Genomic DNA, 115343 nt, shown 5'->3' on the forward strand with positions numbered 1-115343 from the left:
TTGAGTTCTGCTAAACCTTCGGGATTAATTGAATTGCATCTGGCTGTGCTGCTATTTGGCGGCACAGCTTTGTTTTCTAAATTAATCCCGCTCAGTGCCCTCGACATCACCTTTCTACGCTGTATCGTCGCAGCCACAGTGTTAGGTTTGCTAGTCAAATTCAGCCGCAATCGTTTAACGCTGGCAAGCAAACAAGATTATCTAGTCGCAATCGGGCTTGGGGTTATCGTCAGCCTACATTGGGTGACCTATTTTGCGGCCATGCAATTATCATCGGTTGCCATTGGCATGATTGCGTTTTTCACCTATCCGGTGATGACAGTCATTGCTGAGCCGTTACTGACAGGTAATAAGATAAAATTACACGATATGCTCAGTGGCGTGTTAGTGCTGATTGGGGTGATATTGCTAATCCCTGAGGCCAATTTAGGTAACGACACTACGCTAGGGATTGCCATCGGCATAGTATCTGCCATCTTGTTCACCACCCGTAACTTATTGCACAAACGCTACTTTTCCCAGTACAGCGGCCCCCATGCCATGTTCTATCAAACCTTGGTCGCTGTGGTGTTCCTGATGCCGTGGCACCAAACGGAACTGGGCAGTATCTCATTAGAAGTGTGGGGATTAATTATTTTACTCGGCGTCGTCTTTACCGCAGCGCCACATGCGCTATTTACTTCTGCGCTGAGGCAACTCAGCGCCAAAACGGTTGGGCTAGTCTCTTGCTTACAGCCCTTTTATGGCGCCATGTTAGCGCTGATCATTTTAGGTGAAGAGCTCAATCTCAACACCTTAATTGGTGGCACTATCATAGTCGCTACCGCCATCTTCGAAACCCATCAATCGCACCAGTCACAGCGGCGAAAAAAGAACGCCTGAAACATACCAATCTCAACGCAATTTGGCTAATATGGAGCGTCTTTCGCCCCTAAATGTCTTTAGCCTATATGCCACGTATTTTATTGTTCATTATTGCTTTTTTCACATTTTCCGCACTTGCCAATTCGCCTTTGCAGTTGGACAAACGTCTTGGCATGAACAAGCAAGATCAGCAACAAAATCTCAGCATTGACGAACAAATTAACGAACTAAAAATTAACATAGAAAAACTCGCCGCCAACGCAGCCAGTTTCCAACAAGCGCAGATTGATTTTGAGCAACATAAGAAGCGCACTAACCAAGCACTGAAAGATGCCTATAAGCCTTTATCTCTGGAAAAAGGTACTGACCTCAGCCAGCAGGCTTCCATGGCCTATATTCGCTTGTCTGAACTTAAAGAAAGCGAATCCACCCTTGGCCGACAAGTTAACGATTTATTGCTACGTCACAATGACTTACCTACCGTTATCGCCAGCGCGAGGCAAACTGTCGCCCAAAACAAAAAAGCAGAACTCGCCCCGCTAGATACCCCTACGGGAGAGTTACAGCAAACTCAACGACTCTTCTTTGAACAAAGCCTTGCCACCGATGAAGCAGAACTTGCCAGCAGCCAAAAACGCATTGAACTGACGCAATTACAATTACAGCTAGTCCGCCAACAACTGGTGCAGCAAGAAGCCTTGATCGAAACCATCAACAAGGCAATCAATAAACAACGTCAGCAACAAACGGATGCCACCCTAGCCAAAAACTTAGTTAATACCGAAAAAGTCATCGATCCTATCACCCGTAATATTGCCGACACTAACCAGATTTACGGCCAAAAGCTGCAAACGTTAACTTTGCAGATCAATAATGTGGTCGAACAGCAGGAACAGGCAGAAACCCAATATCAATCCCAAGCTAAACAACTGGCAAACATCCAAGAGCAGATCACTTGGGTCAAAATGAACTCCGCCTTTGGTGAGCGCTTTTTGCAGATGTTGCAATCACTGCCTAAACCACCGAATCACGAAAAACTGCAAACGCTGATCGCCGATGCGCGCTTAGACAGATACCATTTAGAGCAGCAACAAGCCCTCAATGAGCAAGAATTAGAACAACCCGGCTTATACAATGAGCAGCAGATTAAGCTCTTACACTCGCAACAGAGTTTGATCTCGCAGTTGATGCAAAGCTATGACCAATACTTGAGTGAATTAGGCAAGCTGAAGGTCAATTACCAACAACTGAGTCAACAGAATCTCACCCTCAAAAATACCCTTAACGAACATTTATTCTGGGTGCCTAACGCTGCAAGTATCAGTAAGTTATGGCTTACGGATCTTGAGCGCAGCACGGTTTGGCTTGTGCAACAAGCACAGTGGGATGAACTGGGAAAAGCCTGGGATGAACAAAACGATTATTGGTCTTGGTGGATCATATTGCTGGTACTGTGTTTAGTCGTACAAGACTTGATCACTCCTAAATTCAATCGCTTGCTAAATCATTACACTACTTATGTGGGCAATGTGACCCAAGATAAATTCATTTACACTCTCAAAGCGCTCGCCTGCAGTATCAGCTATGCGTTGATAAAACCTTTCCCAGTGATCATGGCGGGATTGATTTTCTACCATTCCGATCGCAATTTTGTGCAAGCAGTGGGTATGGGCATACTGGCGATTGGTTTAGTGTATCTCTTATATCGCTTTATCTTTATTCTGACACTCGACAAAGGCGTACTCGTGGGCCATTTCAAACGCCCCTCAAAACTCATCCAAGCGGGACAATCACGGCTCAGACACTTTGTGCTGATTGCTAGCCCATTATTGGGTCTGATGGGCTTTACCGAAGTGCTCGACACATCACTGGTACGTAATAGCATAGGCCGCGGCGCATTCATTATTTTCTGTATCGTTTTATTCTTGTTATACAAAGATATTTTAATCCTGAGCCGTAAAAACTCAGATGCCAAGAAAGACGGTAAAAACAAAAAACTCATTCAGAAAATGCTCTGGACCTTACTGATTTCTGTGCCGCTTTTAAGCGCAGTGTTAGCCTTTAGGGGTTACTACTTCACCGCTTTCCAAATGCTGTTACAACTGCAATTATCGATCGTGCTGGGTCTGGGTTTCTTGCTCTTATACCAATTGATCAAACGGTGGATGTTAATCGAACGCCGCCGTATCGCCTTCGATCGCGCTAAGGCAAAACGTGCAGAGCGCTTAGCACAAAGGGAAAAAGGCGAAACACATCACCCTTCCGTCGATGGACTCGATACCTACGAAGAACCCGTGGTCGATCTGGAAACCATTTCGAGCCAATCCCTTGGCCTAGTGCGTTCACTCTTGTTATTGGCCTTTTTAGCCAGCTTGATTGGTCTGTGGACTCAAACCCATACGGCGCTGTTTTCTTTCCTCGATGGCATTACGCTGTGGACAACCAATACCAGTGTGAATGGCTTAGAGCAACAATTGCCCATTACCATGAAATCACTGATGTTTGGGCTGATAGTGGTGGGTTTCTCGTTAATGATTGCCACCAATTTGCCCGGCCTACTTGAGCTAATGATCCTGCAAAGGCTTGATCTCTCGCCTGGAACGGGTTTTGCGATCACAACCGTCAGTCGTTATCTGGTGGTTTTCCTCGGACTATTAATCGGCTTCTCTAATCTCGGGATGGAGTGGTCTAAGTTACAATGGCTGATTGCCGCACTGTCGCTCGGTTTAGGTTTTGGTTTGCAAGAAATTTTCGCCAACTTTATCTCAGGTTTGATCATTTTGTTTGAGAAACCCGTGCGGATTGGCGACACAGTGACAATTCGTGATTTAACAGGGACAGTCAGTAAAATCCAAATTCGGGCGACCACCATTATTGACTGGGATAGAAAGGAAATTATCATCCCGAACAAGGCCTTTATCACAGAGCAGCTGATCAACTGGTCCTTGTCAGATCCTATTACTCGGGTCATTGTTTATGTGTCGGTGGCGCGGGATTCAGACCCTGCCAAAGTTGAAGCGACCCTGTATCAAGCGGTGCAAGAGTGTGAAGATGCACTTGCCAGCCCAGAACCTGAGGTCTGGTTTGCCGGCTTTGGTAAACATACCCAAGATTATGAAGTGCGCGCCTATGCAAAAGATATGTCGGCACGCTGGCCACTGCGCCATGATTTACATAAACGAGTGACTAAAAAACTCAAAGAAAACAATCTCGAACTCGCCTACCCGCAGATGGAAATCCATATTAAGAATGGTCAAAATCGCGAGCAACAAGGCATAATTAGAAGCTAATAGGATCGCAGACCATGCTTATTTTTGCTCACCGCGGCGCCAGCGGTTATCAGGCCGAAAATACCTTAGCCGCCATGGCTAAAGCGTTAGAATTGGATGCACAAGCCGTCGAACTCGATGTACATAATGTCGAAGGTGAGTTAGTCGTGTTTCACGACAGACGACTCGATAATAAAAGCTCGGGCACGGGCGTCATTCACTTAGTGAGCAAGGACTACCTAGCAAGCATCAATGTGAAAGGTGAATCCATTCCGACGCTATGGCAAGTACTTGAGCTGATTGCGGGGCGCTGCATAGTCAATATAGAGTTAAAAGGCATTAATACCGTCACGCCATTAATCGACTTATACCCAAAGGCTATGAGTCAGCTTGGGTTTACCAAGGAGCAGTTACTGATTTCCTCCTTTAACCACCCCTATCTGCATGAACTTAAACAGGCGTTGCCGGATGTGTTAGTCGCACCATTGCTTGCCAGTATTCCACTCGATGGGGCTGGCGTGGTAAGCGAACTGAATGCCTATTCATTGCATTTAGATGTGAGTTTTATCAGCCAAGCGCTAGTAGATGACGCCCATAACCGAGGTGCCAAGGTTTATGTTTATACTGTCGATCATATTGATGATATTCATGCGCTTAAGCAGATAGGCGTCGATGGCGTGTTCAGCAATTACCCCGATCGCGCCATGCAAGCCTTAACTCAAAAGGCAATGGCCGATTACTCTGGCTACTTTGAGTAACGGCAAAAATAATAACGCTATTAAGCTTGGCTATTTCGCTGAGCCCAATAACCGATAAAAATAAACATGGCCACAATTAACAGAAACATCCAATGGGATGGCATAGCCACTATATGTCTTGCCACCCAAGGCGTGGCTTTCACGATCAATAGTCCATAGCCAAAGGCATTCACAATAATAAAAACAAATGTTCGCAGCACAAAAGAATGCCCCAACAAATGACGCCTTAAGATACGATTTACATCCGCTGAAAAAACCAAAATAAGACACACCACCATAGCGGTAGCAATATCGAAGGCCCAAGGGCGAAGCATATTGCCTAACTGGGCAATAATGGCGACTAATTGATCAAACATAGACTTAACCTAAAAAGATGCAGCGCAATCCATCTGAGTGGCCGCGACAGCGTATTGAAAAATAACAATAACCAAGCATAAAGGGAGACGCCATGGGGCACAAGTTACTCTTGCTAACAAAGGCAAATCAACAGTACCGCGACTTGATTGAGGCGCAGAGTCTCCCAGATTTAACGTTACTCGATGATAATCCAGCGAGCATAATTGATGCAGATATTTGGTTAGCCGAACCTAAACTCGCCGCGCCCCTATTACCCCATGCTAAAAATCTGCAATGGTTACAATCAAGCTTTGCTGGTATAGATGCTCTGATGAGTCCAAGGGGCAGAAAAGACTATCAACTCACCAATATTAAAGGCATTTTCGGCCCGCTGATGAGCGAGTATCTATTCGGCTATTTACTCGCGCATATCCGCGGCCATCGTTTTTATCGCCAGCAACAAGGACAAAAACAGTGGCTGATTCAACCCCTGCAGCGCCATTCAAGCCTACAGGGAATGCGATTACTCTTACTCGGTACTGGCTCAATTGCCCAGCATCTCGCGAAGACGGCAAAGCACTTTGGCATGCATGTCACAGGGATCAATCGAAGTGGTAATACCGTAGAAGGTTTTGATGCCATAGAAGCTATGTCCAATTTAGGCCAAGTGTTGACACAGGCCGATGTGGTTGCAAATCTACTGCCAAGCACTCCTGCAACGCATAATCTTCTCAATGCTGACATGTTAGCTATGTTAAAAGCTGATGCAGTGCTGTTTAATGTTGGCCGCGGTGATGTACTCGATCTCGATGTGCTAAATACCCAGCTGATCGCTAATCCTAGTCAGCAAGCGATCCTCGATGTATTTGCTCAGGAACCTTTGCCCAATAGCCATCCTATTTGGGAACGGGAAAATGCCGTGATCACGCCGCATATTTCGGCGCCAAGCCATCCTGCACACATCGTCGATATCTTTAGCCAAAACTATCGCCGCTACATCATGGGTGAGCCACTGCAGAATCGAGTCGACTTTAGTAAAGGTTATTAGATCAGAGATAAGAAATTGAGTTAGAAATCAGTAAAAGAAAAGGCAATAGTCAGACTATTGCCTTTTTATCTTAAATTTTAGGCAGTTAAACCCTAAAGCTGCGCTTTAAGAATTGATCGACCAATACCGAGTGAGAATCCATCTCGCGGGTCACTTCGTCATTCAAGCCGACCATTTCACTGCCGAGTTGATGACTAGAATGGGTAAATTGCGACACATTCACCACGCTGCGATTCATCTCATTTGCCACACTCGATTGCTCTTCAACCGCGCTGGCAATATGGTGCGTCATATCGGTAATGGTCGAAATGGCCTCACGAATCGTACGTAATGCCGTACCCGCTAAATCCGCCGTTGAAATACATTCGGAAGCGGCAACCACTCCTTGCTGCATACTGATAACAGCTTTATTCGTCCCCTGCTGCAACAGATTAATCATACTGTGGATTTCTTTTGTGGCATCGTGAGTACGTTGTGCCAGCGCCCGTACTTCGTCAGCAACGACAGCGAAGCCACGACCTTGCTCACCCGCCCGAGCCGCTTCAATTGCTGCATTCAATGCCAGCAAATTCGTCTGCCCCGCAATACTCTGAATCACATCGAGCACTGTGCCAATATCTTTACTGTGGGCTTCTAACTCAGTAATCACTTTTGACGTTTGTTGCAGTTGCTCCGCCATAGCTTGAATCGAGCGAATAGTACTCGACACCGTTTTATCACCATTGATAGTTTCAGCGGATGCCATTTGCGTGGCACTCGCCGCATCGGCACAATTGGAGGACATATCGCCTAATGTGGCGGTCATTTCCTGCATCGCTGTAGCAACTTGCTCTATTTCAGACAGTTGAGCCTGACTGGTACTCTGGATTTGTTTTCCCTTAGCGGCAGATATTTTGGCCTGTTCTGACACGTTATAACAGGAATCCGATGCACGCCCAAGAATCGACTTAAGCTCTGAATTCTGCATTTGCAGTGCTAAATCAATCGCGCCAAGATCGTCACAGTTACCACTATAGATATGGGCCATCAGCGGATTATCGTAGATATGCTTCGCCTTAGTCACTAAAGCATAGTAACGACTCAGCACCAGATTACCGCCCACCAGCAATACTAGGACACTTATCGCTAGGGCAATAAAGCCCATTAAGCCAATTTGCAGAGCAAGGTAAAACATAGGTAGCATGGCAACCAATGCGAGTAACAGCAATTTAACTGGCATATCCAAGGTACGTTTTAACGCACTGACGCTGCCCTTTTTGTTCAACTCTGCATAGGCTATTTCTGCACGCTTAACCTGATCGCGTGTGGGTTTAGTGCGTACAGATTGAAACTCGACGACTTTGCCATTAACTGAAATCGGTGAGACATAGGCATCGACCCAATAGTGATCGCCATTGGCGCAGCGGTTTTTCACTATCCCTTTCCAAGGCTCGCCTTTTTTGATACATCGCCACAGATCTTCAAACGCTTGCGGAGGCATATCTGGATGACGCACCATGTTGTGGGGCTTGCCTAGCATGGCATCGAGGTCGTAACCGGCAACGGTACAGAAAGATTGATTGGCGTAAGTGATATGACTTTGAGTATCCGTGGTCGACAATAAAATCCAATCCGCTGGATAATCATATTCTCGCTGTGTAACTGGTAAATTAGTTCTCATGAAACCTTATGGATCTTTGATTAATTCTTCGTTATTCATCCATGAGTTATCCATCCGTGAGGCATCATCACCCTGACTCTGTATTCCTAAACCCTTCTAAAACTGCCTAGCTTTTTAATGCTAAAACACACCTAGCATAGACGATAAAACGTGCGCCATGTAACAAAAACGTTAAAGTATGAAAATCACCCAAAAAACATGATTGCATTTGATAAGCGTTTTCATTTAGAATTAGCGCAATTCGATTGGAGACTAATATATGTACGTTTGTCTTTGCCATGCGATCACTGATACGCAAATTAAAAACGCAGTAAGCCAGGGCGATAGCTCGCTTGCTGACGTAAAAAAGCGCTTAGGTGTTGCCGATCAATGTGGTAAATGCGCCAGAATGGCAGTGCAGATCATTCAGAATCAACTAGAGCTTGAGCCTAATTATTACGAAGTCGCATAGAGTTCATCGCGAATAGCATGGTAAAGGGTAATTCACTCACGAACAAACTTCCGACAAGCTAAAACCACGCTGACTCAAGCAAACTTAATCCCAAAAATCCAGCGGCAACAAAGTCTTCTATCTGTCATTTCGTCTTAAATAATCTTGCCAGCCTAATCTTTAGATATGATGTTTTAATGACAAGCCCCACTGAACGCCAAGCTCGAAAGCCGCGAATAATTCAATGGGGTTACAGATCCAACTTCCGAGTCAAGCCTACTTACGTTTCAACAAATAGGCCGCTTCATTAAGCCAAGGCACGGCTTTCTTAATAAAACGTGGATTGTCGGCCAACACATCTTGCGACGCTAATACTTCAATATCAAAATCCTCACTCAGATGCTGCTCTACCCAAGTAGGGGATACAGCAAAAGGTGGGCCGATAAGGGATTCTTGCGGATAATCTAAAGTCACTAATAAACCGACACTGCCGCTAGGTAATAAGCTCGCTAACTGCTTGGCATATTGTGCACGCATACTTTCTGGCCATGCGATCAAAGCCGCGCGATCATAAAATGCTGTCACTTCTTGAGTGATAGCCTTAGGTAGGGTGAAAATATCACCCTGATACAAGCTGATCTGTTCGGTTTGATAATGCTGGTGTTCACCCACGGCCGTTTGCGTCATCTCGAGTTGGTTATCGCTAAAAAATTGCTGTACAGCCGATTCATTCAACTCACACCCTATGACCTGATGCCCCTGTTCTGCGAGGAAACACATGTCTAGCGACTTACCACATAAGGGCACAAAAACCTTGGTATCTGCGGGTAATGCAAGCTGCTGCCAATACTTAACGAGGAAAGGATTGATGTCTTGCTGATGAAAACCTATCTGTTGCTGCTGCCACTTTTCATGCCAAAAACCGGGTTCCATGGGTTTATCTCTATTCGCTAATGTTGTCCTTACTCTAATGACATTTTAAAGTGGATGCAAAGCCTCCTGCCATTCGGCAAACTCAGCAATGTAAAGACTCACTTACTGATCTAACGTGGCTTGCACTTTACGCAGCCAAACACAGTTATCGCATTGGCATTGACGGCGTGATAAATGATGTGGGCTTAAAGATGAGTCGATAAAGTCCACGGCGATCAACAACTGCTGTTTTAACTCGGCTATCGATTTTTCGTTCACGGCCACCAGCTCGTCATTCTGGTTCATCCAGATACATTCCATGCCCTGATGACAAGTTAAACATTGCTCGTCTCTATCATTAAAAAATACCGCATGCGGGCAATGGGTCACTTCCATTGACTGTAAAATACGCTTACGCGGATATTCCAAAAGTTCGATCAACAAGGCTTTATATTGGGTGGGCATACGCCCTCCTTAGCTGCACTTTGTCTGTGGGTTAATTAACAAAAATTGATTCCATCTAATGCTCCAAAGATTACCTATAGTCGCGAGGATTTAATTTGATGTAAGTCAAAGTCAGTGACGAAATGATCGTATAGGTAAGCCGCGCCTGACGCTGATCATCAATGCCATTCAAAATACTAAAATAAAGCCACCCGCTATTTGATTATCTCCCCCGCTTACTGGTTAAATGAACAAAACAAGGAGCACAATTTGCAAACACCGCAGCTGCAGCATTTTTATATTTCTGAAGAGCAATCCATTTACTTGCTCAAAGCCAATGATGCCCGTAAACACAAGGCGTGGATCCGCCTCTGTAAACAACAGCTGAGCAAATTAGGTTATACCGATATCGAATTGGTCGGCAAAGGCGCCTACGGTTTCGTGTTTGCGGGTATCAATCAAGCTGGCGATGCCCATGTGTTTAAGTTTTCACGGATTAATCTGCCACAACACATTCAAGATCGGCTCGAAGAAGAAGCCTTTATGCTCTCCTTACTCAAGCATCCCAATGTGCCGGGGGCGATCAAATTTGAGCGAGTAGGTAAGCAGGGAATACTCGTGATGGAACGGGCAAAAGGGGAAGATCTCGACCAACTTTGCCGCCGCATGGGCGCCTTACCTACCGCTATGGTCATGAGCATCGCCCGCCAACTCGCCGATATCTTGTATTACCTGCGCACGGGCAAGCCTTTAGTGCACGGCGATATCAAACCTTCTAATCTGGTTTACGATATTGAACAACAACACTTATCGTTAATCGATTGGGGCTCAGCGGTATTTGCGCAGCGGGATGAATATAACAAGCCTGTCGAAGACAATGTGATGGCGTTAATGTCGAGCGATCAACAACATACCAACGCCCGCATGGGTGATGTGTACTTTATCGGCGAAGAGCAACTCAATGGAGCACTCTCCAGCCCGCGCTTTGACGAGCAAGGAGTTGCCGCGACTCTGTATGCCCTCGCCTCTGGGCAAGCAAGCCGCTTCGGTGCACAGGTGATCTCGCCCACCAGCATTGGCTTACCGATAGAATTAGCCCGTACCTTAGAAGGCATGCTAAGCACTGATCCGCAGCAGCGCAACATTGCCGGCGATTACTTTTTAAAAAGTATGCGCCACAGCCACAGATTACATTTACCTGAACTGCCCAAAGCTGATTTACAGGGTGAAATTCCTGTTTGGGTACAATCCCGCGACAAAGATGTTGAAACCGTCAGCTACAGTTCGCGCAAATCCTTTTTAAAAGAACACAACGCCCAAGATCCCATCGCTAAGATGGATGATATTCAGCTCGAAAAATATTACCGCAACTTCCTCGCGGGCATGGGCGATACCGAAAAAGGCTTTATCGCCGCAGTGGGTCGTTTAGCGCAATATCCGATCGTGGGTGGTCTGGCTATTCATTGGCAGGAAACCGGCGTGTTTATCGACTCCAATCTTGCGATTTACGATGCAAAGCAAAAAAGTGCGTTAATCATTGCAGTCAACAATATGGTGGATCTTGCACGGGGAATTAAACGTATAGGGGTGTTTAAGGCCTGCTTCTTTAACGCCAAAGACACACTGCATATCGAACGAGCTGACACCAGCGAGCCTTTTGTCGCCAGTGCCGCACTGCAGTTGCCATTCGAAGTCGGTGACGTACCCACCTTAGAAGATAAGTCGCGCTTACATTCTTATTTTGAAGACGGTAAAGATCCCGATGAGAACCTCGAATTACCCCATGAAATCATGGAAGAATTAGCCCGCATCAACCAAATTCACCACACAGGCTGCATCATTTTTGAGGCGCTGCCGAATCACTTAAAAATTCACAGTTACTTGAAGCTGCTCAATCCGCGTAAGCAAGCGGCGTTTCGCGCGAGCCTCGATCGCATCTTGCACCATGTCGGAAAAATACAAGGTCACGGCGTATCGGGCTTTATGAAACTGCCCTACAAAAACACCCGCCGCTTTACTCATCTAGAGCGTAAAGCCGATCACTTTTATCCGAAAAATCCAAAAGAAATAGGCGCCTAATGGCGCCTATGTTCATCGGATTAAATCGGTGATCCCGGCGGTAGGGTTAACGGCTTAGGAATAAGCTTAACCTTAGCATCGGTCAAACCCGCAGCCAGACCCTGTTGCAACCAAATATAGTGCGCCGCAAGACTCACATTCGCTCGATTCGACTTCGCTTTCAATTGCTTAATCACAAACTGAGCGCGATCGTTGATCGCAGCCCTCACCTCTGGTGAGGTTTGAGGATCGTGCAGCGTTGCCAGCACTTCATCAATCACCACAGCGTTCACTCGCATCCATACGCCTTCGACCAGCGCGAGCTTATCCTCTTGATACAAGGTCGCCGCAAATAACTTATCCAATAATGTCGTCACCGATAACTGCTCGCTATCGGCCATGGATGCTTGGCTGACACGATTCAAGCGTTTAGGCATCAATAGCAAGCTCACGGTATGACGGCTAAACACTTCAGCCATACCAAGAGGATCGTTAATAGCACCTAGACCTGAATCGAAGGATTCCCGCGTGACATGATAATTCCCCGCCTTTGGCACTAAACTGTCGAGCAAGGTTTGCGGCACAGTTAAACTCGCCGCATCGAGTGTGTTAAGTAGCGCGTCTAAGCCCGTTAACTGCAACTGCGGCGCAATATAGCTCCAGCGGCTGCCTTCACCAATAGATTGATAGTTATAGTCAGTGCCGCCAATAAACTTAGCGACCGCATCGATTTGATAACGCGTCAGCAAATAAATTGGTGCAAAGGCATCGGCTAGCTCGCCCAGTGGCTCATTGGGTAACAAGGCCGCACTGGAGAAATCCGCAATCGCCTTAGTGCGAATTTTATTTAACTTACCCAGCTGATCGATCGGATCGTCACCACTATCCCACAAACTGGCATAGGCCTGACTCGCATCCTTTTGGCGGGAATCGGCCTCACCGATATAACGTAAGCCACGTTTGGCTACATCGGCCAGCAAGTCGACTTGCAGTGCTTGTTGGGTACGGGCATCACCTTGATCGCTATAACCATAGGCAATAGTAAAATCATCCCAAGGACCAACACCTGTAGTGTAAGGTGCGGAAATATCAATATCATTGCCCTTTAGCTGGATTTTCGGATGGGGATAATCCATCACAGAGGCATCCTGATTGGTCGAAGCGGCAAAGTTATGATCTAGCCCTAAGGTATGGCCGACTTCATGGGCAGCCAGTTGGCGAATACGCGCCAGCGACAAGGCTGTCGCCGCTTTCTCGGCCGCCACTCTATCCTGCCAGCCTGCGGTTAAGCCTTTGGCAATCAAGTAATCCTGACGCACACGCAAACTGCCGAGCGTGACTTGACCCTTAATGATTTCACCGGTGCGTGGATCGGTCAGCGCGGCGCCATAGGACCAACCCCGCGTCGCCCTGTGCACCCATTGGATCATGTTGTAGCGAATATCCTGCGGATCGGCATCTGCCGGTAATAACTCAACTTTAAAGCCGTTGATAAATCCGGCGCGAGTAAAAGCCGTCTCCCACCAGCGCGCGCCATCGAGCAACGCCGACCGTATAGGTTCTGGCACGCCAGAATCGAGATAATAAGTAATAGGTTTAACGACTTCGCTTGGCGCAGGGCCTGGATGCACTTTCTGTAAACGGTGACGTAGGATAAAACGCTGCACTAAAGGTTGGTTAAAGGGCGTGGCATAATCGCGATACTCATCGGACAAATAACCACTCATAGGATGATAAGCCCGCGGCTGATAGTCGGTATCAGGCAGCTCAACAAAGGAATAACGCATCCGCACCGACATTAAGGTGCCATCGGGTGTTACCTGTGCGACCTGCGCGCCAGCAACATCGCCTTTGAACGTCAGTTGCACATCCACATCGGCGTTTTTCTCAAAGGATTTAATCCCTTTGGGTAAGATGACAGAACGGCTCAAATCGAGCTGATAATTGCCCTGCTCTGTTTGTTGCAATACGGAAGACACGCCGTGTAAATCATTGAGCACCAGATCGTTGATCGCTACCAAATCTGGCTTGCCCTCAATCACTTTGCCTTGCCATAACACAGAATCGGCAAAGGCTTCTTCAACCGCTCTTTGCTCGGCGGCATCAGAGGTATTCGCACGATATTGAGTATTGAGTTGCTTGAGTAAAACATAGGGACCTTGGCGCTCAAGCTGCACCATACGGGTCTGACCCAGTTGGCCGCGATCGAGACCAATGTCGTTTGAGCCTACGCCCTGTGGCAGGCTAGTAACTAAGATAAAAGGTTGATTTAAACGATTGACCTCAAGATATAACTCTCCCTCAGACTCCTCGTAATAGAGATTAAGAAACCCTTTCGCCTCTTGGCCCTGCTTAATGATCTTGGCGCTAGGCGCCGCTGCCGCGACCGTAACGGTGGAAAATCCTAACAGCGTTATAAATAAGGCTAAGGCTACACTTTGGGGTTTCATCTTTCCTCCTGATTCGGCTGGCTGCGTTATTTACCTTATAAGTCATTGGCATCTTTGATAACTGCTTATCTCAAGCGATTGATTTAAAGTAAATAATGCGAGGCCATCACTGGCCCCGAGCAAATAAATTAACGATTCTGATGCTGGTTCTTGTGTTTGATCCAGTGATTTAATGTTTCAAATAATTCGTTGAGCACTATGGGTTTAGTGATGTGGGCATTCATCCCTGCTGCTAAACTCTTTTCCCTGTCGCCCGACATGGCATGGGCTGTCATGGCAATGATAGGCAGTTCATCGGCACTAAAACGCTCACGCAATGCCCTTGCGGCCGTTAACCCGTCCATCACTGGCATTTGAATATCCATCAACACGGCATCAAACGGCCGCGAGTCGATGGTATCCAGCGCCACTTGACCATTGTCGGCCAGCACCACTTCGTAGCCAGCGCTCTTAAGGAGTTCAGTGGCCACTTGCTGGTTGATAAAGTTATCCTCCACCAGCAGCACTAAACCTGTGTGCTCCCCTTCCTCAACTTGAACTTCAACCATAGGCTGAACCACATTCAATCTCGGTTCATCGGCAAAGGCGGCAATGATCTCATCGAACAGACTCGATGCCTTGAAGGGTTTTTGCAGTACGGCAAACACATTGGCACTATCGACTTCATGCTGCAAGGGCTCTGCCGCATAGGCCGTCATCATGATAATCACAGGCCGTTTCGCTAAGCGGCCTTCGGCGACCATAGTATCTATGGCACTGACCACATCGCTACCGTCCATTTCTGGCATCATCCAGTCGAGCAATAACAGATCGATTGCTGCCCGCGACAGTTTGTAAAGCGCTTCGGCACCACTGGCGGCGGTATCAACGTCGAAGTGGAAATCTCGCATCAAGGTCGAATAAATTTGCAGTGCCGTCGGGTTATCGTCAACGACTAAGGTGCGTAGACTATTAAGTTTTTCCGGCACGACCAAAGGCTCAATCTTAGCGGCTTCTGCAATTTCAAAACTGATGGTGAAGCTAAAGGTACTACCGACCCCAAGCTCACTCTGCACTTGCATCTTGCCGCCCATCATAGACACCAGATGCTTACTGATCGACAAACCTAAGCCAGTGCCACCGTATTTACGAGTGGTCGAACCGTCGGCTTGGGCGAAGGCATCAAACAGCTTATCCTGTTGATCTTTACCTATGCCGATCCCCGTATCGCGCACCCAGAACTTCAAGGTAATCCGATGATCCCGCTCGCCGACATCTTCACAGCCGAGCTCAATCTCGCCAGATTGGGTAAATTTCACCGCATTCGATAACAGGTTAATCAGCACTTGGCCTAAACGTAGCGGATCGCCCTTAAGAATGAGTCCCGCCGTCACAGGGGCATATAAGAGTAACTCGACGCCTTGTTCCTGTGCCTTAAGCGCATTGAGATCCAGAGCGTGATCGAGCACTTTATCCAGCGGGAATGGCACCCGCTCAAGCTCCAACTTACCCGCCTCAATTTTAGAGAAGTCGAGAATATCGTTGATGATCCTCAGCAGCGATTGTGCCGAGAAACCAGCTTTTTCGAGGTAATCTTTCTGCTGCGCCGTTAACGAGGTGCGCTGTGCCAACTGCAACATACCGATAATGGCGTTCATCGGCGTGCGGATCTCATGGCTCATGTTGGCCAAGAATTCACTCTTGTAGAGGTTAGCGAGTTCGGCGTCTTGCTTGGCTTCCAAAAGCGCCACTTCGTTACTCTTATGGCGGGTAATATCCTTATGGGTACCAAGCATACGTTTGGGCTGACCTTCGGCGGTGAACTCCACCACACGACCACGGGATAACACCCAGTGATAGCCGCCATTTTTACCTAACATACGGAATTCAATTTCGAAAGCACCGACGGGATCAGCAAGATACTGAGCACGGTATTCCTCGACGCGAATACGATCGTCGGGGTGGGATAATTCATCAATCGTTGATACTAAAGCTGGGAATTCATTGGTTTTATAACCCAACATAGAATAATAGGCTGGGTTACAAATAATCTGTTCAGAGTCTAAATACCAGTCCCACAGGCCATCTTCCACCGCATCCATAGCTAAGTGATAACGCTCTTCGGACAGGCGTAATTGTTCGGCGGATTCGTATTCCCGCGTCACATCACGCCACACGGCAATCAATCCCTGCAGTTCGCCGCGGCGATTGTAGAAAGGCAGTTTGAGGGTATCGAGCAACACAGGTTTGCCCGCAAGCTCGACCTTTTCTTGGTAGCGCAGCGGCGTGCGATCTTTTAAGACTTGTTCGTCTTCGGCGCGGATACGTATGCCCATTTCAGGCGAGGTCAGATCCTCAGATGATAAACCTATCATCTCGCTCTCTGTGTAACCCAGCATGCGTTCAGCCGCCTTGTTACAACCTAAATAGTTGCCTTCTTTATCTTTAAAGACAATCGCTTCAGGAATCGAGTCAAGCAGGGATCGCAGTAGCGCATATTCGCGCTCACGCCGCTCTGTGGTGTCTTTTAAGCGCTCGGTACGCCGTGCCACTAGCTTATCGAGCCGCTTATTCTGCTCAGCCAGATGGTGGGTATATTGTTTATTTTCCTCAAAGATCCGACTCACTAGCAAGAACCAAGGTTCCCAGCCGCGGGTGATTTTCTCTGGTGGTTTACGCGGCTCTTGGGAGCAGCCCTCAAGGTGCGACAGTAGTCGCGAGGCTGGACTCACAAAAGATCGACGCGTCTGCCAATGCACTATGGTCACCAACACCGACAGGGCGATAACCACTAAAATAAAGGTCAGCTGCAGTTTTTCCCACGAGTCTTGGAATAGGTCGTCTTCATCCTGCAAATACAGTAAACGCCAAGGCGCGTTATGCAGGGCAACCGAGTGAATGTAATAGCCGTTACGAATGATGCCATCGTGGGCATCGAACAATTCCGACTCAGGTAAAGAATGCAGCTCAGAGGGAATACGTTGGCTGATGTGATAGACACGATTGATATCTGAGCTATCAAAATCGCTGTGGGATAAAATATTGTTCTGTTGGTCGAGCAAAATCACTGTGCCCGGCATCTTAAAGTAAACCCGAATTTGCCGCGCTAACGAGGCAAGCGTCATGTCTAAGTTGATTGAGCCAATGAACTCATCATCCAAATAAATGGGCACACCTAAAGTGGTCAATAAGCCTTTGCCCGTGGAGTCAACATAGGCTTCACTCCAAAATACACTGCGCTGCGGGTTCATTGCTGGGGTGGCGTATTGGAACTGTTTCTTGTTGAGTAATTCGTCCCTAAAACGTTGATCGTCATTCGACCAAGGGAAATAGGACATGATCCTACGTTTCGACAGGTAATAAATCGCCGAGGCTTTCGGGGCGGCTTCTTTGGCGACGGGGAATGACAGTGACAGCTCAAACAACATCTCAAGCTCTTGATAGAACTTGTCATCGCGGCCGTCGAGAGAACCCGCACCAGTAATCCTACCCATGTTGGTAAAAGGCTCACCGCTCTGGGCGTAGCTAGGTTCTAAGGTAAAATACTGGCCGCTTTCGTTGAATTTACCGTATTGGGGTAAGCGTTCTTTACGCACGAGTTCGCCCAAACGTAAATGATCCACAGCAACGTTGCGTAAGCTTTTTACCGCTCTAATGCTCGACTCAAGTAGCAAATCGATTTGCAATACATGGCGCTGAACCTGCTCTTCACGCTGTTCCATCTGCTGTGCTTTTTGGCGGTCGAAAAACATCCATGCGGTCAACAAAGACATGACGATAACGCCGATGTACGTATAAAAAACGGCACGGTTGTAGTTCTTCTGGATCGGCGATTTTAGTTGGAGATCCGGCTCACTCGATTTCATCCACTACCCTTGATTGCAGCGCTTAATTTCAGCCTACGGCGGCAAAAACTATGAGCTCCATATAGTAGCAGGAAGGAACTGCCAATCACATAAAATAATTGTCAGATAAAGCCTACTCATACCACTGATAAGTCGATTAAAAATCTACTACTCCATAAAATTAAGGCCTCCATATCTGAGGCCTTAGTCATTACCCTAAATTAAACTGACCTGCTTTACAGATGCTCTTCAGCGTATTCCGCTAAGCGTGAACGCACCACGCCATTCAGATACACGTTGGCACTGCCTTCAAAGTCTTTAAAACGTTCGACAATATAGGTTAAACCTGAGGTAACAGCAGTTAAGTAGTTAGAGTCGATTTGCGCTAAGTTACCGCAACAAATCAGTTTTGTGCCTTCGCCCATACGGGTGATCATGGTTTTGATCTGCGAAGCAGTGAGGTTTTGGCATTCATCTAATAACACTATGGAGTTTTGGATCGAACGCCCGCGCATAAAGTTTATCGACTTAAACTGAATGTTAGCCTTCTCCATGATGTAATTCATGCTGCCCGTAGGATTCACATCATTCTTATGCAGCACTTCGAGCGTGTCGGTAATCGCGGCCAGCCACGGCATCATCTTCTCCTCTTCCGTGCCGGGCAAGAAGCCGATAGATTCGGCGATTTCTGGGGTGTTACGGGTGACAATCACTTTGTCGTAGCGATTACGCTCGACCACCAGTTCCAACGCCGCAGCCATGGCGAGCAAGGTTTTACCGCAACCCGCTGGACCGGTTAAGATCACCAGATCGATATCGGGATCGAGCAGCGCCTGCAATGCCATGCCTTGATAGACGTTTTTAGGTTTAACACCCCATGCCTCGAGGTTTTTCACCCGCTCACGGCCTAAATCTAAAATATGTAAATGGGTGTCTGTGCGCTCGATAACACGACCGCAAAAATCAGACTCTGTGTCGATAAGATATTGGTTAATATAAAAATTATCATTTTCGAGGTCTTTGAGCGGTACTTCATGCACTGTATGTCTACCGTGGCGCTCGGTGGAGACCTTGTTCAAGTGCTCCCAAAAATTACCTTCGAACTGGTAAAAGCCTTTACTGAGGAAGCGGATATCATCGATCAACTGGTCAGTTCGATAATCCTCAACCAATTGAATACCTGCACCTTTGGCTTTAAGGCGCATATTGATATCTTTGGTGACTAAGACAACGGTACGGGGATGATGTAGGTTTTGTAGATGTAGCGCGGTATTGATAATGCGATTGTCGTTTCCATCTCCTGGCAGTGCGCCTAAGGTAAAATCGACAAGGTGATCAGGGAAAATTGAGAGCGAACCGACGGCATCGGCATGACCCTCTCGGCTGGGTAAAGGGACGCCATTGATAATCTGCTCAGGGGTAGTTTCACCGCCTAGGGTATCTTCCAATGCCCTAATAGCAACCCTAGCATCACGACTCACATCACTCTTTCGATCTTTAATCTGGTCCAACTCTTCTAGCACTGTCATCGGAATGACCACATCGTGCTCTTTAAACGAATAGATCGCCAAAGGTTCATGTAGTAACACATTGGTATCCAGTACAAACAACTTTCTGTCGTCTTGTTCCATGGCGCCTCCAGAGTGCTTCATTAAAGTTTAAACACACTTTTGAGTCTCAATAAAAGTTACACGGCTCCTATTACTGGCTAAGCATATGACAAAGAATGATCATAAGGTTCAAGTTGATAGCACTTTACTCGCACTTAAACCTTAAGTTGATATTGGCACCAAACTCACAAGATAACAATACAGCAACCATTGTTTACCTTACAGACTCGAAGCAGTGTATAACCGCGGATGTGACATTAGCGTGACAGTTTCATGTACTGCCACGACAATTTTGTCGCTTGTACAATTTGTAATCTAGCACTCTGGGAATTAGGCTCTAACGGGTGAGAGGGCGATTTAAATATCACGAGTATTGGTATAACATACGCGCCCTTTGTTAGAGTCCGCCTAGAAATGAGAATTTAAGATGCCGTTCGCCTTAGGTCAACGTTGGATAAGTGATACCGAGTCAGAGCTTGGTTTAGGAACTGTGGTTCAAGTAGAAGGCCGTATGGTCACTGTTTTATTCCCTGCCACGGGTGAGAATCGCATGTTCTCCCGAGCAGAAGCCCCTCTGACACGCGTTATATACAATCCCGGCGATTCGGTTGAAAGCCATGAAGGCTGGAGCCTTGCGGTCAGTGAATTGACCGAGAAAGACGGGATAGTGATATATCACGGCATTCACAGTGAGACAGGCGAGCAAGCTACACTGCGTGAAACCCTGCTGAACCACAATATTCGTTTCAACAAACCCCAAGACCGTTTATTTGCTGGCCAAATCGATCGCCTCGACCGTTTTGGTGTGCGCTATCAATGCCAAATGTTGCGCCACAAACTGGCCTCATCGGATTTGCTGGGTCTGCAAGGTCCACGTGTTGGACTTATTCCGCATCAAATGTGGATTGCCCATGAAGTCGGCCGTCGCTATGCACCGCGTGTACTGTTAGCCGATGAAGTGGGTTTAGGTAAAACCATTGAAGCGGGTCTGATTATTCACCAACAACTGCTGACCGGCCGCGCCGAACGCATTCTGATTATCGTGCCCGATACTCTGCGCCATCAGTGGTTAGTGGAAATGCTGCGCCGCTTTAATCTGCGCTTTTCGGTATTCGATGAAGACCGTTGTGTGGAAGCCTATGCCGATCATGACAATCCTTTCTATACAGAACAGTTAGTGATTTGTTCACTCGAATTACTGCGTAAGAAAAAACGTCTTGATCAAGCCCTAGATGCCGATTGGGATCTGTTAGTCGTTGACGAAGCGCACCACTTAGAATGGACTGAAGAAGCGCCAAGCCGCGCCTATCAAGTGGTTGAAGCATTAAGCGAAGTCATCCCAGGCGTTTTGCTGTTAACCGCAACGCCCGATCAACTCGGCCATGAGAGTCACTTCGCCCGTTTGCGTCTGCTCGATCCGGATCGTTTCTACGATTACGATGCTTTCTTATCTGAAGAAGACAGTTATAAAGACGTCGCCATTGCCGCCGAAGCCTTAGCTGGCAACGCTAAATTACCCGATGCCGCCATCAACAGCTTGACCGAATTACTGGGCGAGAAAGACATCAGCCCAAGTATTCGTTTAATCCAAGCCGAAGGTATTGATGCCGAAGTACAACAGGCCGCCCGCAGCGAATTACTGCAAGAATTACTTGACCGTCACGGTACTGGCCGCGTGTTATACCGAAACAGCCGCGCCTCAGTAAAAGGCTTTCCAAAGCGTTTCTTTAACGCTTATCCCCATGCCATGCCAGATCAATATCAAACTGCCGCACGCGTCAGCGGCATGATGGGCGGACACAAGTCATTAGAGGCGAAAGCGGCGCAAGCCCTAAGCCCTGAAAAACTGTATCAAGAATTTGAAGATAACAGCGCCAGTTGGTGGAAGTTCGATCCCCGTGTGGATTGGTTAATCGAGTTCTTAAAATCCCACCGTAGCAAAAAAGTGCTGATCATCGCTAGCCAAGCGGAAACGGCCCTGAGCTTAGAAGAAGCCCTGCGCACCCGCGAAGGGATTCAAGCAACGGTATTCCACGAAGGCATGTCGATTATCGAGCGCGATAAAGCCGGCGCTTACTTTGCCCAAGAGGAAGGCGGCGCACAGGCGCTGATCTGTTCTGAAATTGGCTCTGAAGGCCGTAACTTCCAGTTTGCCAGCCACTTAGTGCTGTTCGATCTGCCGCTAAACCCCGATCTATTGGAACAGCGAATCGGTCGTTTAGACCGTATCGGCCAGAAAAATGATATCCAAATTCACTTGCCATACCTTGAAGATACCGCCCAAGAACGTTTGATGCAGTGGTATCACCAAGGGCTAAATGCCTTTGAACTCACTTGCCCGAGTGGCCATGTGCTTTACAGTGAATTTGCCGAAGATCTGCTAAACGTGCTTGTGGGTGACGACAGCGACGAGCTGACAAACCTGCTCAATCACACCCAGAGCCGTTATAAAGAACTCAAGCACGCCATGGAGCAAGGCCGCGACAAGCTGCTGGAAATCAACTCACACGGCGGCGATAAGGCACAGGCAATCGTCAACCGCCTTGCCCAAAGTGACGGTGATACTCATTTAATCGGCTCAGTGATCCGTCTGTGGGATATTATCGGTGTTGATCAAGAAGATAAGGGTGAAAACTCGATTATTCTGCGCCCGAGTGAGCACATGATGTTCCCAACTTATCCTGGCTTGCCAGAAGATGGCGTAACAGTGACCTTTGATCGTGACACAGCGTTATCACGCGATGATATTGCGCTGATCACCCAAGAACATCCGCTGGTGCAAACAGGACTCGATCTAATCACTGGTTCTGAAACTGGCACCACCAGCGTCGCAATTCTAAAGAATAAAGCCCTGCCAGCAGGCACCTTATTCTTAGAACTCATCTACATGGCCGATGCTTCAGCACCTAAGTCGAGCCAGCTGTACCGTTATTTACCGCCTACCCCCATTCGCGTGCTGCTGGATAAAAACGGTAACGACCTGTCGGCTAAAGTTGATTACGCCAGTTTCGATAAGCAATTAAGCGCGGTGAATCGTCACATTGGCGGCAAGTTAGTCACGGCATCTCAGCCTATTTTGCATCCGCTATTTGCTAAGGGTGAAGAATATGCTCAAGTGGTTGTCGATGAAATGGTCGCCCAAGCCAGAGAGAAAATGACTCAGCAACTGAGTGCAGAGCTTGATCGTTTAGAGTCACTCAAGGCGGTGAACCCCAATATCCGTGAGGAAGAATTGGAATACCTGCGCAATCAGATGCAAGAGTTAAACACTTATCTAGATGCCAGCCAGTTACAACTCGATGCGATCCGTATGGTGCTCGTCAGCCACGTATAGACCCTAGCGGAACAGCAGGTTTCAATCAATTAGCCCAGCCTCAGCGTTGGGCTTTTTTATGCCCTGTGGCTTTCGATTCCAAGTAGCCTTTTATACTAAATGACAGGTGTAATTCTTTGGCGAGGAAAATTCACTTTTTGGTAATTGTTCAGGTTATACTCAAACACTGATGAATTTATGAGACTACACAGGTGGTTATCAATTCTATGCCGCGCATTCTTTCACTCCTCTTTTGCCTCATTCTCGGCATCACAACCATCGCTACCCACGCGGCAGACACTACAACAACTCCGCCAACATCTGCGCCAGCCGAAATCAGTGCCAAAAAGTCGAATAACAGCTATCTACCCACAAATGAAATTAAACAAATCACGATTGATAATCAGCCCTACGATTTGTTAGTGCGACCATGGGAAGGTAAAAAGAAACTTGGTGCGGCGATAATCCTGCCTGCCACCAATGGTACCGCAGACGCGCCTGGATTGATGGCGTTTGTACGCCGCAATATCAATCCTGCCGGTTGGGCCAGCTTAAGTTTAACTCCGCCAACTGAAATGCCCGCAGCTAACTTTGCTACCGCCGCCACTGAAGTGACCTCGCCTGGCGCCGCGCAATTAAGCTCACCGTCCAACAAACCAAGCCCTAAAATCAAGCCCGAAGATAACAGCAAGCACCAGCAAGAGCAGGAAGATTTTCTCGTCAAAAGCATGTCGCAGTTAGATGCCGTCGGTGCAGATTATGCGGGAAAACGTATTTTGATCACCGCCGACCAAAGTGCAGGATTATTGATTAGCCTATTAAGCCAGAAGAAGATTGCAGACCCTGATGTGCTGATCGTCATTAATCCCTATCGAGAAGACGAACAGCGTAATCAAGCACTCGCGGAGCAACTGGCAAAACTCACGCTGCCCATTTTAGATATTCAATCGCCAGACGGTCACCCAGCCTCATTGGAGACGGCCGACAATCGCAAAAAACTCGCGGTGACCTTAGAAAGCCCTAACTATCGCCAAACTACCCTAGCGCTCAATTTAGATAACGAGAGCGCATGGCAGAATTGCTTAAATGCGATTAAAGGCTTTTCTGCCCGAATGAGCGGCACGCAGTAAAAACGGCGATTCAAGCTAATTCAGACAAAATAGCATTACCAACCCGATTGGCGATCCCGATAGGGTTTCTGCGGATCTTTCAGCTGACGCGTCGCCGCTATCTTGCTATTTTTGCCTAACAATAACCGAATCTGACTAATAGACTCGCGGCACAGTAGACTACGGATAGAAGCAGTCCAACTGCGATTAATGCTAAGTTTGATGGCCGCAGCCGCATCCGGTGAGGTTTGCATCAGTTGCCGCGCCAATTGCTCAGCGGCTTCCATGGGCGTCTCACTCACTTGTGTCACGAGTCCTAAGGCCAGCGCTTCATGACTCTCAAGCACTTTTGCCGTCAGGCTAAGTAACATGGCTTGATCCTTAGGCATAATTTGCCTTAATGCGACTAAACCCGCCATATCTGGCACGAGTCCCCATTTCGCTTCCATGATAGATAACTTACTGTCGTGGCTAGCAATACGCACATCTGCGCCTAAAGCAATCTGCATTCCGCCGCCATAGCAACAGCCCTCAAGCACGGCAATCACTGGCACAGGCAAGGTTTGCCAACCTAGTGACACCCGCTGTGCCAAATTCGCATTCCCCGGTAAACCCTTAAACAGTAACTTAACTGCCTGCATCGGTGCCGACATGACGCTTTTAACATCAAGCCCTGAGCTAAAATGCCCACCCGCTCCCGAGAGGATCACGGCTCGCACCGCACGATTGGATTTAATACTTTTAATCGCGCAGTCAAGCTCACTAAACATTAAATAGTTAATAGCATTCATTTTTTCAGGACGATTAAGCAACACATAGGCGATGCCATCATCGATTTTAACTTGTACACTTTGGCCACTCATGAAATATTCCGTTACTGGTCAGTCCAGAATAAATGTTAACACGTTTGGCATAATTCACTAAAAGATATAACATGAGCCTGTTTTTTGACTTGAGTCAAAATATTGCCAATTCCATCATGGATTGAAGGCAACTTATGTTAGGCTGTCATCACTACGTGCAGTAATCCTAATGTATTTTTCGATTAGATAGCCTTAGCAAGCTCAATAATTAAGCGTATTTAACCGCTAGCTATTTAACTACTAATAATCGACACCAGTATCGCAATGCTACCTGCAGCGAAGGATGATTGGGCAGCAATATATGGATTCTATAGTCCTTTTTTAGTCACTATATCCTTGTTATTTACTAACATTAGCCAGTTCGATTTAAGATTCTGCATGATTTGATTCAACAATGATTCAAATTTTAATGCCATCAGAAAATATAAATTTATCAATGATATCTATAAGTTACATATAAAAGATATTAATCAGACTTGCCCGAAGAACGCAATTCGTCAGTCAGACCTAAAAAATAAGTGTTATCTTCAATAAATGGGCAAATAAGGATCACTAGTCAGCATGTCAATATCTGTACTCATCTGTGACGATTCCGCCATGGCACGTAAGCAAATGGCCCGCACACTTCCCAAAGAGTGGGATGTGGAAATAACTTATGCGACCAATGGTGCCGAAGGCCTTGATGCCATCCGCGCTGGAAAAGGCGAAGTGGTGTTTCTCGATCTCAACATGCCTGTAATGGACGGTTATGAAGTACTGCAAACAGTGCAGCAACAGGACTTACCCGCGCTGATTATTGTGGTATCCGGCGATATTCAAATCAAAGCTCACGAGCGGGTTAAAGCCTTGGGTGCGTTAGATTTTATTCAAAAACCGGTGAGCGCCGATGCCATCAGCAACATTTTACAAGATTACGGCATCTTAACGCTGACGCAGAAAGATCTCACCGACGAAGTCCCGATGATCAAAGTCGACATGCGCGACGCTTGCCAAGAAATAGCCAACGTTGCCATGGGACGCGCCGCCGATCTGTTAGCTAAATTACTCGATGTATTCGTGTTACTACCTATCCCTAATGTGAACGTGCTTGAAGTCAGTGAGTTAACCATGGCGCTCAAAGCCACGGAAGAAAGCTCAACTGTATCAGCGCTCTGCCAAGGTTTTATCGGGGCGGGTATTGCGGGAGAGGCCCTGCTCTTGTTCCATGATTCCAGCTTTAAAGACATGGCCAAGCTGATGGGATTAGCTAATCCAGAAGACAAAAATACTGAGATAGAAGTCCTAATTGATACTGGAAACGTACTGATAGGCGCTTTCCTTAACGGCATTTCTGAACAGCTCGACATGAAATTTAGTCAGGCTCACCCTGTCGTGCTGGGACGGCACTGCACGGTTAACGATCTGATCCATGATAATTCAGAGAAATGGCACCGAACTTTGGCAATGGAGATCAACTATCGGATTGAAGATCATAATATTCAATGCGATTTGCTACTGCTCTTCACCGAGGATTCTATCCCCACTCTTAGCTATAAACTCGGCTATTTACTCGATTAACCAGTTGGATTTTATCCTATGTCAAATGACCAAAGCGCAATGAACGAACTACACTGGCTCATCGATATGGTACAAACCATAGAGGTGGGATTAGTGGTATTAGATCGCCATTACAATATCCAGCTGTGGAACGGTTTTATGGAGAATCACAGCGGTGTTTCCCCTAATTCGATCAAAGGTCAAAACCTGTTTACCCGCTTCCCCGATCTGCCTGCCACTTGGTTAAAGCAGAAAATGGAATCGGTTTTCATGCTTAAAAACCGTGCTTTTATCAGCTGGGAACAAAGGCCGTACGTTTTCCAATTTAAAAACTATCGCCCGATTACAGGCCGTGCAGACTATATGTACCAGAACGTGACCCTGCTGCCGCTGGCATCGCTCACGGGACAAGTGACCCATATCAGTGTGATTATTTATGACGTGACAGATATCGCCATCAACAAATTGCAACTTAAAGCTGCCAATGAACAACTCGAACGCCTTAGCCAAACCGATGGTCTAACTCAGTTGCATAATCGTCGTCATTGGCAAGAGTGTTTAGACCACGAGTACGACTTGTATGCCCGCTACTCAGGTATGGCAAGTTTAGTCATGATAGATATCGATAACTTTAAACATATCAACGACAGCTATGGCCATGTGGCGGGTGATAAAGTCATTCAGCATATCGCCCACTTACTCAGCCAATCCTTACGTGATACCGACTGTGCAGGGCGTTATGGCGGCGAAGAATTTGCGGTTGTATTGCCTAAAACCAGCGGCGCAGATGCGATGAACTTTACCGAGCGACTCAGGGAGAAAATCGCCGCATCCGTCATAGTGTATGAAAGCCTGAAGATTACTGTGACGGTAAGTTTAGGCGTATGTGAAATTGGCTCCCATATTACCAGCAGTTCTAGCTGGATCTCCTGCTCCGATAAAGCCCTGTACGAAGCGAAACAAAAAGGCCGTAACTGCAGTGTTTTACATACGAGTAAAACAAGTAAATCCTAAATATACCCAATAAAAATGCCCATCAATGATGGGCATTTTTATTTAAAAAAAGTGAAGATTAAACTCGAGATCCGCTAACGAATTAATGAGGAAAACCATCATCTTCTTCGTTTTCATCTTCTTCGTCATCCATTTCATCGCCGACGAAATAGGTACCCCAACCGTCATATTCCACTTTTTGCTTTACCGCTAATTGCAGCAATTGCTCGGCCGCTTTGTCCAGTAATTCAACATCCAGTTTGTGGTGTGCGACAGCATCGAAACAGAAGATTATTGAACCATCCTCCAGTTCCATTTCTTCGGCATCATTCACCTCAAAACCTAATTTAAAGGCATCTACTGCGGCTTTTTCGAGACGGTCGAAATTGGTCGATGAAAAGTGATGCTCAATAACATATTCCGCATCAGGCTCTGAGCCATCGTCAAGCAGGGCTTGCACTATGTCACGATTCTCTGCAAGTTGGGCTTTTAACTGACTTTCAATAGACATGGATTTGTCTCCGTTAAGGTAAATCTGGCTCAAATTGGCATTATACGTCATCACTCGCGAGAGTTTTACCCATAAGTGCTGCCGCTTCTTGATTTATCTCAGCAAATCTCGCCGACATGCAGGCATGGATTTGCGCAGAGAAGTTTTTCACATCGGCTTTATCTAAACCTGCGGTCGGCACAGGTGCCATCATATCGATGATGACGACACCGTTATTCCAGCGATTTAACTTAATATGGCTCTGACACGAAGCAACCACTGGCACCACTGGCACTCCCGCCGCGATTGCAGTATGGAAAGCTCCCGCTTTAAAAGGTAACAGACCACGACCACGCGAACGTGTACCTTCAGGAAAAATCCATACGGATAGATTCTTCTGCTTAATTTTTTCAACCGTTTTAGCCATAGTATCAAAGGCACTGTGACGGTTTTTACGGTCGATAAGAATATTACCTGACAACCAATAGATTTGACCGAATAGCGGCATCCACGCCAAACTCTTCTTGCCTAAACTCACTGTACCTTTAGGAACTGCTGTCGTGTGAGTAAAGAGATCAAAGTTATTCTGATGATTTGCTAAGAAAATATACGGGCCGTCCTGCACATCTTCGTGCCGGCGAACAATCACTTTAATCCCAAGGATTGGCGCAACCGATGAGAAGATCTTGGCGAACATATGTACATTGTCGCGATGGCGAGGCCTTAATAAACACACTAAGCCACCAAAAATAAAGGCAAGCAACAAGGATACCGCCAACAACATTGATCTGACGATTAAAAGCACGATTTACTCCGACTGTAAAAGTGGTGACAGTATAGCCACCATGGCTTTGGGACTCAATATATTGTTTACATCTGTAAGCTGACTTGCTAACAAGCAAGCAAAAAAAGCCCATCGATATACTGAACCTCCAGTGTATCGATGGGCTTTAATATTAATATCGAACTAAGCGTGGTGCTTGGGTAAGATTTCAGGCTCAGTTGCCTGAGGTGAGACTTTACTTAACACAAAGCGGATCACTAAGGCACTCACGGCCAAAGTCGCGACAATTGCCGCACCACTAGGGAGATCTAAGGTCGCCGACAGAACTAAGCCCAAAACATAGCCCAGTAAACCGACGAGGTAAGCGTAAAATAGCCGACCTTTACCACGGTACTTGTTCAACGCTAAAGCTGGCAATATCAAGGTGCTGAACACCAGATAAACACCTACTAATTCAACCGATAAGGTAATCACTAGCGCAAATAGCAGATAAAATCCTGCCCCGTCCAACATCTGGGGGCGTAGGAATATCGCTAATAACACCAGTGAATACACTACAGCCGGCAAAATCAGTTGTGACCAACTCACCCACAGGATCTGACCTGACATCAATTGCTTTAACAACTCGGCGCCATGTGGGTCGTTTGCCAGCAACAGCATTGCGGCTACCGCAGACAAGACGTAAAAGCAGCCAATCATAGCCTCCAACTCACCCGCCATACGCTTAGCTAACCAAGCGATAAACCCTGCACCCGCAAGGGCAAACAGCGCTGGCATCCACACATTAGCAAACGGCATATCTTCTAATCTGTGGTCCATGTGAGCGACAATCGCGCCTAAAGCGGCAACTTGCGCTATCGCTAAATCAATAAAAATGATGCCACGCTTAAGCACTTGTCTCCCAAGTACAATATGCGTCGACAACACCAAGATCCCCGCTGCCAATGCAGGTAACAGAATCGACATCAGCTCAAGATCAAACATAGGTTTATTTCACTCCATTTAAGAGGGAAATCACGCTGTCATACAGGCTAAATAAATCTTGGCTCTTATCATTCCCCCCCACAGACATAGGCAGCATTACCACGGGCAAGTTCGCTTTTTCACCCAGCCATTTTGCACCGCGCTCATCCTGATAGGATGCCACGACTACAGCCAGAATATCCCCATGCTCGGCTCGCGTCAGCAGACTCGCTAAGTGACCGCTAGTGGGAGCTAAACCCGGTTTTGGCTCTAAATCTGCCACTTGCTCGATACCAATCCAGTTGAATAAGTATCTAAAGCTTGAGTGGTAAGCGATCACTTTTTTACCTTGTAATCCCTTAGCTTGCGCTTCCCAACGCGGAACTGCGGCTTGCCAGCGAGTGATAAAATCTGCCAGTGACTGTTGATAATCGGCCGCACCAGCAGGATCTAGCTGAGTCAGCTTAGCACTCAGTGCCGTGGCGACTTTTAACAGTCGCGTTGGGTCGAAATGGATATGTGGATTACCTTGAGCATGCACATCCCCCATGCTGCGATCGACAGTGGCCAGTTTATCTAAGGTCTCGATTTGGTCGGCAGCGAAAAATAAGCCTTGCTCGGTCGAGCGCACTTTTGCGTTTGCCGACTTCATCTGCAGCATAGGCAACCAACCCACTTCAAGATCGGCACCTGCGCACACCACAAGATCCGCCTGACGCATTTTAGCAATCAAACTCGGACGCGCCTGCACTTGGTGAGGGTCTTGTAATGCCGTCGTTGCCGAATAGATGCTAGCCGTTGGAGCAAGCTCCTTGGTCAATGCCGCGTATTCAGGTTCACAGGCAAACACATTCAGCTCGGCATGGGCCAAACCAGTGTAAGTGACAGATAAGGCCACTGCGGCCAATTTAGCTAAATTAGAATTGATGCGCACCGTGAGCCCCCAGAGACATAATGTATTGAATAGTGAAGATGTTATCGTCTTCTATTCCATCGAAGTTAGTACCCTTTTGATTGGTATACTGGAAACGAACCGTTGAAAAATGGCTAGAATGCCAAGCCAAACTCACCTCAGATTCCTTCAACTTTTGCCCATGAAAATGATCGCCATGGAGCTCTTGCGTATCAGCTTCACCGTAACGCACACCCGCTGACCAGCTCGGCGTGAATTGGTACACACTGCTCAAATACCAACCTTGGTGGTAATCTTGGCTCGGTGCATCCTCTGGATGTAAATCGATAGGTGTAAAATCGCTCACGCGATAGTACTCACCGCTCACAGTGAGATTTTGATATTTGTAGTTACCGTTAGGCGCCCACTTATAAACAAAATCAGCACCATAGGTATTTTTACCTGTGTAAGATGCGGCATGGCTATGACCTTCGTGCTCATCACCATGGGCATGCTCATCTTCATGTTCCCCTTCTTCATGGGCTGTCACTTGGCCATTTTCGTTGCGCAAGTAACTCAACCCCGCTTGCCATGAGCTGTTATCGCCTATGTCGCCACCAATTTTTGAGTACAAGGTATAAACGCCGACCTTCTTAAACTCACGCTCACCATGCTCATCGGCAGCACGTAAACTATCGCCCTTAAAGGCTTCAACACCCATGGTCCAATACAAGTCCGTCGGCGCTACGTAGTTAAAACGTATACCGTCATCAAAATAATGTCCCCCTAAGAATGCACGGTAAACCACAGGACGGTCGGTGAAGGAATCAGTATGTAAATGTTGGTTATTGAGGTAACCAATGTCCGATAAGAAACGACCACCACGGATAGAAAAACCTGCTGGCATCGCCATGGTTTGAATAAAGGCTTCTTCCAGATTCAGTTCAGTCTCACCGTCATGCATTTCAACTACTGCGGTGATTTTACCGTAAAACATATCATCGATATTGGCACTCATCGCCAGTTCAGTTTCACCTAAACCAAAGCCATCTGGACTCTCGGCTAATGGGCGTTCTCCCGTCTGATAATATCCATTTAGCACACCACTGATATTAGGGTTGGTCAAGCTCGAGTCTTCTGCAAATAAGCTAGGCGAAACGAGCGCACACGCCAAAGCCACCAAAGAAATTCGGGTATTTAAAACAGTCATGATATCTCCAAAATACAACTAGCACTCGACGACCGATATAAAGTCATCAAGAAATACAATAAGTTAAAATTTTAAGTTGATTTAGAGAGCGAAGGGAGGCGCACGACTGCGATAAACACTGACGTGTTCAAAAATAGAGGAAGGTAAAATAAATTCGACCACATCGAAATGCTGTATAGCTAAATTCAGCGTCAGCGGATGGGTCAATAAAATCTTGTTGAGTTGGTGCTGATGGAAGCACAGGGTACAGTGAGTCTTAGCGCCATCATCAAGATGGGTCACACTATGGGCTGAGGCAGCAAGAGACAGCAATATCAGTACGGCAGCAAGCCATATCGAAATTGTGCGTCTAATGTGACTTTTAAGTCTCACTCAGTCGTCCCCATAGTTAAAAAGTTGCATAAGTCTATGTCAGTGCCATAGCAAGTTGCAATAAGGTAATCGCTTTGCAAAAGGTTACAAGATATTTGAGGTACCCAGTCTTACCAATAACTTCTTGTTTCAATAGCGGTAGGATCTTGCGAGGACTCAGGTAAAAAAACGCATTTAAGATTAGCTTAAGTGAGTGTAACTATAGTGTATTTAGTTTTTATGTCTGCGAGCACAATGACGAAATCAAGCTCGATATGGCTCCGTTTTATCCACCTAAAGGCAACTATTATGCTAGCATTTTTTCGTGAAAACTTAGGGCTTATCTTAGGGATAGTCATCTTCAGCGCGGTGATATTTGGTGGTATTTATTACGTTGAGCACTCCTTAACGAGCCAAGAACAAGTCGTGCAGTAAACAAAAACTCATTAAGCGCGGCTGAAGTTCGCCCCTTAAACCCTCTTAGTTGCATTTTGAGCGCCTGCTAAAGGCGCTCAAATGATGTTCGTCTCTGGAAAATTGTACCGCTGATTTTCCTATCCATGACGAATCCACTTATTAGCCTAACGATACTTCTGTCTTTGATCGCTATCATCGACTTGCTCGGGCGCTTCAATGGTGATGACTTGATCCATAAAATGGCTCACAAACAACAACATCAACGAAAAAATCATTACAGGGATCGCAAAATACCGCACAGAGGCATCAAAGTAACTGTATCCCGCCGTAAACACACTCAAATAAAATCCTAATAACTTGAGTTTAGCCAATGTTGGACTGCGGCCTAACCAAGCCGCACAATGGGGGCAACGCACTTGAGCGTCGAAACCTTTGCCTCTTTGCTGGCTAATGTCACTGACCTTGATGTACTGATTACAATGGGAACACAACATGAAAACACGATTCCTAAATAACGATGCGCAAGTTTACCAGATACCGACTAGAGTTCGGCCTGTAAATACCCAAAATGTCGGAAAAAGCAGATAAATCACCGCACTCAAGGTTAAGCTCAAATCAACCCTTCCCTAAAAAAGTTTAATTCCAAGGGCTATTTCACTCGCAGATATTTTACAGTAGATCCGGCAACATCTATCATACTCAGACATATTTCTACTTAAGATCACTCCTATGCACCGCTACCTCGCTTTCGTGTTTGCCCTGCTAATACCACTACTCAGCCTTTCATCCCAAGCGCAAACTGAACCTGTCGCTGCAACCGAAAGCCCATCAAGCACTCCTGTAACGCTCAAGGCAGAACTGGCAATGCTGCAACAGGCTATCGATACGGATATACGTAAACTAAAAAATGCCAAAGGCGAATTGAAGACAATTGTTGAATATCGAATTCAAAACAAAACCTTACAGTTACGTAATAAGATTAAAGATCTGCTCGAAGCAACGCCAATCGACAAAACTTTTCTGCAGCCATTAATCCAAGGACAACTTAACTACATCCAACAAATTGATGCTTATATCGATGACAACATTAGTAAATTGGAACAGCAATTAGGTTCAAGCACAGATGATGCGACTCTGCTGGAAATATCAAAGCGCGAATTAGAAAAAGACACCTATTACAAGCAACAACTCGAGACGCTCACTTGGCTCGAACAAGTTGGCCAAGATATTAGCGAAGCACAAAAATCACTGATGCAAATTTTAGTAGCACGTGCCGATACGCTAGAAAGTTTAGTGACTTATACCCAGCAGCAACTACAAGCAGCGATTGATACCGCAACCAATGCAGGTAAAGATGTCACTTCGGCGCAAACCAGCCACGTAATGATGCTAAAGGAACGCTTAGCACAAAATAGTCAGAGCTTAAATATCGACATCAGCCTACTCGACGCCTTAGGCCATGATACAGCCGCGCTGAAAAAGACACTCTTTAGTGTTTCAGGTGATATAACTCAAGATGTGTTGAACTTTGATGTCGCATCAAGTCTCGTTGAGCAGTGGCTAAATACGGCACAAGAACAAGCGATTAATCACGGCCCAACCGTCGTGTTTAAGTTATTTGTTTTCTGTTTGATCTTGTTTATTGCGGGTCTCGCCGGCAAGTTAGCCAAACAAATAGTGAAAAATACCGTTAGCAATTCTAAGTTGAATTTAAGTAAGTTATTACAAGACTTCTTCACCTCGCTATCAGGTAAAGCCGTCTTTACTATCGGGCTGTTAATCGCCCTTTCACAGCTTGGGATCGAACTTGGTCCCTTGCTCGCAGGCTTTGGTATCGCGGGTGTTATTATTGGTTTTGCCCTGCAAGATACCCTGTCGAATTTCGCCTCAGGCATGATGATCTTAATTTACCGTCCCTATGATGTGGGCGATTTGATCAACGCCGCTGGCGTCACCGGGCGCGTCAGTCACATGAGCCTTGTCTCCACCACGATTAAAACCATGGATAACCAACGTCTTATTATTCCTAATAATAAGATTTGGGGTGACACAATTAACAACATCACAGCTGAGCATCAACGTCGAGTCGATATGACCTTTGGGATCAGTTATAGCGACAGCATCGAACAAGCTGAAGCGATTCTCAAGTCCATCGTCGAAGCGCATCCTAAGGTACAACCATTGCCAGAACCGACGATTAAACTACATCTATTAAGCGAATCTTCGGTCGACTTTATCGTTCGCCCTTGGGCAAAACCGGAAGATTACTGGGAAGTGTATTGGGACATTACCCGCGAAGTGAAAATGCGCTTTGACGCCGAAGGGATCAGTATTCCCTTCCCACAGCGTGATGTGCATATCTATCAAACCACGAAATCACCGCTTTAAACCAGCGTTAAACGAGAGAAGAAGGGCGTTGCAATGAGCTCGCCCTTATTTTTATCTCTGGCCTATAAATCTCTGCATCAGTGTTAGCCTAAGCCGACTATCTCACCTTGCGCATCAATATCAATTTTTAAGTAACCCGGTTTCAGCCCAAGTCCTGGCATAGTCATCACATTCCCCACCAAGGCGGTAATAAACCCCGCACCAGCATGCAAGACTAAACCACGCACTGGGATCTCAAAGTCCTGAGGAACGCCCTTTAAGCTAGGATCGTGACTAATTGATAACGGCGTTTTGGCCATACACAGGGGCAAATGTCCATAACCTAATACGGTCAGCTGCTGCGCCTGTTGTTTGGCCTCGATAGAAAGGCTAACGCCCGCTGCGCCATACCCCACCTCGGCTAAGGTGGATAACTTAGCCTCCAATGAGGCTTCATCTGAATATAACAGCTTGAACTGACTCTCGGTTTCAGCGGCGCGAACCACAGTCTGCGCTAAGGCGACAGCGCCAGCCTCCCCTTGGCTAAAAGCATCGCTGACCTCACAGCCAAAGGCGCTGCTCGCGTTGACGGCTTCAGTTAGCCATTGCAACTCGGCATCAGTGTCAGTGGCGAAACGGTTAATGGCAACCACCACAGGAATACCATAGCGAGCCACATTATTGATATGCCAGTTTAAATTTGCAAAGCCTGCTTCGAGTCGAGCCTGATCTGGTAGATTGATATCTGACTCAGACACCAAACCACTATTGGCCTTCAGCGCTTTTAAGGTGGTGACCAGCACAGCGGCGGCCGGCACCTGACCCGATTGACGCACCTTGATATTACAGAACTTTTCAAAGCCCATATCTGAGCCAAAACCAGCTTCAGTCACCACAAAATCCGCCAGTCTGAGGGCGATATCATCAGCAATAATGGATGAATTACCGTGGGCAATATTGGCAAAGGGTCCCGCATGGATAAGGCAAGCTGAACCATTTAAAGTCTGCATTAACGTCGGCTTTATCGCATCCGCCATGATGGCCGTCATCGCGCCAGCGACACCTAAGTCTTCGGCAGTGATCACTTGCCCTTGGGTATTTAAGGCCAGCACTAAACGACCGATCCGCGCCCGCATATCCGCCAAATTATGACTTAAGGCTAAAATCGCCATTAACTCTGAGGCGGCGGTGATATCAAAACTGGAGGCGTACTCTGGGCCATTATTATCGCCTAAGCCCACCTGGATTTGCCTAAGACAGCGATCGTTGTGATCGACCACTCGGTGCCAACGGATCTCACTGGGATCGATATCCAAAAACGCTTGCCCAGATTGCGCCTCAAATTCCGCCTTACCTAAGCGCGCTTCATGAAATAGCCGCGCCGCAATCGCTGCAGCCCCTAAATTGTGGGCACTGCTCACGGCATGAATATCACCCGTGAGATGTAAATTCATCTCCTGCATGGGTACCACTTGCGCATAACCGCCACCCGCAGCGCCACCTTTTACCCCAAATACAGGCCCCATGCTGGGCTGGCGAATACAGGCACAGGCCTTTTTGCCTATGGCATTTAACGATTGCGTTAAGCCAATGCTAGTCACTGTTTTACCTTCACCGTGAGGCGTAGGCGTGACTGCGGTGACGATAATCAATTTGCCTTTACGCTGCCCAGCCAAACGCTGCAACACACTGAGCTCGACCTTGGCTTTAGTGTGACCAAATTGCATCATCTCTTCGGGTAATAGACCTAAGTCGGCGCCCAGTTCATTAATGTCTTTTAGGCTAGCGCGATTCGAAATATCCATATCTGTCAGCATGCGTCGATTTCTCCCTTTCAAATACGCTTTGGTTTAGTATGAGGGGTTGCTAAGCACAACACTCATTGAATAGGGCGGATATTAGGTGATTGGCTTTAAGATATATAGCCGTCGAAAGGGTTAATGAGCGATTCCTTAATCTGCATCAAATAATCTGCCCTGCGTCCGAGCGGCTCAAGAGTGCCGTTGCCTCAAATGAGATCCAGCTCGACGCCAGCAATGGTTCAGTATCTGGCAGACATCTATGGGTCACAGCGTACCTTGATTTTTGTTTCTCAAAAGCAACAACCATAAACAACGGCGCCAGAAGGCGCCGTTGTTGTATGTATTATTGAGTTCGGCTTAAAACTGCACATCGCCACTTAAATGAGGTCGACGGCCTTTGCTGTCACGTAATTCAAATACCATATTATTAGCATTCTGCTCATAGCCAAATCCAACATCGGCAGGCATCAAAAGTGGCAGCTTAAAGGTCACGTCCACAGTGAATGGACGATCGCCAATACTTGGCATCAACTCTGCTAAACAACGGGCCTTAGACCACATGCCATGGGCGAGCACTCGATCAAAGCCAAAACGCTTTGAAAGCACGGGATGCAGATGGATCAAGTTATAATCGCCAGATGCCTTAGCATAACGACGACCTAAATCTTCACTCAAACTCCAGCTTTGTGGTGTTTCCCATGCCATATCAATGGCTTTAGGTGGGCGAACGCGACGCCCAGCAACATCGATACGATATAAATAGGTGGATAGCGATTCCCAGACGAGTTCTTCATCCACAAACGCCTTAGACACAAATTCAAACTCTAAGCCAGAATCCGTCTCGCGGCTCGTGGTCAAAGCGCACTCGAGGGAGAAAGTCTCGTCCACCGTCACAGGCCGATACACTTGAATACGATTCTTAAGGTGGATCATCCCAAGCAGTGGGAAAGTGATCCCATCGTGGGTAAAGATCACCGCATGCAGGCGAAATGCCATCACATAGAGATAGGTTGGCGGTAGAACTTTACCGTCAAATTGAAAACCACACACCTGCGCATATTGGCTTACTTTAGCTTCAGACACAGTCACATGCGGCGCGGTCACCTTGATTTGGGGCAACGGCTGTTGATCCCAACCAGGCTTACGGCCAAAGAAGATCTTGCGATAAAGAGAAAACAGCGACGGCATCGCGTTCAATTCAACACAATATGCATTATTCAAGTCTGAGTACCTTTTAATTAACTATCCCTTGGCACAAAAATACATTGCCATAAATTACCCCGCACAGACGAGTAACGTCTGATCAATCAAGCTGATAACGAGTGTAAAACAGGCAGTGCTGCGTCTTAATAAGGGCTGATGCTGACTCTCCGAATGGACAACTATACCCAAACAACCTGAAAATGCAGGATTCAGCGGGAATTTAACGCACTTTAGGCAAGGCCCTTTATTGCTCCTGCATAAATGGCATTCACGCCATCCATGGCGATTGCGGTTATTTGCGGACCTAGTGGACTAAGTTCAAAACAACCAACACAGCATAAAGTGCGTTAAAACCCGCCGGGACGGAGCGCCTAGGGCACTTCACTTCCGTGTTGCATCAATTCAAAAGGTGGTCGCATTCTGTCATTGATGCGCCTTGAATTGAAGCACCCTAGGCGCTCTGAAACTCGTATCTTCAGGTCGCTTGGGTATATAGAGTCAGGTTTGGCGAAAACGGCGTGATTATAACCCAGAGCACAGAGTTCTGTGTATCCCTAAGTTTAGTAGGAATAATTACTATTAATAAAATCAATAGATTAAAAATTAACGATGCAAATTTATCCATCTCAACTCGGCAATAACATCTCCAGAGTGCGAAAAATTTACGACTGTGCCACACTATCGTTCCACTCTCTTTAACCTAGTTATCACGTGCAAGATAAGAATTTTGATAAGCTCGCGCAAAAATTTGCGAAAAACATCTATGGTACGCCCAAGGGCGAAATTCGTGCCGCAGTGCTATGGCGCGACCTCGTCCCCGCGCTGGCAAAACTGGGGGATAAAAAACTCAGAGTATTAGATGCGGGCGGTGGTTTTGGTTACTTTAGCCAAAGATTAGCGCGCCTCGGCCACGAAGTTGTACTCTGCGATATCTCTGCTGAGATGCTGGCTCAAGCCAAAGAACAAATTGATGCCTCCCCTGAACCATTAGCTATCCAGCTTATCCATGCGCCTATCCAAGCATTATCGGTCGATAACCATGGTTATTTCGATATCATACTGTGTCATGCGGTCGTTGAATGGTTAACGGATGCTAAGCCCACTGTAGCGGGTTTACTTACTATGCTAAAACCCGGCGGATTATTCTCTTTGATGTTTTACAACAAAGAAGCCATGCGCTTTCATGCTTTAGTGTCGGGCAATTTCGATTACGTCGCCGCTGATTTAAAAGTGAAGAAGAAAGTGCGACTAACTCCCACTCATCCACTTTATATTCAAGAAGTTAAAGATTGGTTTAGCGAATGGCAAATGTCACTCATCAGCCAGTCTGGCGTGCGTGTAATCCACGACTATTTGAAAAAGAGTCAGCCTGCGGATTTCGACTATCACAAGCTGCTACAAATGGAGCTGGAGTACTCGCAACGCGAACCCTATATTTCCCTCGGCCGATATGTGCACTTTTTAGGGCAAAGCTTTGCAGTGTGAACGCGCGTCGTTACAAACGCGCTGCCTAAACGATTACTGACAAGTCTGTTTCCAGCAGGCGCTCACTTTGGCGCCTGCTTGCTCTAGCAATTGCACCACGCTTTTATCCCCTACCACATGGCCAGCACCAACCACCACAAACAAAGGTGAAGTCACATCAGTCGAGCCCATTAATTTTATAATGCCATCGGCCATCACATGGTTTCGCTGCCAGAGGATTTTCTCTAGCATTTTAGTGTCGCCCTCGCCGCCCATTTGCTCCTGCATTATGGAATCAAGCTCAGTTTCATTACCTGAACGCCAAGCCGTTATTAACGATAAAAGCTCCGCATCCGATGCGCTAATCGCCTCACGCACCATAGACCACTGCTCTTGACTATTAAAAGACGCTAACAATTGAAATTGTGACTCGGCAGTTTCCAACGGATACACAGGCAAAGTCGCATATCGAGCCATCAACTGCATATCAACGCCATAATCCGTGCTGTAACCTAAGTCGTTATAACGCAATAAGTTAACTTGAGTAGCCTGCAGCCAAGGTGCGAAAGATTGTATCGACTGACAAACATTTGCCGTGGCCGCGCAATAGGGCGTCATGCTCTCGACCGTTTGCTTATCTCGGCTCTGCCAATCTAAACCCTTAGTTTTATCGGCGCGGCCGTATTGCTGCAGTAAGGCTGTGTTATCGACTTTATTGATATCGACTTCTACGACTAAGCCCTTAGCTTTACCCAACGCGGTTTCAATTTGGGTGGGTAAAGGATAAAAGTCGGCACGTCCAATATGAATCGAACCTAGCAAATACGCACTCTTGCCTTGCCATTGCACTTGATAAAATGGTGGTTTATCGGTTTCTGCACCCGCCACTTTTGTGCTCAAACCCGCTAACGCCAGAAAACTGATTAATGCAATTAGTCGCCATTGGCTTGTTGCCATATCCTTTGCCCCTTATAATTCCTGCAAATTTTGCAATGAGACGCTGTTATGCCACATACCAAGGTTGTAGAGCAACTGAAAGAAAATCTTCAAATCGCCTATCGCCAAGCCATAGACGCCGACGCTAAGTTAGATGAGCTAAAGAAAGCTGGCCATGGAAACTTCACCAGCATATTCACGGCAGAACAAGGTTTTATCGCTTCGAGTAATCGCTTTCTGCCCTATGTGCAAGAGTTGGTCGATGACTTAACTCGCATGGAAGAACATCAAACGCTCGATCCTAAAGAACTCGAAACCTATGTGCGTCAGTTAGGCGCATTACTGCAAACATTGCAGGCCTTTAAGAAGCAAAGCTAAACCGAGATTAGGAGCTGAAACTCACCTTAGATTTCAGCTCTTTCCATGGTATATCTATTCAAGCCCACCAACACAGATAGATAGCACTAAGCTTCCCAAAAACTGTCATCATTTTGTCATTTCTAAGTCATAGACTCCGCTCACATAGACGAAGGGGCTGACGTAATGACAAGTTTAGATCTGGCTAAAGAGCTCGATAAAATAATCTCTAAAGCTGCAATCAATCCCTTATTTCAGCCAATTTTCAATATATTAGAACATAAAATTCATGGTTTTGAGGCGTTAAGCCGTGGCCCTGAACACAGCCCGTTATACTCCCCAGTCCCGCTATTTCAGACCGCCGAACATCAAGGTAAATTAAGCGAGCTAGAAACCCTTTGTCGCCGTATTTCACTCGAGCAATTTAAGTTGCGCCAGTTTCAAGGCAAGCTGTTTATCAATATCTCGCCCAAGGCATTATTAGATCCCGCCCACCCCAAGGGCATGACCTTACAACTGTTGCAACAACTCGGCATAGCGCCATCACAGGTTGTGATTGAACTGTCAGAACAATACCCCGCCGATGATATCGATTTACTCAAATCCTGCTTAAATCACTATCGTAGCCAAGGTTTTTTAACGGCCATCGATGACTTAGGTGCTGGTTATTCGGGTCTGAGACTCTGGTCAGAATTGTCACCTGACTATGTCAAAATCGACCGTCACTTTATCCATCAGATTGATTCGACTCCCGTCAAACAGGAATTTGTCCGCTCGATTGTGGAGTTATGCCAAAGTTTAACCTGCAAAGTGATAGCCGAAGGAATTGAAACGCAAGAGGAATTAGCCGTACTCAAACAACTGGGTATCGTCTATTGCCAAGGCTACTTACTCGGTCGCCCAGAAGTGCTCCCCTGCCGCGCGATGAAAGCGACCTTAGTGCCAAGCAATACTCAAATTCAACCTAGATACAGCGAATCGGCCGAGAGCCTGTGCACGAGCGCCATAACCGTAGTGCCCACACTTAAACTCAAATTTTTAAGTGACACCTTTATCTCGCAACCTGCATTACAGGCGGTTGTAGTGGTCGATAACCAGTTGCCACTCGGTATTATCAGCCGCGCGACCTTACTTGAACTCTTCAGCACACCCTATGGTCGCGCCTTACATGAAAATCATGCTGTGAGTGAAGTGATGGACCCGCAAGTCATCCAGATTGAGGCCAACGAACCATTATCCATCGTAAGTCAATTACTGACCTCAGAGAGTGCTAATACGGTAGCGCAACAGTTCATTATCCTTCGCCGTGGTAAACTACTCGGCATAGGCCATACCAAGGATCTGCTACAAAGGATCACAGAGCACAGAATTAAGATGGCGCGCCATGCAAATCCTCTTACAGACTTGCCGGGTAATGTGCCCATTCAAGAGGAATTAAAACGCCTTAAGATCCAAAAGAAACATTTTTATCTAGCCTATTTTGATCTGTGTAACTTTAAGCCATATAACGATATTTATGGATTTTGCCGTGGTGATGAAGTGATTTGTGAAGTGGCGAATCTGTTACTGAAGTATAAAAGCGACAATTGCTTTGTTGGCCATGTCGGCGGCGATGACTTTGTCATTATCAGCACCTGTGAGCATATGATCAGCCGTTGCCAGCGAATTCTTGCGGATTTTGAAACCCATAAGCATTTGTTTTATAGCGCCGAGCACTGGCTAGCCCAAGAAATGCTCGCCGACGATAGAAAAGGTGAAGCCTGTTACCATCAATTGATCAGTCTGTGTGTAGGCATTTTACCACCCGCACTCACCTTTAACGCCCATGAACACAGTCTATCGACCTTAAGCGCTAGGGCAAAAAAACAGGCAAAATCCGCAAATAACGGATTTTACCTGTTAGAAAATCATCTGATTATCGACACTCAGGCACTAACGGCATAGCTAAACAGCTTAAATCCTCAGCATTACCGCCCGATATGAGTCATTAAAGTTGTGGTGCAATCGTCTTCTTTAACCACTCGGTTAACATTTTGGTTTCATACATAAAAGGTTTATCATTTAAAGATTGGATCCCACCCATAAACCCCATATCCGACAGTTTTTCATCGCCCGCGATAATCACTTTATCGTTTTCCATGACTTGATAAGAAAAAGTCATACGTGGCGGATAAATGTCTTTGATAATGCGTAAATCATTGGCGGTCGCACCAAATGTTGGACGCATATCACCCGCAAGATCAACATCGGTAATGGTCATTTCAAGCTTTTGATTTTGCTTTAAAATCTTCGCGGCTTCTTTATTGATGTTTTCAGTTAAGGTCTCAAATAAGCGCTTCTCATAACGGGATTGGAGCTCCCCTGATGATTTTATATCGCGATAATCTTTAGGACTTTGCCAAACAATTTTAACCACACCATCTTCGGTGACGGGATCCACAGGCGCTTCATCGGCCGCCCAAGCCGCACTGCAACTTAATACACCTGCGAGTAAAAGGGACTGAATTTTCATGTTTGCCTCCAAGGCCTAGATAACTTTCTGAGAACCACAGTACAAAATCTAACCTGAACTAGAGCTTAACGCAAAACTGATATAAGTACAGCAAATGTGTCGTAAGCTTTTGTATAATTAAGTAAATATTATTTAACTATCACAACCGATACGTATCTTTTTGTATCGAGATTGCACCAAGTAAGTGCATAGTTATCAATTTGTGAACATTTCACGCGCATAACGACAAAAAAAGCGTTATCCTTCCGCTATTGTTTACATTGCCCACTTAATAAAAAATGAAATTCCCTGTTGTACCTGTGTTCATTCTTATCCTGTTTACCTGCGTCGTAAGTGCGATTTGGTTTATCTCCCCGAGTGACAAAAATACTGGCCCTAAAACTTGGTCAGCCTTTATCTACAACCATGGCTATGATTCAGGAAAGTATAAAAAAACCGATAACTTTGACAGCTATAATACTTGCCGCGATTTTGCACGCGAACAATCTGCCTTCTACGACAATGTGCCTTGGGAATGTGGATCTATGTGCCAGTTCGATACTCGTAAGCAAGGATTTCAATGCGAAGAAATGAAGAATGAGCACTAACTAACCATTCAGCATAGGTTCAATATTTATACAATAAACTCAGCTCCTCACAGTACAACTCGTTTTCTTTACCGTCTAAGGATGCACGATTTAGAACTAACGTGTTAAACGTAATTTTTAACTTGGAGCTAACCTATGAACCTAAAAACGGCTTATCTATTCAACCCATATTCACAAAAACTCGCTTTATTGGCACTGCTAACAATCGGAACAAGTATCAGCCTTTCAAGCCATGCCGCACCATTGACCATCAGCCAGCAACAGGCTGTGACTGTTCATTTGAGCAAATTGGCTCAGGCGCAAAATGCGGCTGAACATCAAATGACAGAGCAGCTTAAGCAAGATTTTAGTCAACAATTAACCGCGCAAGAACATGAGTTTATGAGCGACATCTGCCCTAAATACGGCATGACCTTCGATGTCACTACCAACGCTTGCTTGCGCTCGTAAGGTATTGCCAAGATTAAAATGGAAAACGGGCACTCAGTTCAGGGTATTGCAGCTTTAAATCCTTGGGCTTAGTGCTAAATTTTTTACCCACGGGCGTCGCCTTGCCCGATGGCATAAAGGGCAGTTCCTCACCAGTTCTATCTTCGTATAATTGCCCTGCGATAAGGTCGTATTCATCTACAAAAGGGTAAGCATAGGCATCTCGCTCTGGCCAAGCGACTAAACGTGCTAGGGTGTCAGGCTGATTAACCACACCTTCGAAAATTTCTTTACCGAGTGAAATCAAAAAACACCTAAACTCGGCAAAAGCATATTCAGAATCACAGCCCGTAATAATGTAGGCCGCCCCCCAAACAGACCACAAATAACTACGGCGCATCTGCTGACCAAAGATTTTATCGAAAGCTTTTAACTCTTCATTACTCAATTCGGCAAGTTTCTGCTTCAGTGCTTGAGTCAAAGACTCCTGTGATTGCGCCGCTTCCGTTCGCGTGACTAAACCCCAAAACTCAACTTCTGTCATAAACGTCACCTATTAGAGCCTCTAGCAAAAAGGCATATTCTACACGATATTACGGTTATACTGGACTCGGATTAGGGCATTTCCTACACTTGCTCATCTTCTTTGCTACTGGTGTGCACTTCAATCTATGCCTAAACGTCTTATACTACTGATCACGTTATATTGCCTCTTCAGCATTGCTGCACTTTGGCGTACTGTGATGACTCAATCCCTTGATGTATTCACCCTAGGTGTCCTCCCCGTGCTCGTTGGCATACTCATACGCGCGCCGTGGTCTAGCTTAGTGTTGAAGATTTATATTGGCATGCAAACCTTAGGATTCTCGGCTCTGGGGATTACAGCAACTATTGCTTATCGCATTACCCCTGAGGATGTAAAAGTGGTTGTTTCTGGTCACAATATTCCTATGTTGCCACTCACAGTGAGCATTATTGTTATTTTACTCGTGCAATATTGGATCGCATTTTCTAAGGTCACGAGACACTATTTGACCCGCCAAACTCAGTAATGGACTTTGTTGCTAAGCTGTTATCAATAGCGTAGCTTAGCGACTCAGTAAAATACTTACGACTCTTAACTTGAAGTAGACTATGAGCCATTTATCGCCCAGCGAACTTTCTATTCTTTTGGTAGAACCTTCAGAGACACAAAGTCGAATTATTATTCAGCGCTTACAACAAGAAGGTATTCTCAGCATTCAAACCGCAGAAAACATAGAAGCGGCTAAAGATATTATTGCTCGCCATAAACCTGACCTTATTGCGAGCGCCATGCATTTTAATGATGGCACTGCCATCGATCTCTTGGGCTACTTAAGGGCCAACGCTGACTGCAAAGATATCCAATTTATGCTGGTCTCGAGTGAGTGCCGCCGTGAGCAACTTGAAATATTCCGCCAATCGGGTGTAGTAGCGATTCTACCTAAACCCTTCAGTGCCGACCATTTAGGTACAGCATTGAATGCCACGATTGATTTACTCAGCCACGATGAACTCGACCTGAGTAATTTCGATGTACAAGATGTGCGTGTATTAGTGGTCGATGATAGCCGTATGGCAAGAAACGTCATTAAACGTACGATTGGTAACTTAGGGATGAAGCTGATTACCGAGGCCGAGGATGGCGCGCAAGCCATAGCGTTAATGAAACACAATATGTTCGACTTAGTGATCACTGATTACAATATGCCAAGTGTAGATGGGCTAGCTTTGACACAATTTATCCGCAATGAAAGCCAACAATCACACATTCCCATCTTGATGGTGTCTTCCGAAGCCAACGATACCCACCTCAGCAATGTGTCCCAAGCGGGTGTAAATGCCTTATGTGACAAACCCTTTGAACCCAAACTTGTTAAAAAATTACTCTATCAACTGTTAGAAGAATAAAACCAGAATAAAACTTAAGTCACGAACTGAGTAAATATTCTGCGCTTTACTGAACATCCTGCTGCACGCTAGACGCAAAAGGCTTTCCAAGCGTTAAACCTTATGGCATGTTAGGCACGCTTATTTCAAATAAATCTACGGAAAGAAGAGACAATAAAAATGAACAAAACTGAACTAATCGCCAAAATTGCAGAAAATGCCGATCTAACGAAAGTAGAAGCAGCACGCGCATTGAAGTCTTTTGAAGCAGCTATTACCGAATCAATGAAAAATGGTGACAAAATCTCCATCGTAGGTTTCGGTTCTTTTGAAACAGCGACTCGTGCCGCTCGCACTGGCCGTAACCCACAAACGGGTAAAGAAATTCAAATTGCTGAAGCGACAGTGCCTAAGTTTAAAGCGGGTAAAACCCTACGTGACAGCGTAAACTAAGTTATAAAATTCAATACAACGCCTCCATTGTGAGGCGTTTTTTTTGCCCAATCCCAGTGAAGCACTGAATATTTTTTGCACAACAAAAGTGCGCCTCTGCCCCACAAACTGGCAAATAAAAACATTTCATCAACATTGCAAGCTCTAATCCTTTGTTTTACATGGCATTGTAATAGTGGCATGTGATTAGCAAATCCTTCCTTAGAAAAAAACCAAGATGCACTAATGAACACAGCTGACTTTGAGTGTGCCAATGGTGAATCGATAAATAAGTCAATCGAGGGGATGAGCATGAAGAAATCACTGTACAGCGTTTTGGCCTTATCGACGGGAATGTTACTGGCAGGCAACGCCTTTGCAGCCGTATCAGGCAACATTGGCGGTACCTCTAATTACCTATGGCGCGGTGCGACCCAAACTAAAGATGCAGTCGCAATCCAAGGTGGCCTTGACTACAGCCACGATTCTGGATTTTATGCGGGAACTTGGGCATCGAATGTGGATTTTGGTGATGATACTAGCTACGAGCTTGATCTATATGCGGGTTATGGCGGCAGTATTACCGAAGACATCAGCTACGACTTTGGCTATCTCTACTACGCCTATCCAGACGCACCAGGCAGTATTGATTTTGGTGAGCTCCATGCTGCTGTCACGTGGAAATGGCTCGAACTTGCTTACTCCCAAGTCATCAATGCCGGTGACGATCTGGCCGCCGATCCTTTAGATAATAAAGATCTCAGTTATCTTGCCGCGACGGTATCCGTTCCTCTCACTGAAAAGCTGAGTTTATCAGTGCACTATGGTTACTCAAGCGGTGATGTCGTCCAATCTTGGTTTGGCGAAGATAATTATGCCGACTATAACGTGACTCTCAGCGCAGATACCAGCATAGGCACAGTGTCATTTATGGTCTCAGATACCGATCTCACCGATGATGATGCCAAACTAGTACTCGGATATTCCTACAGTTTTGATCTATAAGCTCTAAACATAAAAAACGCCACCTTAAAAAGTGGCGTCGTTTGATCACCATCACCTACTAGGCAATAATTGACCGGTTTGTTTTACGGGCCGCAACCATTTTCTCAATATATTCAACAATAGGCTCAGTCACTGAAATCCCTGTTGTTTGCTCAATCCCTTCAATGCCTGGCGCCGAATTAACCTCAAGGATCAGTGGGCCACGGTTAGAACGTAAAATATCTACTCCCGCGACAACCAATCCCATCGCCTTCACAGCGGCAATAGCCATTTTACGCTCAACAGAGGTGATTTTTACCACCTCACCACAACCCCCTAAATGCAGATTAGAGCGGAAATCGCCCTCGGGACCTTGACGCTTCATCGAAGCAACAACCTTGTCACCGACAACAAAACAACGAATATCACTACCATTGGATTCTTTAATGTATTCCTGCACTAAGATATTCGCTTTGAGCCCCAAGAATGCTTCAATCACGCTCTCAGCAGCCGTTTTAGTTTCAGCGAGTACGACACCAATCCCTTGAGTGCCTTCGAGTAATTTAATGACTAACGGAGCGCCGCCCACCATATTGATGAGATCTGGGATATCATTTGGCTTATTGGCAAAACCCGTCACTGGCATGCCAATCCCTTTGCGGGAAAGTAGTTGCAGTGCCCGCAATTTGTCCCGCGAACGCGCAATGGAGATTGAATCATTCGCGGCATATACGCCCATCATTTCAAACTGACGTACAACGGCACAACCATAAAAAGTCACGCTAGCATGAATACGCGGAATGATGGCATCAAACCCAACTAATTCAGTACCTTCATAATGAATGCTAGGTTTAATAGAATTAATATTCATATAGCAATTCAGCGTATTGATCACGACCGCTTCATGTCCACGACTTTGGCAAGCCGCGACTAAACGTTGTGTTGAATACAACTGGGGGAATTGGGATAAAATACCTATTTTCATTGCTGAGTGACCAACTTAAGCATGAGTGAATAAACCGTTCTGCGGCACCAAAAGCACAGCGACAGAAAAAGGGGCTGATATTTGTCTATTGCTCAGTGTAAAGCAAGAAAATATTCCTCACCAGACGAAATCATTATGCTAATGAAATACTTCAAGACCTATCACACTCGGAACTCGGTTTAAGTTAACAGCGGCAGAATATACTTAGCCTCAAACTCCGTTGCATCTAAGGGACGAGAAAACAAATAACCTTGTAATACAGTACAATGGCGAGAAGTACAAAACTCAGCCTGCTCAATTGTTTCAACGCCCTCAGCTACTGATATGACATTAAACCCATGGGCGAAGTTAAGTAATGCAGCGAGCAAACGAGTGTCTTTATCATCCTTATCATAGGAAGCGACAAAGCTTTTATCGATTTTCAGCACGCTAATGGGAAACAATTTGATATGTTCTAAGGACGAAAAACCCGTCCCAAAATCATCAAGGGCAAAACGCACCCCTAACTCGGCGATTCTATCGAGCATTTTGGCATGTTCATGGGGATCTTCAATAAGGCAATTCTCAGTAATTTCAAGCTCTAATGCTACAGCAGGAAGTCCTGTCTTAGTCAGCGTATTCGCTATTTTATCAAACAGGTTCTCATTTCCAATTTGCGATGCAGACAGGTTAACGGCAATGGTAAATTCTCTCCCTGTTGGCTGTAATTGGGTTAACCAAACCTGTGCCTGAATACAGGCTTGTTCAAGCACCCAATCATCAATGTCCTCCATTAATCCAATTTCTTCGGCTATGGGTAAAAATTGATCTGGGGTGATAATGCCGTCTACAGGATGCTGCCATCGGATAAGGGCTTCCATCCCCACCAGCTGATGGGTTTTCGCATTCACTTGCGCTTGATAATGAACCTTAAATTCATTTCTTTTTAAGGCAGTACGCAAACTCGACTCGATATGATTACGGTAACGCACCTCTTTATCTAAAGCTTCTGAGTAAAACTGAATCTGGTTTCGGCCCATTTTTTTAGCGCGATACATAGCGATATCGGCACATTTCATCAGCTCAGAACTGTTCGAAGCCGCTTCATTATAAAAAGCCACGCCGATACTGGCACCAATAAGCACATCGTTATCACCGAGACAAAACACGTCCTCAAACACTTTTAACAATCGATTAGCCACAATCATAGGGAAATATTTATAATCATTATCAGTGACTAGCACGACAAATTCGTCCCCACCTAAACGGGCAATAATGTCGCCATCTCGTAGTACTTCACTTAATCGAGCGGCTACTTTAACTAAAAGAATATCCCCCGTCTGATGGCCTAGAGTGTCATTGATCGCTTTAAAATCATCTAAATCGAGTAAGATAACGGCTAAATAGTCGTGACAACGTTTGGCCCTTGCTATCGCTCGATTAAGACAAAGTTCAAAACCATAGCGATTAACCAGCTTAGTCAACGAATCGTGTTCAGCTAGCTCTTTTAGTTTTTGGTGACTATTGCGTAACGCCAACGCCATTGAAGATCTTTGTTTCGCATAACGAATTGCACGGGTTAGTATCCGCGAGTTAACCTCATCTTTAAGCAAGAAGTCCTGTGCCCCTAGTTCAATACAGCGTTGAGCCAGTTTCTCATTTTCATAGCGACTCAGCATAACGACTACGGTCTGGTCTTGCGTCATGGCATTGAGCTTGATCAACACTTCTAAGCCATTAGCATCGGGTAATAAATAATCCAATAGAATACCGTCAAAATGACGTTCTAATGCGAGATTTAAACCATCAAATGCACAATTTGCTTCGACCACATTAAAAGTCAACTTTGACTGTCTGAGTGCTCGGATGATCGCAGTTCTATCAACTTCATCATCATCGATCAGTAGTAAATCCATATACTCACCTTATGCGGATGGGAGCTCCACTATTCGCCAATAACCTTCAAGCATATTAAAAATATTGTTAAAACCGTCTTTCATATCAGTTTTAACCATGTAACCAGCCACATGATGGCTATAGGCTTTCATCCTATCTTCATCGGTACTCGACGTGGTGAGCATAAAAACGACAGACGAAGAAAGAGAAGGATCTGAGCGTATTCGCTCAAGGAACTCAAACCCATTCATTCTTGGCATATTAAGATCGAGCAAAATAAGATACGGACCTTTGATCGTGTCTAAACTAGTTAGAATAGTTAATGCTTCAATCCCATCCCGAGCACGCACTAAGGGATTGAGTAACCTCAATTGTCTCATCGCCCGCTGCACGGCCATGTAATCCACGTCATCATCATCAACCAATAAAATGGTGACCTGTTGATAGTGATTTGCTGCGCTCATAGAAGCTCCTTTTTCACTATTTTCTTAGGCCAACTAAAGCAAAAACAACAACCTCGGCCCTGCGATTTGAGCTGAATCTCTCCACCTAAACTTTCAACCGTTTTCCTCACAAGTGATAAGCCTAAACCACTGCCTTCAACTTCATCTCTTGGTTTAAGTGTTTGAAACATCTCGAAGACTTTTTCATGATATGAGCTTGATATCCCCGGACCATCATCTATCACACTGAATCGATACTGCTGATCAACCGCCTCACATGAAACCGTAATCACACCTGTACCTAAGTCATGATGTTTTATGGCGTTACTGATTAAATTTCGTATAACTAATTCCAACAATGGTCTTACGGTATAAAAATTTGGAAATTCACCTTTTAGGACTAATTCAAATCCCTGTGGCGGCGCGACGAGCGCAAACATGTCTTCAACCAGTTGCCGACTTTTCACTTCAGTAGTTTCGGTATCAACACGACCAATCCGAGAAAACATCAATAGTCCATCGAGTAATAACACCATTCGATGAATACGACTTTGGATAAGCCCTAGGTATTTCTGTACATTTTCATTGGTGTTATCGACTAAATCCTCTGATAACCAAGAGGTTAGCTGCTCGATACCACGTAAGGGGGATTTCAAATCATGGGAAGCAATATAGGCGAACCTGTCTAATTCTTGATTGATACGCTCAAGCTCAAGCATATGTTCTGCACGCTGAACTTCAATGCGTTTACGTTCAGAGACATTATTAATTGTCGCGAGAATAGAAATGCCATTACTAAAATGAATAGGCGTCAACCCCACTTCAATTGCGAGTCGACTGCCATCTTTACAACAGCCAAACAGGTCATCCCGCATCGACATATTTTTCGCAATAGGCTGCACTAAATAGTTACTCATGTGCTGCTGATGAGCATCCCTTAGGGTTTCGGGCAATAACATATTGATGGAACGACCGAGTAACTCGTCTCTGGTATAGCCGAACAAACGTTCAGCATGGGTATTCACTAAAGTAATAAATCCAGATTTATCCACCATAAATAGCGCACTTGGAGAGGCTTCAATTACTAATCTAAAGCGTTTTTCGTTAGCAATTAACTCTGAAGTCAGTAAAGACTCCTTATATCGATTACGCGCCATAATTAACACTGAGTAAAACAATGCCAAAATAAAACCACAACCGATAAATTGGAGCCACATACCTTGGGTCTGTTCCGCTCTCGAGATAAAACGCGATTGTGATGAAATGTCTAAACGCCACAACTGCCCTCCAACTAAGTCAGTCTGCGAGTGATAAAACACATCCTGCTCATTCGGGGCCACTTTGCTGCTGGTAAACATTAAACTGTCAGCGCTTGCCTGCGGACTTTCATAAATGGCAAGTTTCAAGCCTGAGAATCGCTCCCCCATAATCCCTTGCATGAGGTCATCCATCCTAAACGCTGCATACACAAGTCCAAACACGTGCTGTTTACGCTCAGCTTCTGTTGTTGTAGTGCCTTGATAAAGCGGTAAATACATTAAAAATCCCGCTTTAGCATCATCAGATGTATCTTGAACTAATACGACTTTGCCAGAAACTGTCGGCAGTCCAGTGGTAATAGCGCGAGTGATGGCTTTATATCGATTAGACTCGGAGCACATGTCATAACCCAAGGCTCTTTGATTACGCCAATCAAAGGGTTCTAAGTACACAATCACGCAATACTGATCACGCGTTCCTTCTGGGTAAACTTTATAGTCTTTAAAACCTTCAGCTTGAACTTGTTGGATGTGCGCACTTAATGCTTCAGGTTGAAGTAACTGAGCATAGCCAAAACCTTGAAAACCTGGGTAATACTCAGATAAATGAGCATTGATGACATAAGTTTGCCATTCCTGACGTGTCACATTACTCGAGGATAATAATAAGCCAACGCCACCACGTAAGACTTGCTCATAGGCAAGCATTCTGCGATTCACGGCTTCTGTTAATTCTTGAACGCTATTTTCGAAACGCTCTTCACCTCTATCCCTAAGATATTGCTCAAGCACATACCAAGAGATCCCCATGAAAAGTAAGGCAGCCACTATCATCAGCCAGCTAGAGCTCAGCACGCTAAAGTAGATATTATTAGATGGGGGGAGTGATTTAGAAAACTGATCCTTGTCCATGTAAGCCAATTCCCTAGCAAACGATTAACAACAAACACAGGTACAAGTGTTGTTGTAATTATGACTAAATTCAAGTTTATCCTACTATTTAACTCGGAATTAACGCGAATATATCTATGACGATACCGTGCTCTTAATCACAAAATAAGCAAAAACTAAATTAATCAAATATTCAATTGCAGTCTCGGGCCTACGCCAAACAGCGGTAAGCTGAATCATCCGACTCACGGGAAGAATTTTTCACCCTAACTCACAAAATTATTTGCTTTTCTACCATACTCTTTTTAGTTAGAAAGTCGTTAGGAACAACAAGAGGAATTCGTTATGGCTCATATTACTGAAGTCGTGCCCAACGATACTGAACTTGAGGCAATGACCACACCAAGAAACAGCAAAGCCGCCGAGGCAATGCAGCATAGACGCGAAGTCAAAAAGCGTTTAGAAGACTACCTCGAGCGGGCGGAGTTAAAACGTGCATTAGGAGATGACGATTTTTTCTAGCCAATTCTATCTCGCTATCTAGTGGTCAAAATGATGGGATGATGATCTCAGTCGGTGATCATTTGTTTCGAACTCACTGAGTTTTGGCCCACTAAAATCGAATATCTCACCAAGCCAATAATGCTGGGTGTGACTCTGCTCTAGCTCACTAACCTCCAAATTTAATATCGCGTCATCACTGTCATGTTTTGCTCCAATCAATCTATTTCTATATCAAGAACAAAGCAGCTTTAATGTCATATCAATAAAATATTATTAAACAGATGGTTACTTATTTATGTCCCATAGACATAGCGCTAGAATTGTAACAAGTGCACCAAAATGATTCACAAAATCGATAACAGCTAATTTATTTAATCGGTATATTTTCTCAGCTAGCCTGCGAATCAATATGAATAAATGAGGTTTAAGGCTATGATTAGCCACATCTCTCTCGCTGAAATTACCTGCAGGATATACGGGAATGTCTGAGTCGTTAGCCCAATATCAACAAGATCTACGCCGTTTTTCCGATGAATTAATTCGCATTCAAACGCCAATAAAAATCTTAGATGCCATTAAATGGCCGCGGGAAATGGAAGAGCGTTTTCTATCCAATAAGGGCACGGTACTTCCGGCTATCAAGCAAGAGTTCTATCAAAACATTGCTTTACCTTTTGATCCTGTTAAAACCCAAGCTGAGCTAGCCTCCCTAAAGCAGGACATCCATAGACGTTTGGGTAAACGAGACAAACTCGGCAAAATATTAGTGGCAAACGTCGATCAGTATCGCCTTGTCATCGATATGTTGGGGAACAGAGGCACGCCAACCTTTGGTAAGCTCAGCCAAGAATTGTACGGCAGTGCTAGCCATAAACTGCATGGCGATCGCCATACCTTGCGCCAGTTAGGTGATAAACTCAGCTACATTTTCTCGCTGCCCGCGGCGAGGCACATGAATAAACATCACCCTAAAATTATTAGCGCGCCAGAAGCAGTTAACGTGCTCTGCCAACGTTTAGAAAAGTACTTCCATAGCGATGATATGCGTGTACGCCTAAGTGACGGTATCGTCTCTGACGCTGCAGTCGGTGGCGACACTGTTAAGCTCAATAGCAAAGCAATGTTCAGCGAATCGGATCTTAATGTATATGAAGTTCACGAAGGTTGGGTGCATGTCGGCACAACGCTAAACGGCCGAGCTCAACCCCACGCCACTTGGCTCAGTGTCGGTTCTCCCCGCGTAGCAGCAACCCAAGAAGGTCTAGCCGTTTTACTGGAAATGCTGACGCTAAGCTCAAATCCAGGACGGGCTCGGCGAATTAGTGACCGTGTTGCCGCGGTCGATATGGCTGAAAATGGTGCTGACTTTATAGAGGTATTTAATTATTTCAGAGGATTGAATCTAAGTGCGACAGACAGTTACCGTGTCACCCAAAGGGTTTTCCGTGGGGGCATGGTGGAAGGCGGCAGTTTCTTCACTAAGGATATTTCCTATGTGCGTGGTTATGTGGAAAACATTAACTTTATCCGCAGCGCCATCACCTCAGGCCTTCCTGAACTCATCCCTATGCTATTCCTCGGTAAATTGGCGATTGAAGATATCCCCGTGTTATACCAAGCTTGCCAAGAGGGCATTCTGACTACGCCTAAATATCTACCGCCCATGTTTGATAACTTTAGTGGCCTTTATGCTTGGTTTGGTTTTGCATCAGGTTTAGCAGGAATCGATTTGAAAGGTGTACAGCGCCATTTCACTCGCTTATTTAAAGACGTACCGAATGTCGTTCCCGCCTTTGAGTTACTCGATGATACTGAATTTGACAACAACTCTGACTAATACAGTAACCTGATTGATTTAAAATAAAAAAAGCTCACAACTATGTGAGCTTTTTTATAAAACTAAACGCTAATCTTCGATAGAAAACCTTCACCATTACATTCAAAATACAACTCACAGGCAGGATAACTCGCTTTGCCACACGTGTAGAAGATAATGGCATTTCCACCCAACTTTTGAACTTGTACTTTCAACTCTTTTAAGGCTTCCACACTAACTGCGGCAGTGCATTTAAATCCAATCGATCACCCTGGGTCGCAATTGCTATAGCCTTTGGTTTAGTCTGAGGATCTTGGTTAATCACATCGACTAATCCATGCTGCGCCTCGGGTTCTCCATGGACTAAAATTAACGGCGGCTGGCCTTCAAAATGGTGATACCAACGTAATAACTCTGCTTGATCCGCATGGGCTGAAAGTCCGCCCACTGTGTGTAACTTAGCCGCGACTTTAATGCTGTTACCATGAATAGACAGTTCCTCAGCGCCATCGACGAGGGCACGCCCTGGTGTTCCAAGCGCTTGATAACCACAAATAATCACATCACATTCTGGGCGCCATAAATTATGCTCTAAGTGGCTACGAATACGTCCACCGTTACACATGCCGCTCCCTGCAATAATGATCAATCCCTTATGCACGTCGTTCAGCGCTATCGACTCTTCGGTCGTTTGGATAAATTCGACATTCGACAACAGCGGATGCTGCCCAGGATGTTGGCGGGTAAAGCGTTTAAAGTCCTCATCCATCAGCGGATAATTATTAACGTAGACGCGGGTCGCCTCAATTGCCATCGGGCTGTCTAGGCAGATTTTCCAGCGGCCGAGATCCCATTCTTTAGCATATAAATGAAATAGATATAATAACTCCTGTGCTCGTCCAACCGAAAAAGCGGGCAGCAATATATTGCCTTGGCTCTCGTTGACTGTCTTAGCAAAAATAGCTTTCAATTCGGCTAAGGTATCCGTCCAACTGCGGTGAAAACGATTGCCATAGGTGCTTTCCATTAAGACTAGATCTGCCGTATCCACTAAGGTAGGATTACGTAAAATCGGCATACCTGCACGGCCAAGATCGCCACTGAAGACGATTTTCTTCTGGGATTTTCCCTCACCTAACCACAACTCGACTAAGGCGGAACCTAAAATATGCCCTGCATCTGAGAGGCAAATATCCACATGGGGAATAACCCTAGTCACTTGACCATATTCCAATGGTACAAATTGGGTTATCGCGAGTTCAGCATCTTCAACGGTGAATAGCGGTTCTAGGGGGTCAAGATCATGTTTAGCACGCTTTTTATTGACTCTTTCGGTATCGCGGGTCTGCAGCATAGCCGCATCTTTGAGCATGATGGCGCACAGCTCTGCCGTGGCTTTATGGGTGTAGATAGGCCCATCAAAACCCGCTTTGACTAAAAGTGGTAAACGCCCAGAATGATCGATATGGGCATGGCTAAGCACGACAGCAGAAATAGACTCAGGATCAAATGCGAAGGGATCATGATTACGCAACTCATCAGATTTACCGCCTTGGATCAAACCACAGTCGAGCAATAAGTGTTCATGATCAACCGAGAGTAAATGACACGAACCCGTCACTTCCTCTGTCGCCCCTAAAAACTGCAATGTCATTCGCATGGTGTCCCTCCAAGGTGTTTATCTCATATAAAGATAGACTATGCCCTTATTCCTAAAACAAAAAGGATTAATTAGTCACGTGCGAGCAATGTCAACTTTAGCTGTAATGCTTAGTCATCAATAACCTAACAATGGGTACAACTGACCTTGACGTACCGTTTTGCCAGCGTTAGCAATAGTGCCATCGCGCAGCCATTGTTCGAGCAAGATCTGCATAGGCTGTTTGACTTCTACCGCCGTCATTCCAGCGCTAATACTTGGGCTATAGAGTAATTTAAGCAAAATGAAATCGAGCCCAGTGAGTAAGTCCTGCGGGGTTTTGTCGTTAAAGATGGAGGGAAATACTTTCTCTGAATCATTGGGTAAACCAAGCACTTGAGTAATCTCTTCCACTACACAAGCCACTAACTTACCGTGCATTTTGGCTTGATCTACAGGAATAATAATCCAAGCACGTTCAATCTCTTGCCGTGAATTAAGAGCAAACTTTGCCATACACACAGAACCATGGACATTTTTCGCCGAGCTCGGTCCCATTAAGCGCATCACCTCACCTGCCCATAGGGATTGACGGGTAAACACTAAGTGCAGATTCGCCTCAGAGAGCGTATCCACCCGTTGAATATCGAGGCCGGTGATCTGGCCTAAATGTGTTAAGTGCATCAACACTAATTGAGTGTGCAGCGCCTTATCACCCACTTGATGCTCAATAAACACTCGTACCGGTATGCGCCACTTACGCACGCTATGTTTAGCAAGGTCATACTCATTTTGTAGGGCGACTTCACTAAATGCTTGGGTGATATAAGCGGAGTTTTTCCAATCCGTAGCGGGCGTTAATACTTGGGTTAATCCGGGAGATGTTTGAGCAGCAAATAAAGGTAAAGCTAATAAACTTAGCGTTAGAAAAAGCCCTAAACGAAACCGACGTACAGTAAAAAATAACCAACTGTAGAAACGTGTTAATACCCTAAGCCACTTTTGCATTGGCACTCATCCCGCAACTTGACGAGGTCACTGAATCAAAATCATAGCAGTGATACTGATAAAAGAAGTCGAAATCTGCAAACAACCTCATACAACATAGACTTAATAAACTCGCCCAGATAATGCAATGCTGACTAAACAGTAGCCAATAAAACCCCATAATAAAATTACTACACAAAGCATCAATGCATTGTTTTTAAACACATTATATTTAATATCATTAATCGTATACTGATGATATTACACCACCATTGCCAAGGATTCAGGATGACAATGGTGTGCATTTTTAGCTTAAGCGCTTTCTAACGAGCATACTCCGTGCAACTATTCAGCGAGTCAGCGAGCTCTAGTCCCTTAACCACCCCTCAACTTCATCGCGCGTCGGTACTGAGCCGCTATGTATGAGCTCACCATCGATCACTACCGCAGGGGTTTTCATCACTTTAAATTTCAATAGGCTTTGAGGATCTGTGTCCTTTTTTACAATCACATCCACACCCATTTCTTCTGATATGTCCGCAATCATCTCAGCGGTTTTGCTACATTTAGCGCAACCACTGCCTAATACTTTGACTTGTTTCATGTTACTTCCTCAACGAACTGTGCTGCAAAATTAAAAATTTCAACCTACTGTCATACTCACAGCCACATATAGCAAGGTAAATTTCCAGCCAAGCAAACTCATAGACAAGAGTATGGCAACATCTATAGCTCAATTCATGCCACAATAAGATAACTGCATTATTAGTTGCATTGCATTGATTGCTATTAATTTCTATATCTAAAGATAAACAAATATTTATAAATGCTCTGTTATAAACACTACAAAAAAACCAAACCAGTACAGCCTAGTTTTTCATAAAATCACAATACTCTAGTTAATTTCACGACTCACAAAAAATAATATTGATAACATAACAAATATTAATACAGCCTAAATTAGATGCTTGGTGAATATAGCTAAAACAGGCAATATTTTACTTGATTATTATTTAGGTATTTCCCCGTCATCATTTATCCACACATCTCGTGACCCATATCACTTATTGCAACATTTAAGATTGATCCTACATCACTAAACACTAGTATCTGCTATGTTGCGGCTGCGACACTATTTATCAACATATTATAACAATTACGGAAACCTCCCTATGACCTGGACCCAAACATACACGCCACTCGGTAGCTTGTGGCTAACCGCAATGGTTGCTTTACTGCCTATTGTGTTTTTCTTCCTAGCCTTAACTGTGTTAAAACTTAAAGGCTATATCGCTGGGGCATTAACCTTATTAATTGCCTTAGCAGTCGCGATACTCGCCTACAAAATGCCTATTAGTATCGCGCTTGCTTCTGCTATATATGGTTTTAGTTATGGGCTATGGCCAATTGCTTGGATTATTATTACCGCAGTATTTTTATATAAAATCACCGTTAAAACAGGTCAATTTGAGGTTATTCGCTCGTCAGTCATCTCAGTCACGGAAGATCAACGATTACAAATGCTATTGGTTGGCTTTTCATTTGGAGCCTTCCTCGAAGGTGCTGCGGGTTTTGGTGCACCTGTTGCTATTACAGCTGCGTTACTTGTCGGGCTTGGATTCAATCCATTGTATGCAGCAGGACTTTGCTTAATCGCAAACACGGCACCCGTCGCCTTTGGAGCTATGGGTATCCCAATTATCGTAGCGGGTCAGGTTTCATCACTAGATCCATTCCATATTGGACAACTCGCTGGCCGTCAGTTGCCAATTTTATCGATTATTGTCCCCTTCTGGCTCATCGCAATGATGGATGGCATCAGGGGAATACGTCAAACTTGGCCCGCAACATTAGTAGCAGGCGTTTCATTTGCGATTACCCAATTTTTGACCTCAAACTTTATCGGCCCCGAATTACCCGATATTACTTCGGCGTTAGTCAGTCTAATTTGTTTAACGTTATTTTTAAAAGTCTGGCAACCAAAAGAAATATTCACTTTCTCAGGAATGAAAAAAAGAGTTACTACCCCTAAATCTACTTTTTCTAATAGCCAGATATTTAAAGCATGGTCTCCCTTTATTATTCTCACGGCGATTGTAACCCTGTGGAGTCTTAAAGATGTACAACTGGCATTAAGTTTTGCCACTATCAGTATTGAAGTACCTTACTTACATAATCTCGTTATCAAAAGTGCGCCTATTGTCGCTAAGGAAACCCCTTATGCAGCAATATATAAACTTAATTTATTAGGCGCTGTTGGAACAGCAATTTTAATCGCAGCAATGATCTCAATTGTGGTCCTTAAAATGTCAGTAAGTAATGCACTGACATCCTTTAAAGACACTTTAATTGAATTAAAATTCCCGATATTGTCGATTGGATTAGTATTAGCATTTGCCTTTGTTGCAAACTATTCAGGTCTATCTTCAACATTAGCACTCGTGCTCGCTGGCACTGGCGTAGCATTCCCCTTCTTCTCACCATTCTTAGGTTGGCTAGGTGTGTTTTTAACAGGTTCAGACACCTCATCAAATGCCCTATTTGGCGCGCTGCAAGCCAATACAGCAAACCAAATAGGTGTAACACCTGAGCTATTAGTCGCCGCAAACACTACGGGAGGAGTAACGGGCAAAATGATTTCGCCACAATCTATTGCCGTTGCTTGCGCTGCAACGGGATTGGCGGGTAAAGAATCAGATCTTTTCCGCTTTACGCTAAAGCACAGTCTATTTTTCTGTACTTTCATTGGCGTGATCACAGTACTCCAAGCATACGTAGTCCCTTGGACATTAGTGTTTTTCACTAAATAAAGCGATATCTAAGATATATTAAAAGCCGAGTGATAAACCACTCGGCTTTTTAGAGTGAAATGGATATAAAACTCACTCTGCGATGAAGTTCGAATGGGTTCAATTAAGCAAAGTAGCAAGGCAGCTTTATTAATCCCAGTGAAGTCATACAATCAAAATCTAGGTTGTCATTCTTGTCGTAGATAACTACTCGGTACATTGATGGCAAATGCAACTTAAGCCAGCAACTTTACCTTGTCCTTACTAATACACCCTTTAGCACTAAAGAGTTAAAGTGCAATAGTTCCAGCTGCGGCCATTAGTCACTTGCAGTATCAATGAGCTCCATTCGGATAGAGATCTAAATACTGGCTCGATAGCGTTAATCAACACTGCAAGCTCCTAATCGTTTATCTCATGGTTAAACAATCACTTGATGATAGGTTTCCACATGGTATGACTCGACTAATTCGGGCATAACTTGGTGGAAATAGTGTTGAATCGCATCCTTAGCGCAGTGCTCATCAAAGGCGGCAATATCGACAAACTTCTCAACAAACGTCACGCGGCGTGGTTCATCACGGCTCACATTGAGTTCGTAACGAATACAACCCGCTTCGCGGCGCGTATCAGGAATAAGGCTCGCGAGCGCCGCGATCAACGCTTCGGTTTTGCCCTCTTTAGCCAGAAAACTCGCCACGCAGGCAATTTGCTGTTGATTGATTTTATAGTCCGTTGAAGTCGACATCTCAGTTCCTTATTGGCTTAATGTTGAATGTTTATGTGCCTAGCTTTTGTTGATCGCTTATGTTGATAATTGATGTAGATAACTCATATTGATAGCCGCTTATGCTGATTGGTAGCGCATATCTAAATGGGGAATACCATCTTCTAAATACATCTCAGAGCAGGCGACAAAGCCGAGTTTTTGATAGAAAGCTTTGAGGTAATCTTGGGCGCCAATTTGGATCCCCGCTTCGGGCCATGTCGTCAGTGCCGATTCAATGGCGTGCTGCATTAAAGGCATGGCCAGTCCTTTGCCTCGTCCCGCTGGCGATACCACCACACGGCCGATACTCGCCTCTGGATAACTCAATCCCGGCGGCAAAATACGCGCGTAGGCAAGCAGTTCCTCGTCTGACGATAAGCCGAATAAATGCTGGGTTTCTGGGTGCCTATCCTTATCGTCAAGCTCTGGATACGCACAGGACTGCTCTACCACAAACACATCGACTCTTAGCTTCAATATGTCGTATAGCCTATTGGCATTTAATTGATTAAATGTAAGATTTTGCCACTGCAAACGATATCCCTCTGCAAATCATCGAAAAAGAGCTTTGAGTCTACCACAGCATAAAGACCATAAAAAAGCGCCTTAATCCGTGAGGACTAAGGCGCAAAACTGTTGCGCAAACCAATAGATCTGGGGAAATCTATGGCAACAACAGGATAACGAAAAACGTTATTACTCAACCATGGCATCGTGGGCCACAGGCCCTGTCGGTTTACGGATCAGCAGCACAGCGAATACGGCGATGAGTAGCAGAGCGCCCATGATGTAAAACACATCGTTATAGGCCTGAATATAAGCTTGCTGACTCATGGTTTTGCCCAGTAAAGCTTTCGCCTGCGCGGCGGCGGTATAGGGATCAGAACCTCCCGCCTGCAACATGCTTGCGCTTTGGGTTAAATAATCCTGTGCTTGTGTGCTCACTGCGGGTAAAGATTCCTTAATATGAGCCAAATGCCCGCGCGACAAAGTGTCAGTCAGGGTCGCCACCAGCGCGATACCAAAAGCACCACCTAAGTTACGCATCACGTTTAATACCGTCGATGCCGAGGCATTTTCATGGGGTTTTAAATGCATGGTCGCAAGCATTCCAATTGGCACCAGAATAAAAGGCTGACCTAATGCCCGCACTACTTGCGAAGCGATCATCTGCGGTCCGGCATAATCTGCAGTCATCTGGCTATTCATGTAATAGCTAATGGCGAACATTAAAAAGCCAAAAGCAGCGAGATAACGACTATCGAAGCGCTCCATCAATTTCGGCACTAAGGGCAAGACCAATAGCTGCGGAAATCCCATCCACATAATCACACCACCAATTTCTAACGGTGTGTAATCATGGACTTGTGATAGATAAAGTGGGATCAAATAAATAGCGCCGAATAATGCCATGCCCAGTAAAAAGTACGCCACAGTAGAGAGCACAAAATCACGCTTACCGAGCAGGCGCAAATTCACTAACGGTTCTTTGCGCCTTAGCTGGATCCAAACAAACAACACCAGATTCACGACGGCAATAATGGCCAGATTACGAATGAGTTCTGAACCAAACCAGTCCTTGCGGTTACCTTCTTCGAGCACCACTTCAAGGCACCCCATCCCTAGGGCCATAGTGACTATGCCCGCCAGATCGACATTCTTCAGCTTATCCCAAACGACCGACTGCTTCTCTAAACCGTAGGCCAACATGGCCATCACCAACAAACCCGGTGGCACATTGATATAAAACAGATAATGCCAGCTAAATTGCTCGGTCAGCCAACCGCCTAAGGTCGGGCCGATTGAAGGCGCAAAAGTCGCCGTCACGCCAAATAACGCCATGCCGACGGCACGTTTGTTATCGGGTAAAAACTCAAGAATAAGCCTAAAGGCTAACGGAATAAGCGCACCACCAAAAAAGCCCTGTAGCGCCCGAAAGGCGATCATGGCCTCTAAGTTCCACGCGATTGAGCAAAGCACAGAAGCAAAGATAAAAGCAGCCGTGGTCCATAACAGATAACGCCTGACCGACAATCCTGTGCTGAGCCAGCCAGAGAGCGGGATCGCGATCATCTCAGCCACCAGATACGCGGTTGAAATCCAGCTACCTTCTTCGAGCGTTGCCCCAAGGCTGCCTTGAATCTCCTTCATCGATGCATTGGTGATTTGAATATCGAGGATCGCCATAAAGGCGCCGATCAAACCACCAAATACCGCAATCCATGAACGGCGACTGCCACGTTCATAATCGGTAGGCTTTCTAGGTACACTGATGCCCTGCGCCTCCATATCGGCAGACGCAGTGATAGAGCCAGTTGCGCTCATACTAACGACCTGTATTTGCAGCGATTGCCGATATTGCAGTACCCGACGCCGTATCCACTTTTACGACCGCACTTAAGCCCGGTAGCATGTGTGCTTCTTCCTCAGATAAATCTAAGCGAATACGCACGGGAATACGCTGCACGATTTTAGTGAAATTACCTGTGGCGTTTTCCGCAGGCAGTAGACTGAATTTGGCTCCGGACGCCGGTGACAGACTATCGATAACACCTATAAAGGTTTTGTCGGGAAACGCATCGAGACTGACCTGCACCGACTGTCCTGGTTGCATATGTTGGATCTGGGTCTCTTTAAAGTTCGCCGTGATCCACACAGCCCCATCCGGAACCAAACTGTAGAGTGCTTGGCCGGGCTGCACGTACTGCCCCACCATAGCGCCACGTTTACCAATCACCCCAGAAAAAGGTGCGGTCACACGGGTATCATTTAACTGAATTTTCGCCAGTTCTAAAGTCGCATCGGCCTGCTCTACTACTGAACCCGCCTGATCTAATTGGGCATTAAAAACCGCTAACTCCCGTTGCTTTGCCACTAACACGGCTTGAGCTTCATCGAGGCGGGCGGCGGCAGAATCAAATCCTGCCTGTAGTTGGTCGACATCATCTTGGGAGCTGTAATTACTGACTTTAAGCTTTTTTGAACGGCTCAATTGTTGTTGTGCCCGTATTTTATCGGCCTTTGCCGCTACCACGCCTGCGCTGGCTTGAGTGATTAACGCCCGTTGCAACTCAACCTTTGCGGCTAAGGTTTGCAAGTCCGCCTTCGCACTCGCCTGTGAGGCTTCGGCTTGACTCACTTTGGCACTAAACTGGTTATCTTCTAGCTGAGCTAATAACTCACCCTTTTGCACATGCTGGTTATCGGTTACATCGCTTAACACAACGTAGCCAGGCACTTTCACGCTGATATGGGAAATATCGGCCTCAACATAAGCGTTATCCGTGGTTTCGATAAAACGTACCTGTGTCCACCAGTAATAACCGCCTCCTGCAACTGCAGCGAGTAACAGTGGAACGGCGATAATGAGTTTACTTTTGGACATGAATGACTCCTTGATTAGTGATATCTAGTGTACTACTGTCTCACTAAGTTTATTAGTCAGTAAAAAATCAACCCACTGTTTCACAGGTGTAACAATGATGGATCTCAATCGCGTGCAAATTTTCGCTCAAGTGGTCGAGCAAGGTAGCTTTACTGGCGCAGCTAAAGCCCTTGGGCTCACTAAGGCAACCGTCAGTCGCAAGATAGCCGAGCTCGAAGCCGATACCGGCACACAACTGCTGTTTCGCACCACGAGAGCCCTAAAACTCACCGAAGCAGGATCAAGTTATTACAATAAGATCAATAAGATCCTCACCGATCTGCAGAGCGCCGAAAATCAGCTCAGCGCCCAACAGCAATTGATTAAAGGCAATCTAAAAATTGTCTGCCCAATTGAATTAGGCCAATTGTTTTTAGGGCCGATTTTCGCGCAGTTTTTAACACTTTATCCCGAAATCACCATAGAGGCTGAACTCACCAATCGAAAGGTTGATGTGATAGAAGAAGGCATCGATCTATTATTTCAAATTGCCGATTCTGGCGACACTCGCTTGCAAAGCTATGCCTTAGTCAACGCCCATAAATCGCTCATGGCAAGCCCAGCTTATTTAGCTGCCCATGGAACGCCCAAGGTGCCACAGGACTTAGCCAAACATAAAGCGATTCGCTTGCAGTCGGCGCATATTGAAGGTGCGTGGAAATTATTCGATGGCAAAACTTGGATTGTCGCCGAGCCCAAGACTCAACTGACGGTAAACAATGTCACCCTCGCTCGCGAGGCCGCCATTGCGGGGCTTGGGATCACTGCGGTGCCGTCCATCATAGCCCAAGTCGCATTAGAAAAAGGCGATTTAATCCCACTACTAGATGACTATCCAATGGTGCAAACTAAGGTAGTACTTAGCTATCCACAGCGGGCGTATCTACCGCGAAAATACCGCGTCTTTATTGAATTCATCTATAGCTCCCTATTTAAACGTTGGGGATCGCAAGTCTTAGAAGTCCCTGATTTTATCGGCCATGCCGATCTAGATGAATAAATCGAATACCCCAAACAGTAACAATTGTTACTTTGTAAAGTGTAAATCATTGCCTTAAGGATAAATCCTCTATGTCAGAATTGCCTTAATCCATAAGCCCCTATAAGCTTGGCAAGGTAACAGGCTGCAAAAGACCTTAGGTTTTCCTGATACAGTTTGCACAATAAAACTTAACATTTAATCTCAATTTTGGAGGAAACCTAATGAGCTTAATTAAAGAGTTCAAGGCTTTTGCGTCCCGTGGCAATGTGATCGACATGGCCGTTGGTATCATCATAGGTGCCGCATTCGGCAAAATCGTCTCGTCCTTCGTGGCCGATGTCATCATGCCACCAATTGGCATCATCCTAGGTGGTGTGAATTTTAGTGATTTGAGCATAGTGCTACAGGCAGCTCAAGGCGATGCGCCTTCTGTGGTCATTGCCTATGGCAAATTCATTCAAACTATTATCGACTTTACGATTATCGCCTTCGCCATTTTTATGGGTTTAAAAGCCATTAACACCCTAAAACGCAAGGAAGAAGATGCGCCTAAAGCGCCACCAGCACCGACCAAAGAAGAAGAGTTGCTGTCTGAAATCCGCGATCTATTGAAAGCTCAACAAGAAAAATAATCTCAAACTTAAGTGTCACGCATAAAAAACCCATCTCTAGAGATGGGTTTTGTTTTTACATCAGCGAGATAAGTGATTACTCAGCTTCAACATGCACAGTTTCACTGTAATCTTGCACTACTTCTGCCACCCGAATGCGATAAGAGTTAAACAAACAAGGCACTATACCCGTTTGCTCGGCAATACTGTGGGCCATCTGATTACGCCATTGGGTAATAGAGGCTTGGTCCTCCCAAAACGACAGGCTTAGTACTTTGCCATCGTCGGTTAAGCTCTGAAAACGTTCGATCGAAATCAATCCCTTGCGGCCTTCTAAATATTGGCGCATTTCAGCCGCCACGTGCAGATACTCTTCCTTCCCTTCCTTTGTCGGGATGACTTCAAAAATTACCGCAATCATAATGTTCTCCAGAAATGAATGTCCTTAATGTCGACTCTAAGACTAGCCCATCTATCACTCTTTAGCTCACTGATTTTTAGAGTTTTAGTCAATGTGATAACCCTGTCTACAACGAAGGCAATAACCCGAAACATAATAAGTTATTGCCCACGATGACGGCTTACTTGTGGCTAATCTGTAGCGAATCAAGCTCATCAATGCACTTATCGCCGCGATATAGCCAGCGATACAAGGTCGGCAAGACGAGTAAGGTCAGCGCCGTCGAGCTAAACAAGCCACCGATAATCACCACTGCCAAGGGCTTTTGGATCTCACTGCCGACGCCAGATGATAATAAAATCGGGATCAAGCCTAAGGCCGAGGTCAGTGCCGTCATCAATACCGGCCGTAAACGCCCAACCGTGCCCTCATAAACACAATCATAGAGTGCTTCGCCGCTTTGCCTGCGCTGATTAATCGAATCCACCAGCACCACACCGTTGAGCACGGCCACCCCAAATAGAGTGATAAAGCCAATAGAGCTAGGCACTGATAAATAAGTACCACTGACATACAGGGCCACTATGCCGCCAATTAAAGCTAAGGGCACGTTCGCCATGATGAGCAACACTTGCTTGAATGAACCAAAGGAGAAGTACAACAACAAGGCAATCAAAGCGATAGAAATAGGCACCACTAGCATCAACTTTTGCTGCGCTCGCTGCTGATTTTCATACTGGCCGCCAATGATCACTGTATATCCCGCTGGCAAATCCGCCTTTGGCACTAGGGCATAAATATCTTTTACAACCGAGCCCATATCGCGTCCCGCCACGTTGGCCTGCACCACAACACGCCGCTGCACATCGTCACGGCGAATATTCGGCGGCGCCATTTCCACTTCGACGCTGGCGACTTCCCCTAAGCGCACTGTGGCGCCATTTGTGCCACTGAGTAATAAGTCTTTAATCGCATCAGGGCTTTGGCGAAACTCGGCCGCGAGTCGCACATTGATGTCGTATCTGGCATTGCCATCGATCACTTGCCCTGCACTCGCGCCGCCAATGCCTTGGCTGACGAGGCTCATCACTTGATCGACACTGATGCCGTAACGCGCCAATAGCTCGCGTTTGGGCCGCACGACTAATTGCGCCTCGCCGCTCACTTGCTCAAGCGACACATCCACGGCACCGGGGATTTTCGCAACGAGATCAGTAAGTGCTTGGCCTTTCTGTGACAATACCGCTAAATCAGGGCCGAAGATTTTAATCGCTAGCTGGGCTTTTACCCCCGAAAGTAATTCATCTACCCGAGTCGCAATCGGCTGCGAAAAGGTCAACAAGAGTCCGGGGAACACGCTGAGTTTTTCCTCCATCAAGCGTTGCAGTTCCAAGCGCGAGCTTGCCGACTGCCACTCTGCTATCGGTTTCAAGCCAATATAGACTTCAATATTACTCACAGGCTCAGGATCGCCGCCCAGTTCAGGCGCACCAATGCGGCTCAGGGCATATTCCACCTCGGGAAATGCTAGCAAAATAGCCTCAAGCTTAGGTGCGACTTGGAGCGAAGTACCTAAACTCGCCGTTGGTGCTAGCGTCACCCTCAAGTTAATCGTGCCTTCCTCCAGTTCAGGCACAAATTCGGTACCCAGCCTTGGTAGCAATAATAGACTCAAGCCGAACATCACCAAGGCGCTGAACATCACCACCTTTGGCCTAGCAAGCGTTGCCGTCAGTAACTTGCGATAAGCGGTATCCAGTGGCGCTAAAATCACACTTTGTTTAAGCAGCACACCGCGCTTAAACAGATACACAGCAAGGGCTGGCACGGCAATCAGCGCCACCAGCAAGGCCGACATCATAGCCAAAATAATACTGACCGCCATCGGCTGGAACAGCTTGCCTTCAACGCCTTCGAGTGCAAACAGCGGCGCAAATACGACGATAATAATGGCGGTGGCGAAGAAGATTGGACTACATACCTCTTTCGCCGCGAGCATTATCCGAATAACCATATTCGATTCGCTGACATCACCACAGGCTTTAGCACCATCCTCCTCACTGTGATAGGGATCGTCCTCACCATCGGCACGCGCCCTCGCCTCGGGTAAATGACGGCGATCAGGTTGGGTTAAGTGTTTGAAAATATTCTCTACCATCACCACAGAGCCATCGACTAACATACCAATCGCCACAGCTAAACCGCCGAGCGACATCAGGTTTGCCGACAGACCATAATAGGACATCACCATAAGCGCGAGCCCGATAGACACTGGAATCGACAGCAACACCAACAAGGTCGCGCGGATATTGACGAGGAACAACGCCAAGATCACCACGATAAACACAAAGGCCATTAGCAGCGCATCGCGCACTGTGGTCACAGCCTTATCGACCAGATCCGCTTGGTCGTAAAACACCTCAAAGGACACACCATCGGGCAAGGCCTGCTCAATAAGGCTCACCCGTGCACCAATATCGTCAATCGTCGCCTTAGTGTTTGCCCCCATGCGTTTGAGCACGACACCAGCCACCACCTCACCGAGATTTTGCACTTGGCCAGATTCATCGCGGCGCGTCATAGTCACAGCCCCGACACGGATCTCGCTACCGAAATCCACCTGAGCGATATCGCCAATACGCACTGGCGTACCGCTGGCTTCAGTCAGAGGGATCTGCGCGATCGCCGCCAATCCCGCGTCTCCTGCGGGCAACATGCCGTAACCGCGCACCACAAGTTGCTCTTGGCCTTGGTCCATAAACCAACCGCCAGCGTTGCGGTTATTGCTCTCTAGCGCTTCAGTCACCTGCGCCATCGACAAGCCATAGGCACGCAGTTTATTCGGGTCGACCTGCACTTGGTATTGGCGCACATCGCCACCAAAAGACAAGACTTCTGTCACGCCGCCCACGGGCATCAATATCAACTTCACCAGATAATCATTTAAGCTACGCAGCTCGGCGGCATTAATGCCAGAGTTAGGTTCTGCACGCAGAATATACTGATAAATCTGCCCTAATCCCGAGGTATTGGGGCCGATTTCAGGCACTCCGACGCCACTTGGGATCATCTCCCGCGCCGCCTGCAACTGTTCAAACACTTGCTGACGAGCGAAGTAAATATCCGTCCCCTCGGCAAATACCACAGTCACAATCGACAAGCCAGTACGCGATAACGAGCGCACCTCAGTCACCGCTGGCAAGGCGTACATGGCCGATTCCACCGGATAACTGATGAGTTTTTCCACCTCTTCAGCGGCTAAGCCTTCGGCCGCAGTATTGATGGTCACTTGCACGTTAGTCACATCAGGAAAGGCATCGAGATTCAACTTAGGCAACATGGCCACACAGCCCACAATCACGGCGAGCAGAGCCAATACCACTAACAGCCGATTTTTAATCGCGGCTTCGATTAACTTTTGCAACATAGAAAATCTCCAAAATGAGGGCGCTCATATTAGTGGGCGTGAATATCAAAGCCCGCTTTCGCCTGCTCGGATGCCAAGAAGAACGCGCCAGCCACCACAACCTTGAGCTGTGCCTGTTGGGCTTTTTCAAGCTCAGGTCCACGTACTAGACTCAAGCCGCGTTGACGCTGCACCACTTCTACCTCAATGGACTCGAAGCCATCCTCATCTTGAATAAAAATCTGCCAATCGCCATCGCCGCCACGGGTCAACGCCGCATCGGGCAGCACTATGCCACTGCCGTTTGGATCGGTAGTCGAGCCAGCAAAATAGAGTTCAGCAAATTGCCCCGCATGCAACACATGATCAGGATTGTGCATACTCACCAGCACTTGCTCGGTGCGCGTTACGCTGTCGAGTTCATGGGAGCGACCGATAATCTTACCTACCAACGTCTTATCCCCTACTTGCACTAAAGCTGAACTGCCAACCTGGATATGCGTAGTTTGAGTTGGGGTTAACTGCGCCTCAACCCATAAATAGGATTCATCGGTCAGTTGCATTAAGGGCGTGCCCGCGCTAAAAACTTGACCTAGCATGGCGATATCCTGCTGCACTCGGCCGTCAATTGGCGCTAAGAGTTGATAACTGCCTATGGCTTCGGGCGTCGATTCCAGTGCACGAATTTGCGCGGGCGTCATCTTAATTGCCTCTAAAATCGCCCGTTTAAGTTCGGCATCCACCTGCGCCTGCATCCGCCGACTGACGCTAACCGCACCTTCACTCATGCGTTTGACTCGACTCCATTCGGCAGCGGCATTAATGTAGTCCGCCTGTGCCTGCGCAACGGCTGCGCCACCCAAGGTAAGTAAAGGCTCACCTTTTTTCACTTCTTGTCCCGGCACTACATGGCGCGCCAACACACGCACATCGAGCTGCGGCGCAAGGGTCGCGGTTCGATCGCGATCCACCACTAAGGTCGCCGTCGCCCTAATATCGAGATTCAAATTGGCTAGGTTCAAGCTATCGCTCGACAAAGGTAATAAGCTAATCCCCGCCAAGGCTTGCTGCGCTTCGGTCAATTTCAGCGCCTGTTCGCCGTGTTCATCCGTCGACGCCATTTGCGTTACCGAATCGCCACTTTCCTTAGCGACGGGGGCGTGATCACCGCCAGCCAATACAGGCTGAGCGAGAAATGCCAGCGTGCTCAGCACGAATAATGCGAGAGCGATTTTTGATAGGTTAAACCGACGCTTTTCAGACGTCGTTACAGCATCCAGTTGAAGGACATTTTCATGGTGAGTATTTGAATTCATTATTGTGACCTCATGGGTTTACTGTGCGTACGGCGGTATTAGATGTTATCGAAGGGACTGCATTTAGCTTTTCTATAATGAGCTTTTCGATAAAAGGCATAAGCTGGCCACTTTCGCCCATCCAAGTTAACCAACTCTGATAGATAGCCGTTTCTAGGTTTAAGCCCACCAAATAACTGGCGGCTAACTGACGACGGCTCTGCAAGTACTCGCTAGTACTCACATCCCCCGCCTGCCATTGTTGGCTTAAGGATTTAGCGGCTTTAGCACCTGACACTTGCACTAACTCACGCCAGTCTTGGTAACGTTCGAGTAAACGCGGTAACGCATAGAGGAATTGTTTCTGCTTAGCGGTAAGCACTCGCTCACGGGCAAGATAGCCTTGCTCCGCGATAGCGATGCCCTTATCGGCTACGGCTTGTAACTCACTGTAGTTATTGCGAACTTGTAGAGGAATCGACACGCCGACACCGAGCTTATTGTCCGTGCCCTCCTTTTCAGCGCCTAGGCTAATAGTCGGGTCAGCTGAAGCTTCCGCTTTGACTTGCATGACATTAACTCTGGCGAGCAGCACTTGCTGATAAGCACTCGCCAAGGCTGGCAAGGCTGATTTAGAGGTACCCAACTCGGCCGCTGGCGCTTGCTTAGCCTGAGTCACAAAGAAATGGATCTCCTTGATAAACTCACTAAAAGCGAAATTATTATCCCCAAGTAATTCAATTACTTTGCCATCGGCCACTAAGGCCACCTGCTCGGCTAAGGCGTAGTCGGCAGTATTAGAGGCGACTTCGAGTTGTATCAATTGCAGCTCGACGTTAGACAAATCCCCCGCTGCCAATCGCTGCTCAGCAATATTGAGCTGCGCCTTAGTGAACCTTAATTGCTGCTCGGCAAAGGTCAGCGCCTTACGGCTTTGCGCCTGTTCTGCCAACGCCAGTAAGCGTTCGGCCAACATTTGGCTACGCTCTAACCCTATGTCCGCTAACAGGATTTGCGCTTCAAGCTCGGCACGCTGTGTCGCCACGCCGCGCTTGTCGCCCCAATCGAGGGTTTGACTGAGCCCTAAGCTGTAGGCATCTGTATCAGCATTTTGATAATTAAGCCCAAGTTCTGGGTTATACACAGCGCGATCTGCCGCCTGAATGGCCAGTTTGGCCTGTTGCTGCCTTACAAGCTGCGCCTGAACTTCAGGTAACTGATTGAACTGTGTGAGTAACTCAGGCAACCATTGGCCAAAGTTGACATGTGCCGTGTCGGTTTCTTTGGCGGGTAAACCCAGTGATTGCGCCTTAAATGACTCAACTTCAGAGGCATTGATTTCAGGGGCATTAGCTTCAGAGGCTTTGGTTTCAAGGACGTTGACTTCAAGAGAGTCATTTTCTGCCGCGAGGGCAAAGGCTACCAATCCGGCGGCCAATACTAACCCACAGCTAAACAAGCCCGATCTAAATAGACAAACTAAAGTACGGGCGAGAATCGTTTTTTTCATCGCAAATCCTAACAATATCGAATGTGGATCGGCTGGCTTTTGCGCCCAAAGCGAGACCGCTAGATGTGAGCTTCATTTAAATAGCTCAATGCAAAGCAATCATATCGTTCTGGGCATGGCAAATAAGCGCCGATCGAATCATCCCGCCAAGCAATACAGTAACGGCTCAAAAGCCAATGACGGCTCCAACAGTTAACGCTGCGAGCATCAGTTCAAGCGTATCTTTTGGGAGATGAACATAACGGGCTTATCACGTGGCAAAATAGAATGAGATCCAATCAGATGAATCAATCGTCCTAGGCCGAGAAATAAGCCGAATATTGGAGAATTAAGCGATAGGAGGGCGGTATTTAGGTAAATTTTCAGGCGGGAAATAGGATACATCGGTAGGCAGATAGACGCTTTCTAACGCCTGTACAGGCTGACTCACTGCCTGAGATAACAGCGCCACATGACCGCCATGGCATTGGCAGTCGAGGCATAAGTCAAAATCTTGTATTTCAGTGGTTTTAACTAAGTGGGAATGAAATCCGCTGCTTTGGTTTTCACCCGCGTGATTACTGGTGACACCCGTGGAGTCCGCAAAACCTAAGGCTTGCTCGCTTGGACAAACGCAATCGACACATTGGGCCAAAGTGGTCACTTGGGCGCTAAATTGCAGATGGGGATGATTCTCAGCTTCTTCCGCGCCATTGCCCGCATGTAACTGATGCGCACCCAAATTAGCGCCAGCAAATTGCAACACGATAATGGCTATCAGTAGGGTCACCATTCGAGTAAAAAATGGCTTAGCGGTAGAATTCAAATATCACCTATAGCAAATAACGGATAACGGATAACGGAACATCTGACCCGTATGATAAACATAAGTTCACAGCTCGCAAGCAAAGTCTTTCAAGCTGTGATCTCTAAAGGCTAACGCTGACTTAAACACTCAGTGCTTATTTAAATACACAGTGCTTAGCGTAATCAGCGGCTTCGTTAGCAGTCCAATCGCCAGACGGCTTATTTTTCATCTGTTTACACCAAGCATCACTGCCCACTTCTGGCGCGCAGGCACTCAGTCCAGCGGTAAATGCCAACACTAACGCAATCGCACTGACCTTAGAAACTGTCAGCGAAGAAACAGAGCGCGATTTCAATAATGACATACTTAATTCCTTGTAAATATGGCCTAAATTAGACCATTAAATATTCGAACGCTTAGTGATCCAAGCAATCGCTTTGGCTTTCTGTTCGAGTGGAAACCAAGCCACTTCGCCCTGCATAAAAGGCCCGAGTAAGCGCACCGCATTTCCCACCCAATCAGGGCCGCCCACAAACACTAAGGCTTCAAAATTCGGTAACTGGACTTCACCACTACCGGTCAACGACTCAAATTCCCAGCCCTCGAGTAACACATCTGCCTCAATATACAGGCAAACTTGGCCCCAATCCTTACGATAACTCTTAATCGCAGGCTGTAAACGGGTCCGATAATCGGTGGAGGATAGTCGGCCACTGGCAAAAAGACTGATAACACCCTTAGCAATATCGGGGATTTGGCATAACATAGAGGCACTCCGAATCGAGAACACTTTTGCAGGCAATGGCTTTAGCCAATGCAGCGGCAAAGAATGCGCCCGATGATAACAAATCTATTGGAAAGCCATAAGTCATTATTGATGGCTTCTCAATCCATGCTGAAAAATGCCTAAGTTTGCCATGATAAAAATCTCAAACCGTGTGGAACTTCAGGAAAATGAAATCGAGTGGCAATTTATCCGTTCGAGTGGTGCAGGCGGCCAGCACTTAAATAAAGTGTCCACCGCTGCGCAGCTGATTTTCGATATTAAAAGCTCATCATTACCCGAGTTTTACCAAGAACGCTTGCTCAACAAGGCGGATCACCGCATCACTAAAAGCGGCAAAATCATTATCAAATGCCAAGCGAGTCGCAGCCAAGATGCCAACCGCCAAACGGCTTTGGAGCAATTTATCGCCTTGGTTGCCAGTGTCGGTGAAGTGCAGAAAAAACGCATCCCCACCCGCGCCACTAAAGGCAGCCAAACTCGGCGATTAGAAACCAAGAAACAAAAAGGTGCCACTAAGGCCATGCGTCAACAGAAGAGTGACTATTAACTTAGGTGACAGTTAACTTAGGTGGCAATTAACTCAACTGACAGCCAACTTAGACAATTACTAACCCGGTACCAGAGAAATAACCGCAATTGAACCCAGCCAACAATGGCACAAAATGTCAAAGGTATAATTGGCTCGTACATGCTCAGCTCGCACACAATCGACTAACGGATAATGCAAAATCGATTTGAACAGGTTAAGTTAGTGGCCTATGTCGAAAACTGAAATAAATTTATTCCAACTTTAATCCCAACATTAATCCCAAGGCATGCCGTAAAGGAAAGCGCAATGAGTCACAAAATTTTGCTCGTCAATGGCCCCAATCTCAACCTCTTAGGCCGCCGCGAGCCCAGCGTTTACGGTCATCAAACCTTAGCCGACATAGTGGCGGAGTTAAATCAGCAGGCAAAGTTGGCGGGAGTTGAGCTCGAACATATTCAGTCCAACGCCGAATTTGAGCTAATCAATGCGATTCATGCGACCGATGCCCAGATGATTATTATCAATCCCGCCGCCTTTACTCACACCAGCGTCGCCCTGCGTGATGCCTTGCTTGGCGTGGCAATTCCGTTCTTTGAAGTACATTTATCCAATGTGCACGCCCGTGAAGCCTTTCGCCACCATTCCTATTTTTCCGATAAGGCGATAGGTGTGATTTGCGGTTTCGGTTCACAGGGTTATGAGTTTGCGCTGGCAGCGGCCATTAAACGGCTCAACCAGCCACAGTAATCCCATTCAATAGCGTGCTTTGCAAGGGCAGATAAATGGCAATGGATCTTCGTAAAATTAAAAAACTCATTGAGTTAGTACAAGAATCTGACATAGCAGAACTGGCGATCACCGAAGGTGAAGAATCAATTCGCATCACCCGTTACAGCCCTATGCCAGCCAATGTGCAATCACAGCAAACGCTACCCAGAGCACGCGTCACGCCTTTGAGTGAACAGGCAAAGCAAACAGGCATTTTGCCAAGTACAGAAGGTTTTGTACAAGTCTCACCTATGGTCGGCACTTTTTACGCGGCGGCAGAACTCGATGAGGTGCCGCTGGTTAAAGTCGGTCAACGAGTGAGCCAAGGTGAAGTGATCTGCATTATCGAAGCGATGAGAATGATGAATCCCATCCAAGCCGAGCGCGATGGCGTGGTCAGCACTATTTGGGCCAAAGACGGCGATGAAGTGGCATTCGATCAGCCGCTATTTACCTTAATCTAACCGCTCGCCTTCCCATGAATTGAAGCGCACTTAAATTTAAGATGCGGTTTTCAAACCAAGACAGCATTAACCGAGGTCACTATGATATTAATTACCGGCGCCAGCAGTGGTTTAGGCGCGGCGCTCGCATCGCTCTACGCCAAAGAGAATGAAGCACTGACACTCACAGGCCGCCATGCCGAGCGCCTGCAAACCGTCGCCAATGCATTAACGCCCTTCTCCAACAAAACTATCACTGCTATCACCGCCGATCTCGCCAGTGAATCGAGTCTCGAAGCCCTGTTCGATGGCCTAACGCAAGCCCCTAAAACCGTGATCCACTGCGCGGGCAGCGGCTACTTTGGAGCGATTGAAACCCAAACCGCCAGCGATATCCAAAGCCTGCTCAATAACAATGTCACCTCGACGATTTTGTTAGTGCGGGAATTAGTTAAACGCTATAAAGATCAAGCGGTCACTGTGGTTGTGGTCATGTCCACCGCAGCACTGGCCGCCAAGGCGGGAGAATCCACTTACTGCGCGGCAAAATGGGCGGTACGGGGATTTATCGAGTCGGTGCGATTAGAGCTTAAACAAAGCCCAATGAAGTTGATTGCCGTGTATCCCGGCGGCATGGACACAGGCTTTTGGCCCAGTAGCGGTAAGGCTTTAGATACCTCAAGCTTTATGTCCGCCGATGAAGCGGCAGGCATGCTCAAACAAGCCTTAGTTGCCACAGAGCATGGTTATATCGCCGATATCACCATACAAAGGGGCTAAATGTGCGGATTCGAGACGCAGAATATGACCACTGCGTCTCTTCCTTAGCACTCGCTAGTCGGCGCAGTTCGCTGTGTTTAGAGTAACGACGCGACGGCTTTCTCTGTGGGTCAACCACCACATCAGCAGTCCTCCCAATGACAACAAAGACGCCGCATAACCTGTCGCGGCAATGCCTTGTCCAGACAGTATCACTAAACTGCCTACCCAAGGCCCAATTGCATTGGCAAGATTAAAGGCGCATTGCACTAAAGCGCCTGTCATGGCCTGTCCATCAGGTGCCACATCCATCAATCTGGCTTGCACAATAGTGGCAAGCCCTAACCCACAACCGACAAAAAATACCACGGGCATCAGCGCCCAGTAATGTCCGGTCAAACTCGGGTAAATCGCCAACACCACAGTGCTTAACACTAACGACCAAAACGCCGCCGCTAAGGCCGACTTATCCGCCGCCCAACCACACACTAAGGTCCCAAGTGTTGCGCCAATACCAAATACCGCCATCATGATTGGGATCTTAAACGGCTCGACTTGCGTCACTTGGATTAAGGTTTCAGCCAGATAGGTATACACGCAGAAGATACCGCCAAAGCCAATGGCCGCGATGCCTAGCGTCAGCCAGACTTCACGATTTTTAAGGGTTTGTAGCTCTTTTTTGGGACTCGCATCAGCGGGCACGGCTTGATTAGGTGCTAAAAAATACACCATTATCGCGGTAATGGTCGCTAAAATCGCCACTATGCCAATGCCCGAGCGCCAGCCCACAGTTTGCCCCATCCAAGTCGCAAACGGCACACCGATAATCGTCGCCAGCGTAAGACCAATAATCACCCGCGATACGGCGCGGGCCTTCATTTCTGGCGGCACTAAAGAGGCGGCGAGCAACATAGCCACGCCGAAATAAGCGCCGTGGGGCAAGCCGCTGAGAAAACGAAAAAAGATTAACCAATTCAATGATGGCGCTAACGCACTTAAGCCATTGGCCACCGCCATTAACCCGGCTAAGGCAATCAAGAGTGTTCGCCGTCTGACCCTAACGGCCAGCACCATGATAATCGGCGAACCGACCACAACCCCCAACGCATAGGCACTAATGGCATAACTCACATGGGCAACCTCTACCCCTAAATCGCTCGCGATATAAGGCACTAAGGTCATGGAAGCAAATTCTGTGGTGCCTAAAGCGAATGTTCCGAGTGCTAAAGCAAGTAACACCCATAATGTACTGGCGCCCTTATGCTGATTTTGGACAGATGGATTTTGAACGGTTTTCAAACTTTTTCTCCGCTATGCTATAAAACGACAACTAGCTAATACCAATCGAATCAAATATCTGTTCATTCAGCGGGAGTTCAACGCGCTTTAGACAAGGCGAAGGCTTGAAGGCATAGTGGTGCTCTGTCGAAAGCCTTAAACGCAGTATAAAGCGCGTTGAAACCCGCCCTTCGGGAGCCACACAGGCATCCCACTCCCGTGTTGCATTGACTTAAAAGGGAATACCATTTCTGCGTCAATGCGCCTTGGATTGAGATGCCTGTGAGGCTCTGAACTGATTAGATATTTAATGTGATTGGTATAACTCACTAATAAAAAGATAATAAAAGATGATAAATAAATTGGAGCCCACTAAGGGGCTCCAATTTCTCAGTCATTTACGTAATGTAAATCTATCTGACTAACTGTTCTTGATAGGTTTGACTGTTCCAGTCGTAGGCGTAAAGCGTGCCTTGCCACTCGTAAAGTGTACGACCATCCTGCTGCACAACCCTAGCATTGCTCGGCAAGCTAGACACACTGTGCGGTGCGCGTGGGCGCGGAGTCGCAGCTGTTTTGCCTGTGCCGTTACTAGTTTGCGACACCAGTTGCCCAGTCGATTGTCCGGCCATATTTACAGGCATACTCGACACCATACGGCCTTCACTCGCAGAATACTGCATACTGGTTGTTACCCGTACAGGTGCAGAAATGGCCACAGGTTCATCGTCGTAGGCCATAGGAATCGACAAACCTATGCCCGAATAGGGCGAGTTCCAGTAATTTCGAGCGTAGGCGTCACGCGACGTATTCCAACCCCAATCATTGTTCCAATGGGTGTTCACACCATAACCGACATTCCAACCCGATCCCCACCCCGTAGCGAGCCCTAAACCCAGTCCTAAACCCCAAGGGTAATAAGGTCGATAATAGGGACGATAATGGCGATTATCTTTACGCACATGGCGGTTGTCGTAATAATTGTCATGACGATTGTTGTAATGACTATCGCCACGACTGTGGCTATCACGATGACCGTGACGTTCGTCTTGATCCGAATAGCCTCTATTTCCGGCCACCGCCACAGTCGGCACACTGAGCGCCCCCAAAAGTGAGATCCCCACGGCAAGCGATAAAACCAAGCACTTTAGCGACCGCTTATGCGCGCCATGTGATTGAGTTTGAACACACTTTTCTTGAGCAAACCATACAGGAATATTCATATAAACCTCGAAATAAAGGGCGTAAGCGAGATCTATCGCGACTTACTGGTAACCATTTTACGCTTCCTAAGCTTGAAGATCACTGAATTGGTTAACCCTAAAACAGAAAAATGCTATAGTGCGCGCCACACGGATTTTCACCGCAGAGGCTATTTCCACATGAGTTTTAAGGATTTACGCAGCTTTATTGATCACTTAGAAGCCAATGGCGAACTCAAACGCATTAGCTACCCAGTTGATCCTCATTTAGAAATGACAGAGATCGCCGATCGCGTATTACGCGCTCAAGGCCCTGCGTTATTATTTGAAAATCCCAAAAATCATCACATGCCCGTGTTGGTAAACCTGTTCGGTACGCCAAAACGTGTGGCCATGGCACTCGGCAAAGACGACCCATTAGCCCTGCGTGAAGTAGGCGAACTGTTAGCCTTTTTAAAAGAACCCGAGCCGCCACGCGGTTTTAAAGACGCGATCGCTAAGATCCCTATGTTCAAGCAAGCCTTGAATATGCCGCCAAAGACAGTGCGTAATCCGCCTTGCCAACAAATCATCAAAACCGGCGATGAGGTCGACTTAACCCAATTGCCTATTCAGCATTGCTGGCCGGGCGATGTCGCACCACTAGTGACCTGGGGCTTAACCATCACCAAAGGTCCGCGTAAGAGTCGTCAGAATTTAGGCATTTATCGCCAACAATTACTGGGTAAAAACAAGCTGATTATGCGCTGGTTATCCCACCGTGGCGGCGCGTTAGATTTTGCTGATTTTAAACAACAATTCCCCGGTGAGCGTTATCCGGTTGTGGTCGCACTCGGCGCCGATCCTGTGACCATTTTAGGTGCCGTCACCCCAGTCCCCGATTCCATGAGCGAATACGCTTTTGCCGGTTTACTGCGCGGTGAACGTACCGAAGTCTGTAAGGCATTAAGCTGTGACTTAGAAGTGCCCGCCACCAGTGAAATCATCCTCGAAGGTTATATCGATCCTGAGGAACTGGCGGAAGAAGGGCCCTACGGCGATCACACGGGTTACTACAACGAAACCGATAAGTTTCCAGTATTTACCGTTACCCACATCACTCAGCGTAAAGATGCCATCTACCACAGCACTTACACTGGCCGTCCACCGGATGAGCCCGCCATGCTGGGGGTTGCATTAAACGAAGTGTTTGTGCCGATTTTGCGTAAGCAATATCCTGAGATCGTTGATTTTTATCTGCCACCTGAGGGCTGTTCGTACCGCATGGCAGTGATCTCCATTCGCAAACAATATCCGGGACATGCCAAACGAGTGATGATGGGCGCTTGGTCTTTCCTGCGCCAATTTATGTACACTAAGTTTATTGTCATAGTGGATGAAGATGTGAACTGCCGTGACTGGCAGGATGTGATCTGGGCGATCACCACCCGCATGGACCCTAAACGCGATACCGTGATGATCGAAAACACCCCGATCGACTACCTCGATTTTGCTTCACCCGTTGCGGGCTTAGGCTCAAAAATGGGACTCGATGCCACCAATAAGTGGGAAGGTGAAACTAACCGCGAATGGGGCACGCCAATCGTGATGGATCCAAAAGTAAAACAAAAGATCGACTCAATCTGGGATGAGTTAGGCATAGACGACAGCCCAACCCTATAATTCAGCTTAAGCCATTACTCAAGTATCGGCTTAAGCCAAGAGAATAGGCCAATAACAGGCCTCTAAAGCGACACCTAGACACATACTGTTGAAGAAAGGTGCAAAGGAAGTTTGATGAAAACCATACGTTGTAAGATAGAGAAAGTTAACCCATTTAACGATGCCGTATATCAAGTATTGTTAAGGCCTGAAACCGCCTTCGATTTCCAAGCGGGGCAATACTTATGTGTTGTCATGGGTGAAAAAGATAAACGCCCCTTCTCTATCGCATCAGCGCCAAACGCCGAGCTGATCGAATTACACATTGGCGCCGCTGTAAGTGAAAGCTACCCAATGCAAGTGGTCGAGCGCCTGAAAGCCTGCGCCATTGACGGCAGCACTATCGACATCGAAGCCCCAGGCGGCGAAGCCCACCTGCGTCACGAAAGCATTCGCCCTCGCCTGTTAATCGCCGGCGGCACAGGTTTCTCTTACATTAAAAGTATCATCGAGCACCAAATCGCCCTCGGCCAACAGGTGGAAACTATGCTGTATTGGGGTTGTCGCACCCAAGATGCCATGTATTTTGAAACCATCGCCCGCGAGTGGCACAACGCTCACCCTTGGTTACACTTCGTCCCAGTCATCGAAGAAGCTCCCGCTAATTGGCAAGGCAAAACCGCCAATCTGTTAGCGCAAATCAAACAAGATTTTGTCAGCTTAAATGGCTACGACATCTATATCGCCGGCCGTTTCGACATGGTGGGTGCAGCGCGGGAAATCTTCCGCGAGATTGGTGTAGAAGAAGCACATCTCTACGGTGATGCGTTCGCGTTTATCAAATAACGCGATAATTGGTTAGCTTAGCTGGCTAACCTTTGCCAGCTAAGGCTTAAATAATAAACCCCAGTTTTTACTGGTTTTTTTGTTTTTCTATCTTGCAGATGGCGGTCGATTGAGTTTACCCAAACTTCGTTTGGATTAAAGTCGTGGGGCTTCACCCCACACCCGACCAAGGAGGACTGCTCGTCCTATCCTCCTTGGATTCTCCAAGACGCCCCCAACGGAGTTGAAAGCCCCTTGTGCTCATTGCCAAATTTGCTATCGCTTCCGAAGGATGCGTCCCTGCACCTCCGAAAGCTAGCTCGCCATCCATGGCGAGACTCACGCAATTTGTCTATTCGCCCTGCGGCAACTCCGAGGGGAGGTGTATTCTGCCACTTCAGCTTTGACTGTTAATACCAATAGCCATCAGCATTGCAAAATTTAACAATGGCTGTCTCGATAAATGCGCCATTTATTTCCCCCCGCGGGGGCTTCGTAAAGGATTAGAGTACTTCTATAGTTTCAGCATGAACTTTAACCCTGAAAATCTAAAGGAGTTATGCCCTGCAGATTTCAGAAATCTGGAGACTGTATAAAACTATGCATTCAAGAAATTTAATATTAGGTGGCACATTAAATAGTGATCTTTTCTTGAGATGATCGTGCTCAGTCCTTGTCTTAGATGATTAGTTTATTTATCAGTGAATCTGAACGCTCAAACAGAACCGAACTCTTTTACTGTTATCTAATATTTGTAGCAGTTATTTAGTATAAGATGCTAACCGACGCGATTGATGATGACATTTCATTATTTCAGCCAACAATACTCACACTGCTTTGATAGCTTACAAATTTATATTATACTCATCATTTCATAGATAATTGACTGTAACTCCCCACCAAACTTTATATGGAATTAACTTTATGATTCATGAATTGAAAAAATTAACATTACTTCTTCCTTTTTTGCTCTCTCCAGCACTAGCTGAGACTTGGACTATCAATTCGGATGAAGTTTTAGATGGAACAATAGATAGCACAAGTAATAAAACAAAAATTGACTTAAAATTTAAGCAAGATTCATTTGCTTCAACTACAGATGACTTATTTATTGGCCACTTCGTAAATAGTGGAAAAAATATTGAATTTAAAAATATCAATGACCAGTCAATTAAATATTATCTCGGTATTAAAATTTCATCAGGTTATGCGGGCACTTGGTATGATACTGAAGGCCATTCCGGTGATTGGAACATTATCAATGATCTCGATACTTCTTCGTTCAAAAAAACATGTAATGACATCCTAAATTCAGGAAACTCAGTTGGAGATGGTTACTATACAATTGATCCTGATGGTGAAGATAAAGGAGTTCTTCCTTTCGAGGTATATTGTGACATGACACACCAAGGAGGGGGATGGACTCTTTTTGCTCATAATAAAGATAATCTTGCAACAAAATTTATAGCTAACACTGTTTCCCCTGCTGAATTAGGAGTTATGGAGGCTTTACATTGGCAAGCGCTATTAAGTGCTTCTAATTATGGCGTTATGACAATAGATCAAGCCGATAGAGTTGCTATGATTACATTTATGACTATGAATAAAACAAATGAAAATACTAAAATAGAAAACTTAGCTGCAGACTTATCAAAAGCGACTCATCTGTGGATTGCGAGAAAACCAGCAGTTGGAGCAAACTATATTTCAAGCATAGTAATTAACAGTAAAGACACTAGTAAAAACAGTACAAACTACAAAACAAATGGGGCGTCTGTTTATAACTCTGGTTATATTAAGTTTGATGTTTGGCCATACAGTGCAAGCGCACCTTATGGGGGGCATGTATATACAAGCATTGATTCTCTTTTATATTATATAAAATAGCAAAAGAGTGATCATATACTTATAGTCTATGACGTTAAATAAAAGCAAGCAGGAAAAATATTCCTTGCTTTTAATGAACACCAACAACATTAAAACCAATGGAATACACCTAGCCTGCGAAGTTGTCAAAAGACGTAGATAAATATCATGGATGATGGCGCAGGCTCGGGGGGACAAGGATGTCCCATCTGAGCCGTTAGGCAATTTTTATTGGAGTATGAGACCACTAACCAATGCATGTAACTTCGCTAGGGGCGGCAAGGGAGATCCAAGAGGGAATTGCTGTTGATCCCCTCTTGGTCGGGTGTGGGGTGAAGCCCCACGACTTTGATTTAGCTTTTAATTTCTAATGTATAAACCTTTAACACCACAACCATAAACCAACTCAGGGTTAAACACCCAGCCCTGCGGCGAATGAGCAGCCCCCTACACTTGTGGTCGATGCAAATCGAAACGTAACGCTTCAGAGATCCCATAATAGGCCGATGGGCCGCCGGCACGTAATACGGGTTCGGCGAGTGCGGTTTGATAAATCCCCTCGGCATTGAGTAAATGCTTGGCAATATGCACGGCCACCACTTCACCTAACACCAACCAAGTATCGATCTTGTCGCCATTAGCGGCGGTTAACTGGATACATTGGGACAATTTGCATTCGAAGTTTACTGGGCTTTCAGCCACTAAATCGGCCTTAACAATGGTGCCAGCTTTAGCCGTGAGTCCGGCAAAGCTAAACTCATCTTGACCGCGTGGCAGCATGGCGGAGGTTTGATTCATCTGCTCGGCTAAACCGCGAGTGGTGAGGTTCCACACAAACTCCCCTGTTTCGACGATATTAGCAACACTGTCTTTCCAGCCTGTGCTGGCAAAGCCGATGATGGGCGGTTTGTAGTTGAAACAATTAAAAAAGCTGTAAGGTGCAAGATTGCGTTGCCCCTCGGCATTCCGTGATGAAATCCAGCCAATTGGTCGAGGCCCCACAATCGCATTTAAAGGATCGTGTGCAAGGCCATGGCCTTTGCTCGGTTCGTAAAAATAGCGGTTATCAGCAGTCATACTTCATCCTTTTGTTATTGCCACAACAATACTGGTGCAATTAATACAGCCATCACAGGTACGCTTTCATAGCCGCTATCTTACTCAAGTTTCGAGCAGCGACCAAAAGTCTGTAGGGCAACCTAAGTAAACTCCTTGAACAACATCTGGCTGCAAATTTCAAATCCAACACACTCTTCTGCTAAAGTGATACTTATCAGTGGGCTAAAAAGCCTAACTCTGCTAAATAGCATGTGGCAAATGAAGGAGCGGTGAATGGACGCGATAAAAGGGGGATGGAAGAGGTTGTTGTTGGTCGCAGTGCTGTTAGCGACAGGTTGTGCCAGCGTAGCGCAAATCGATTTCAATAGCCTGTTTGGCACTAGCTCACCGCAAAAACGCGTCGAAAATGCACAGCTGAACGACCAATTTATTCAACAAGCCGAGTTTGTGCACAAAGAAGTCGAGCCTATTCTCAATAGCCGCTGCGTGGTATGTCATGCCTGTTACGATGCCCCCTGCCAGTTAAAAATGACCTCGAGCGAAGGTATAGAACGCGGGGCGAGTAAGGAAAAGGTCTACCAAGGCACACGCTTAGTCGCTGCCACACCTAATCGCTTATTTGTCGATGCCTTTACCCCGGCAGCTTGGCGTCAACGCGGGTTTTACCCCATGTTAAACGAGCGCGATCAAACCCCAGAAGCCAATACCCAAGCCTCGGTATTAGCCAGAATGCTCACGCTTAAGCAAATGCATCCCCTGCCCGAAGACAAGATTTTAGATAAGCGTTTTGATTTCAGCCTAGACAGAGTTCAGCAGTGCGCCAGCCTAGAGGAAATGGACAAATACGAGCAAAGCCAGCCCCTTGCAGGTATGCCTTATGGCTTGCCAGCACTGAATGCGAATGAGCACCAAGTGTTGATGCACTGGCTTGAGCAAGGTGCACCACTGCCATTTGCACAGGCGCTTACACCTGAATTTATTGCAGAAATAACCCTCTGGGAGACGTTTTTAAACGGCGACAGTTTAAAAAGCCAATTAAGTGCACGTTACATTTATGAGCATTTGTTTGCCTTCCACTTATATTTTGAGTCTTTAAATCAACCGAACGCCCAGCCTTTATTCTTCGAGTTAGTGCGTTCTCGGACGCCGCCGGGGCAAGCGCTGGATATTATCGCCTCCCGTCGTCCCTTCGACGATCCTAAGGTGGAGCAAGTCTATTACCGCTTTCGGCCTTATCGGGCAACCATAGTCGATAAAACCCACATCCCCTACGCTTTGAATACCGGCTTACTCAATAACTGGCAACAATGGTTTATCGATGCGGATTACTCAGTCACTCAACTGCCGAGCTACCAGCCGAGCGTTGCGGCTAATCCCTTTGAAGCTTTTATTCAAATTCCTGCCAGTGCGCGCTATCGATTTATGCTGACCCGCGCCCAAGATACCATTATGGGCTTTATCAAAGGCCCAGTGTGCCGTGGTCAGGTGGCGCTCAATGTCATTAACGATAGATTCTGGGTGTACTTTGTGACTCCAGATTATATGGACGACACTGACTTTAGCGCCTTTTACCATTCCCAACTTGAAAACCTACGTATGCCAGCGGAGGAAGAAAGCACTGCACTCGCCGTAACTTGGGTGAAATATGCCGCCAAACAAGGCAAATATATGCGGGCGCGTAATCAATTCTTGAACGAGAAATTCAAAAACGGCCAGCACCTCACCATAGACGGACTCTGGGATGGCGACGACACCAATGATAATGCCAGCCTGACAGTGTTTCGCCACTTCGACAATGCCACTGTGGTTAAAGGTTTAGTCGGCGAGTCGCCCAAAACCGCTTGGATTATCGATTACGCCTTACTGGAGCGTATTCACTATTTACTGGTCGCAGGTTTCGATGTGTATGGTAACTACGGCCACCAGCTATTAACTCGCTTATACATGGATTTTTTACGCATGGAAGGGGAATCAAATTTCCTGACCCTGTTGCCGCAGGAGGAAAGGCGCAAGCAGTTGAGTGATTGGTATCAAGGGGCTGGTACTCAACTCACGGCCTTTATCGCAGGGGATATCAACACCTTTCATCAGCCCACGGGCGTACTCTACTTTAGCGACGATCTAAAGGGCGAGCTGTATCAAAAACTCGGACAGAAGGTTGCTAAGGTTCAACCCAATCGATATCACATAGAAAACAGCAGCTTGCAAGCACATAGCAAAGCACTTTTACACACATTAGATCGATTAAAAGGCACACAAGCGACCCTGTTACCGGAACTAACTATGATCATGGTGGAACCTGAAAAAGCGGGTAAAGCTGAGATATTTACCTTAGTTCGCAATAGCGCTCATCGGAATATTTCGAGCCTGTTTAATGAGGCGAGTAACCGCGAACCCGCTAAAGATGACGTCACTTTAGTGCATGGCTTATTGGGCAGTTATCCTGAGGCATTTTGGCGAGTGAAAGAACAGGACTTGCCTAACGTCGTGGCGACAGTAGAGAAAATGCAAACTGAAAAAGACTATGAGGCACTGTTAGATATGGTGGGTGTACGCCGTACTGATCCGAAGTTTTGGGCCTTTAGTGACGAACTCAATCAGATCTTTTTCGACAATCACCCGATAGAAAGTGGGTGGCTGGATTACAACCGACTGCAAAATCGTTAATAAAAAAGGGGAACGCTAGTGTTCCCCTTCCTTTCAAATCAACCCAGTAAACTTACCAGATCTTAACGCGATCTTCTGGAGCCAAATACAGCTTATCGCCAGGCTTAACATCGAATGCAGTATACCAAGCATCTAAGTTACGCACGGTCAGCGCGCGGTACATGCCGGGGGCATGTCCATCGGTTGCCACCCGAGCACGCAGGGCTTCGTCACGCATCTTAGTAGCCCAAGTTTGCGCAAAGCCGATAAAGAAGCGTTGATCACCCGTAAAGCCTCCAATCACTGGGGCATCTTTGCCTTTAAGCGAGGCGTGATAAGCATCATAAGCGGCGGCTAAACCTGCTACGTCGGCAATGTTTTCACCTAAGGTCAACTTGCCATTCACGTGTAAATCAGGGAAAGGCGCATAAGCATCAAACTGCTGCGCTAACGCATCGCCTTGCTTATCAAATTGAGCAAAGTCAGCGGGCGTCCACCAGTTACGCATAGCACCAGTCGAGTCAAAGGCCGCGCCATTGTTATCAAAACTATGGCTGATTTCATGGCCAATCACAGCGCCAATCGCGCCATAGTTGTAAGCGGCATCGGCCTTAGCATCGAAGAATGGCGGTTGCAAAATACCCGCTGGGAAGTTAAGCGCATTCTGCACCGGCAAGTTCACCGCATTCACCACTTGCGGCGTCATCCACCACTCGCCTTTATCCATTGGTTTGCCAATCTTGGCTAACTGGTGGCTGTACTCCACTTTTTCGCCATTGATGGCATTGGCGTAGGCATTGGTCGCAGTCACAGCATAGCTGTCGTAATTGCGCCATTTGTCGGGATAACCCACGCCCACCGCCATAGTGGCCACTTTTGCAAGGGCTTCTTTCTTGGTTGAAGGGTCCATCCAATCGAGTTTTTCCACTCGCTGACCGAAGGCGGTCACTATGTTATCCACCATAGTGCTGACTTCTGCTTTGGCCGAAGCGGGGAAATATTGCTCGGCATAGGCATGGCCTACGGCATCACCTAAATATTGGTCGAGTGCCGCTAAGGCACGTTTATCGCGGCTGCGCTGCTCTGGCGTGCCAGAAAGCTTAGTGCCATTAAAAGCAAACGAAGCGTTGTCGATAGCCGATGGCAACACATCGGCATGACTGTTGATATGGTGGAACACGAGCCAATCTTTCCATGCTTCTAAAGGCTCAGAGGCCACAAGCGCAGAAAGTCCCGTAATCGCCGTCGCATGGTAGGCCGCAAATTTAGGCTGATTACCCAGTTGCGCCGCCGCTAGAAAGGCAGTCCAATCGATGCCCGGTGCTTTGTCATCAAAGTCAGCACGGCTCCATACACCCGAAGACTGAGTAAAATCCTCGCTTGCTTCACGGCTGGCGTGGGCTGCGGCAATCTTGTTTTCAAGGGCGAAAATACGATCGGCACGGACAGCGGCGTCGCTCACACCCGCATCTTTGAGCAAGGTTTCAATGTAAGCGCGGTAAGCGGTGCGAATGTCGACCATTTTAGGATCGGCAGACAAGTAATATTCGCGCTCAGGTAAGCCTAAACCGCCCTGTAAAAAGTAAGGTAAGACTTCGCCCGGCGTGGCTAAACCTTGGGTGACGAAGATCCCAAATAGGTTTTCGGTATAAAAGTCAGTCGCGTTGAGAGGGTCGACATCGGCGCGCAGATTTCCGCCTAACGCCGCAGATAAATCCTGCTTGCTCGCAATGGCCTCATAGCGGGCAATATCCGCCTCGGCAGGCTTCATTCCTGCGGCATCAATAGCGGCGGTATCTGTGTAAGCCTTGTAGAAATCGGCGATACGCGCTTCGTCGCTCCCCACCGCATGTTGCGCTTTCACCAGATCGGCAATCAAACTGGTTTTATGCTTTTCGGTTGCTTCAAAGGCAACGAGGAAAGCGCCAGTGCTGGAGCGATCGGCTGGGATCATAGTCGTTTTCATCCACTCACCATTGGCGTAGGTATAAAAATCATCCCCTGGTTTTACCGTTGGCGTCATAGCCGCGACATTAATGCCAATCGGCATTTGAGCCGCAATGTCTTGACTTTTTGGTGCGTTTTCGCTGGTTTTTACGGTGTTTTCTGTGGTGTTATCACTGCAAGCAGTGAGCCCAGCCAGTACTGAAGTTGACAGTAACAGCACGGGAATAAGACGGTCCGACATGAATGACTCCTCTCTTTTTTATTATTGTATTTATAGTGTGATTGCTAAGTTTGGCAGTGTAACTGGCACTGAATGAAGAAGTAAAACAAAGCCAATTTTTATGATAGAAAGTTAATGCAAACAATTTGAGCCAGACGCTTAAACACGCAGCTTAGTATCATCACGACCGCGCTCAACTGCAGGCACAAAAAAGCCGACACTATGTCGGCTTAATCAAGTTTGGCTAATGACTACTCTATAATTTGATCTGAGTGTACTGAGTCCACGCAAGTACTTGTCCCATCTGAGGAATGATCCATACTGCCGTGTGCTCATTTTGATAAACACGATAATAAAATAAATCTTCATCACGGATATCATGCTTACGAATTTCACGGTAGAACTGCATAGCAGAATGGCTGACTTCATCCGGTTTTGTCAGTTCTTTTTGTAACACTTTAACGTGAAAAACATCGACTTTAAGGTCATCAATTGTGGTCTGGTACTGCTCAAACTCACCGCGGATAGTGTATTTAATCGGCGTCGTTAAACAATCTTGATCTGTAATACAGGAGGTTGAATAAAACTTACCCTTATTTTGCCCTTCATAGACCAGAGACATACTGAGATCGTTACGAACTAAGAGTTCGCCCGCGACGGGAAAATAAATATCCGCATGGTAATTATGCTCAAGTAACTCGCCCATTCCTTTATCATCCGCAGGGAGGACGATACGGTTATAGCGAATGCGCTGCTCCATTATTTGGCTCAGCGGAATAAACTCCGCCATATTTAATCCTGCGGGTTTTGCATCTATCGCCGTGATATTGATGATGCCGTGACCACTGCAGGCATCGGCGTCCAGCTCAGGGCAAATCGCCATCGAATAATTTTTGCCATCCGTTGAGGTAAATGCACTGAAGTAATTAAGGTTATTGATGTGATTTCCCTCTGGCGCTAAATGTTTTTGCCACCATGAAGGATGTAAACGATCCTCATCACCAATATAGAAGGTTCGCGCCGTCCCCAGCGTGCCACCAATATTGAGGCTGATATATTTATCGGCATGCCATTTAGCCACCTGTTTAACCACCGCATGATGGTCGCTCACATACCAAACGATTGCCAAGATAGCGCACAAGAGGGCAATACCAGCAACTTTAGTCCAAACCGACACCCCCACTAAGGCATCACGAATTGCATTCGCATCATTGATCGCCAGCATCTTTACATGGGATTGTTCAGAGATATGCAATTGATAACCGCGGCGTGCCACGGTTTTAAGCTGCACTTCGGTATAGGGTTCGAGCTTTTTACGTAAGGTACTGATACATTGCGTTAAAGAGGTAGGAGCAACCACCCTTTCAGGCCAGCCGACCTGCAGCAATTCTTCCTTAGTAAAAATGGCATTCGTGGATGATAACAGCAGCACTAATAAGGCCGTTTCGGAAAAAGTCAGGCTGATGGTTGTCCCATTCACATGATCGACTAATTCCTTAGCCTGTTCATCTAACATTAAATAAGATGTGATTTTATGCATGTTAAACGCCTGAAAGATCAGCCAATACTGATAAAGTTTGATTACACTAACAACATGCAATCATCATGTGACATTGTTTCTTTCCAAGAAAACGATGATATGCAATCACCAAGTCAAGATGGTTTATTTTACCTTTTAACAACATATAAGAGTGTGACTCTATACTCAGTTTAGTCATTGTTTAATAAGTACAAAGTTAGACTAATACAGAGGTCGCTAAACTAGATTTCTTGGTATTTAAAGATCCAAGAACAACACAAAAGTAATGCACCAATCCAGCCACCCAGCAAACCATACATTAAGGGTAAGCCCAGCCCAGTTTGAGCAAGCAGAGTGAGACTACTTTTAGCCACGAGTGTATCCGAGGGAGTCGCGAGTAAATTTAAAGCACGGAACAGATCAGTTGGGTTCAACAAAATCAGTAGATTGAATACAGTACGATTAAACATCTCACTCATTCCAACCACTGCACTGAGTAAAATCAGATCATAAACCAGCACAAGCACAAACCATAAAATGAGTAATATCCCCAGTGCCTTGGCTTTTTCTCGCACACACAAGCTAACCCAATAACCCAAGAGCACGAACACTAATGACAGCAAAATACTGCTCATAATCAAATGGGTAAACCCGATAGCTATGGATAACTGGGCCTGAGTATCGCCCAGAGATATCAGTATTAATCCTGTTAAACCAAAGCCCAAAATGCAGGCAATGGTCATCACGCAGGCATGGCCTAAAAACTTGCCGCACACGAGATGCCAACGTGCTAATGGATAGGTCAGCAGTAACAACAGAGTGCCGGATTCTTTTTCACCAACAAAGCTGTCATAACTCAATAAAATCGCACCTAAAGGGAGCATAAATACCGATAAAGTGACTAACCCAGAAAGGATCTGGGCAGGCTCAAATACCACTAAGTTGCCGGACACAGCGCTGCCCATAAAACTCACACACAGAGATAGCAGCAACAAGATTCCCGCCATCATCCATAACCAACGATTACGCAAATTATCCTTAAACTCTTTGGCGGCTATGGTGCTCACTATGCTCAGGGCACTTAAACGATGGTGCAAAACCTCGGAACGGTTCATAGGACTGATTCCAAATTAATCGCCTGATTTATATCTGTTATGTTAATAGTCTTTGTAGGCATTTTTGGCGACTGAAGGGGGCAAAGACTTTCCATGTAATGATGAAACACACTCTGCAAACTAGGAGGTTCAATAGAAAAATCCCCCGCGGGCACTTTTTGTAATAAGTGATTTAACACGGCTGACTTTTGCTCCTGTGGCACGGCTAGTGTGAGTCCCTGCCCCGCATTTGCCTTAACACATGCCGCTAAAATGGGATCTGCTAGCAATGCTTGCCTTTGAGTATTAGATAGAAAATGCAACAAGATATGATTTGGCAACTGAGTCGCCGCCCTCAGGGAGGTTAAGCTTCCCGAAGCTAACATTCGTCCTCTACCTAAGATCAAAGCGCGATCCATCTGATCTTGTACTAATCCCAACTCATGGGTACTGATAATAATGGCGCAACCCTGCGCCCTGAGCTGAGCGATTTTTTGATACAGAAAAGCCGATGCTAAGGGATCTAAGCCGACTGTCGGTTCATCGAGTAACAGTACCTTAGGCTCAGCCAATATCGCCTGCGCGAGTCCAAGACGTTGCCGCATCCCCTTAGAAAAAGTACTCAAACGCTTATCTTTAGCGGCCTCTAAACCAAATTCAGCAAGTAATACATGTACTTTAGGCAAGGAAACGCCCTTAAGCTTAGCGAAATATCGCAACAGCTCATTGGCGGTCATATTGTCATAAAAACTCACATTTTCAGGTAAATAGCCTAAGGACAAACTCTGTCTGGCATTCATAGTTCCGACACTATGACCTTGAACTTGGAGCAGACCACTTGTGGGGGTAAGTAATCCCAAAATAAGCTTGAGTAACGTAGATTTACCCGCACCATTATGCCCAAGGAGTGCGATCACTTGACCCGCTAATACCTCAAAACTCACATCATCCAGTGCCTTAAACTTGCCATAGCATTTACTGATATTTGTCGCTTTAACAACCACATCTGCACTCGCTATAGGCTTACTTACTGAGCAGGTCAAAGTTTGATGATTCATCGCGAACCTCCATCAATCAGTACGTGCGCGCCACTTTGCATTAGTGGAAAACTATCACTTATACCGCTCGTCACTTGGGGCTGAAATTGGCGTTCCACCCAACGTAGTAGTAAAACAACGGGGCTTTCCATCAACAGTTTGGCTTCAGGATAAAGCCAAAACAGTTTATCTAAACTGTCATTCGGCCTATGGACAATATCCCCTAATCCATCGCCATTCAGATCCCAACCTTGATATTCCGACCAGTAATTCCCCTGCCCCTGATAACTCCATTCAAGTTGAGTTTCTCCGACATATTTAACTTGGGTTTGATTGGCCATAATACGATTATGCCAAAGGCGATTTTCCTCTCCGCCCATGGCCATACTGATCCCGGTATCGCTGTGGCTAAACTCGTTATCTTGAATACGGTTATGTTGAGCGGCGTAAATAAAAATACCTTTCCCCTCATTGCCAAGCTCCACAGTGCCCTTAGGGTTATGGATTTGACTCGCAACATTGGCTTGCACATGGGATGCCTCAGTAATGTTGAGTAAAATGCCAAAGTCCCGCGCCTGAGTCACACGGTTGTGGTGCAGGTAAATATGGGTTGAATTCATTAGGGCATAACCGCCATCGACGGCAATCGCTTGGTTTTGCCACGCTTCGTCGGCTTGGGTATACATATAGTGAATGCCATATTGCAGCTTAGTGAATTGATTTTCATAAATGCGGCTGTGGGTCACGGACTCTAAATACACACCATCACGGACAAAAATCAGCTGATTTCGGTCAATTTGTGGCGAATTAACATGCTTAAGATAAATGCCATCACCCCGATCAAGCACATGAATGGCACCGTTGCCACTAATACTATTGTCCGTGATGGTGGGCGAGTTTAGCTGTTCGCCATAAATACCAAAACCATCACCCACCAAGCGGTTTCCCTTAATCAGCACATTATCCGCCCCTTTTTTGAGTAAAATGGCGGCATCACGGTAATACAGATCCCGTCCCCAGTGGCGGATATTGAGCCCCTCAATACTCACCTGAGGCGCCTCAATGACCAACGCACTGCCTTGGCGCAGTGCATCTAATGTCGCGCCCATTTCCCCCTTTAGCGAAATGGATTTCGTCACCTTAAAGGAGCCTTCATACACCCCAGTGGCTAGCACTAAGGTGTCACCTACTTGGGCTTTGTTAAGGGCAAGGGTGAGTGAATCTGTATCTGTTACCCGAATGAGTGCTGCCCAACTAGCAAAAGAGGCAAAACACAGCAGCCCAATCAGCAATAGACGCAGCTTCATCATCACAACCTTATTTATCACCCGCGAGCAGTTCTAGGGTGATGTCATCAAATCTCAGCACTCGGCCACCGTATTCCTTAGCAAAGGCTTCGGCGGCAGCTTTGGTACTAAAAGGGGCAACGGCAGGTCCCATCACAGCTTTCTTAGTCGTACCGTAAACATAGAAGGCATTTTGAGCATCAATAAAGGCGCCATCGTCAGGTTGTTCCCAATCGGTCGTGCCCGCGTCATGCACCATCATGTAATCAATTTGTCTTTTATTTTCAGGCTGTAATGCAAAGTTGAACATATCGCGAGCCGAACAAAACTTAGGTACCGATTTCTCAGCCTTGAGGTGCACTTGCCCTTTAGGTCCGGGATATTTAGTAATCACCATGCCGCATAAATGGCAACGGTCATGCTCGTGGATCATCTCGGCTTTATGAACATGGTCTGTGGCCTCGCTTTTATTACAGCCAAATAGCAAGGGCACTAACAGCAACAATGCATAGTATTTCTTCATCCTATTTATCCTTTTATTAAAATATCAACGCCTCGCCAGATTCCTTGCAGGGACAGATCTTTACGGCGAGGGTTGATAGAACGGGTTTCATCTTTCATTCATTTTGCTTTGTGCTTTTGCAATCGCATTATCGATTGCTTCACGGTTGATACTGTCCCCATTGTGTTTGAGCAGGAGCTGCCAATGGTCAATGGCCTTTTGGTTACGAGCATGCAAGTAAGCATCTGCCGCGAGTAACATATGGGTTTGAGGCTCAAAGGGAGAGAGTGCTAATGCTTTGGCAATCACCTCTTGGGTTTCAGGTGTCATTTGCCGAAGCTCACGGTAATAAAGCGCGTTAGCTTTTGCCCCTAACACTTCGGCATCTTCTCCCCCTATTTCGAGTAATTTATCTAAGGTCAGCACCGCATCTGAGTACAAACCTCCCGCATTGTAAGCCTGAGCTAATGACATAAGTGCCAAGGTGTTTTGCGGCTCACTCTGAGCCCAACGACTGGCTTTGGTGATCTCAGCCACCACTAAATAATCAATATTTTCATCAATCCGACCTTGATCCCAATCTCTAAAACGGCCTGTTTGACTGTAGATAGCAAGGGTCAGCAGCACTAGGACGATTCCCATCGCAAAGGGCACCTTGCTCGACATGTTTGGCAACTGTGCGATTCCCATGACTAGGTTTAGACGCATGTGCTGCCAGTAAATGTAAGCAATAAACAACAGTAAACTGATGCCAATGCCTAGTCCTAAGCTCACCATTCCAGTCTCCATTTCACTCTCCAAACAACTCGTTTTAGGAGCCTGATTAACCGTGTGCAGGCATCATCTTTTTATTTTTCATCTCTTTCATTTCGCTGGGTTTCTCAATATTTTTCAGTTCAATTTCAAAGATAAGTGCTGACTCTGGAGGGATAATACCTACGGCTTCAGTGCCATATGCAAGGCTTGCTGGTACCACAAAACGGTATTTAGACCCCACAGGCATCAACTTTAATCCCTCTTCCCAAGCGGGGATCACCGACATTAATGCAAAGCGAGTGGGCTCTTTACGTCCAACCGTATTTTCAAACTCAGTCCCATCGATAAGAGTGCCAACATATTCCACTGTGACCACATCTTCTGGATTGGGTTTATGACCTTTACCTTGGGTTAAGACTTCATATTGAAGACCAGAGGCGGTGACTTTAACGCCAGACTTTTTTTGATTTTCAGCAAGATATGCCGCACTTGCCTTTTTAGTTTCTGCCATTTGTTTTTCAGCAACGACAGTTCTTGCGGCATTGAGTTGTTCTGCTCTTTGGTTCAGGTAGGTCAGCACTTCTTCGTCGGTTAATTGCTGTTTATCTTTAAGCGCATCCACAAAACCTTGCACGACTAAGTCGACATTCACCTCTGAACCCAATTCAACTTGGTTGTAGACTTGACCAGAAATGTAATTACCAATAGAAGCGCCAATGCTGTAAGAGGTTTTATCTGCATCGGTTTTCAAACTTGTGCCAGCAAAACTGGCTACCGAAACAAATAATGCGGCGCAGGTCGCCACTGTGATGCTTTTGGGGATAAAAGAAGTTGGCATACGTGTTTTCATTTTATGTTCTCTACAATGTTAACCCTGTGGGTTTCGCCTTTTGGCCCTGCAAACCAAACCGATAAAACATCGGTCCTGTGTGTTACTAAGGTTTTTCTGTTACTCGACCTGACATACGCCAGCCATAAATACCATCGGCCATATGACGCACACCTGTGTAACCTAGCTTCATGGTTTCTCTCGCCGCCATATTGCTGCTAGTGCAAAGGCGGTTAGCGCAGTAAAACACCATGACTGCATCTTTATTCTTTGGAAGTAACTCTCTCCAATTCTGAACATTGAAAAAAACTGCTCCGGGGATAAAACCTTCTGCCCATATCTCCAGTGTATTTACGTCGAAAAAATAAACGCCTTGCTTGCCGACTAAGGTTTCCGCTTCCATCATCGAAATGGGATTTAATTGGATTTCGTTATAGGGCACTTCAGACATTTCTGAGCCACCACCGGCGATGACTGGCATCGCAGTCACGCCTAAGGCCAACACCATCAATATTCGGCTTACACTTTGACGAAGCATGTTATGCATAATTAGGCTCTCATATTCCCCGACACCCAAAGGTGTCGGGGATAACTAGGACTCAAGTTAAATTATATTTTCTTCGCACTCAGCGCATTACCATCAATAATGGCTTGGGCTTGGGTCACATAGGTCAAGGCGGCATCTAAGCGTTTTTGTGAGTAACGCGCACCATGAACACCCCATGAACCATCGGCTTTAATCAGTTTGAGGACATCTTGAGCTTTATCGGTCAACAACAGCACTTGCGTCTTATCTTCTACCGATAACTTCGCCATATTGGGCGACTTATCGATGCTAATAAGGGCTTTTTCTACTTTGGCATAGGTTTCTTTCACTGGTTTTTGCCACTTCTGAACTTTGCCGTAGATTTGCTGTTGATCTTTAAAGTGCAGACCCTCACCCAACTTAGATTGGAATTGGCTATGGCAACCTTTGTTATCCACTACATCGTGATCAGAAGCGGAAGTACGAGCACAGGTCCACATGAGATCGAGGTAGTTATGGCCATTTTCGTCCTTCGCCACAGTCCAGCCCTTAGTGGATGAGTCGCGAGACTTACCTTCAGGTGGGTTAAGCGTCTTACGCAATGGATCGACATCGATTTTCCACATGTGCGACTTACGAACGTTGTCGAAACCGGCCATATCAGGGAACTGGATCGCGGTGAAGTTTTCACAACTACCCATGTTTGGCATGTGACAGCTTTGACAAGTTTGTTTACTGTGGGTCTTGGTATTACTCGCAATTTCAGCCTGTGCCGTATGGCAATCGGTACATTCTTTGATGAGTTTTGGTTTAGTAATACCGGATTTCCAATCACCATCAGTCACTTCGTGTGGATCATGACAGGTAGAACAACGCATACCCTTATCGTAGTGAGATGAGGCAAACATTTGCGAACCTTCTGTACCACAAGATGGGCACGAAGATTTCATCTTCACGTTAAAGGCATATTCCAGTTTTTCTTTACCCTGTGGGGTTTGCGCAAGTTCTTCTACGAAGTTAAAACGCTGGTGACAACGCTCACAGTTAGAAGGCATACCACCACCGATACCGCCGTCTAAATGACCACCTGCGCCATGACACTCTTCACAGGTAATACCGAGTGACACTGTATGTTTTTGGAGCTCTTTAGGATTACCAAGGGCTGCAAAAAACTCATCTTTAGTTTTAAAATCAAACTTAAAGGTGTGGCACATTTCGCAATAGGAACTCGCAGGTTGGAATAAGAATTCCTTCTCGTATTTAGCACCATAGGAGCTCATACCCCACTGGTGTGAACCACTCGCGCCAAAATCTTCCATTTTAGTTGGAAATTCAGGAATAACTTTCTGAATTTTCTTCGCCATTTCAGGGGTTAACCATTCAGCCCAACCACGGGAGAATTGGTTACCACCGGCGACCATAGTGCCAGTACCATCTTTGAGTAAACCGTCTTTCACATGGAAAGTACCGCGTACTAAGTAGCTATCGATAAAGCCGTATTTGGTTCTTGGTGTTCCCACCGTCGCATAAATTGCATCAGGGGTAATGCCGTCTGGCAGGATAGAAGTATCCTTAGTGCCATACATGGTTTTATTTAAATCGTTATCGACTTCGGGATGACTCCCCGGAAAACGTAAGGTTTTTGAATGGCGTGAACGTTTCCACTTTTCATATTGTGGACCGTGGCACTCACCACATTTTTCAGGACCAACAAACTTATTTGGGAAATCCAAAATCGACTTGGCACCAAGGCGATATTGCAATGCCATAGGGCGATTGCCCTCTTGATGTTGGCTATATTTTTGGCTATCACCACCGTGTAAGTATTCTTCACCACGATCACTGACCTTATAGGTTCCTTTTAAACGACCTTGCTCGGCATATTTAAATACCGGATGATTTTCAAAAAGAAAATCAAACAACTCTTTTTCCTGAACAATATAATCCTGCAGTGTTCTTACACCACGGGACTCTAGTGTTAGATCGGGATTAGCCATAATTCCCTGAGCTTCCGCACTCTGTTGTTTATTACCATAGCCAGGCTTTACCTCGCCCGGTTTAGCATCGGATGCTATTCCGGCCACACTGACGATAGTACCTAAACAAAACAGCACGCTGAGTGCTATTTTGGATTTCCATCGTTTCATCATTCACTCCTAATTATCATTAGTTTTTTATTTTCTACTGAACCTAACTGCTCACTGAACGACATAAACAATTGACCAGTTACAGCATGGTGGAGGCAAAAAACCATTAAAAATCAGAGCTAGAGCACACTAAATTCCCGCTGATAAATCAAGATGAATAAAATCAATTAAAACAAATTAAATACAATAACTTACAAAATTAATGTCATTTATTTTTTAGAAGTTAAAAAGCACATTTCAGTTATAAAAAAAACTAAAAATTCGTTTGATTTTTCAAAAAATATCAAGCGTAAAAAGGAATTATTTAATAACGGATAAGATCACATTATTAAATGCAAAACTCGACTAATCTTAAAATCAACAGTGATTAAAGCTTGTGATTAAACTGACTTTTACTACGAAGAACTTATATGTACATTTAAAATCATAAGAAAATAACTCAAGTTTCTGAGCGAATTTAATAAAAATCAGCATGTGAACATCACACGGGTAAAATAGCCAACTGTAAACACTATATTACCGCGACCACATTATTCTAAGGCATAATAAATGACAACTATGCTTCCAGAAATTGGACATATATTACTGATCATTAGTAGCGTATTGGCATTATTTTCTGCAGCACTGACCTTAATCGGTGTTAAGCAGAATAATGCCTATCTGGTGGGATTAAGCCCGACACTCTTTAGAGCCATATTTACCTCAGTATTTGCTTCACTTCTTTGCTTAATTTATTGCTTTATGACTGATGATTTTTCTGTTGCTTATGTCGCAAACCACTCGAATAGCCAATTAGCCTTGGGTTATAAAGTGGCCGCCGTTTGGGGTAGCCACGAAGGGTCAATGCTGTTTTGGATATTTGCGATTGCACTTTGGGGCGCGATCATCAGTTATCGCATAAAAATGGCGGATTGCACTCAAGATAAGGCCAGCGATAAATACCAAGACGCCCTATATTTTGCGAGGCTGTTGGCCATTTTGGCATTAGTGATCCTTGGTTTTAACTTATTTTTACTCTTTACCTCTAATCCCTTTGCCCGCTTATTACCTAACATTCCGATTGAAGGGCGAGATCTTAACCCCATTTTGCAAGACATAGGACTCATACTGCATCCGCCCATGCTCTTTCTTGGTTATGTTGGCCTCACAGTTTGCTTTGCTGCAGCGTTAGCATCACTGCTCGGTGGTGGTTTTAATACTCGTCAAATTAACTATTTACGACCTTGGGTATTATTAGCGTGGGTGTTTCTAACGGGTGGCAATGCCTTTGGATCTTGGTGGGCCTATAACGAACTAGGTTGGGGTGGTTGGTGGTTTTGGGATCCAGTAGAAAATGCCTCCTTTATTCCTTGGCTTGTGGCAACAGCATTAGTGCATTCCCTCATTCTTACTCAACGTACACATGGCTTTAAACTCACGACTTTACTGCTGTGCTTATTGGCATTCTCACTCAGTTTACTCGGTAGCTTTTTGGTGCGCTCCGGCATAGTGCAATCGGTACATGCCTTTGCCGCCGATCCGACCCGTGGCATGTCAATCCTCTGCTTATTAGTGATTTTTGTTGGGGCTGCGTTACTCATTTTTGCACTCAAAGCCCACCATTTAAAACAGGATGTGGCTTTCGCGCCTTTCAGTAAGGAAACGCTGTTACTGCTCGGGATCGTTATCTTAGTCGTAGCAGCGTTTTCCGTATTACTCGGTACATTTTACCCTTTGATCTATGAGCTGCTCGATTTAGGTACACTTTCAGTGGGTGCCCCTTATTTCAACGCTATATTTGTCCCCCTCACTTTCTTGCTTGTCCTGTTAATGGGCATTGCGCCCTTAGTGCAATGGCAAATAGTGCAATGGCAAAATGCTTCAAAGACTCGTATTACTTCCCTGCTCATTTCTAGCCTAGTGATATTAGCCGTCGCAGGTTGGGTAAGCTTGCAAGCCGCCTCGGGCAGTAGTTTATTTTTACTCCTTGGCACTGCCGCAGCACTTTGGTTGCTGGTGTGTTTATTGCTCACGATATTGGCAGCCTCGGGATTAGGTAGACGAATATATGCCCGGCAATTAACCCAAAACCGCAGTGAGCACGACTTAAATCCTCCCGTTAAATCATCAAAACAAGGGTTTGTCGCCATGCTATTCGCCCACTTGGGGGTGGCTATCACTATTATTGGAGCAACATCCGTCTCCTTTTTTGAGCAGGAAGCCCTGCTACGAATGGGGCCTGGTCAAGGTAAGCCTTTGGCGAGTTATATCTTAGTGTATGAAAGCACTGAGAATGTCGAAACCAACAGCTTTACCGCCATTCAAGCCAATATCAGTATCCGCGATGGTGCGAATGATGAAGTGATCCTCGGTTACGTTAGGCCGCAACGGCAAACCTTTAAAAGCAATGGGATGGAAATGTCCCACGCGGGTATCGATCATGGATTCTGGCGGGATATTTATGTGTCTATGGGGCTGCAATTAAGTGACAGCGAATACCTTATCCGTATCAGCTATAAACCCCTTGCGAGTTGGATCTGGCTTGGTGCGCTATTAATGATGCTGGGTGGGGCGATTGCTGCTTGGCCTACTCGCAATTTTAGCTACCAAGCTGATTTAACAACCTTAGTTAACCTATCCCATCACAAACCACAGGAGACACTTGCCTAATGAATCCAATATTGCGCTTTTTAGTCTTACTGCTCCCTATCACCTTATGTGGGATAGGGATCCCATGCTTATCCGTCGCGCAAGCTCAGCCCATATCAAGCTTTTCCTACCAGCAACAGGTAATAGATATCAGTAAAGTGCTGCGTTGCCCTATGGCGACGAATCAGAGCCTATTTGAATCACAGGCGCCAATCGCCCACGAGCTCAAAGCACAAATATTCTCGATGCTGGAACAGGGGCAAAGCCAAGATGAGATTATCGATTTTATGGTGCAACGCTATGGTCAAAAAATCCGTTATCAACCTGAATTTAAGGCCTCCACCTTCGCACTTTGGTTTGGGCCACTGCTGTTATTAGTGCTTGGTGTTGGGTTGTGTCTCGCATTGGTAACCCGTAGAAAAACACAAACGACTATTTAAAAGTAAAGGATAACCATATGAAATTACACTATTTTCCATTTGTTCTACTCGCGTGTTTGGGTCTGTTTTCTAATAGCAGCTCAGCCCACTCACTAGACAATAAACTCTACAGTACTGGAGAGCCCCTCCCTAAGCCCCTTGTGATGACTGGTTTTATAGAAATGCAGCACGCACGCGGCGTACCAGAAGTTCCCTTTATTGATGAATCAGGACAAACCCAAACCCTAAAACAGCACCAAGGGAAATTAGTTTTAGTCAATCTTTGGGCAACCTGGTGCGCCCCCTGTTTAAGGGAAATTCCAGAACTCCAAAAACTTAAGCAGCAGTATCAAGGGAAGAATATCGCCATCATTCCAATCTCTATCGATGAAGAATCTAAAGATGTACGCCCTTTTCTTAACCAACATGGCTTTAGCGGCTATACCACTTGGCTTGACCCAGAGCAAAACATAGAACAAATCATTCCTGCGAATGTCGTACCCGCCAGTTATATTTTTGATGCTAAAGGTAATCTTGTCGGTTTTGTGCGGGGATATCTCGATTGGGCTGATAAAGACGTTGGCCCTTATCTTGATCAACTGATTGCAAAATACGGCCAATAATCACCAAGTAACACAGACTCACAATATATTTCTCCATTCGGTCATCCGCCAAAATTTGCCGAAACCCGCTGCCGCCTATTTGGCTGCGGGTATTTTTATCTCTACCCCATCTTTGTATTCTGCGACGCATTTCTTTAAAATTGCCGCCAAACTCTTTATTTCAAGGCAAATCAGATGAAACTCACCCGCTTAACTCAACCTATTTATGACCACTTATATCGTAATATCAGTGAGTTTCGTAGCACCTTCGACTTGCCCGTTAATGATGTTGATTCTTTAGATGACAAGGCCGACACCTTACATACTTCACTGATTATTGAGGAGTTAACTGAACTTGCAGAAGCCGATAGCCGTATCGAACAGGCCGATGCCATAGTCGATTCTGTATACGTGTTAATGGGCCGTTTAGTGCACTTAGGCGCGCAAGCAATGACGGATAGGCTCGAAATCAGTTACCTGATTGACTTGTTGCTTTGCGTGGCTCAAAACCGTGAAATCGACTTTATTAGCTGCTGGGATGAAGTCCACTCGAGCAATATGAGTAAAGTGTGCCGTAACGAGCAAGAACTGGCCGAGACCATTGCCTTCTATGCCAAGCAAGGTGTTGAAATTGTCGGTAGTCAGCAAGGTGATTTCATCATAGCGAAATGCGCTAAAGATGTGGAAATGGCAGGTAAAGTGGTTCGCCAAGGTAAGGTACTAAAATCGGTTTACTACCGCCCAGCGGATCTGACAACACTGGTTAAAGCCTAACCACGGCAAGCCTAGGATAGCACTTAACTAAGTGCGTCCTAGGATGTGTTGAACAAGACTAAAACGGCAGAACTCAGTCCGATGTATCACTCTTACGATATTCTAAAATATCCCCAGGCTGACACGACAGGTACTCACAAATACTCGCCAGTGTTTCAAAACGCACGCCTTTCACCTTGCCGCGTTTTAGCAGGGATAAATTCGCTTCGGTAATGCCAACCGCTTTGGCAAGCTCCTTAGAACTCACCTTCCGTATCGCCATCATGACGTCTAAATTAACGATAATGTCCAAAATTACACAAACTCTTTGTTTTCTGCCTCAAAATCTCGGGCAGCTTTAAGCAAATAAACAATCAGCAACATCAATAAAATCGTGGTGATATTGCCAAAATCGAGCGCCAAGTCGATACGGGTATCCTCAAAAAGCGACTTGTGATAGTAACCTACGCCTAAGGTTTGCAGTATCTCTATCACTAAGGCGGCAACCTTAAGCCAAACCAACCACAGATAACAATGCATACTTTCGTCGCTAAAAAACAAGCCGTCTTGATAGTAGGCTAATAATTTTTGCAGCCAATAAACACCCAGTAAAAACGTGATAAACAATGGACTTAACATTAACAGCAACAAGGTTTGACTCGCATCAGGCGATACCCATAGCGCTTGGAACAATCCATTATTCGATCCAAAACGTATCTCATCATGGACTAAGTAGCTATAACCCAGATACACCACCACAATCGTAGCGGCCAACAAAATCACCCACCGGAAAAATGCACTGATTTTTATTAACTTTTCTATGTTTTTATTCATCACTCAATCCTAAATTTAATCCAATCCCAGTGCTCTTTAACCTTGGCTAGTATACTCGTTCGGTAAAATATATTGCAAAAAAATATAATTTTATTGTTTTACGATAATTAATTTTCGTATTAACATGATGTCACTTCTAACAACTCAAGGTTACAACAATGCGATTATCCTCCTTCACAAGCCAGTTATGCAGTGCTGCTATTGCCGCTATGCTACTCGCAAGCTGTTCAACCTCAACCACTGAGCAAAAAGCCAATACGGATAGGCTTAACAGCCAGCAAGCCCAAGTGCCGCTCATTCCCATCGAAGATTTTTTCAATGAGCAAAATATTCACCATTTAAAAATGTCCGCCGACGGTAAATGGTTAGCCTTCACAAAGGAATACCAAGGTGCGAGCAATATTTATGTAATGGCGGATAAAAGCGATCTTGCAAGTGCGACACTCTTAACGCAGTCCATTGAACCTATTAAAGAATTTGAATGGTCATCAAACAGTAACGAACTCTTTTTTATGAAAGATAAAGGGGGGAATGAAAACACCCAAATTTTTAAACTCAGCTTTGAAACTCCCCAAGGCAAAATAGCGCCAAAAGAGCAGCAACTCACGCACAATGACAAGGTGAAATACAGCGTCATGGAACAGCCCAAGGATAACCCTGAGCAGCTGGTTGTGATGGCGAACCACGATGAATCGAGTCGGATGGATATCTATTGGCTCAACACCCATGATGGCAAGCTAACGCCTATTTTTGAAAACAACTTAAACTTGGTGCAAATGAAGTTTAACAAACAAGGGCATCCCGTTATTGGCAGTAGCACCAATCTAGATAACAGCTATAGCCTCTACACACTCATTGATGGCACTTGGCGTAAAATAATCCACACAGCTAAGGGTGAAAGCATTGATATCTTAAAAGTAAACGATGCGAAAAAACTCGCCTATATCAGTGCCAACATCGGTGAGCGGGATAAACAACAACTGCTCAAAGTTGATCTTATGACGGGAAAATATGAAACCTTACATAAAGATCCTAACGATGAAGCGGATGTTTATCAGGTATTGTTTAACGATGCTGGTGAACCTTTAGCCATTTCCTATTACGGCGGGCGCTTAAGAACCTATCCACTTGATACTGAGTTTGCTAAGCACTGGGATGTGATCAATAAGCATTTTAATCAAGATGTTGAAATAACCATTACCGAACGTAACGAGAAAAATAATCTCTGGCAGATCAACGTCGCGAGCGATAGGGCATCGAGCTTAGATTACCAATACAATGCCATTAATGGTGATATCCACTTACTCGCGGATATTCCTCCAAGTATACAAGCAGAACTGCTATCACCCAGACAATCCCTAGTCTATACCGCAAGGGATGGTGTAAAAATTCAGGCTTATTTGACATTACCAAAGGGAAACCAGCGCAATTTACCCACCATCATTCTACCCCATGGCGGCCCTTGGGCTCGGGACTACTGGGCGCTAGACTCGGGTTACTTCCATGCGATTGCTCAGTTCTATGCCAACCGTGGTTATGCCGTGTTACAGCCAAACTTTCGCGCATCGACAGGATTTGGCAAACACTTCCTCAACTTAGGCAATAACAATTGGGGCACTGGCAGTATGCAAGATGACCTGACTGATGGTGCAAATTACTTGGTTGAACAAGGGATTGCGGATAAAAATCGCTTGGGGATCTTTGGCGCATCTTACGGTGGTTATGCGGCTTTATCCGGCGCGACTTTTACGCCAGATCTTTACCAAGCTGTGATCGCCTATGTGGGGCCGTCAAGCTTAGTCACGCTAATGGCGTCTTTCCCCGATTACTGGCGCCCCTATTTAGGTCAATGGTTTGAATCGGTGGGAGACCCGTTAATTCCTGAACAAAAACAAGATATGGAGAACCGCTCCCCAATTAATTTTGTCGATAACATAAAAGCACCGCTGATGCTTATCCAAGGAGCGAATGATCCGCGAGTGACTCAAGTTGAATCAGATAATATTGCGAAAAAAATGTACCAAAAATCGTTACCCGTTGAATACTTACTCGCCAAAGATGAAGGTCATGGATTTATCAAACGTGCCAACAAGCTCGCCTCGATAATTGCGACTGAACGTTTCTTTGGTAAGTACTTAGGCGGAAAAGTGGATAATAATGTCAATCCAGCTTTGCTTGAACATCTTAATAGCTTAAATGTTGATATAGAAAAACTGTAACCTTAATAAAGCGTTAGAAGTGCAATACAGATTTTGCCAAGGAAGGCGAAATATCTTAACAGGCTAACGCGGTTAACTGTGGGCCAATAGGCTAATCTATCAAGTATGACTACACCCCAAGAGATAAAAATGAATCCAGCAAAAGTCGTGCGTGCCGAGGTTAAGCAATTGACTGATTTACCAAATATTGGCAAAGCCTGTGCGGCGGATTTACGTTTGCTTGGCATAGATAAGCCTGAGCAGTTGTTAGATAGAAACCCCTACGAGCTGTATCAAACGCTGTGCGACAAAACGGGCCAGAGACACGACCCCTGCATGCTCGATGTGTTTATCTCCATCACTCGTTTTATGGCAGGTGAAGATGCTAAACCTTGGTGGTTTTACACCGATGAGCGCAAAAATACCTTAGAGAAATGAAGCTTTAGCGACTATCTATCTGCCTGTTTATCCAATGGTATCGTTTCGGGCTCTTCCCTTAACCACTCACGCCAAATGGCCACCAGCAGGGCCATCAATACTGGACCAACAAACAAACCGACAAAACCCATGGTTTTTACGCCGCCGATCAGACCGAAAAAAGTCGGTAAGAAAGGCAATTTAATCGGCCCACCGACAAGATTGGGCCGCAGGGTTTTATCAACAATAAACAACTCTATGCTGCCCCAAAGAAACAAACCGACACCCGCCGTCATATCGCCTGTGCCGACAAGATAGAGTGAAATCAAGGTAAACATGGTTGGCGCCCCCCCGGGAACCAAGGCCATAAAGGCGGTTAACACCCCAAAAGCCACGGCCGAAGGTACTCCCGCAATCCAATAGGCAATCCCCAGCACTATGCCCTCACCAATTGCGATAAGCGTCATACCTATCACGGTAGAACTGACTGTTGCAGGCACCACACGGGAAAAACTATGCCAGCGAGCAGGCAGCACTCGCTCACCCACGATATCCAACTGTTTAGCCACTTGCGGACCATCTTTATAGAGGAAAAACAAAGTGATCAGCATAAAAAGTAAGGTCAACAACAACCCTAAAGTATTCCAACCCAATTGCAGCACCCAACGGGAAATGCCACTCAAATTCTGGCCACTAATGGCACTGATAATTTGGCCTAATTCATGGGGTTCACCAATAAACTGCTGCCATTGCAGGGTTAACCATTCGCCCATCCAAGGCAAGTCTTTGATCCACAAGGGCACGGGCGAACCATGTTGGTTAGTAAACACCAACCAATCAACCCAAGTTCTAATCTCTTGTAACGCATAGGAAAATACAAACACCAGCGGAATAATCAGCCCGAGCACAATACAACACAGGGCAATGGTTGCCGCCAACGCCGAGCGACCACCGCATTTTGCCAATAGTTTTTGATAGAGAGGCCAACTTGAAAAACACACAATCAATGCAGCTAAGGCGGGCACTAAAAAATCGATAAAAAAGAATACGCCAGCACACAAGAGCAAAACCAACAAACTACGGCCAATAGCGGCATTACTGAAAATCGGCGTCATAGTGCTAAAACCCCCCACAATAAAATTCAACGATAAAATGGAAAACACTCTGCATCACACCAAACAAGGTTAATGCTTAACCAACTCGTTCTACGAATCAGTTTATTGCGCAGTGCTTCCCATGGGCAATGACTTTAACACCGAATATTGAGCTGTGTATCTATTCAATCTTTGAAGACAAAAGGCCTTTGGATATCTATCAAAGGCCCAACATTTGGAATGAGCTTATTGAGCCGAAAGTTGCTCAACTACTTTCTCTGGCTGGCTAAAATCAGTAATACGCTGAATAACTTTACCATCCTTAACCCACAGTAAAGTAGGAATATTGCGGATTTTAAAATGATTAAATAACACACCTAATTCATCGATACTAAAATCGACTTGAGTTTGATAAAGCTGCTTAAAATCTTCGAGCGCTTTATCGTCTGTCCACAAATGATTGACCACACCGTGCCACGATTTATTAGGCACTTTTTGCGCGAGATTATTTAAACCTTTTTGAACGGCAATACACTCTTTCGACATTTCTGGGCGGCTATCAGCCAAATACCAATCACACCATGTTGCGGTAAAAAAAAGTAAATGCTCACCTTGTTCCCAAGGTTTCAGTAACTTAGCTGTTTGTTCGGCACTGGGTGCCTCCGTTGTCTGCGCAGTCAACTCTTGGCCATTCGCCAACATATCGATAAATTTATCTAAATTGGCATCAGACTCATGGCTAGTGTAAACCACATCACCAGCACGATTGATTAATACACTATAGGGTGTGCCGACCAAACCTAAAGCCACACCCAGCTCGCCTTCATTATCCAACCACACGGGCATAGTGAGCCCGAAACGTGCGATAACATCAGCAATCTTAGGCTGCTCTTCATTAATATTGATGTTCACCGCGATGATATTAATCTTGTCCTGATATTTCTTCTGCAGGACTTCAAAATGCGGCATTTGCTCCATACAAGGTTGGCACCAGGTTGCCCAAAACTTTAGGTATATCGGCTTGTCACCCGCAACACTGGCTAAAGTCACTTGCTGCTGATCTGGATAGGTTTTAAGTGCGATATCTTGATAGGTTTTATTGCCAGCAAACGTAGCAAAACTCATAACGGCAAGGCACATAACAATGATTTTACGTAACAACATATTGTTTTCCTTAAATCTATAGAACACTCGCACCCACGACTATAGGGCTAGTGATTTGCAGCCATTTGTACAGAAAAAACATAATTTAAAAGAAGCGGCAGTCTAACCACAAACCAACCTTTAAACGACGAGTATAAACTAACAAGCCGCTAATTTAGCCATATTAAATGTAAGCCTTGATGAGCATACCAATGAGTATTAATAACCTATCCAACAATATCTTAGACCATCAAACCTAACGCCAATTGCCTCGTCAGCTCTGCGGCGGGAATAGCCTGACAACCTGTTGCATTTTGGCCGCACCAAAGTGGGCTAAAATCACCAAATCCTTGTTGTTCAGCGGCGCTTCGCAATACTGCGACGGCACTTGAGGCGAGCGGAAAATCCGGTGCGGCATTATTGATGGGACCAAGCTCTGCCATAAAACGATTCATAATTCCACGGGCGGGTCGACCAGTGAATAAGTTAGTCAGAGCCGTATGCTGCGCGGCCTCACTTTGCAGGGCGGCACGGTGAATATCACTGGTGGTACATTCGGGACAGAGTAAGTATGCCGTCCCCACTTGCACCGCTGAGGCGCCCATCGCCATAGCGGCGCGCACAATCTTGGCATCGACTATGCCACCCGCTGCAATCACAGGAATATCAACGGCGGCAATGATTTGCGGCAATAGACTAAAAGTGCCTAATTGCTCGGTTAAATCATCGGATAAAAAATGCCCCCTGTGACCTCCGGCCTCTAAACCCTGCGCAATAATGGCATCCGCACCACGCGCTTCAAGCCATAGGGCTTCTTCTACAGTTGTCGCTGTCGAAATGATTTTTGAACCCCAAGACTTTATCTCCAGCAACAAATCTTCATTCGGTAAGCCAAAATGAAAACTCACCACCTCAGGTTTAAATTTAGCTAACACTGCAGCCTGGGTGCTGGTATATGGCGCGCGTTGTGCCCCCACGGTTTGGCTATCAGGATTGACACCCAACTCAGAAAAATAAGGCGCGAGTTGATTAAGCCATGCGGCTTGTTTCGCTGCTTGCGGTTCAGGTTCGTGATGACAAAAGAAGTTTACATTGATGGGCTTAGTCGTCTGGGTGCGAATATGTGTCAAGGCGGTATCTAAGGCTTCGAGGGATAACATGGCGCAGGGCAAAGATCCCAACGCCCCCGCTTGCGACACGGCTATCGCTAAGGCACTGCCCTGAACACCCGCCATCGGCGCTTGAATAATCGGTAATTCGATTCCAAATAATCGGGTTAACTGACACGGCATACATCACCTCCTTTGACTTGTTCTCACTTGATGCTCAATCCTGATATGGCCCCGCGGCTAAACGCTGGGAGATCCACCACAGATTGCCCACGGGATCCCGCACTCCACCTTGGCGATCGCCATAGGGCATATTCGCCACTTCCATCACTAATTCACCCGCAGAGGCGAGTGCCTGAGCCACCGTTTTATCAGCATTTTCCACATATAAATAATAGGATGCGGGCATAGGCGTAAAAGCTTCACTCGCCTCACTCAACATAAATAAACAGTCGCCGATTTGCATCTGTGCATTAGCTATTTTGCCATCAGCCCGACGGGAAATATGTAGCGCTTTAGCATCAAAGGCTTGCTGTAAAAAAACCACTAAACTATCGGCATCAGCGATCATCATATACGGGCTAACCCGTGCAAATCCTGACGGAATAAACATAACGATTCCTTGTTACCTAAGCATGAAATTGATCATAAAAAACCACTATTAGCCAATGACTATAGACTAAGCACTATGGCGAAAACCAGCAGTGGCAATTAAGCCTTAAGCGTGAAATGTAAACTTAAGCATTCAGTGAACAAGTCAAAGCGTAAAGCCTGCTAATGTAATACACCCCTACAATTTCAACCACTCTGCAGCCCATCATAAAAGTGCCATAACACTTCATGGCACTTGTTATTAAGAATAAATCAGCTTTATTTAGCATCGACTTAGCAACTATGGATCATTCATCTATGCTTAATCTATTGTTAACTTAACATGATGATCCTATGCACTTTACTGCATTCTTCGCTTACTCCCTCAGGATTTGCCTCACCTTAATCCTCTATAGTTTCGCCTTTGCAGTGCAGGCAACTTGGTATCCCGCCGATGTGATTGCTGATGGCAAAAAAACGACATACACACCACTCACTCAAGCCAAAAAAGCATGGCGGATCTGCGCCTTACTTCCCCATGGTAAAGACCAATATTGGTGGGGCGTCGCCTTTGGGTTATCGCAGGAAGCCGAACGTCAAGGTGTAACTCTCGGCATTTATGATGCTGGAGGATATGACAATATTGAGCAACAAAAACAACAACTCTATGATTGCCAAGCCCTCAAAGCTCAAGCCTATATTATTGCTGCGAATACGGCTGACGGACTGATTGCGGATATCGAACAACTCTCTGCTGCGGGCATTCCTGTTATTGATTTAGTGAATGGTATCGCGACCGACAAACTCACGAGTCGCTCTTTAGTCAGCTTTGAAGATATGTCTGCGGCAGCGATTGAGTATATTGCATCGCAGCAACGAGACCCTGTCGATAAAGCGCCAGTGAAACTTAAAGTTGCTTGGTTTCCAGGGCCTAAGGATGCCTCTTGGGTTATGGCGGCGGAACAAGGATTTAGGCGGGCGGCAGCTAAACAAGAGTTCGACACAATTGAAGGAGGGTTTGGCACTACGGAGTTATTTATTCAAGCTGATTTAGTGCGAAAAGTGCTTACTAAACAAAGTGTAGATTATGTAATCGCCAATGCAGTTGCCGCCACTTTCGCGGCGCGCTATTTAGACGGGCGTAGGAATAAAACGGGAAAAGTCATCGCATTCTACTCGAATGCACAGACCATAGAATTAGTGCAGAAAAAACAGTTACTCGCGACGGTCAGCGACTCACCAGTATTGCAGGCTCGGATTGCCATCGATCTCGCGGTGCGCGCACTCGAAGGTGCGCCTTATCCCCACAGAGTGAGCCCAGTTATCAAGGTCATCTCCCAAGACAACATCCACCAGATTGATTTAGAACAAATACTAGCGCCACAGAATCAGTGGATGATCCATCAGGATCTTCCACAACAAAAATGATGCTCACTAAACTAAATAATCGGCGCCAAGCCCAACAAATAATGCGAGTCCTGCCCAATTGTTATTGAGAAATGCTTTAAAACAAGGGGCTCGTTCGCGATCAAAGATCAGCATTTGCTGGTAAGTACTAAAGCCGACAAAAGTCAGTAAACCTAGGCCATAGAGTAAACCACGATCGGCGCTCCAACCGGCGGCGATAAAACAAGCCAGCGCAGCAAGCTGAAATAGCCCTATGATTTGGCGGTCATATTTACCGAACAAAATTGCAGTGGATTTAATGCCCACCTTTAAATCATCATCCCTATCGACCATGGCATACATGGTATCGTAGGCGACAGTCCAAAACCAATTGGCCGCAAATAACCACCAAGCCTCGATGGGTACTTCACCCGTCTGCGCGGCGTAAGCCATAGGGATAGACCAACTCCACACCACGCCTAGAAACATCTGTGGCATATTGGTGATGCGTTTAGTGAAGGGATAAATAATCGTGAGGATAATACCAACAACGGACAATTTAACCACTAATCCATTGAGTAATAAGACTAAACCAAAAGCAGATAAACCTAAAACGACGAACAGTATCAAGGCTTCTTTAGTGCTGATTTCGCCACTGGCCAGCGGCCGAGATTTAGTGCGTTCCACAAAAGAGTCGAGATCGCGATCGGCATAGTCGTTAATAATGCAGCCACAGGCACGCATGATCACCACGCCAATAATAAAGATGATCAATACCTTAAGATCGGGCATACCACCCGCCGCTAACATCAGCGCCATCAAGCATGGCCACATCAGCAATAGCGTACCTATGGGACGGTCGATTCGAGTAAGACGGGAATACACATCCCACTTCTGCTTTAAATTCATTAACTAGGTACTCCCAATACCCTCAAGTTTCCAATCGGTTTCAGGATTAGCATCATATACCCATGCTTCTCCCGATGCGAATTTACGCCCTGAAAGCGTGTCATAAAAAGCTGACATTCATTGCGTTCAGGGCTGGTATTAAAGCGCCTCTAACCGAGCGTAAGCCACCACTAACCACTTGCTGCCAAAGTCAGTAAAGCTCACTTGTACTCGCCCTTGGGCACCGCTGCCCTCAAAGTTGGTCACTTTACCTTCACCAAATTTAGGGTGATTGACTCGTTGGCCGACGTTAAAGCCTGTATCGTTTGTCGCAGCCGATTTTGGGGCGCTAAAACGATTATTCGCCATTGGGGTTGAAACCTGCGCCTTGAGGCGGATTTCATCCACATATTGCGGCGGGATCTCTTTGATAAAACGCGACGGCCGAGCGTAATCTTCGCGGCCATAAATGCGCCGCGATTCCGCATAAGTAATGTAGAGTTTTTCCATGGCGCGGGTCATGCCGACATAGCAGAGACGGCGTTCTTCATCGAGTCTATCGCCCTCTTCAAGCGCCATTTTACTCGGGAAAATCCCTTCTTCGACACCCGCCATAAACACCATAGTGAACTCTAACCCTTTGGCAGAATGCAGCGTCATTAGCTGCACCGCATCGGTAAAGGCATCGGCTTGGCCCTCGCCCGCTTCGAGCGCCGCGTGGGATAGGAAACCGTTAAGTTCGCCCATGTCCTCCAGCTCTTCTGGCAGCTCAAAAGTACGCGCCGCCGTGACGAGTTCTTCTAAGTTTTCGATTCTAGCGTGGGCTTTTTCGCCCTTTTCGGCTTCATACATGGCCTTAAGGCCCGACGCTTGGATCACTGTATCGGCCATGCGATACAGCACCATATCTTGGGTGTCTTCACGCAATGTCATGATTAAATCCATGAAACCACGCACAGAATTTGCTGCGCGGCCCGCGAGCACTTTCTCGTCGAGTAAACGCACACTCGCCTGCCACAGGGTTAACTCATGCTGGCGCGCGGTGGAGCGCAAAATATCTAAAGTACGATCGCCAATGCCACGGGGCGGCGTGTTAACTACACGCTCAAACGCAGCATCGTCGTCTTTGTTATTAATTAGCCGCAGGTAACCCATGGCATCTTTAATTTCTTGGCGTTCGAAGAAGCGTAAACCGCCGTAGATACGATAGGCTAAACCTTTGTGTAATAAGGCTTCTTCCAATACCCGCGATTGAGCGTTAGAACGATATAAAATCGCACAATCACTGAGGTTGCCGCCCTTTTCGTGCCAATCATTAATTCGACCGACGATAAAGCGCGCCTCGTCCATTTCATTAAAGGCGCAATAGAGCGAAATCGGATCGCCATCGGCTTCATCCGTCCACAACTCTTTGCCCATACGTTCTGGGTTATTGGCGATTAAGGCGTTGGACGCTTTAAGAATATTGCCCTTCGAGCGATAGTTTTGTTCGAGGCGAATCGTGGTCGCCGTCGGAAAATCTTTTAAGAATCTATGTAGGTTTTCAACCTGAGCACCACGCCAACCGTAAATCGATTGGTCGTCATCACCGACTATCATCACATTGGCAGTTTGACCAGCAAGCACACGGATCCACGCATATTGGATCGCGTTGGTATCTTGGAACTCGTCCACC

General features: G+C 46.1%; 100 protein-coding genes and 2 pseudogenes (1 of these 102 cut by a window edge). 42 read left to right on the forward strand and 60 right to left on the reverse strand.

The genetic code is table 11. The features are described 5' to 3' along the window. The 3 genes from ACHA99_RS19740 to ACHA99_RS19750 all read left to right on the forward strand — a co-directional run bounded on the left by ACHA99_RS19740 (window position 1) and on the right by ACHA99_RS19750 (window position 4891). Window positions 1-882, forward strand: a complete 882-nt coding sequence (locus ACHA99_RS19740; protein WP_393944531.1) for a DMT family transporter — start codon at window positions 1-3, stop codon at window positions 880-882. 68 nt (window positions 883-950) lie between these two features. Then, window positions 951-4154 carry a mechanosensitive ion channel domain-containing protein gene (locus ACHA99_RS19745; protein WP_105253001.1) on the forward strand — a complete coding sequence of 1068 codons (3204 nt, stop codon included), beginning with the start codon at window positions 951-953 and terminating at the stop codon, window positions 4152-4154. Window positions 4155-4168: 14 nt separating this feature from the next. Next, complete coding sequence (locus ACHA99_RS19750) at window positions 4169-4891, forward strand: glycerophosphodiester phosphodiesterase family protein (RefSeq protein WP_263139785.1); 723 nt, start codon at window positions 4169-4171, stop codon at window positions 4889-4891. Window positions 4892-4911: 20 nt separating this feature from the next. Here the strand turns inward: ACHA99_RS19750 and ACHA99_RS19755 are convergent, their stop codons facing one another. After that, window positions 4912-5247, reverse strand: coding sequence for a DUF3392 domain-containing protein (locus tag ACHA99_RS19755; protein WP_113939153.1), 336 nt, complete (start codon window positions 5245-5247; stop codon window positions 4912-4914). A 92-nt stretch (window positions 5248-5339) separates the two neighbouring features. Between ACHA99_RS19755 and ACHA99_RS19760 the strand changes: the two genes are divergently transcribed. Further along, window positions 5340-6275: a D-2-hydroxyacid dehydrogenase gene (locus ACHA99_RS19760; protein WP_393944534.1), complete on the forward strand. Its 936-nt coding sequence runs from the start codon at window positions 5340-5342 to the stop codon at window positions 6273-6275. Window positions 6276-6360: 85 nt separating this feature from the next. On the opposite strand, the gene ACHA99_RS19765 is transcribed toward ACHA99_RS19760, so the two are convergent. After that, entirely contained in the window at window positions 6361-7935 is a 1575-nt protein-coding gene (locus tag ACHA99_RS19765) for a PAS domain-containing methyl-accepting chemotaxis protein (protein WP_263178285.1), read from the reverse strand. A 259-nt stretch (window positions 7936-8194) separates the two neighbouring features. Here ACHA99_RS19765 and ACHA99_RS19770 point away from each other — a divergent pair, with 259 nt between their 5' ends. Then, window positions 8195-8386, forward strand: coding sequence for a bacterioferritin-associated ferredoxin (locus tag ACHA99_RS19770; RefSeq protein ID WP_076498521.1), 192 nt, complete (start codon window positions 8195-8197; stop codon window positions 8384-8386). A gap of 255 nt (window positions 8387-8641) precedes the next feature. Here ACHA99_RS19770 and ACHA99_RS19775 read toward each other — a convergent pair whose 3' ends face one another. Together ACHA99_RS19775 and ACHA99_RS19780 are read right to left on the reverse strand one after the other, a co-directional pair. After that, a complete protein-coding gene (locus tag ACHA99_RS19775) occupies window positions 8642-9298 on the reverse strand; it encodes a thiopurine S-methyltransferase (protein ID WP_173496265.1) in 657 nt (218 codons plus the stop codon). A gap of 102 nt (window positions 9299-9400) precedes the next feature. After that, complete coding sequence (locus ACHA99_RS19780; protein WP_105250285.1) at window positions 9401-9742, reverse strand: hypothetical protein; 342 nt, start codon at window positions 9740-9742, stop codon at window positions 9401-9403. A 249-nt stretch (window positions 9743-9991) separates the two neighbouring features. Between ACHA99_RS19780 and ACHA99_RS19785 the strand changes: the two genes are divergently transcribed. Next, entirely contained in the window at window positions 9992-11800 is a 1809-nt protein-coding gene (locus ACHA99_RS19785) for a protein kinase (RefSeq protein ID WP_173496264.1), read from the forward strand. Between the two features lie 20 nt (window positions 11801-11820). Here ACHA99_RS19785 and ACHA99_RS19790 read toward each other — a convergent pair whose 3' ends face one another. The 3 genes from ACHA99_RS19790 to ACHA99_RS19800 all read right to left on the reverse strand — a co-directional run bounded on the left by ACHA99_RS19790 (window position 11821) and on the right by ACHA99_RS19800 (window position 19684). Then, a complete protein-coding gene (locus tag ACHA99_RS19790) occupies window positions 11821-14229 on the reverse strand; it encodes a zinc-dependent metalloprotease (protein ID WP_393944537.1) in 2409 nt (802 codons plus the stop codon). 128 nt (window positions 14230-14357) lie between these two features. Further along, complete coding sequence (locus ACHA99_RS19795; RefSeq protein ID WP_393944539.1) at window positions 14358-18074, reverse strand: response regulator; 3717 nt, start codon at window positions 18072-18074, stop codon at window positions 14358-14360. 215 nt (window positions 18075-18289) lie between these two features. Next, the gene (locus ACHA99_RS19800) at window positions 18290-19684 is read right to left on the reverse strand and encodes a PhoH family protein (protein ID WP_105250289.1); all 1395 of its coding nucleotides are present in this window, start codon (window positions 19682-19684) and stop codon (window positions 18290-18292) included. Window positions 19685-20090: 406 nt separating this feature from the next. On the opposite strand from ACHA99_RS19800, the gene rapA reads away from it, so the two are divergent. Both rapA and ACHA99_RS19810 read left to right on the forward strand, forming a co-directional pair. Further along, the gene (gene rapA / locus ACHA99_RS19805) at window positions 20091-22997 is read left to right on the forward strand and encodes an RNA polymerase-associated protein RapA (RefSeq protein ID WP_393944541.1); all 2907 of its coding nucleotides are present in this window, start codon (window positions 20091-20093) and stop codon (window positions 22995-22997) included. A 206-nt stretch (window positions 22998-23203) separates the two neighbouring features. Further along, window positions 23204-24106, forward strand: a complete 903-nt coding sequence (locus ACHA99_RS19810) for a DUF3530 family protein (protein ID WP_393944543.1) — start codon at window positions 23204-23206, stop codon at window positions 24104-24106. Between the two features lie 35 nt (window positions 24107-24141). Here the strand turns inward: ACHA99_RS19810 and ACHA99_RS19815 are convergent, their stop codons facing one another. Beyond that, a complete protein-coding gene (locus tag ACHA99_RS19815; protein WP_131523955.1) occupies window positions 24142-24948 on the reverse strand; it encodes a crotonase/enoyl-CoA hydratase family protein in 807 nt (268 codons plus the stop codon). Between the two features lie 561 nt (window positions 24949-25509). Here ACHA99_RS19815 and ACHA99_RS19820 point away from each other — a divergent pair. Both ACHA99_RS19820 and ACHA99_RS19825 read left to right on the forward strand, forming a co-directional pair. Then, window positions 25510-26505 carry a response regulator gene (locus ACHA99_RS19820; RefSeq protein WP_028759518.1) on the forward strand — a complete coding sequence of 332 codons (996 nt, stop codon included), beginning with the start codon at window positions 25510-25512 and terminating at the stop codon, window positions 26503-26505. A gap of 18 nt (window positions 26506-26523) precedes the next feature. Then, window positions 26524-27498 carry a sensor domain-containing diguanylate cyclase gene (locus tag ACHA99_RS19825; RefSeq protein WP_113939163.1) on the forward strand — a complete coding sequence of 325 codons (975 nt, stop codon included), beginning with the start codon at window positions 26524-26526 and terminating at the stop codon, window positions 27496-27498. A gap of 82 nt (window positions 27499-27580) precedes the next feature. Here the strand turns inward: ACHA99_RS19825 and rraB are convergent, their stop codons facing one another. From rraB to ACHA99_RS19855, 6 genes are all read right to left on the reverse strand, one after another. Continuing rightward, window positions 27581-27988, reverse strand: coding sequence for a ribonuclease E inhibitor RraB (gene rraB, locus ACHA99_RS19830; protein WP_393944546.1), 408 nt, complete (start codon window positions 27986-27988; stop codon window positions 27581-27583). Between the two features lie 40 nt (window positions 27989-28028). Continuing rightward, a complete protein-coding gene (locus tag ACHA99_RS19835; RefSeq protein WP_393944548.1) occupies window positions 28029-28772 on the reverse strand; it encodes a 1-acylglycerol-3-phosphate O-acyltransferase in 744 nt (247 codons plus the stop codon). 162 nt (window positions 28773-28934) lie between these two features. After that, a complete protein-coding gene (locus tag ACHA99_RS19840) occupies window positions 28935-29735 on the reverse strand; it encodes a metal ABC transporter permease (RefSeq protein WP_263139828.1) in 801 nt (266 codons plus the stop codon). 4 nt (window positions 29736-29739) lie between these two features. Beyond that, the gene (locus ACHA99_RS19845; protein WP_393944550.1) at window positions 29740-30648 is read right to left on the reverse strand and encodes a metal ABC transporter solute-binding protein, Zn/Mn family; all 909 of its coding nucleotides are present in this window, start codon (window positions 30646-30648) and stop codon (window positions 29740-29742) included. Beyond that, entirely contained in the window at window positions 30632-31816 is a 1185-nt protein-coding gene (locus tag ACHA99_RS19850; RefSeq protein WP_105250297.1) for a hypothetical protein, read from the reverse strand. Before ACHA99_RS19850 ends, ACHA99_RS19845 begins: the two co-directional genes overlap by 17 nt. Window positions 31817-31897: 81 nt before the next feature. After that, the gene (locus ACHA99_RS19855) at window positions 31898-32188 is read right to left on the reverse strand and encodes an ABC-type zinc uptake system zinc chaperone (RefSeq protein ID WP_168827349.1); all 291 of its coding nucleotides are present in this window, start codon (window positions 32186-32188) and stop codon (window positions 31898-31900) included. Window positions 32189-32476: 288 nt separating this feature from the next. Between ACHA99_RS19855 and ACHA99_RS19860 the strand changes: the two genes are divergently transcribed. Further along, a complete protein-coding gene (locus tag ACHA99_RS19860; protein ID WP_105250299.1) occupies window positions 32477-32602 on the forward strand; it encodes a hypothetical protein in 126 nt (41 codons plus the stop codon). Between the two features lie 146 nt (window positions 32603-32748). Here ACHA99_RS19860 and ACHA99_RS19865 read toward each other — a convergent pair whose 3' ends face one another. After that, window positions 32749-33078, reverse strand: a complete 330-nt coding sequence (locus ACHA99_RS19865) for a hypothetical protein (RefSeq protein WP_113939169.1) — start codon at window positions 33076-33078, stop codon at window positions 32749-32751. 235 nt (window positions 33079-33313) lie between these two features. Between ACHA99_RS19865 and ACHA99_RS19870 the strand changes: the two genes are divergently transcribed. After that, window positions 33314-34972, forward strand: coding sequence for a mechanosensitive ion channel domain-containing protein (locus ACHA99_RS19870; RefSeq protein ID WP_393944553.1), 1659 nt, complete (start codon window positions 33314-33316; stop codon window positions 34970-34972). An 83-nt stretch (window positions 34973-35055) separates the two neighbouring features. Here the strand turns inward: ACHA99_RS19870 and ACHA99_RS19875 are convergent, their stop codons facing one another. Further along, window positions 35056-36768: a formate--tetrahydrofolate ligase gene (locus ACHA99_RS19875; RefSeq protein ID WP_393944555.1), complete on the reverse strand. Its 1713-nt coding sequence runs from the start codon at window positions 36766-36768 to the stop codon at window positions 35056-35058. Between the two features lie 167 nt (window positions 36769-36935). Between ACHA99_RS19875 and ACHA99_RS19880 the strand changes: the two are divergent. Continuing rightward, window positions 36936-37033: pseudogene (locus ACHA99_RS19880) on the forward strand (oxidoreductase); the annotation flags it as partial. A gap of 77 nt (window positions 37034-37110) precedes the next feature. On the opposite strand, the gene ACHA99_RS19885 reads toward ACHA99_RS19880, so the two are convergent. Beyond that, on the reverse strand, window positions 37111-37941 hold the full coding sequence (locus tag ACHA99_RS19885; RefSeq protein ID WP_306685429.1) for a MaoC/PaaZ C-terminal domain-containing protein: 831 nt from the start codon (window positions 37939-37941) through the stop codon (window positions 37111-37113). A 726-nt stretch (window positions 37942-38667) separates the two neighbouring features. On the opposite strand from ACHA99_RS19885, the gene ACHA99_RS19890 reads away from it, so the two are divergent. After that, window positions 38668-39441, forward strand: a complete 774-nt coding sequence (locus tag ACHA99_RS19890; RefSeq protein WP_198571971.1) for a methyltransferase domain-containing protein — start codon at window positions 38668-38670, stop codon at window positions 39439-39441. Window positions 39442-39474: 33 nt separating this feature from the next. On the opposite strand, the gene ACHA99_RS19895 is transcribed toward ACHA99_RS19890, so the two are convergent. Then, window positions 39475-40377, reverse strand: coding sequence for a TraB/GumN family protein (locus ACHA99_RS19895; protein ID WP_393944557.1), 903 nt, complete (start codon window positions 40375-40377; stop codon window positions 39475-39477). Between the two features lie 48 nt (window positions 40378-40425). On the opposite strand from ACHA99_RS19895, the gene ACHA99_RS19900 reads away from it, so the two are divergent. Then, window positions 40426-40734: a prephenate dehydrogenase gene (locus ACHA99_RS19900; protein ID WP_263171810.1), complete on the forward strand. Its 309-nt coding sequence runs from the start codon at window positions 40426-40428 to the stop codon at window positions 40732-40734. A gap of 165 nt (window positions 40735-40899) precedes the next feature. Continuing rightward, window positions 40900-42657: a GGDEF domain-containing protein gene (locus ACHA99_RS19905; protein ID WP_393944559.1), complete on the forward strand. Its 1758-nt coding sequence runs from the start codon at window positions 40900-40902 to the stop codon at window positions 42655-42657. Window positions 42658-42700: 43 nt separating this feature from the next. Here the strand turns inward: ACHA99_RS19905 and ACHA99_RS19910 are convergent, their stop codons facing one another. Continuing rightward, a complete protein-coding gene (locus tag ACHA99_RS19910; protein ID WP_219234761.1) occupies window positions 42701-43225 on the reverse strand; it encodes a DUF3016 domain-containing protein in 525 nt (174 codons plus the stop codon). A gap of 278 nt (window positions 43226-43503) precedes the next feature. Between ACHA99_RS19910 and ACHA99_RS19915 the strand changes: the two genes are divergently transcribed. Together ACHA99_RS19915 and ACHA99_RS19920 are read left to right on the forward strand one after the other, a co-directional pair. Next, the gene (locus ACHA99_RS19915) at window positions 43504-43812 is read left to right on the forward strand and encodes a hypothetical protein (protein WP_105250308.1); all 309 of its coding nucleotides are present in this window, start codon (window positions 43504-43506) and stop codon (window positions 43810-43812) included. Window positions 43813-43947: 135 nt separating this feature from the next. Beyond that, on the forward strand, window positions 43948-44262 hold the full coding sequence (locus ACHA99_RS19920; protein ID WP_393944562.1) for a hypothetical protein: 315 nt from the start codon (window positions 43948-43950) through the stop codon (window positions 44260-44262). A 13-nt stretch (window positions 44263-44275) separates the two neighbouring features. Here ACHA99_RS19920 and ACHA99_RS19925 read toward each other — a convergent pair whose 3' ends face one another. Further along, a complete protein-coding gene (locus ACHA99_RS19925) occupies window positions 44276-44785 on the reverse strand; it encodes a DUF4240 domain-containing protein (protein WP_113939178.1) in 510 nt (169 codons plus the stop codon). A 127-nt stretch (window positions 44786-44912) separates the two neighbouring features. Between ACHA99_RS19925 and ACHA99_RS19930 the strand changes: the two genes are divergently transcribed. From ACHA99_RS19930 to ACHA99_RS19945, 4 genes are all read left to right on the forward strand, one after another. Beyond that, on the forward strand, window positions 44913-45293 hold the full coding sequence (locus ACHA99_RS19930) for a hypothetical protein (protein WP_393944564.1): 381 nt from the start codon (window positions 44913-44915) through the stop codon (window positions 45291-45293). Window positions 45294-45375: 82 nt separating this feature from the next. Further along, window positions 45376-46173, forward strand: a complete 798-nt coding sequence (locus ACHA99_RS19935; protein ID WP_393944566.1) for a response regulator — start codon at window positions 45376-45378, stop codon at window positions 46171-46173. A 159-nt stretch (window positions 46174-46332) separates the two neighbouring features. Further along, window positions 46333-46605: an HU family DNA-binding protein gene (locus tag ACHA99_RS19940; RefSeq protein WP_006079990.1), complete on the forward strand. Its 273-nt coding sequence runs from the start codon at window positions 46333-46335 to the stop codon at window positions 46603-46605. Between the two features lie 291 nt (window positions 46606-46896). After that, window positions 46897-47589, forward strand: a complete 693-nt coding sequence (locus ACHA99_RS19945) for a TorF family putative porin (RefSeq protein WP_393944569.1) — start codon at window positions 46897-46899, stop codon at window positions 47587-47589. Between the two features lie 58 nt (window positions 47590-47647). Here the strand turns inward: ACHA99_RS19945 and rimK are convergent, their stop codons facing one another. The 4 genes from rimK to ACHA99_RS19965 form a co-directional block, all read right to left on the reverse strand. Then, window positions 47648-48553 (reverse strand): 30S ribosomal protein S6--L-glutamate ligase, encoded by a 906-nt coding sequence (gene rimK / locus ACHA99_RS19950; protein WP_113939182.1) that lies wholly within the window; start codon window positions 48551-48553, stop codon window positions 47648-47650. 179 nt (window positions 48554-48732) lie between these two features. Beyond that, entirely contained in the window at window positions 48733-50448 is a 1716-nt protein-coding gene (locus ACHA99_RS19955; protein WP_393944571.1) for a putative bifunctional diguanylate cyclase/phosphodiesterase, read from the reverse strand. A gap of 9 nt (window positions 50449-50457) precedes the next feature. After that, complete coding sequence (locus ACHA99_RS19960) at window positions 50458-50892, reverse strand: response regulator (RefSeq protein WP_105250317.1); 435 nt, start codon at window positions 50890-50892, stop codon at window positions 50458-50460. After that, window positions 50889-53042: a CHASE domain-containing protein gene (locus ACHA99_RS19965; RefSeq protein WP_173247621.1), complete on the reverse strand. Its 2154-nt coding sequence runs from the start codon at window positions 53040-53042 to the stop codon at window positions 50889-50891. Before ACHA99_RS19965 ends, ACHA99_RS19960 begins: the two co-directional genes overlap by 4 nt. A 324-nt stretch (window positions 53043-53366) precedes the next feature. On the opposite strand from ACHA99_RS19965, the gene ACHA99_RS19970 reads away from it, so the two are divergent. Next, window positions 53367-53543: a PA3496 family putative envelope integrity protein gene (locus ACHA99_RS19970; RefSeq protein ID WP_006079984.1), complete on the forward strand. Its 177-nt coding sequence runs from the start codon at window positions 53367-53369 to the stop codon at window positions 53541-53543. A gap of 463 nt (window positions 53544-54006) precedes the next feature. Beyond that, complete coding sequence (locus ACHA99_RS19975; protein WP_393944574.1) at window positions 54007-55362, forward strand: flavohemoglobin expression-modulating QEGLA motif protein; 1356 nt, start codon at window positions 54007-54009, stop codon at window positions 55360-55362. A gap of 199 nt (window positions 55363-55561) precedes the next feature. Here the strand turns inward: ACHA99_RS19975 and ACHA99_RS19980 are convergent, their stop codons facing one another. The 3 genes from ACHA99_RS19980 to ACHA99_RS19990 all read right to left on the reverse strand — a co-directional run bounded on the left by ACHA99_RS19980 (window position 55562) and on the right by ACHA99_RS19990 (window position 58571). Further along, complete coding sequence (locus ACHA99_RS19980) at window positions 55562-57001, reverse strand: MBL fold metallo-hydrolase RNA specificity domain-containing protein (protein ID WP_212599622.1); 1440 nt, start codon at window positions 56999-57001, stop codon at window positions 55562-55564. Between the two features lie 117 nt (window positions 57002-57118). Then, window positions 57119-57988, reverse strand: coding sequence for a DUF2927 domain-containing protein (locus ACHA99_RS19985; RefSeq protein ID WP_393944577.1), 870 nt, complete (start codon window positions 57986-57988; stop codon window positions 57119-57121). A gap of 346 nt (window positions 57989-58334) precedes the next feature. Beyond that, the gene (locus tag ACHA99_RS19990; protein WP_028761824.1) at window positions 58335-58571 is read right to left on the reverse strand and encodes a thioredoxin family protein; all 237 of its coding nucleotides are present in this window, start codon (window positions 58569-58571) and stop codon (window positions 58335-58337) included. 568 nt (window positions 58572-59139) lie between these two features. On the opposite strand from ACHA99_RS19990, the gene ACHA99_RS19995 reads away from it, so the two are divergent. Further along, window positions 59140-60777, forward strand: a complete 1638-nt coding sequence (locus ACHA99_RS19995; protein ID WP_393944579.1) for a lactate permease LctP family transporter — start codon at window positions 59140-59142, stop codon at window positions 60775-60777. A 273-nt stretch (window positions 60778-61050) separates the two neighbouring features. Here ACHA99_RS19995 and ACHA99_RS20000 read toward each other — a convergent pair. The 5 genes and pseudogenes from ACHA99_RS20000 to ACHA99_RS20020 all read right to left on the reverse strand — a co-directional run. Beyond that, window positions 61051-61149: pseudogene (locus tag ACHA99_RS20000) on the reverse strand (radical SAM protein); the annotation flags it as partial. Window positions 61150-61177: 28 nt separating this feature from the next. Continuing rightward, on the reverse strand, window positions 61178-61504 hold the full coding sequence (locus tag ACHA99_RS20005) for a putative quinol monooxygenase (RefSeq protein WP_263145443.1): 327 nt from the start codon (window positions 61502-61504) through the stop codon (window positions 61178-61180). A gap of 99 nt (window positions 61505-61603) precedes the next feature. Then, window positions 61604-62059, reverse strand: a complete 456-nt coding sequence (locus ACHA99_RS20010) for a GNAT family N-acetyltransferase (RefSeq protein ID WP_393944582.1) — start codon at window positions 62057-62059, stop codon at window positions 61604-61606. Between the two features lie 162 nt (window positions 62060-62221). After that, window positions 62222-63850, reverse strand: coding sequence for a DHA2 family efflux MFS transporter permease subunit (locus ACHA99_RS20015; protein ID WP_131524254.1), 1629 nt, complete (start codon window positions 63848-63850; stop codon window positions 62222-62224). 1 nt (window position 63851) lies between these two features. Then, complete coding sequence (locus ACHA99_RS20020; RefSeq protein ID WP_173247738.1) at window positions 63852-64910, reverse strand: HlyD family secretion protein; 1059 nt, start codon at window positions 64908-64910, stop codon at window positions 63852-63854. A gap of 94 nt (window positions 64911-65004) precedes the next feature. Between ACHA99_RS20020 and ACHA99_RS20025 the strand changes: the two genes are divergently transcribed. Both ACHA99_RS20025 and mscL read left to right on the forward strand, forming a co-directional pair. After that, window positions 65005-65949: a LysR substrate-binding domain-containing protein gene (locus ACHA99_RS20025; protein WP_393944585.1), complete on the forward strand. Its 945-nt coding sequence runs from the start codon at window positions 65005-65007 to the stop codon at window positions 65947-65949. Between the two features lie 203 nt (window positions 65950-66152). Beyond that, a complete protein-coding gene (gene mscL, locus ACHA99_RS20030) occupies window positions 66153-66563 on the forward strand; it encodes a large-conductance mechanosensitive channel protein MscL (protein ID WP_105250328.1) in 411 nt (136 codons plus the stop codon). Window positions 66564-66639: 76 nt separating this feature from the next. Here mscL and ACHA99_RS20035 read toward each other — a convergent pair whose 3' ends face one another. The 7 genes from ACHA99_RS20035 to ACHA99_RS20065 form a co-directional block, all read right to left on the reverse strand. Further along, on the reverse strand, window positions 66640-66963 hold the full coding sequence (locus ACHA99_RS20035; protein ID WP_025008611.1) for an antibiotic biosynthesis monooxygenase: 324 nt from the start codon (window positions 66961-66963) through the stop codon (window positions 66640-66642). Window positions 66964-67123: 160 nt separating this feature from the next. Further along, window positions 67124-70369 (reverse strand): efflux RND transporter permease subunit, encoded by a 3246-nt coding sequence (locus ACHA99_RS20040; protein WP_393944588.1) that lies wholly within the window; start codon window positions 70367-70369, stop codon window positions 67124-67126. A 29-nt stretch (window positions 70370-70398) separates the two neighbouring features. Next, window positions 70399-71664 carry an efflux RND transporter periplasmic adaptor subunit gene (locus ACHA99_RS20045; protein WP_173247746.1) on the reverse strand — a complete coding sequence of 422 codons (1266 nt, stop codon included), beginning with the start codon at window positions 71662-71664 and terminating at the stop codon, window positions 70399-70401. A 10-nt stretch (window positions 71665-71674) separates the two neighbouring features. Further along, the gene (locus tag ACHA99_RS20050) at window positions 71675-73153 is read right to left on the reverse strand and encodes a TolC family protein (protein WP_173247749.1); all 1479 of its coding nucleotides are present in this window, start codon (window positions 73151-73153) and stop codon (window positions 71675-71677) included. 328 nt (window positions 73154-73481) lie between these two features. After that, on the reverse strand, window positions 73482-73925 hold the full coding sequence (locus tag ACHA99_RS20055) for a hypothetical protein (RefSeq protein WP_168827374.1): 444 nt from the start codon (window positions 73923-73925) through the stop codon (window positions 73482-73484). A 169-nt stretch (window positions 73926-74094) separates the two neighbouring features. Beyond that, on the reverse strand, window positions 74095-74304 hold the full coding sequence (locus tag ACHA99_RS20060; protein ID WP_263238134.1) for a DUF3012 domain-containing protein: 210 nt from the start codon (window positions 74302-74304) through the stop codon (window positions 74095-74097). A 36-nt stretch (window positions 74305-74340) separates the two neighbouring features. Further along, window positions 74341-74706: an STAS/SEC14 domain-containing protein gene (locus tag ACHA99_RS20065; protein ID WP_105250333.1), complete on the reverse strand. Its 366-nt coding sequence runs from the start codon at window positions 74704-74706 to the stop codon at window positions 74341-74343. 136 nt (window positions 74707-74842) lie between these two features. Between ACHA99_RS20065 and arfB the strand changes: the two genes are divergently transcribed. The 4 genes from arfB to ACHA99_RS20085 all read left to right on the forward strand — a co-directional run bounded on the left by arfB (window position 74843) and on the right by ACHA99_RS20085 (window position 77247). Next, window positions 74843-75274, forward strand: coding sequence for an alternative ribosome rescue aminoacyl-tRNA hydrolase ArfB (gene arfB / locus ACHA99_RS20070; RefSeq protein WP_011787977.1), 432 nt, complete (start codon window positions 74843-74845; stop codon window positions 75272-75274). Between the two features lie 288 nt (window positions 75275-75562). Next, window positions 75563-76003 carry a type II 3-dehydroquinate dehydratase gene (gene aroQ, locus ACHA99_RS20075; protein ID WP_028759381.1) on the forward strand — a complete coding sequence of 147 codons (441 nt, stop codon included), beginning with the start codon at window positions 75563-75565 and terminating at the stop codon, window positions 76001-76003. 35 nt (window positions 76004-76038) lie between these two features. Continuing rightward, a complete protein-coding gene (gene accB / locus ACHA99_RS20080; RefSeq protein WP_219234770.1) occupies window positions 76039-76488 on the forward strand; it encodes an acetyl-CoA carboxylase biotin carboxyl carrier protein in 450 nt (149 codons plus the stop codon). Window positions 76489-76569: 81 nt separating this feature from the next. Further along, window positions 76570-77247, forward strand: coding sequence for an SDR family NAD(P)-dependent oxidoreductase (locus ACHA99_RS20085; RefSeq protein ID WP_393944592.1), 678 nt, complete (start codon window positions 76570-76572; stop codon window positions 77245-77247). A 54-nt stretch (window positions 77248-77301) separates the two neighbouring features. Here ACHA99_RS20085 and ACHA99_RS20090 read toward each other — a convergent pair whose 3' ends face one another. Both ACHA99_RS20090 and ACHA99_RS20095 read right to left on the reverse strand, forming a co-directional pair. Then, window positions 77302-78525, reverse strand: coding sequence for an MFS transporter (locus ACHA99_RS20090; RefSeq protein WP_263171841.1), 1224 nt, complete (start codon window positions 78523-78525; stop codon window positions 77302-77304). Window positions 78526-78917: 392 nt separating this feature from the next. Beyond that, on the reverse strand, window positions 78918-79727 hold the full coding sequence (locus tag ACHA99_RS20095; RefSeq protein WP_263169918.1) for a hypothetical protein: 810 nt from the start codon (window positions 79725-79727) through the stop codon (window positions 78918-78920). A 159-nt stretch (window positions 79728-79886) separates the two neighbouring features. Between ACHA99_RS20095 and ubiD the strand changes: the two genes are divergently transcribed. From ubiD to ACHA99_RS20110, 3 genes are all read left to right on the forward strand, one after another. Beyond that, the gene (ubiD, locus tag ACHA99_RS20100; RefSeq protein ID WP_173247757.1) at window positions 79887-81368 is read left to right on the forward strand and encodes a 4-hydroxy-3-polyprenylbenzoate decarboxylase; all 1482 of its coding nucleotides are present in this window, start codon (window positions 79887-79889) and stop codon (window positions 81366-81368) included. Between the two features lie 114 nt (window positions 81369-81482). Continuing rightward, a complete protein-coding gene (fre, locus tag ACHA99_RS20105) occupies window positions 81483-82193 on the forward strand; it encodes an NAD(P)H-flavin reductase (RefSeq protein ID WP_131524244.1) in 711 nt (236 codons plus the stop codon). Between the two features lie 903 nt (window positions 82194-83096). After that, window positions 83097-84059 carry a fibrinogen-like YCDxxxxGGGW domain-containing protein gene (locus ACHA99_RS20110; protein ID WP_393944595.1) on the forward strand — a complete coding sequence of 321 codons (963 nt, stop codon included), beginning with the start codon at window positions 83097-83099 and terminating at the stop codon, window positions 84057-84059. 426 nt (window positions 84060-84485) lie between these two features. Here ACHA99_RS20110 and ACHA99_RS20115 read toward each other — a convergent pair whose 3' ends face one another. Further along, complete coding sequence (locus ACHA99_RS20115) at window positions 84486-85115, reverse strand: flavin reductase family protein (protein ID WP_393944597.1); 630 nt, start codon at window positions 85113-85115, stop codon at window positions 84486-84488. 255 nt (window positions 85116-85370) lie between these two features. Here ACHA99_RS20115 and ACHA99_RS20120 point away from each other — a divergent pair, with 255 nt between their 5' ends. Next, window positions 85371-87764, forward strand: a complete 2394-nt coding sequence (locus tag ACHA99_RS20120; protein ID WP_393944599.1) for a fatty acid cis/trans isomerase — start codon at window positions 85371-85373, stop codon at window positions 87762-87764. Window positions 87765-87816: 52 nt separating this feature from the next. Here ACHA99_RS20120 and ACHA99_RS20125 read toward each other — a convergent pair whose 3' ends face one another. From ACHA99_RS20125 to sirA, 10 genes are all read right to left on the reverse strand, one after another. Beyond that, window positions 87817-89931, reverse strand: a complete 2115-nt coding sequence (locus ACHA99_RS20125; RefSeq protein ID WP_393944601.1) for a M13 family metallopeptidase — start codon at window positions 89929-89931, stop codon at window positions 87817-87819. 235 nt (window positions 89932-90166) lie between these two features. Continuing rightward, window positions 90167-91450 carry a winged helix-turn-helix domain-containing protein gene (locus tag ACHA99_RS20130; RefSeq protein WP_173496241.1) on the reverse strand — a complete coding sequence of 428 codons (1284 nt, stop codon included), beginning with the start codon at window positions 91448-91450 and terminating at the stop codon, window positions 90167-90169. Window positions 91451-91671: 221 nt separating this feature from the next. After that, complete coding sequence (locus ACHA99_RS20135) at window positions 91672-92544, reverse strand: ABC transporter permease (protein WP_393944603.1); 873 nt, start codon at window positions 92542-92544, stop codon at window positions 91672-91674. Then, window positions 92541-93581, reverse strand: coding sequence for an ABC transporter ATP-binding protein (locus tag ACHA99_RS20140; RefSeq protein WP_393944605.1), 1041 nt, complete (start codon window positions 93579-93581; stop codon window positions 92541-92543). Before ACHA99_RS20140 ends, ACHA99_RS20135 begins: the two co-directional genes overlap by 4 nt. Continuing rightward, on the reverse strand, window positions 93578-94867 hold the full coding sequence (gene nosD, locus ACHA99_RS20145) for a nitrous oxide reductase family maturation protein NosD (protein ID WP_173248734.1): 1290 nt from the start codon (window positions 94865-94867) through the stop codon (window positions 93578-93580). The genes ACHA99_RS20140 and nosD overlap by 4 nt, the downstream gene beginning before the upstream one ends. Before the next feature lie 10 nt (window positions 94868-94877). Further along, a complete protein-coding gene (locus ACHA99_RS20150) occupies window positions 94878-95369 on the reverse strand; it encodes a nitrous oxide reductase accessory protein NosL (protein ID WP_173247783.1) in 492 nt (163 codons plus the stop codon). Window positions 95370-95456: 87 nt separating this feature from the next. After that, window positions 95457-96137: a nitrite reductase gene (locus ACHA99_RS20155; protein ID WP_131524234.1), complete on the reverse strand. Its 681-nt coding sequence runs from the start codon at window positions 96135-96137 to the stop codon at window positions 95457-95459. A gap of 34 nt (window positions 96138-96171) precedes the next feature. Next, complete coding sequence (locus ACHA99_RS20160; RefSeq protein WP_105250349.1) at window positions 96172-96954, reverse strand: FKBP-type peptidyl-prolyl cis-trans isomerase; 783 nt, start codon at window positions 96952-96954, stop codon at window positions 96172-96174. Between the two features lie 85 nt (window positions 96955-97039). After that, on the reverse strand, window positions 97040-97480 hold the full coding sequence (locus ACHA99_RS20165; protein WP_028761786.1) for a rhodanese-like domain-containing protein: 441 nt from the start codon (window positions 97478-97480) through the stop codon (window positions 97040-97042). Between the two features lie 62 nt (window positions 97481-97542). Continuing rightward, window positions 97543-99606 carry a dissimilatory sulfite reductase SirA gene (gene sirA / locus ACHA99_RS20170; protein WP_105250351.1) on the reverse strand — a complete coding sequence of 688 codons (2064 nt, stop codon included), beginning with the start codon at window positions 99604-99606 and terminating at the stop codon, window positions 97543-97545. Window positions 99607-100155: 549 nt separating this feature from the next. Between sirA and ACHA99_RS20175 the strand changes: the two genes are divergently transcribed. The 4 genes from ACHA99_RS20175 to ACHA99_RS20190 all read left to right on the forward strand — a co-directional run bounded on the left by ACHA99_RS20175 (window position 100156) and on the right by ACHA99_RS20190 (window position 104029). Then, complete coding sequence (locus ACHA99_RS20175) at window positions 100156-102255, forward strand: heme lyase CcmF/NrfE family subunit (RefSeq protein WP_393944609.1); 2100 nt, start codon at window positions 100156-100158, stop codon at window positions 102253-102255. Further along, the gene (locus ACHA99_RS20180) at window positions 102255-102674 is read left to right on the forward strand and encodes a cytochrome c-type biogenesis protein CcmH (protein ID WP_393944611.1); all 420 of its coding nucleotides are present in this window, start codon (window positions 102255-102257) and stop codon (window positions 102672-102674) included. Before ACHA99_RS20175 ends, ACHA99_RS20180 begins: the two co-directional genes overlap by 1 nt. 17 nt (window positions 102675-102691) lie before the next feature. Further along, window positions 102692-103276 carry a TlpA family protein disulfide reductase gene (locus ACHA99_RS20185; RefSeq protein ID WP_393944613.1) on the forward strand — a complete coding sequence of 195 codons (585 nt, stop codon included), beginning with the start codon at window positions 102692-102694 and terminating at the stop codon, window positions 103274-103276. A gap of 174 nt (window positions 103277-103450) precedes the next feature. Beyond that, window positions 103451-104029: a nucleoside triphosphate pyrophosphohydrolase family protein gene (locus ACHA99_RS20190; RefSeq protein ID WP_393944615.1), complete on the forward strand. Its 579-nt coding sequence runs from the start codon at window positions 103451-103453 to the stop codon at window positions 104027-104029. 73 nt (window positions 104030-104102) lie between these two features. Here ACHA99_RS20190 and ACHA99_RS20195 read toward each other — a convergent pair whose 3' ends face one another. Together ACHA99_RS20195 and ACHA99_RS20200 are read right to left on the reverse strand one after the other, a co-directional pair. Further along, the gene (locus ACHA99_RS20195) at window positions 104103-104321 is read right to left on the reverse strand and encodes a helix-turn-helix transcriptional regulator (RefSeq protein ID WP_063883682.1); all 219 of its coding nucleotides are present in this window, start codon (window positions 104319-104321) and stop codon (window positions 104103-104105) included. A gap of 2 nt (window positions 104322-104323) precedes the next feature. After that, entirely contained in the window at window positions 104324-104842 is a 519-nt protein-coding gene (locus ACHA99_RS20200) for a DUF2975 domain-containing protein (RefSeq protein WP_063883683.1), read from the reverse strand. Between the two features lie 158 nt (window positions 104843-105000). On the opposite strand from ACHA99_RS20200, the gene ACHA99_RS20205 reads away from it, so the two are divergent. Continuing rightward, entirely contained in the window at window positions 105001-107061 is a 2061-nt protein-coding gene (locus ACHA99_RS20205; protein ID WP_393944618.1) for a S9 family peptidase, read from the forward strand. A gap of 129 nt (window positions 107062-107190) precedes the next feature. Continuing rightward, window positions 107191-107478 (forward strand): helix-hairpin-helix domain-containing protein, encoded by a 288-nt coding sequence (locus tag ACHA99_RS20210; RefSeq protein ID WP_113939223.1) that lies wholly within the window; start codon window positions 107191-107193, stop codon window positions 107476-107478. A gap of 11 nt (window positions 107479-107489) precedes the next feature. Here ACHA99_RS20210 and ACHA99_RS20215 read toward each other — a convergent pair whose 3' ends face one another. From ACHA99_RS20215 to ACHA99_RS20230, 4 genes are all read right to left on the reverse strand, one after another. Then, a complete protein-coding gene (locus tag ACHA99_RS20215; RefSeq protein ID WP_113939224.1) occupies window positions 107490-108572 on the reverse strand; it encodes an AI-2E family transporter in 1083 nt (360 codons plus the stop codon). 225 nt (window positions 108573-108797) lie between these two features. After that, window positions 108798-109715 carry a redoxin family protein gene (locus ACHA99_RS20220; protein ID WP_393944620.1) on the reverse strand — a complete coding sequence of 306 codons (918 nt, stop codon included), beginning with the start codon at window positions 109713-109715 and terminating at the stop codon, window positions 108798-108800. 221 nt (window positions 109716-109936) lie between these two features. After that, window positions 109937-110986, reverse strand: coding sequence for an NAD(P)H-dependent flavin oxidoreductase (locus tag ACHA99_RS20225; RefSeq protein WP_393944622.1), 1050 nt, complete (start codon window positions 110984-110986; stop codon window positions 109937-109939). Between the two features lie 34 nt (window positions 110987-111020). Then, window positions 111021-111416, reverse strand: coding sequence for a VOC family protein (locus tag ACHA99_RS20230; RefSeq protein ID WP_286993988.1), 396 nt, complete (start codon window positions 111414-111416; stop codon window positions 111021-111023). Between the two features lie 332 nt (window positions 111417-111748). Here ACHA99_RS20230 and torT point away from each other — a divergent pair, with 332 nt between their 5' ends. Continuing rightward, on the forward strand, window positions 111749-112822 hold the full coding sequence (torT, locus tag ACHA99_RS20235; protein ID WP_393944624.1) for a TMAO reductase system periplasmic protein TorT: 1074 nt from the start codon (window positions 111749-111751) through the stop codon (window positions 112820-112822). 6 nt (window positions 112823-112828) lie between these two features. On the opposite strand, the gene ubiA is transcribed toward torT, so the two are convergent. Together ubiA and uvrD are read right to left on the reverse strand one after the other, a co-directional pair. Continuing rightward, window positions 112829-113689: a 4-hydroxybenzoate octaprenyltransferase gene (ubiA, locus tag ACHA99_RS20240; RefSeq protein ID WP_168827752.1), complete on the reverse strand. Its 861-nt coding sequence runs from the start codon at window positions 113687-113689 to the stop codon at window positions 112829-112831. A gap of 138 nt (window positions 113690-113827) precedes the next feature. After that, window positions 113828-115343 carry the 3' portion of a DNA helicase II gene (uvrD, locus tag ACHA99_RS20245; protein ID WP_263163726.1) on the reverse strand. It continues 653 nt past the right edge of the window, so only the last 1516 of its 2169 coding nucleotides appear in the window; its start codon lies beyond the right edge, outside the window; it ends in the stop codon at window positions 113828-113830.

The organism is Shewanella sp. S23-S33, from assembly GCF_043359565.1.
Taxonomy (GTDB): Bacteria; Pseudomonadota; Gammaproteobacteria; order Enterobacterales; family Shewanellaceae; genus Shewanella; species Shewanella oncorhynchi.

Coding starts and splice junctions, on each gene's coding strand:
- ACHA99_RS19745 (WP_105253001.1), top strand. CDS start 951: ATGCCACGTATTTTATTGTTCATTATTGCTTTTTTCACATTTTCCGCA.
- ACHA99_RS19750 (WP_263139785.1), top strand. CDS start 4,169: ATGCTTATTTTTGCTCACCGCGGCGCCAGCGGTTATCAGGCCGAAAAT.
- ACHA99_RS19755 (WP_113939153.1), bottom strand. CDS start 5,247: ATGTTTGATCAATTAGTCGCCATTATTGCCCAGTTAGGCAATATGCTT.
- ACHA99_RS19760 (WP_393944534.1), top strand. CDS start 5,340: ATGGGGCACAAGTTACTCTTGCTAACAAAGGCAAATCAACAGTACCGC.
- ACHA99_RS19765 (WP_263178285.1), bottom strand. CDS start 7,935: ATGAGAACTAATTTACCAGTTACACAGCGAGAATATGATTATCCAGCG.
- ACHA99_RS19770 (WP_076498521.1), top strand. CDS start 8,195: ATGTACGTTTGTCTTTGCCATGCGATCACTGATACGCAAATTAAAAAC.
- ACHA99_RS19775 (WP_173496265.1), bottom strand. CDS start 9,298: ATGGAACCCGGTTTTTGGCATGAAAAGTGGCAGCAGCAACAGATAGGT.
- ACHA99_RS19780 (WP_105250285.1), bottom strand. CDS start 9,742: ATGCCCACCCAATATAAAGCCTTGTTGATCGAACTTTTGGAATATCCG.
- ACHA99_RS19790 (WP_393944537.1), bottom strand. CDS start 14,229: ATGAAACCCCAAAGTGTAGCCTTAGCCTTATTTATAACGCTGTTAGGA.
- ACHA99_RS19795 (WP_393944539.1), bottom strand. CDS start 18,074: ATGAAATCGAGTGAGCCGGATCTCCAACTAAAATCGCCGATCCAGAAG.
- ACHA99_RS19800 (WP_105250289.1), bottom strand. CDS start 19,684: ATGGAACAAGACGACAGAAAGTTGTTTGTACTGGATACCAATGTGTTA.
- rapA (WP_393944541.1), top strand. CDS start 20,091: ATGCCGTTCGCCTTAGGTCAACGTTGGATAAGTGATACCGAGTCAGAG.
- ACHA99_RS19810 (WP_393944543.1), top strand. CDS start 23,204: ATGCCGCGCATTCTTTCACTCCTCTTTTGCCTCATTCTCGGCATCACA.
- ACHA99_RS19815 (WP_131523955.1), bottom strand. CDS start 24,948: ATGAGTGGCCAAAGTGTACAAGTTAAAATCGATGATGGCATCGCCTAT.
- ACHA99_RS19820 (WP_028759518.1), top strand. CDS start 25,510: ATGTCAATATCTGTACTCATCTGTGACGATTCCGCCATGGCACGTAAG.
- ACHA99_RS19825 (WP_113939163.1), top strand. CDS start 26,524: ATGTCAAATGACCAAAGCGCAATGAACGAACTACACTGGCTCATCGAT.
- rraB (WP_393944546.1), bottom strand. CDS start 27,988: ATGTCTATTGAAAGTCAGTTAAAAGCCCAACTTGCAGAGAATCGTGAC.
- ACHA99_RS19840 (WP_263139828.1), bottom strand. CDS start 29,735: ATGTTTGATCTTGAGCTGATGTCGATTCTGTTACCTGCATTGGCAGCG.
- ACHA99_RS19850 (WP_105250297.1), bottom strand. CDS start 31,816: ATGACTGTTTTAAATACCCGAATTTCTTTGGTGGCTTTGGCGTGTGCG.
- ACHA99_RS19860 (WP_105250299.1), top strand. CDS start 32,477: ATGCTAGCATTTTTTCGTGAAAACTTAGGGCTTATCTTAGGGATAGTC.
- ACHA99_RS19865 (WP_113939169.1), bottom strand. CDS start 33,078: ATGTTGTGTTCCCATTGTAATCAGTACATCAAGGTCAGTGACATTAGC.
- ACHA99_RS19870 (WP_393944553.1), top strand. CDS start 33,314: ATGCACCGCTACCTCGCTTTCGTGTTTGCCCTGCTAATACCACTACTC.
- ACHA99_RS19875 (WP_393944555.1), bottom strand. CDS start 36,768: ATGCTGACAGATATGGATATTTCGAATCGCGCTAGCCTAAAAGACATT.
- ACHA99_RS19885 (WP_306685429.1), bottom strand. CDS start 37,941: ATGCCGTCGCTGTTTTCTCTTTATCGCAAGATCTTCTTTGGCCGTAAG.
- ACHA99_RS19895 (WP_393944557.1), bottom strand. CDS start 40,377: ATGGCAACAAGCCAATGGCGACTAATTGCATTAATCAGTTTTCTGGCG.
- ACHA99_RS19900 (WP_263171810.1), top strand. CDS start 40,426: ATGCCACATACCAAGGTTGTAGAGCAACTGAAAGAAAATCTTCAAATC.
- ACHA99_RS19905 (WP_393944559.1), top strand. CDS start 40,900: ATGACAAGTTTAGATCTGGCTAAAGAGCTCGATAAAATAATCTCTAAA.
- ACHA99_RS19910 (WP_219234761.1), bottom strand. CDS start 43,225: ATGAAAATTCAGTCCCTTTTACTCGCAGGTGTATTAAGTTGCAGTGCG.
- ACHA99_RS19915 (WP_105250308.1), top strand. CDS start 43,504: ATGAAATTCCCTGTTGTACCTGTGTTCATTCTTATCCTGTTTACCTGC.
- ACHA99_RS19920 (WP_393944562.1), top strand. CDS start 43,948: ATGAACCTAAAAACGGCTTATCTATTCAACCCATATTCACAAAAACTC.
- ACHA99_RS19925 (WP_113939178.1), bottom strand. CDS start 44,785: ATGACAGAAGTTGAGTTTTGGGGTTTAGTCACGCGAACGGAAGCGGCG.
- ACHA99_RS19930 (WP_393944564.1), top strand. CDS start 44,913: ATGCCTAAACGTCTTATACTACTGATCACGTTATATTGCCTCTTCAGC.
- ACHA99_RS19935 (WP_393944566.1), top strand. CDS start 45,376: ATGAGCCATTTATCGCCCAGCGAACTTTCTATTCTTTTGGTAGAACCT.
- ACHA99_RS19940 (WP_006079990.1), top strand. CDS start 46,333: ATGAACAAAACTGAACTAATCGCCAAAATTGCAGAAAATGCCGATCTA.
- ACHA99_RS19945 (WP_393944569.1), top strand. CDS start 46,897: ATGAAGAAATCACTGTACAGCGTTTTGGCCTTATCGACGGGAATGTTA.
- rimK (WP_113939182.1), bottom strand. CDS start 48,553: ATGAAAATAGGTATTTTATCCCAATTCCCCCAGTTGTATTCAACACAA.
- ACHA99_RS19955 (WP_393944571.1), bottom strand. CDS start 50,448: ATGGATTTACTACTGATCGATGATGATGAAGTTGATAGAACTGCGATC.
- ACHA99_RS19960 (WP_105250317.1), bottom strand. CDS start 50,892: ATGAGCGCAGCAAATCACTATCAACAGGTCACCATTTTATTGGTTGAT.
- ACHA99_RS19965 (WP_173247621.1), bottom strand. CDS start 53,042: ATGGACAAGGATCAGTTTTCTAAATCACTCCCCCCATCTAATAATATC.
- ACHA99_RS19970 (WP_006079984.1), top strand. CDS start 53,367: ATGGCTCATATTACTGAAGTCGTGCCCAACGATACTGAACTTGAGGCA.
- ACHA99_RS19975 (WP_393944574.1), top strand. CDS start 54,007: ATGTCTGAGTCGTTAGCCCAATATCAACAAGATCTACGCCGTTTTTCC.
- ACHA99_RS19980 (WP_212599622.1), bottom strand. CDS start 57,001: ATGCGAATGACATTGCAGTTTTTAGGGGCGACAGAGGAAGTGACGGGT.
- ACHA99_RS19985 (WP_393944577.1), bottom strand. CDS start 57,988: ATGCAAAAGTGGCTTAGGGTATTAACACGTTTCTACAGTTGGTTATTT.
- ACHA99_RS19990 (WP_028761824.1), bottom strand. CDS start 58,571: ATGAAACAAGTCAAAGTATTAGGCAGTGGTTGCGCTAAATGTAGCAAA.
- ACHA99_RS19995 (WP_393944579.1), top strand. CDS start 59,140: ATGACCTGGACCCAAACATACACGCCACTCGGTAGCTTGTGGCTAACC.
- ACHA99_RS20005 (WP_263145443.1), bottom strand. CDS start 61,504: ATGTCGACTTCAACGGACTATAAAATCAATCAACAGCAAATTGCCTGC.
- ACHA99_RS20015 (WP_131524254.1), bottom strand. CDS start 63,850: ATGAGCGCAACTGGCTCTATCACTGCGTCTGCCGATATGGAGGCGCAG.
- ACHA99_RS20020 (WP_173247738.1), bottom strand. CDS start 64,910: ATGTCCAAAAGTAAACTCATTATCGCCGTTCCACTGTTACTCGCTGCA.
- ACHA99_RS20025 (WP_393944585.1), top strand. CDS start 65,005: ATGATGGATCTCAATCGCGTGCAAATTTTCGCTCAAGTGGTCGAGCAA.
- mscL (WP_105250328.1), top strand. CDS start 66,153: ATGAGCTTAATTAAAGAGTTCAAGGCTTTTGCGTCCCGTGGCAATGTG.
- ACHA99_RS20035 (WP_025008611.1), bottom strand. CDS start 66,963: ATGATTGCGGTAATTTTTGAAGTCATCCCGACAAAGGAAGGGAAGGAA.
- ACHA99_RS20040 (WP_393944588.1), bottom strand. CDS start 70,369: ATGTTGCAAAAGTTAATCGAAGCCGCGATTAAAAATCGGCTGTTAGTG.
- ACHA99_RS20045 (WP_173247746.1), bottom strand. CDS start 71,664: ATGAATTCAAATACTCACCATGAAAATGTCCTTCAACTGGATGCTGTA.
- ACHA99_RS20050 (WP_173247749.1), bottom strand. CDS start 73,153: ATGAAAAAAACGATTCTCGCCCGTACTTTAGTTTGTCTATTTAGATCG.
- ACHA99_RS20055 (WP_168827374.1), bottom strand. CDS start 73,925: ATGGTGACCCTACTGATAGCCATTATCGTGTTGCAATTTGCTGGCGCT.
- ACHA99_RS20060 (WP_263238134.1), bottom strand. CDS start 74,304: ATGTCATTATTGAAATCGCGCTCTGTTTCTTCGCTGACAGTTTCTAAG.
- ACHA99_RS20065 (WP_105250333.1), bottom strand. CDS start 74,706: ATGTTATGCCAAATCCCCGATATTGCTAAGGGTGTTATCAGTCTTTTT.
- arfB (WP_011787977.1), top strand. CDS start 74,843: ATGCCTAAGTTTGCCATGATAAAAATCTCAAACCGTGTGGAACTTCAG.
- aroQ (WP_028759381.1), top strand. CDS start 75,563: ATGAGTCACAAAATTTTGCTCGTCAATGGCCCCAATCTCAACCTCTTA.
- accB (WP_219234770.1), top strand. CDS start 76,039: ATGGCAATGGATCTTCGTAAAATTAAAAAACTCATTGAGTTAGTACAA.
- ACHA99_RS20085 (WP_393944592.1), top strand. CDS start 76,570: ATGATATTAATTACCGGCGCCAGCAGTGGTTTAGGCGCGGCGCTCGCA.
- ACHA99_RS20095 (WP_263169918.1), bottom strand. CDS start 79,727: ATGAATATTCCTGTATGGTTTGCTCAAGAAAAGTGTGTTCAAACTCAA.
- ubiD (WP_173247757.1), top strand. CDS start 79,887: ATGAGTTTTAAGGATTTACGCAGCTTTATTGATCACTTAGAAGCCAAT.
- fre (WP_131524244.1), top strand. CDS start 81,483: ATGAAAACCATACGTTGTAAGATAGAGAAAGTTAACCCATTTAACGAT.
- ACHA99_RS20110 (WP_393944595.1), top strand. CDS start 83,097: ATGATTCATGAATTGAAAAAATTAACATTACTTCTTCCTTTTTTGCTC.
- ACHA99_RS20115 (WP_393944597.1), bottom strand. CDS start 85,115: ATGACTGCTGATAACCGCTATTTTTACGAACCGAGCAAAGGCCATGGC.
- ACHA99_RS20120 (WP_393944599.1), top strand. CDS start 85,371: ATGGACGCGATAAAAGGGGGATGGAAGAGGTTGTTGTTGGTCGCAGTG.
- ACHA99_RS20125 (WP_393944601.1), bottom strand. CDS start 89,931: ATGTCGGACCGTCTTATTCCCGTGCTGTTACTGTCAACTTCAGTACTG.
- ACHA99_RS20130 (WP_173496241.1), bottom strand. CDS start 91,450: ATGCATAAAATCACATCTTATTTAATGTTAGATGAACAGGCTAAGGAA.
- ACHA99_RS20135 (WP_393944603.1), bottom strand. CDS start 92,544: ATGAACCGTTCCGAGGTTTTGCACCATCGTTTAAGTGCCCTGAGCATA.
- ACHA99_RS20140 (WP_393944605.1), bottom strand. CDS start 93,581: ATGAATCATCAAACTTTGACCTGCTCAGTAAGTAAGCCTATAGCGAGT.
- nosD (WP_173248734.1), bottom strand. CDS start 94,867: ATGAAGCTGCGTCTATTGCTGATTGGGCTGCTGTGTTTTGCCTCTTTT.
- ACHA99_RS20150 (WP_173247783.1), bottom strand. CDS start 95,369: ATGAAGAAATACTATGCATTGTTGCTGTTAGTGCCCTTGCTATTTGGC.
- ACHA99_RS20155 (WP_131524234.1), bottom strand. CDS start 96,137: ATGGAGACTGGAATGGTGAGCTTAGGACTAGGCATTGGCATCAGTTTA.
- ACHA99_RS20160 (WP_105250349.1), bottom strand. CDS start 96,954: ATGAAAACACGTATGCCAACTTCTTTTATCCCCAAAAGCATCACAGTG.
- ACHA99_RS20165 (WP_028761786.1), bottom strand. CDS start 97,480: ATGCATAACATGCTTCGTCAAAGTGTAAGCCGAATATTGATGGTGTTG.
- sirA (WP_105250351.1), bottom strand. CDS start 99,606: ATGAAACGATGGAAATCCAAAATAGCACTCAGCGTGCTGTTTTGTTTA.
- ACHA99_RS20175 (WP_393944609.1), top strand. CDS start 100,156: ATGACAACTATGCTTCCAGAAATTGGACATATATTACTGATCATTAGT.
- ACHA99_RS20180 (WP_393944611.1), top strand. CDS start 102,255: ATGAATCCAATATTGCGCTTTTTAGTCTTACTGCTCCCTATCACCTTA.
- ACHA99_RS20185 (WP_393944613.1), top strand. CDS start 102,692: ATGAAATTACACTATTTTCCATTTGTTCTACTCGCGTGTTTGGGTCTG.
- ACHA99_RS20190 (WP_393944615.1), top strand. CDS start 103,451: ATGAAACTCACCCGCTTAACTCAACCTATTTATGACCACTTATATCGT.
- ACHA99_RS20200 (WP_063883683.1), bottom strand. CDS start 104,842: ATGAATAAAAACATAGAAAAGTTAATAAAAATCAGTGCATTTTTCCGG.
- ACHA99_RS20205 (WP_393944618.1), top strand. CDS start 105,001: ATGCGATTATCCTCCTTCACAAGCCAGTTATGCAGTGCTGCTATTGCC.
- ACHA99_RS20210 (WP_113939223.1), top strand. CDS start 107,191: ATGAATCCAGCAAAAGTCGTGCGTGCCGAGGTTAAGCAATTGACTGAT.
- ACHA99_RS20215 (WP_113939224.1), bottom strand. CDS start 108,572: ATGACGCCGATTTTCAGTAATGCCGCTATTGGCCGTAGTTTGTTGGTT.
- ACHA99_RS20220 (WP_393944620.1), bottom strand. CDS start 109,715: ATGTTGTTACGTAAAATCATTGTTATGTGCCTTGCCGTTATGAGTTTT.
- ACHA99_RS20225 (WP_393944622.1), bottom strand. CDS start 110,986: ATGCCGTGTCAGTTAACCCGATTATTTGGAATCGAATTACCGATTATT.
- ACHA99_RS20230 (WP_286993988.1), bottom strand. CDS start 111,416: ATGTTTATTCCGTCAGGATTTGCACGGGTTAGCCCGTATATGATGATC.
- torT (WP_393944624.1), top strand. CDS start 111,749: ATGCACTTTACTGCATTCTTCGCTTACTCCCTCAGGATTTGCCTCACC.
- ubiA (WP_168827752.1), bottom strand. CDS start 113,689: ATGAATTTAAAGCAGAAGTGGGATGTGTATTCCCGTCTTACTCGAATC.